Source organism: Pseudomonas sp. NyZ201 (assembly GCF_049860765.1).
GTDB lineage: Bacteria > Pseudomonadota > Gammaproteobacteria > Pseudomonadales > Pseudomonadaceae > Aquipseudomonas > Aquipseudomonas bharatica.
In genome coordinates, this window is record NZ_CP187557.1 from 3048390 (window position 1) to 3161625 (window position 113236).

Genomic DNA, 113236 nt, shown 5'->3' on the forward strand with positions numbered 1-113236 from the left:
GACAACATTTTCTTCGGTGCCGGACGGGTGTCCCAGGGGCCGTTCGTGTCCAGCACGCCGTATCACGACCCGCAACTGCCGCAGTACGCCTACGACCTGAAGAAGGCCAAGGCGCTGATCGCCGAGTCCGGGGTGGACGTCGGCGCAGTGCGCATCCGCCTGCTCAACGGCGAGAAGGGCGGCGCCTGGGAGCGCCTGGCCGAATACACCAAGCAGGCCTTGCAGCCATTGGGCTTCAAGGTCCAGGTGGTTACCTCGGACGCCGCCACCTGGTTCCAGCGGGTCAGCGACTGGGACTTCGACCTGACCTACAACTTCATCTTCCAGATCGGCGATCCGTACCTGACCAACGCCTACCTGTACCGCTCCGACTACATCCTCAAGACGTCGCCCTTCGCCAATGTCAGCGGCTACAACAATCCCGAGGCCGATCGCCTGTGGAACCAGGTCGTCGACACCGCCGAAGGTCCGCAGCGGCAGAAACTCTACAGCGAACTGGAAAACCTGCTGAACCAGGACCTGCCGATCGCACCGATCTTCGAGATGCGCTATCCGACCCTGTACCACAAGCAGGTGCACAACCTGTTGCGCACCGCCACCAGCCTTAACGAAGACTACGAGAGCGTCTACCTCGACGCACCGACGCCATGAATGGCCTGGTGTCCCTCGTTACGCGCCTGGGGCGTGCCGGCCTGATGGTGTTTGGCGTGCTGGTCCTGAGCTTCCTGTTGATCCGCCTGGCACCGGGTGATCCGGCGCTGCTGATGGCCGGTGAGGCCGGGGTCGACGATCCGGCCTTTATCGCCAACCTGCGCCAGCAGATGGGCCTTGACCAGCCGCTGCTCCAGCAGTTGCTGCTCTACCTCGGCCAGGTGGCGCACCTGGACCTGGGCTACTCCTACCGCAACCAGACCAGCGTGTGGTCGCTGCTGGCCGAGCGCCTGCCGGCGACCCTGAGCCTGATGGGCTCGGCCTTCGTGCTCTCGTCACTGCTGGGCGTCACGCTCGGGGTGATCGCCGCCCGTGCGCGGCAGCGCCGGCACTGGCTGGACGGGGTGATTTCCCAGGGTGCGCTGCTGCTCTACGCCGTGCCGACCTTCTGGCTGGCGATGCTGCTGATCCTGCTGTTCTCGGTGCACCTTGACTGGCTGCCGGCCTTTGGCATGGAAAGCGTCGCCCGCGACCTGCACGGCGCGGCCTGGCTGGGCGACCGCCTGAAGCACCTGCTGCTGCCGTGCCTGTCCCTGAGCTTCCTGTTCCTGGCCTTGTATATCCACCTGACCCGCGCCGCGACCCTCGAAGCCCTGCAGCAGGAGTATGTCCATACCGCCCGGGCCAAGGGCCTGCGTGCGCGGCGCATCCTGTTCGGCCATGTGCTGCGCAATGCCTTGCTGCCGGTGGTGACCTTCGCCGGGCTGCAACTGGGCCAGTTGGCCAGCGGTGCCTTGCTGGTGGAGGTGGTGTATTCCTGGCCGGGTATCGGCCGGCTGATGTACGACGCCCTGGCGCAACGTGACTACGGGGTGCTGATGGGCGGCTTCCTGCTGATCTCGCTGCTGGTGGTGGGCTTCAACCTGCTCACCGATCTGCTGTGCCGCTGGCTGGACCCGCGAATCGGTGCTGGAGGGCAGGGCACATGAATGTTGCGTCTCCATGGCGACGTTTTCTCGCCCAGCGCTCGGCGTTGCTCGGGCTGACCTGGTTGTTGCTCCTGGGGCTGCTGGCCCTGGCGGCGCCGTGGCTCAGCCAGGGCGACCCCTGGGAAATGGCCGCGCAACCGCTGCTTGGGCCCTTGCAGGATGGCAACCACTGGCTGGGCACCGACCTGCTCGGCCGCGACCTCGGCGCCGGCCTGTTGTATGGCGCCCGGGTATCCCTGGCGGTGGCGCTGCTCGCCAGCCTGGCGACCCTGCTTGCCGGCCTGCTGATCGGTGCCGTCGCCGGTTATTTCGGCGGTTGGCTGGACGGGCTGCTGATGCGCATTGCCGAGTTCTTCCAGATCATTCCGCAACTGGTGCTGGCGGTGATCCTGGTGGCGATCCTCGAGCCGTCGCTGTACTCCATTGTCCTCGCCATTGCCCTGGTGGCCTGGCCGGCGGTGGCGCGCCTGGTGCGCGCCGAGTTCCTCAGCCTGCGCCAGCGCGAGTTCGTCCAGGCCGCCCGGGTGCTTGGGCAATCGCCGCTGGCCATCGTCTTCCGGCAGATCCTGCCCAATGCCCTGGCTCCGTTGCTGGTGACCCTGACCTTTGTCATGGCCACGGCGATCCTCACCGAGGCGGCGCTTGCCTTCCTCGGCCTCGGCGATCCGGAGGCGATGAGCTGGGGCTACATGATCAATGCGTCCCGCGGCCTGCTGCGCGAGGCGTGGTGGATGAGCCTGCTGCCGGGCCTGGCGATCCTGTTTTGCGTGCTGGCGGTCAACCGCGTCGGCGAAGGCCTGCGGGTCGCCTTCGATGCGGCTCGCCGGCCAGGAGATTCCCTATGAGCGCGTTATTGAACATCGAACACCTGCGCATCGCCTTGCCGGCCGGTGCCGACCGCAGCCATGCGCTGCATGACCTGTCCCTGACCCTCGAGGCCGGGCAATGCCTGTGCGTTGTGGGCGAGTCCGGTTCGGGCAAGTCCATGCTGGCCAAGGCCCTGCTGCGCCTGCTGCCGGCTGGCCCGCAGGTCGAGGCCGGGCATATCCGCTTTCGTGGAGAAGACCTGGCCGGGCTGGGTGAAGAGGCCATGCGCCAGTTGCGCGGCCAAACGGTCAGCATGGTTTTCCAGGAACCGATGAGTGCGCTCAATCCGCTGCTCAGCGTCGGCCGGCAGATCGAGGAAACGCTGCAGGCCCATGGTGTCAGGGACAGGGGCCAACGGCGCCAGCGGATTCTCGATCTGCTCGGCTATGTCGGCCTGCCCGATCCGGGGCGCCTGCAGCATGCACTGCCGTTCGAACTGTCCGGCGGCCAGCGCCAGCGGGTGGTGATCGCCATGGCCCTGGCCTTCGATCCGCTGCTGTTGATCGCCGACGAGCCGACCTCGGCGCTGGATGTCACCACCCAGGCGCAAATCCTCGCGCTGCTGCGGCGGATCCAGCGGGAAAAGGGCATGGCCATGCTGTTCATCACCCATGATTTCGCGGTGGTCGAGGCCATTGCCGACCGTGTGCTGGTCCTGGAAAAGGGGCATCTGGTGGAGCAGGGCACGGCGCAGCAGGTATTGCAGCAGCCGCAGCAGGATTACACCCGGCAATTGCTTGCGGCGGCCAGCGCCAGCGCCCTGCATCCGCGCCCGACGCTGGACGGGCGCGAGGCGGTACTGGAGGCGCGCCAGTTGGCCAAAAGCTATAGCCGCCGCAGCGGCTGGTGGGGACGGCGCAGTACGCGGGCGCTGGACCAGGTCGACCTGCGCCTGGCCGAAGGCGAGACCCTGGGGATCGTCGGTGAGTCGGGGTCGGGCAAGTCCACCCTGGGCCAGGCCCTGGTGCGCTTGCTTGCGGTGGATAGCGGCAGCATCCGCTGGCAGGGGCGCGAGGTGGCCGGTTTGTCCGAGTCTCGCCTGCGCGGTTTGCGCGGCGCGGTGCAGATGATCTTCCAGGATCCGTTCGCCTCGTTGAATCCACGCCAGCGCATCGAGACCCAGCTTATGACCGGGCCGCTGGCCCAGGGCATCGAGCGCGAGGAGGCAGCACGGCGGGCGCGGGAGGTGCTGGAACTGGTGGGCTTGCCGGCCACGGCCCTGCAGCGTTTCCCCCATGAATTTTCCGGAGGCCAGCGCCAGCGCATCGGTATTGCCCGGGCCCTGGCGGTGCAGCCAAGGATCCTGATCGCCGATGAATGCGTTTCGGCCCTGGACGCGTTGATCCAGGTGCAGATCCTGGAATTGCTGGAGTCGCTGCAGCGGCGTCTGAAGCTGAGCATCGTGTTCATCACCCACGACCTGCGGGTGGCCGCGCGGTTGTGTGACCGCATCGCCGTGATGAAAGGCGGCCAGGTGGTGGAGGCCGGCGAGACGGCGCAGGTGCTGGAGCAGCCGCAGCATCCCTACACCCGCAGCCTGCTTGGCGGCTTCAAGCGCAGCCCGGCGTCGCTGGCGGAGGTGGCAGCATGCTGAGCCTCAATGCCTTCCTCATGGCCACCGGTCATCATGTGGCCGGCTGGCGTCATCCCGATGCCCAGGCCGATGGCGGCCTGGATTTCCAGCATTACCGGCAACTGGCGCAGACCGCCGAGCGCGGTTGTTTCGATGCGATCTTCCTGTCCGACACCCTGGCCATGCTGCCCGGCAGGCTCGAGGCCCTGGGCCGGATGTCGCGCACCGAGCATTTCGAACCGCTGACCTTGCTGGCCGGGCTGGCAGCGGTCACCGAGCGGATCGGCCTGGTGGCCACCGCGACCACGTCCTACAACAGTGTCGACAGCGTGGCCCGCGCCTTCACCTCGCTGGAGCGCCTGAGTGGCGGACGCACGGGCTGGAACCTGGTGACCTCGAGCAATGCCGGGGAGGCCTTCAATTTCGGCCGGGAAACCCATTTCGAACATGCCCGGCGCTATGTACTGGCGCGGGATTTCCTGGAGCGGGTCAGGGCGCGCTGGGCGGCCAGCGGCGTGGCGCCGGTGCAGGTCCTGGCTGGCGCCTCGAAGGCCGGCTGCGAGCTGGCGGCGGCCCATGCGGAAATGGTCTTCACCGCCCAGCCCGAGCTGGCCGGGGCCAAGGCGTTCTATCGCGAGCTGAAAAGCCTGTTGCCGCGCTACGGGCGTCACCCGGATCAACTGAAGATCATGCCGGGTGTGTTGCCCATCGTGGCCGACAGCAACGTCGAGGCCGAGGCCCAGTTCGAGCAACTGCAGGCGCTGGTGCAGCCCGAGGTGGGGTTGTCGTTGCTGGCGGATATCGCGGGCGGTACCGATCTGTCCGGGTATGCGCTCGACGGTCCGCTGCCGGAACTGCCGGGGACCAATTCCGGGGTCAGCCGGCGCGACCTGCTGATCGCCGTGGCCCGCCGCGAAGGCCTGAGCATTCGCCAGTTGTACCTGCGCATGGCAGCCGCGCGCGGGCATCTGGTGGTGATTGGCGATGCGCAGCGAATCGCCGACTGCCTTGAGCAGTGGTACGTCGAGGGGGCAGCGGATGGCTTCAATGTCATGCCGCCGTACCTGCCTGGCGGGCTGGACGCCTTCGTCGAGCGAGTGGTTCCCGAGTTGCAGCGCCGTGGAGTGTTCCGCCGCAGTTACCAGGGGCGGACCCTGCGTGATCACCTGGGGCTTTCCCGCCCCGTTCCCTTCCAATCAAACGAGGTATTGACGGCCCATGGCTGACTTTTCCCAATTGCCGCGCGTGCGCGGCGAACGCCTGGAGATCCGGCCGGGCCGCTATCTGAGTGTGGCCCGCCAGGCCGGCGGCGATACCGTGGTGTTCTTCGGGCATGGCGGCGGTGGCAACAAGGATCAATGGCGCGAACTGTGGCAGGCCCTGGGGGCGCAGGGCTACAGCCTGGTGGCCTGGGACCTGCTGGGGCATGGCGCCAGTGACCGGCCCGGCGCTGCCCGGGCCTACGCCTGGGACGAGCTGGTGGCGGATGAACTGGAAGTCCTGCGGCGATTTGGCGGGGCGCGCAATGTCATCGTTGCCCACTCATTCGGCACCGGGCTGGCCTTGAGCGCACTGTTGGCGGGGCCTGCGGTCAGCATCGATGCCGCCCTCCTGCTGGGCAGCCAGTTGCACCGGCCGTTGAAGCGCAAGGGCCTGCTGAACCTGCCGGTATGGATCCTGGAGTGGTTGAGGCCGCGCCTGGCCCGGGGTTTCCGCGAGGCGGCCTGGCATCCCGAGGCAGACCCGGCGCTGGTGGACTATGAAGACAGGCTGGCCCAGGGGAACTCGTTGCACGTGTTCAAGGCCCTGGTTGCCCATGCGCAATGGCCGGACGCCGGGGCGCTGGCGCGATTGGAGGTACCGATCTCGGTGTTGGCCGGCGACCGCGACGGCCTGACTCCGGCAAGCGGCGGCGAGGAACTGGCCCGGCAATTGCCCCGGGCACAGTTCCGGGTGCTGGAGCGGTGCGGGCATCAGTTGATGCTGGAGAAACCGGAGGAGGTGCTGGCGGCTTTCGAGGCGTTGATGGCGGGGTTGGGGACGGTTGAGCCGGCGCCGGTGATCTAGGTGACTGCCGGTCATAGAACCGCGTTATGGCGCACCAGGCGCAAGCCGATAGATCTTCAGCGTCCTTGAGATCGAGCGCCGCCCGCGCGGCGCATCGCCGGCAACGCCGGCTCCCACATTTTGTTGCAACGTACCTATGCCTGACAGGCCATAGTGATCGCCTTGCTTGTACGACGCGATACCGTGTCGAACCCAACAGTCTCCCCGCGGTAGATCGCCGAACATCCAAAGGCTATGTGGGAGCCGGCGTTGCCGGCGATGCGCCGCGCGGGCGGCGCTCGATCTCAAGGGCGCTGGACAAGTCATGACAAGCACCTGCCAGCCCTGATGCGATCTACCGACGGACCTTCTTACCTCAAAAGATGTGTAGATACCCATGCCGCGAGGACCTCAGGCTTCCTGGATCCGCGAACTTCCACTCTCCACCACCAAGCGTTTCAAGGTCGAAACGCTGGCCGCCGGGTCCATCCGGTCTGAGATCGCCTGCATCCGCACTTCCAGCCGGTCCCTGTGCAGGTCCAGTGCCAGGTACCCGCGCGGGCGACTGTCATAGAAGCGTATCTGCGGGTTGTCCGGCAGGATCGACTGCACCGCTTCATAGCTCGGGCCGTTGGAGGTGATGGACGTCCCGACGAACTCCGCCGCCACCACCCGTGAGTCCGGGTCCTCCGGCCGCTCGTGCAGGTGATTGGCCCAGAAGGAATGGTAGTCGCCACTGAGCACCACCGGATTGGCCACCCGGCTGTCGCGCAGGTTCTCCAGCAGGCGCCCGCGGGCCGCCTGGTAGCCGTCCCAGGTGTCGGTCCAGTAGCGGGCCTCGTCGTCGCCGGGCCGTTGCGCCCGCAACGGTGCGACCAGCAGGTCCTGGGCTATCAGGTTCCAGCGGCTGTCACCACGGCGCAGCCCGTCGTAGAGCCAGCGCTCCTGCTCGAAACCGAGCAGGGTGCGCTGTGGATCACGCAGGTCGAGGCAGCTTTCTCCTTCCATATGCCCCTTGCCGAACGCCGGCGCCTGGTAGCAGGGCTGTCTGGAGCGGTATTGACGACCGTCCAGCACCGGTAGCGCGGCGAGGTCGCCGTAGCGGAATCGCCGGTAGATTCGTGGCCCGCCATTGCTGCCCAGGGACGGGCGGCGCAGCGGCATGTTTTCCAGGAACGCCTGGTAGGCCGCCGCCCGGCGCAGGCGGAAGCGCTCGACGCTGATCTTCGGGTCCTTGGAGTAGACCTGGGAATAGTCGTCCTGCACCTCATGGTCGTCCCAAGTGGCGATCCACGGGGCGGCGGCATGCAGGCGGCGCAGGTCCGGGTCGGTGCGGTGCAGCGCATAGCGATAGCGGTAACCGGCCAGGTCGGTGGCCTCCGGGGCGTTGTAGGCGCGGGCCAGCCCGGGGGTATCCGGGGCGTTGCTATATTCGTAGATATAGTCGCCAAGAAACAGCACCAGGTCCGGATGCTCGTCCGCCATATGCCGGTAGGCACTGAACAGCCCGCGTTCGTAGTTGGCGCAGGACGCCACGCCAAGGCGCAGGCGGTCCGGGCGGGCGTCAAGCACCGGCAGGGTCAGGCTGCGTCCGGCTTCGCTGCGTTCGCCCAAGGCGATAAAGCGGTACCAGTACTCGCGGCCAGGGGGCAGGCCCCGCAACGCCACGTGCACGGCATGGCCATTGACGGCCAGGGCCTGGGTGTGGCCGCGCTGGGCGATACGCCGAAAGTCCGGGTCGAGCCCGACTTCCCAATCCACCGGCACGCTGGCTGGCAGTTCCAGTTCATTGCCCGGGTAAGGCAGGCCGGCACTGAGCCGGGTCCAGATGACGAAGCCGTCGGGCCAGGGATCGCCGCTGGCGACCCCGAGCAGGAAAGGCGAGGCGATCCCGCCCAGGGCGCGGCCATAACGCAGCAGCAGGGGCGCCGCGGCTGCCCCCGCCAGCAGGCGCAGGGCCTGGCGGCGGCTGAAGTCGGAGGTCATGGGCGCTCCTCAGAATTTATAGCTGGCCTGGACGCCCACGGTACGCGGGTCGCCGGGCGTGGCCATCTGGGCGTTGGAGAGGAACGAGCCGTGGTACAGGTCGTATTTCTTGTCGAACAGGTTGCGTGCCCACAGCGCCACCGACCAGTTGCCATTCACCGGGGTCAGGCCGAGGCGGGCGTTGGCCAGCCAGTAGGCTTCGGTGGTGGTGCCGTTACTGCCGGCGATGCTGTCGTGGTAGGAGTAGTCGCTCTGCGCACTGAGGACGAAGCCGGGAATCTCCCAGGCATATTCGACCTGGCCGCCGTAGCTGGTCTCGGGGAAGTTGGTCAGGCTGGAGCCGGAAAAGTCGGTGTACACCGGATAGGCGAAGCCCACCGCGCGGGTGGCCGTGCTGTTCAAGCCCTGGTAGTCGATGTACTTGCCTTTCTTGGTACCGAAGTACTGGCCGATGGTCAGGCCGGCAAGCGGCTGCCATTGCAGTTCCAGCTCATAACCGTAGATCTTCGATTTGGGAATGTTGACCAGGCGTCCGACGTTGCCAACCTGCTGGCTGATCCATACCTGGGACTGGTATTGCTGGTCGCGGTAGTCGTAGTAGAAGGCCGCCGCATTGAGGCGCAGGGTGTCGCTCAGGTCGCTCTTGAAGCCCACTTCGTAGGCCAGCAGTTTCTCCGGCTTGACCGGGGCGATCTGCTCGACGTAGCTGGAGTTGTAGGCGGTGAAGCCACCTGACTTGATACCGCGGCTGACCGTCGAGTAAAGCAGGGTCGATGGGGTCAGCTGGTACTCGAGGCCCAGTTTCCAGGAGGTGGAATTGCTGTCCAGGTCGCTGTCGGCAGCGGGGAAGGTGCTGGCGCCAAGGTTGTAGGCGCCGTTGTTGACCAGGATGCGGCGGGTGCTGAAGTCATCCAGCTCGCGCTTTTCCTTTTCCTGGCGCAGGCCGACGATCAGCTTGAGGTCGTCGGTCAGGCGGTAGTCGCCCTGGGCGAACAGGCCCCAGGTCTGCGAGCGCTGCTGGTAGGAGGTGTAGGTGCCGTAGCCGAGGTTGGCGCTGAAGTCGGAATAGAACTCCTCGTCGAGGCGGTCCTTGGCGAAATACAGGCCGGTCTGCCAGTTGAAACGCTCGTTGTCGTGGGAGGCCAGGCGCAGCTCCTGGGAGAACACCTCGACCTGGGAGTCGAAGTACTCGTCGGACTGCGGGATCACCGAGGCGTCCCAGTCGATGTACTCGCGACGGCGGAAGTGGTCCGAGGAGGTGATGCTGGTGATGCTCAGGTGGTCGTCCAGGTCGAAGGTGCCGGTGAGGGCGAAGCCGGTGTTGTCGTTGTCGCGGTGCGGCTTGTCCTTGACCGACAGGCCGGTGAGGTTGGCGAAGCCCTGGGTCAGGCCCCAGCCGGTCTTCTTGCCATTGCTCTCCGGGGCGATGGTGCTGTAGCGCGAGCCATAGGTGGCGTTGGGCTTGAGGCCCTGGTAGAGGTACGAGCCGCGGCTGTCGGACTGGTCCTTGCCACCATGCACGCTGAGGTTGAAGTTGATCGCGTCGCTGGCGTCCCAGTCCAGCTGGCCGCGCAGCGAGGTGGTGTCCTTGTCGCCGAGGCTCTGCCCGGTATCGCGGTTGTCCTGCCAGGCGCCGCCTTGCTCGGTGATGAAGGCCAGGCGTGCGCGCAGGGTGTCGCTGACGGGGCCGGAAATGAAGCCCTCGACGCTGCTGGCGTTATAGGAACCGTAGTTGCTGGTGAGGCCGCCGTGCAGCTCGCGGGTCGGCTTGTTGGTGATGAAGTTGATCGCCCCGGCAGTGCTGTTGCGCCCGTACAGGGTACCTTGCGGGCCGCGCAGCACCTCGACCCGCTCCAGGTCGAAGAGTTGGCCCTGGGTCTGGATCGGGTAGGGCAGCGCCACCTGGTCGAGGTACACACCGACGGTGGAGGTGTTGTTGCTGCCGTAGTCCTTGAGGCCCACGCCGCGGATGCGGAACAGCGGGTTGCCGCTGCCGTACTGCGGGGCGATATCCAGGTTGGGCACGTAGTTCTGCAGCTGGTTGACGTTGGTCACGCCTTTTTCCTGCAGGGCCTCGCCGCTAAGGGCGGTGACCGCAAGACCGATGTCCTGGGCCGATTCCTCGTGGCGCTGGGCGGTGACGGTGACCGAGGCCAGGGCCGTGGTCGGTTGCTCGGCGGCCTGGGCGACGGTGCCGGCCAGCAGCGAGGCGCTGGCGAACAAGGCGTGACGACCGAATGGAAGGCTGTTGCGAAGTGTTGTGCGCATGGCGGGTGTCCCTTGAGAAATGCAAATAAGGGCCGCTCTGTGAAGAGTAAGCAGGCAGGGCGATAGCAAGCGTTGTGCCATCAGTCGAATCGCCCGGTTTCATTACGTTTTCATGACAGTCAACACAAGCTGGAGGTGCGTCGCGGTGGATATCCAGCAATCGCCGGAGCAGTTTGTTGCAGAACCAGCAACCTGGGTAAAAGGTTATTTTCTAATGCCTTTTTAATATTTCTGGCTATAAGCGAGCGGGCGGTAGAGTGACCGCTTTCCTATTTCGACACCGGGACGTATTTGCCATGAGCGGTTTTCAGGGACAGCCGAACCCGATTCTGACCTTGCCCAGTGGCGCCAAGGACCCGCTGTCGATCCGCGCCAAGGCGCTGGTCTTCGCCGACCCGCGCTCGCGGCAGTTGCTGGAGTACCTGCAGCGGGTCGGGCCAAGCGAGGCGCCGGTGCTGATCAATGGCGAGACGGGCACCGGCAAGGAACTGGTCGCACGCTATATCCATGCCGCCAGCGGGCGCAGCGGTGCGTTCGTCGCGGTGAACTGCGGCGCCATCAGCGAAACCCTCGCCGAAAGCGAATTCTTCGGTCACGAGGCCGGGGCCTTCTCCGGTGCAACGGGTCGCCGCGCTGGCTGGTTCGAGGAGGCGGACGGCGGCACCCTGTTCCTCGACGAGATCGGCGACCTGCCCTTGCCCCTGCAGGTCAAGCTGCTGCGGGTGTTGCAGGAGCAGGAGGTGGTGCGGGTCGGCTCACGCAAACCGGTGAAGATCGATATCCGCCTGGTGACCGCGACCAACGTCAACCTGGAACAGGCGGTGGAGGCAGGGAATTTCCGCCTTGACCTGTTCTACCGCATCAATGTCGCCCAGGTCGCGGTGCTTCCCCTGCGTGAGCGGCCGTTGGACATCCTGCCGTTGGTGGAGCACTTCCGCGCGCTGTACAGCGCCCGCCTGAAGATCGCCGAACCGATACTTTCCGAGTCTGCCGCCCAGGCACTGCTGGACTATCCATGGCCAGGGAACATCCGCGAGCTGGAGAACGTCGTGCACCTGGCCCTGCTGGTGGCCGGGGACAAGCCGATACGGCCGGAGCACTTGAAGTTCTCTGCCGGGCTCAGTGCCTTGTCCGCTGCCTCGGGCGCAGTGAGCAAACTGCCGCAGGAGGTGATCCGCGAACAACTGCTCAGGCTGTTCGAGACCCCCGGCGATTCGCTGCTCAACGATATCGAGGACCTGATCGTGCGCGAGGCCTTCGCCCACTGTGGCTTCAACCAGTTGCGCACCGCCGAACTGCTCGGTATCACGCGCAATGCCGTGCGTACCCTGCTGGTCAACCACGGCCTGCTCAAGGGGCGCGCCTGATCTGCCAGGGTTTCTCCGCTCTGTGCGCTAATCCCCTGATTCAACAGACAATCAGCCCTGTCCCATCAGGCTCGAATGGGGTACAACGTCCGGCTTGTGTGTTCGTTCAGCCGGAGTCGGTGTGTCAGAAAAGCTTCCCCCGCAACCCCAGGATCTCACCCCGCCAGCCCAGCTGCCGTGGCTCAGGCGCCTGACCGCGCGCCTGCTCGGTCGCGGCCTGAACCGCCTGCGGGCGCAGCATCGCGATTCCTGGTTCCTCGGCCACGCCACCGGCCAGCGCACCGGTCACGCCGAAGGCCTGCGCGAAGGCTTCGATGAGGGTCACGCGGTCGGTTACGAGGCCGGCCGCCAGGTCCTGGTGATCCGTGATACCCGTGCGGAGGAACATGGCGTACCGGGCCTCGACGACGCCCTGTTCGACGACTGGCGCCTGCCGCTGACAGCGGAGCTGAAGAAGCGTTTCAAGGCGGATGTTGCTGCGCGTCTGCCGGCCCATGCGCAGCCCAGTGCGGCGCAGTGGAAGATGATCTTCAGCGACACCCCGTCCACCTGCGTGATCGCCGGTGCAGGGGCGGGCAAGTCGACCTCGCTGGTATTGCGCATCCTGCTGCTGCGCCAGTACCTGGGCTACGAGCTGGACGCCATGACCGTGGTGACCTTCACCCGCGAGTCGCGCAAGGACTTCATCAGTCGCTTGTTGCAGGTCTTCAGCCAGTGGCAGGTGCCGTTGAGCCCGGTACAGGCGCGGGAGCTGGTACGCACCTTCCATTCGCGGATCCTGCCGCTGGTGCGCAGCCTGCCGGGCTTCAGCCAGGTACGGGCCTTCGAGACCCTCGGCAGCGAACTGCCCACGGGCGCCGAAGCCGATGCCGAGAGCAACCCCTTCGACCTGCGCATCAACGATGCCCAGCGCCAGCAGCTCAACCTCTGCTACCGCGACCTGCTGCGCGCCAGCCCGCGCTTCGCCGAGCTGATCGCCGGGCTGCGCCGCGAAGCGGTGCAGCTCAAGGCGCTGGAGAAGGATCACCCGGACGTGCAGAAGCGTGTCGCCGTGACCCAGCTCTCTGCCAGCCGCGACGAGGAATTGTGCGACACCATCGAGGATCTCTGGTTCAGGGCTGGCGCCTGGCCGATCAAGGGCATCGAGCCGAGCCGCGAGACCGTCGAGATCAATGGCAGCCGTTTCCATTTCCATGGCCATATCGCCGAGCTGGATGCCTGGGTGGTGCTCGGCTTCGACCCGGGCGAGAACCAGAACTACAAGCGCCCAGGCGCCAAGCTGCCGGTGTGGGCGGAGTGGGTGATCAAGCGCACCCTGTTTCAAGCTTTCTGCGATAAGCCTGTGATCTGGTTGGGAAATTATGCCGAGGCCAGGCGTCTCACCGCTTCCTTGGCTGGCGACGCGGTGGCCGGCCCGGGCTTCGACTACAAGGTCAAGGGTGAGCTGGCCGCCATGCCCTTGCTGGATGCCTTTGTCGGGGCGGCGGGGTTTATCGAGAACCTCGGGCTGGACGTCAGCGTCGCGGTGAAAGGCATGAGCTTCCCGCAGGGCGATACCGACGCACTGTTCTTCGAAGCCCTGAGCCTGTACTGGAAGGCCCTGGAGGAGCATCTGCTGGACCAGTCGCCGCCGGTGATGACCTACAACCGCATGTTCGCCCTGTTCGGCGAGAACAACCCGGAGAACCTGCGCCTGCTCCCGGACCCGCTGCTGCGGCCGATGGCGCACCTGATGATCGACGAGTTCCAGGATGTCTCGCCGCAGATCGTCTCGTGGATCCGCGCCAGCCTGCGGGAGATCCGCCGTCGCGGCCCGGACCTGCATGCCGGCCGTGCGGCGCAGCATTCCTCGCTGCTCTGCGTGGGGGATGACTGGCAGTCGATCTATGGCTGGCGGGGCAGCTCGCCGAAATACTTCATGGAGTTCGCCAAGGCCTTCGTCGCGCCATCGACCACCCGGGTGATGCTCACCGACAACTACCGCAGCCATCAGTACATCATCGATGCGGCGGAGCATGTCGTCCGCTCGGCGCCGTCCATTGCCGGGAAGAAGGCCAGGGCCATGGGGCCGGCGGCTGGAGAGTGTTGGCCGGTGCAGGTGCAGGAGCGCGATGAGGCAGCCTTGGCGCAGCAGGTGATCGAGCATTACAACCGGGGTGACTCGGTCATGATCCTGTTTCGAAGAAGTGTGGATAAATCACTGATTTCAAATCATATTCAGTCTGTAGTTAATGTGGATTCTAGCTTGCCTCATGGGCAGCGCCGACTGAAGCAACTGACCTACCACAGTGCCAAGGGCCTGCAGGCGGATGCGGTGTTCATGCTTGGTGATTGCCAGTATGTGACCCGTTCGCCGTACAAGAACCAGGTGTATCGCCTGGCCGGGCTGGGCAAGAGCGGCGACCCGGAAGCGTTCGATACGGCGCAGAAGGAGGAGATCCTGCGCCTGGCCTATGTGGCGATTACCCGGGCGGTGCGCTACTGCTACTGGCACGTGGAGAAGCCCGGCGCTGATCAGGCCGGGCAGCCCCGGGCTTCGCTGCAGGTGGATGGGAAGAAGGTGTTCTTCGAGGATCTGCGCGGGTAACGCGTACTCTGTGGGAGCGGGTTCACCCGCGATTGCATCGGTGACTTCACCATCGTAATCGCGGGTGAACCCGCTCCCACAGGGTCCGCGTCGTTCTTCAAGGCTTGGTTCTTAGAGCCAGTAGGTCACTGCCCACCACCCCAATCCACCCATGACCACGGTGTAAGGCAACGCCATCCACACCATCCGCCCATAGGACAGTCGCACCAGCGGCGCAATCGCCGAGGTCAGCAGGAACAGGAACGCTGCCTGCCCATTGGGTGTCGCCACGCTTGGCAGGTTGGTCCCGGTGTTGATCGCCACCGCCAGGGTCTCGAAATGCTCGCGGCTCATGCTGCCATCGAGGAACGCCTGCTTCACCTCGGTGATGTAGATGGTGGCGACGAACACGTTATCGCTGATCGCCGACAGCAGGCCGTTGGCGATGAACAGCATCCCCGGTTGCTGTTCCGCCGGCAGTGCCAGCACCCACTGGATCAGCGGGGTGAACAATTGCTGCTGGTGGATCACCGCGACCACCGCGAAGAACACCACCAGCAGCGAGGTGAACGGCATGGCGTCCTGGAACGCCCGGCCCAGGCGATGCTCGTCGGTGATCCCGGTAAAGGCGGTGATCAGCACGATCACCAGCAATCCGATCAGCCCGACCTCGGCCACATGCAGCCCCAGGCAGACGATCAATATCAGCGCGGCGATGCCTTGTACCAGCAGGGCCGCGCGCTGCTGCGGCGTGCGCTGGGCATCGTCTTCGGCGCTGTAGGCAGCCAGCACCTGGCGCACGTTGTCCGGCAACCGGGTGCCGTAGCCGAACCAGCGCAGCTTCTCCAGCAGTACGCAGGTGACCAGGCCCGCTACCAGTACCGGCAGCGAAACCGGGGCGACCTTGAAGAAGAAATCCTGGAAGTGCCAGCCCATCTCATGGCCGATCAGCAGGTTCTGCGGCTCACCGACCAGGGTGCAGACGCCACCCAGCGCGGTGCCCACGGCGCCATGCATGAGCAGGCTGCGCAGGAAGGCGCGGAACTGGTTCAGGTCTTCCCGTGCCAGTTCGGGAAGCTGGTGGTCGATGTCGATCTGGGTCTCGCTGCGCGGGTCGTTGCCGGAGGCGACCCGGTGGTAGACCCCGTAGAAACCTACCGCCGCACTGATGATCACCGCGGTGACGGTGAGGGCATCGAGAAACGCGGAAAGGAATGCAGAAAGGAAACAAAAAGCCAGAGATAACAGTGCCTTGGATCGAATACCTAGCAAAATACGTGAGAATGAAAACAGCAGCAGGTCCTTCATGAAATAGATACCTGCCACCATGAACATCAGCAGCAGGATGACCGGAAAGTTGTGCTGCAACTCTTCGTACAGCGCCTCGGGCGTTGCCAGCCCCAGCAGCAGCGCCTCGACCAGCAACAGACCGCCCGGCATCAGCGGGTAGCACTTGAGGGCCATGGCGAGGAAGAAAATGAACTGCACCACCAGCACCCAGCCGGTAGCCACCGGGCCAAGGGTCGCCAGCAACAGCGGATTGAGCACGAGGAACAGGCCGACCGTGGCCTTGTACCAGCGCGGCGACTGGCCAAGGAAGTTGTGGGCCAGGGCGCTGGTCAGGGAGCGTGGCATGAAATGTTTCCTGATGATTCAAAGACCTGCGCACGGTGCCGCAAGTACCGGGCAATATCAACAGCTCCAGTCCCGCTTTTGGCACAAGCGCGGTGTGTCGGGTGGGATATAGTCCGAAGCTTCCTACATCCGCCGCTCAAGGAGTGCCGCCATGACCGACTACACCGCGTTCAAGGTCGAGCTGTCGAACCATATCGTCCACGTCCAGATCAACCGTCCGGAAAAGATCAACGCCATGAACGCCGCCTTCTGGCGCGAGATCGTCGAGATCTTCCAGTGGATCGACGAGACCGACGAGGCGCGGGTGGTGGTAATCAGTGGTGCCGGCAAGCATTTCTCCTCGGGAATCGACCTGATGATGCTGGCCTCGCTGGCCAACGAGCTGGGCAAGGATGTCGGTCGCAACGCGCGCCTGCTGCGGCGCAAGATCCTCGAGATGCAGGCCTCGTTCAACGCCGTGGACAACTGCCGCAAGCCGGTGCTGGCGGCGATCCAGGGCTACTGCATCGGTGGCGCCATCGACCTGGTCTCGGCCTGCGACATGCGCTATGCGGCCAGCGATGCGCAGTTCTCCATCAAGGAAATCGACATGGGCATGGCCGCCGATGTCGGCACACTGCAACGTCTGCCGCGTATCATCGGCGACGGCGTGCTGCGCGAGCTGGCCTACACCGGACGCACCATCGGTGCCGAAGAGGCGCAGCGCATCGGCCTGGTCAACCGTACCTATGATGATCATGGTGCGCTGCTCGACGGAGTCTTTGCCATCGCAGCCGAAATTGCGGGAAAATCCCCGATCGCCGTGGCCGGCACCAAGGAGATGCTCAGCTATATGCGCGATCACCGGATCGACGACGGGCTCGAGTACATCGCCACCTGGAACGCCGCCATGCTGCAATCCACCGATCTGCGGGTGGCCGTGGCCGCCCATATGAGCAAACAGAAGCCGGAGTTCGCCGATTGACCGGCGGGCTTCGCTAAGGAATCGATGATGTCAGCGCGTTGGACCACTGCGGTACTGGATACGAATGTCAGCGGCGGCCTGGTGGTCGTGCGCAGCGCCGAAGGATTCATGGTGGACGCCAATGGCGCGCTGTTCCCGCGCGACTGGTTCAAGCGCCAGGAGCCGGACATCCGCTTCGAGCACGGTATCGGCCACTACGACGGGCAGCCGGTCTACCTGGTCGAGCTGCACGGCGCCCAGGCGCTGCCCGGCTGCAGTTGGCGCGGGCTGCGCCAGTTCATGCTGGAAGGGGATTTCGACACCTACAAGATCCTCGGCTATGCCGCGCAGATCGCCACCTGGGCCCGCGAGCACCGGTTCTGCGGCAGTTGCGGCCAGGCGATGACCCAGGTCCCGCGGGAGCGCGCCATGTACTGCGAGCCCTGCGACCTGCGCAGCTACCCGCGCATCTCGCCGAGCATGATCGTGCTGGTGACCCGTGGCGACGAGATCCTCCTTGCTCGCTCACCTCGCTTCGTCACCGGCGTCTACAGCACCCTGGCGGGCTTTGCCGAGCCGGGGGAGTCGGCGGAGGATTGCCTGGTGCGGGAAGTGCGCGAGGAAGTGGCGCTGGAAGTGCAGAACATCCAGTACGTGGGCAGCCAGTGCTGGCCATTCCCGCATTCGATGATGCTCGGCTTCCATGCCGAGTATGCGGGCGGAGAGATCGTCATGCAGCCGGACGAGATCGAGGATGCCCGGTGGTTCCGTGTCGACGCCTTGCCGCCGCTGCCCGCCGGGCGCTCCATTGCCCGCTACCTGATCGACCTCTACGTGGCGCGTCGCCTAGGCCTGGCCGAACCAGTGCTGCCACGCTAGGCGCACGGTCAGCGCCAGGACCACGGTGATGAACACCGGGCGAATGAACTTCGAACCGCCGCTGATGGCGGTTCGGGCGCCGAAGAAGGCGCCGACCATCAGCGCCGAGCCCATCGACAGCCCCACCAGCCAATCCACCTGACCCGAGAAGATGAACACCGACAGCGCCGCCGCGTTGCTGACGAAGTTCATGCTGCGCGCCACACCGCTGGCCTTGACCAGGTCGATGGGGTAGATCAGCAGGGTGCTGACGGTCCAGAAAGCGCCGGTACCAGGGCCGGCCACGCCGTCATAGAAGCCCAGGGTGAAGCCCTGGGGGAACTGCCATTTCTTCTTGATCGGTACGTCGGCATCCAGCGGCGCCTTGGGCGTGCCGCCGAACAGCAGGTACACGCCGCAGGCGAAGACGATCACCGGGAGCATCTTGTTCAGCCATTCTGCCGGCAGGTAATGGGCGACCACTGCACCGATCAGGGCGCCGACCAGGGTGCCCAGCAGCGCATGTTTCCACTGTGCCGGGTGGAACAGCTTGCGTCGGTAGTAGGTGAAGCCGGCGGTGGCCGAGCCGAAGGTGGAGCTGAGCTTGTTGGTGCCCAGTACCAGGTGCGGTGGCATCCCGGCGGTCAGCAGGGCGGGCGTGGTGAGCAGGCCGCCACCGCCGGCGATGGCATCGATGAAACCGGCAACGAAGGCGACTGCGGCGAGGATGGCGAGGGTGGTGAGATCAACGCTGAGTTCGAAGGGCATGGGGGGATTTCTTGTGCGACAGGGGCTGGCGAGAAGGGCTCGCCGGAAGCGGGTATGGTACGCCTGTCGTCGGCTTTTGTGTGGCCTTTCGGGGTTATCGCGGACCTGTGGGAGCGGGTTCACCCGCGATGACGTCGGTGAATTCACTAGCGTAATCGCGGGTGAACCCGCTCCCACAGGGTCCGCGTTGCTTTCACCGGGGAATCAGGACAGGAAGCCCCCGTCCACATTCAGCGCCACCCCGGTGGTATAGCTGGACGCGTCACTGGCCAGGTACAGCACGGCGCCCGCCATTTCCTTCGGATCCGCCACCCGCTTGAGCGGAATCTGTTGCAGCGCGGTATTGAGGATCGCATCGTTCTTCACCAGCGCCGAGGCGAACTTGGTATCGGTCAGCCCGGGCAGCAACGCGTTGCAACGAATCCCGAACGCCGCGCACTCCTTGGCGAAGACCTTGGTCATGTTGATCACCGCCGCCTTGGTTACCGAGTAGATGCCCTGGAACACGCCCGGCGATACGCCGTTGATCGAAGCGACGTTGATGATGCTGCCGCCACCGTGTTCGCGCATCAGCTTGCCGGCTTCCACCGACATGAAGAAATAGCCGCGGATATTCACGTCCACGGTCTTCTGGAAGGCGCCCAGGTCGGTGTCCAGCACATTGCAGAATTGCGGGTTGGTCGCGGCGTTGTTGACCAGGATGTCCAGGCGCCCGAACGTTTCACGGATTTGCGCGAACACTGCGCTGATCTGCTCCATTTCACCAATGTGGCAGGCAATCGCGGTGGCCTTGCCGCCGGCGGCGACGATGCTGTCGGCCACTTGCTGGCAGCCATCGAGCTTGCGGCTGGAGACGATCACATGGGCACCCTGCTGGGCCAGCAGGTGGGCGATGGCTTCGCCGATACCGCGGCTGGCCCCGGAAACGAAGGCGATCTTGCCGTCGAGGTCGAACAGGTGGGTCTTGGACATGGCAGGTTCCTTGTTGTAGTCGTTCAGAGGCTGGAGGCGTCGATGACCTTGAGGCTCATCTGCTCCAGCAGCTTGTTCATATGGATGAACTGGGCGAAACGCTTATCCTGGGTCTGGCCGTGGAAGAAACGGTAGTAGATCTGCTGGACGATCCCCGCCAGGCGGAACAGGCCGTAGGTGTAATAGAAGTCGAAGTTGGCGATTTCGATTCCGGCACGCTCGGCGTAGTAATCGACGAACTGGCGACGGGTCAGCATGCCCGGGGCATTGGAAGGCTGGCGGCGCATCAGTTGCACCGGCGCCGGGTCGGCGGCTTCGATCCAGTAGGCCAGGGTGTTGCCCAGGTCCATCAGCGGGTCGCCGAGGGTGGTCATTTCCCAGTCCAGCACGCCGATGATGCGCATCGGGTTGTCGGCGTCGAGGATCACATTGTCGAAGCGGTAGTCGTTATGGATGATGCCCGGGCGCGGGTGGTCCGCCGGCATTTTCTCGCGCAGCCAGGCGATCACTGCTTCCCAGCGCGGGGCGTCCGGGGTCAGGGCTTTCTCGTAGCGCCCGGCCCAGCCTTCGATCTGCCGTTGTACGTAGCCGTCCGGCTTGCCCAGGTCGGCCAGGCCCACGGCGTGGTAATCGACCTGGTGCAGTTCCACCAGGCGGTCGATGAAGCTCTTGCACAGCGCCTCGGTGCGCGCGGCGTCGAAACCCAGCTCCGGCGGCAGGTCGGAGCGCAGGATGATGCCCTTGACCCGCTCCATCACGTAGAACTCGCCACCGATCAACGATTCGTCGGTGCAGTGTACGTAGGCCTTGGGGCAGTAGGGAAAGCCGGCGTTGAGCTGGTTGAGGATACGGAACTCGCGGCCCATGTCATGGGCGGACTTGGCCTTGCTGCCGAAAGGTGGGCGGCGCAGGACGAACTCGCGCTGCGGGTAGCTGACCAGGTAGGTCAGGTTCGAGGCGCCGCCAGGGAACTGGCTGATCAGCGGCGTGCCTTCGAGGCCGGCGATATGCGCCTTGAGGTACGGGTCGATCAGGGCGGAATCGAGTTCCTCGCCGGGGCGGACCTGGGTGGACTGATCGGTGAGCGACATGCCTTTTCCTTATTTTGGTAGCCGTGGAACATTGGCTAATCTAATGATCGCGTGCAGACCTGCCAAGCGCTGCCATGCCTTATTGGCGCGGGTGTTGCCGGTCGATCAACGCTCCTGATGCCTGCTGCGGGCGAAAAAAAACCGAAGCGCTGGAGGGCTTCGGTTTCTTCGTCACGGGCGTGGTCGTTACGCCGGGAACAGCTCGCTGAGCTTCATCGACAGCATCATGTCGCCTTCGACGCGCAGCTTGCCGCCCATGAAGGCCTGCATGCCGTCGGTCTCGCCGCTGACGATGCCCTTCAGGGTTTCGCTGTCCATGACCAGGGTGCAGTTGGCGTCGGCGTTTTCACCTTCCTGCAGGTCGCAGGTGCCGTCCTTGACGATCAGCGCGTAGTGCTTGTTTTCGTCGGTGATGTTGAAACCGAAGATCAGGTCCAGGCCGGCTGCAGCACTCGGGTTGAATTTGGATTTCATTTTTTCAACGGCTTGGGCGACGTCGCTCATGGTGTTTTCCTTATTGAGTGGTTTCGGTTACGCAGGGTCGTTATGCGCCGGATTCATCGCCAGGTGACGAGTTCCGGCACCCTCAGCAGCCGCACATGGGCTTGGCTGTTGAAGGAGGCCAGGGTCACCTCGCTGCCGCGGAATTTCAGCTGGCTGAGCGAAGTGTTGATGATCTGCCAGTTAAGCTCGAAGGCCTGGCTGGCACTGATGCCGGTGATGCGGTGGAGCAGGGCGGCGATGGTTCCGCCCGAGGTGAAGATGGCGATGTTGTCGCCGCCGGCGGCCTGTTCCAGGACGCGCTGCAGGCCTTCGCCCGTTCGTTGCACGAAGGCCGCCCAGCTCTCGATCCCGTCGCGGTCGTGCTGGCCGCCATGCCAGCGCTGCACGATCAGGGCGAACAGGCGCTGGAATTCGGCGCGGTGCTCGCGTGCATTGCGCAACACGTTCAGGGCTTCGGGTTCTTCGGGAAGCAACGCGGGAAGCAGGGCGCGGATAACCGCGTCGGCATCGAATTCGTTAAAGGCGGCGTCGGTTTCCACGTCGGGAACCTTCACCCCGCTCGCTTGCATTGCACCGAGCGCAAGCAGCGCAGTGTCTTGCTGGCGGCGCAGGTCGCCGGCGATGCAGCGGTCGAGCTTGAGCCCGAGCTGGACCAGGTGGGCGCCGAGGGCTTCGCTCTGGCGCATGCCGACCGACGAAAGAACGTCGTAGTCGTCGCAACCGAAGGAGGCCTGGCCATGTCGTATCAGGTAGATGCTGCCCACGTCGTCTGCCCGGGAAGTTGGATCTGGCGAGGTTAGGTTGCCATTCCTGCGGTGTCAACGAAAAAACATACAAGCGTTTGAAAAGGGCGTTTGAACTGTGGTGCCAGACATTTCCTACGCTAGCGACGGCAGATTGACGCCGGTATGCTTCACTATCGTTTTTCGCGCCCCGGTGCGCAGTTCAACAAGGAGAAATCGTGGAGTTTCTTGCAGAGTACGCAAGCTTTCTCGCCAAGACCGCAACCCTGGTCATCGCCCTGCTGGTCGTGCTGTCGGCCATCGCCGGCATGCGCGGCAAGGGCCGACGCAAGGCCGGCGGGCAATTGCAGGTCACCCGGCTCAATGAGTTCTACAAGGACCTGCGCGAGCGCCTGGAGTCCGGGCTGCTGGAAAAGCACCAGCTCAAGGCCCTGCGCAAGCAGCAGGCCAAGGAGCAGAAGAAACTGAAGAAGGCGCCGGCGGAGGAAAAACCCCGGATCTTCGTGCTGGACTTCGACGGCGATATCAAGGCATCGGCCACCGAGAGCCTGCGGAATGAAATCACCGCCTTGCTGAGCCTGGCCACGCCGCGGGACGAGGTGGTCCTGCGTCTGGAAAGCGGCGGCGGCATGGTCCACAGCTATGGCCTGGCCGCTTCGCAACTGGCGCGTATCCGCCAGGCCGGCATACCGCTGACCGTGTGCATCGACAAGGTCGCGGCGAGCGGTGGTTACATGATGGCCTGCATCGGCGAGCGCATCGTCAGCGCGCCCTTTGCCATTCTTGGTTCGATCGGCGTGGTGGCGCAGTTGCCCAACGTCAACCGGCTGCTGAAAAAGCACGATATCGACTTCGAGGTGCTGACCGCAGGCGAGTACAAGCGCACCCTGACCGTGTTTGGCGAAAACACCGAGAAGGGCCGGGAAAAATTCCAGGAAGACCTGGACGTGACTCACCAACTGTTCAAGGACTTCGTTTCGCGCTACCGGCCGCAGTTGCATATCGATGAAGTGGCCACCGGTGAGGTCTGGCTGGGTGTGGCGGCGCTGAACAAGCAGCTGGTGGATGAACTGAAGACCAGCGATGAATACCTGAGCGAACGGGCCCGGGAGTCGAACCTGTACCACCTGCATTTTGCCGAGCGCAAGAGCCTGCAGGAGCGGGTAGGGCTGGCGGCCAGCGGGGCGGTGGAGAGTACCGTGCTGGGGATCTGGAGCCGGATCAGTCGCTGGAAGTGATGCCGCTCGACAGAGCACCACCGACCCTGTGGGAGCGGGTTTACCCGCGATAACGGTGGTGAATTCACTGACGCAATCGCGGGTGAACCCGCTCCCACAGGGTCCGCGTCCGCCATGAAAAAGCCCCGCCATCACTGGCGGGGCTTTTTCATTTCAGCGGTCGATCGATCAACGCCGACGGAACAACGGCAGCGGCTCATCGGTAGCCGCCTGGTAGGTCACCGAGAAGTCCTTCAGGCTTTGCAGCGCGTCTTCCGGGTTCTTGTCGGGGCGGATGGCGAAGGCATCGAAACCGCAACGGGCCATGTAGAACAGCTGGTCACGCAGGACGTCGCCAATGGCGCGCAGCTCACCGGTGAACTTGTAGCGATCACGTAGCAAGCGCGCATTGGAGTAGCTGCGCCCGTCGGTGAAGGCCGGGAAGTTCAGGGCGATGACCTGGAAGTGACCGACGTCTTCGCCGATTTCCTCGGCTTCCTCGTCGCTGTCCAGCCACACGCCCAGGCCGCCGTCACGGGCTTTCAGGGCATGGGCGTGTTCGCGCCAGAGTTGCAGTGGCACGATGTAGTCGTCGCAGTTGGTCAGTTCGTCCAGGGTGACGTCCTTGGGCAGCAGGTGCCAGGTTTCGTCGACGATCTGGTTGTTCTTAATGATTCGCTGCATAGACGCGCTCCTTGAAGGGGTCGATGCCGATACGCTGGTAGGTGTCGATGAAACGCTCGTCTTCGGTACGTTTTTCCACGTACACCGAGATCAGCTTCTCGATCACGTCCGGCATGTCGTCCTGGGCGAAGGACGGGCCGAGGATCTTGCCGAGGCTGGCGTCGCGGCTGGCGCTGCCACCCAGGGACACCTGGTAGAACTCTTCACCTTTCTTGTCCACGCCGAGAATGCCGATATGGCCGACGTGGTGGTGGCCGCAGGCGTTCATGCAGCCCGAGATGTTCAGGTCCAGTTCGCCGATGTCGAACAGGTAGTCCAGGTCGTCGAAGCGGCGCTGGATGGATTCGGCGATCGGGATCGACTTGGCGTTGGCCAGGGAGCAGAAATCACCGCCAGGGCAGCAGATGATGTCGGTCAGCAGGCCGATGTTCGGGGTGGCGAAGCCATGCTCGCGCAGTTCCAGCCAGAGCGCGTGCAACTGGCTCTGCTCGACATCGGCGAGGATGATGTTCTGCTCGTGGGAGGTACGCAGTTGGCCGAAGCTGTAGCGCTCGGCGAGGTCGGCGACCTTGTCCAGTTGCTTGTCGGTCAGGTCGCCGGGGGCGACGCCGGTCGGCTTGAGCGACAGGGTCACGGCAACGTAGCCCGGCTTCTTGTGCGCCAGGGTGTTGCGGGCGCGCCAGCGGGCGAAGCCCGGATGCTGCTGGTCGAGTTCGGCCAGTTGCGCATCGAGGTTGTCCAGGGCCTTGTAGTCCGGGTCGACGAAGTGCTTGGCGACGCGCTGCACTTCGGCCTCGGTCAGGGTGGTCTGGCCGCCGCGCAGGTGGACCATCTCGGCCTCGACCTTCTCGGCGAAGACTTCCGGGGTCAGGGCCTTGACCAGGATCTTGATCCGCGCCTTGTACTTGTTGTCACGGCGGCCGTAACGGTTGTACACGCGCAGGATGGCGTCCAGGTAGCTGAGCAGGTCCTGCCATGGCAGGAACTCGTTGATGAAGGCACCAACCACCGGGGTACGGCCCAGGCCGCCACCGACCAGCACGCGGAAGCCCAGCTCGCCGGCAGCGTTGTGCACCGGCTCCAGGCCGATATCGTGCACTTCGATGGCCGCACGGTCGCTCTTCGAGCCGTTGATGGCGATCTTGAACTTGCGCGGCAGGTAGGCGAACTCGGGGTGGAAGGTGGTCCACTGGCGGACGATCTCGCACCATGGGCGCGGATCGATCAGCTCATCGGCGGCAACGCCGGCGAACTGGTCGGTGGTGACGTTGCGCAGGCAGTTGCCGCTGGTCTGGATCGCGTGCATCTGCACGGTGGCCAGTTCAGCGAGGATGTCCGGGACATCTTCCAGGGCTGGCCAGTTGTATTGCACGTTCTGCCGGGTGCTGATGTGCGCGTAGCCCTTGTCGTAGTCGCGCGCGATCTTCGCCAGCATGCGGGTCTGGCGCGAGGTCAGCTGGCCATACGGCACGGCGACACGCAGCATCGGGGCAAAACGTTGGATGTAGAGGCCGTTCTGCAGGCGCAGAGGGCGGAATTCTTCTTCGCTCAGCTCGCCGGCCAGGTAGCGGCGCGTCTGATCCCGGAACTGCTTGACGCGGTCCTCGATGATCCGCTGATCGTACTCGTCGTATACGTACATAGGGGTCCTGTTCTCAAGCTGCTTGCAGCTAATCGCGCGCACGGCCGCGCACTCCGGATGCGGAGCCGGGGAACGATAGCAGGTTGTATTTATGTGAAAAAGTGATGTTTTTGCATATGAAAAGAACGATTTGGACTAAGTGAGACTGGCTAGCGTTTGTAGCGCCATTCCACTCTCCGCCGAATGGTAAAAGTCCCTGCTTGAGCAATGGGGATTGCTGAACTTAACTGCTGGGGGTGTGCATTCCCATAACCACTACAAAAAGAGGCGATGCAATGGGAAACCCGACCAAAACCGGCAAGACCGACAGCAGTGTCGATGCGTGGGCAATCCTGTGCCTGATCGTGCTCGTGGTCGTGACAGCCGTGTACTGGGTCAGCCATCAGTGACGGAGCGCATTGGCTGAAAATACCGTGATCAGCAATCAACGAAACCGCCCGCGGCATGGACCCCGCAGGCGGTTTTGTTTTCAGCGCGCGGTGAGGTGCATGGCCAGTTGCACCAGGCCGTAGAGGATCAGGATGAACACCAGGGTGAAGGCGGTGCCCATGGCGATGAAGTGCGAGGGCTTGCCGTGGGTGAAATCGCGGGCGCGGTTCTTGCCGGACTGCACGCCGAAGGCGGCGGCGAGGACGCTGTGCAGGAGCTGCCAGAAGGTTGGGGGCTTGCCTTGAGGATCTTCCATGGGCTGGGCTCTCTGGGGAGGGTTGTGTTCCAGAGTCTAGCCTGTGGATTTGATGTTGTTCTTCAGGGCTCTATCGCCGGCAACGCCTGCTCCCACAAGGTCCGTGTGCGCCGCGGAACCTGTGGGAGCCGGCGTTGCCGGCGATAGGGCCCAAGCCGATCTCAGCTCTCGTACCCAAGGTTAGGCGCCAGCCAGCGCTCGCTAACCGCCACATCCTGCTGCTTGCGTGCGCTGTAGCGCTCGATCTGGTCCTTTTCCACCTTGCCCACGGCAAAGTACTGCGCCTGCGGGTGGGCGAAGTACCAGCCGCTGACCGCTGCCGCCGGGAACATGGCGAAGTGTTCGGTGAGGAACACGCCGCTCGGGCCGGTCTGGCCGATCTCGGTGCCATCGAGCAGGCGGAACAGGGTGGCCTTCTCGGTGTGGTCCGGGCACGCCGGATAACCCGGGGCAGGGCGGATGCCAGCGTACTGCTCCTTGATCAGCGCCTCGTTGTCGAGCTGCTCATCCCTGGCGTAGCCCCAATAGTCCTTGCGCACCCGCTCGTGCAGCCATTCGGCGCAGGCTTCGGCCAGGCGGTCGGCAAGCGCCTTGACCATGATCGAGCTGTAGTCGTCGCCCTTGTCCTGGTAAGCCTTGGCCACTTCCTCGGCGCCGATGCCGGCGGTGGTGATGAAGCCGCCGACATAGTCGGTGACGCCGCTGTCCTTCGGTGCGACGAAGTCGGCCAGGGAGAGGTTTGGCTTGTCGTCCGGCTTGATGGTCTGCTGGCGCAGGTGATGCAGGCGCGCCAGGGGCTGGCCGTCCTCGCCGTAGACCTCGATATCGTCGTCGTCCACCTGGTTGGCAGGCCAGAAGCCGAACACCGCACGGGCGCTGATCAGCTTCTCGTCGATCAGCCTGGCGAGCATTTCCAGTGCGTCCTTGTACAGCGCGGTCGCCGCTTCACCCACGACTTCGTCGGTGAGGATGCGCGGGAACTTGCCGGCCAGGTCCCAGGAAATGAAGAACGGCGTCCAGTCGATGTACTCGGCCAGCACCTTCAGGTCGATGTTTTCCAGCACCTTGACGCCGGTGAAGCTTGGCACCGCAGCCTGGTAGTTGGCCCAGTCGTATTTCGGCTTGGCGGCGATGGCCTGGGCGTAGCTCAGGCGCTCGGTGCGGGCGCTGCGGTTGGCGGTGCGCTCGCGCACCTCGACGTAGTCGGCACGGGTCTTCTCGACGAAGCCCGGTTTCAGCTCCTTGGACAGCAACTGCGTGGCCACGCCCACCGCCCGCGAGGCGTCGGTCACGTAGACCACCGCGTCGTTGCTGTAGCGCGGCTCGATCTTCACCGCCGTGTGCGCCTTGGAGGTCGTGGCGCCACCGATCATCAACGGCAGGTGGAAGTCCTGGCGCTGCATTTCGCGGGCGACGTGGACCATCTCGTCCAGCGACGGGGTGATCAGCCCGGACAGGCCGATGATGTCGCATTTTTCTTCGCGGGCGACCTGGAGGATCTTCTCCGCCGGCACCATCACGCCGAGGTCGACGATGTCATAGCCGTTGCAGCCCAGGACCACGCCTACAATGTTCTTGCCGATGTCGTGCACGTCGCCCTTGACCGTGGCCATGAGGATCTTGCCCTTGGCTTCCGGCTTGTCGCCTTTTTCTTCCTCGATGAACGGAATCAGGTGGGCCACCGCCTGCTTCATCACGCGAGCCGACTTGACCACTTGCGGGAGGAACATCTTGCCCGCGCCGAACAGGTCGCCGACCACGTTCATACCGCTCATCAGCGGGCCTTCGATGACCTCGATCGGCCGCGCGCACTGCTGGCGGCACAGCTCGGTGTCTTCGACGATGTAGGCAGTGATGCCCTTGACCAGCGCGTGCTCCAGGCGTTTTTCCACCGGCAGCGAGCGCCACTCTTCGTTCTCCACTTCCTTGGCAGCACCGCCACCCTTGTAGTCGTCGGCGATGGCGAGGAGGGCGTCGGTACCTTCCGGGGTGCGGTTGAGCACCACGTCCTCGACCTTCTCGCGCAGCGCCGCCGGGATCTCGTCATAGATCTCCAGCTGGCCGGCGTTGACGATACCCATGGTCAGGCCGTTCTGGATGGCGTGATACAGGAACACCGAGTGGATCGCCTCGCGCACCGGGTTGTTGCCGCGGAACGAGAACGACACGTTGGACACCCCGCCCGAGGACAGCGCGTACGGCAGGTGGTCGCGGATATAGGCGCAGGCTTCGATGAAGTCCACGGCATAGTTGTTGTGTTCTTCGATGCCGGTGGCGACGGCGAAGATGTTCGGGTCGAAAATGATGTCTTCCGGCGGGAAGCCCACTTCATTGACCAGGATGTCGTAGCTGCGCTGGCAGATTTCCTTCTTGCGCGCGGCGGTGTCGGCCTGGCCGACCTCGTCGAAGGCCATCACCACCACGGCGGCGCCGTAGCGCTTGCACAGCCGGGCGTGATGCTTGAAGGCTTCGACGCCTTCCTTCATCGAGATCGAGTTGACGATGCCCTTGCCCTGGATGCACTTCAGGCCGGCCTCGATCACTTCCCACTTGGAGGAGTCGATCATGATCGGCACCCGGGAAATGTCGGGCTCGCCGGCGATCAGATTGAGGAAACGGACCATGGCCGCCTGGGAATCGAGCATCCCTTCGTCCATGTTGATGTCGATCACCTGGGCACCGGCTTCGACCTGCTGCAGGGCGACTTCCAGGGCCTCGGTGTAGTTTTCCTCGCGGATCAGCCGGGCGAACCTGGCCGAGCCGGTGATGTTGGTACGCTCGCCGACGTTGACGAACAACGATTGGCGGTCGATGGTGAACGGCTCGAGGCCGGACAGGCGGCAGGCTTTCGGGATATCCGGAATGGCCCGCGGCTTGTACTTGGCCACTGCCTCGGCGATTGCCTGGATATGCCCCGGGGTGGTGCCGCAGCAGCCGCCGATAATGTTGAGGAAGCCGCTGGCGGCGAACTCCTCGACCACCACGGCCATTTCCGCCGGGGTTTCGTCATATTCACCGAAGGCGTTGGGCAGGCCGGCGTTGGGGTGGGCGGACACATGGGTGCCGGCCTTGTTCGACAGTTCTTCCAGGTACGGACGCAGGTCCTTGGCGCCCAGGGCGCAATTCAGGCCGACGGAGATCGGGTTGGCATGGCGCACCGAGTTCCAGAAGGCCTCGGTGGTCTGTCCCGACAGGGTGCGGCCGGAGGCGTCGGTGATGGTCCCGGAGATCATGATCGGCAATTCGACGCCGTCGTCCTCGAACACCTGCTGCACCGCGAAGATCGCCGCCTTGGCGTTGAGGGTGTCGAAGATGGTTTCGATCAGGATCAGGTCGGCGCCGCCTTCGATCAGGCCGCGGGTCGCCTCGATGTAGTTTTCCACCAGTTCGTCGAAGGTGACGTTGCGGTAGCCAGGGTCGTTGACGTCCGGGGAGATCGAGCAGGTGCGGCTGGTCGGGCCGAGCACGCCGGCCACGAAGCGCGGCTTGTCCGGGGTTTCCAGGGTCTTGGCATCGGCCACCTGGCGGGCAATGCGTGCGCCTTCGACGTTGAGCTCGTACACCAGCTCCTGCATGTCGTAGTCGGCCTGGGAGATGCGGGTGGCGTTGAAGGTGTTGGTTTCGAGGATGTCGGCGCCGGCGTCCAGGTAGGCCTTCTCGATGGCGGCGATCACATCCGGGCGGCTGAGCAGCAGCAGGTCGTTGTTGCCCTTGACGTCGCTCGGCCAGTCGGCGAAGCGCGTGCCACGATAGTCGCCTTCCTCAAGACGGTAGCTTTGGATCATAGTACCCATGCCGCCATCTAGAATGAGGATGCGCTCCTTGAGTGCTTGCTGAAGTGCTTGGAAACGAGCGCTGCGGTCGGACATTGGAACTACCTGGGTCGGACAAGGACGAAAGTTGCGGGATGATAACAAAGCTGCGCGCTTTTTTGACGCATGGCACATTTGCATGAATTTCATTCATGTTGGCACCGCGGCCCACCGGTAGAATCGTGAAAAGCCTTTTCAATCCAGGACATACCGCACATGGTGCATCGCTTGATTGCCGCCGCCTTCGCACTGCTCATCAGTGGCGCGGCGTTGGGGCAGGGACCCCAGAACACTGCAGCGATCTCCTATACCCGGGATATCCAGCCGATCTTCACCGAGAAATGCGTCGCCTGCCACGCCTGTAACGACGCCGCCTGCCAGCTCAACCTCGGCAGCGCCGAGGGGGCCAGCCGCGGCGCTTCGAAAATCCCCGTCTACCAGGGCGACCGCAGCCAGGCGGTCACCCCGACCCGGCTGTTCTTCGATGCCCAGACCGACCAGGGCTGGCGGCACCTGGGCTTCAACTCGGTGATCGATCGCCAGCAGGACCAGGCGGCGCTGATGGCGCGCATGCTGGAGCTAGGGCATGCCAAGCCGCTGGTGCCCAACGAGAAGATCCCCGACAACATCGTCCTGGGCCTGAACCGGGAGAACGTTTGCCCGCTGCCCGGTGAGTTCGATGCCTATGCCAAGGCCCATCCCCGGGAAGGCATGCCGCTGGCGGTGACCGGCCTCAGCGATGCCCAGTACAACACCCTGCAACGCTGGCTGGCCCAGGGCGCGCCGGTGGAAAGCGCAGCGATCCGCCCCAGCGCAAGCGAAGCGGCGCAGATCCAGGAATGGGAAGAGTTGCTCAACCGCCCTGGCGCCAGCGAAGCGCTGGTGGGACGCTGGCTCTACGAGCACCTGTTCCTCGCTCATGTGCACTTCGTCGGCGGCGAGCCGGGGCACTTCTTCCAATGGGTGCGTTCGCGCACGCCGAGCGGGCAGCCCATCGACTTGATCGTCACCCGGCGCCCCAACGACCCGCCGGGCACCGACTTCTATTACCGCCTGCTGCCGGTGCAGGGCGTGATCGTGCACAAGACCCACATCACGTACCCGATGGGCCCCAACAAGCTCAAGCGGGTCAAGCAGCTGTTCTACAGCGGCAACTGGCACACCGACTCGCTGCCCGGCTACGGCCCGCGGCATCGTTCCAACCCGTTCGAGACCTTCGAGGCGATCCCGGCGGTGGCGCGTTACCAGTTCATGCTGGATAACGCCGAGTATTTCGTCCGCACCTTCATCCGCGGCCCGGTGTGCCGGGGCCAGATTGCTACCGACGTGATCCGTGACAACTTCTGGGCGCTGTTCCAGGAACCGGCCCACGACCGCTATATCACCGACGCCAAGTACCGCGCCGAAGCCACGCCGTTGCTGGCCATGCCCGGGCAGATCGACGACGTCGGCAGCATCCTGAGCCTGTGGCATGCCTATCGCGACAAGCGCAACGACTACGAAAGCCTGCGCCGCGATACTTATGCCGAGATGCCGCCACCGAGCTGGTCGACCCTGTGGGCCGGCAACGACAACGCGCTGCTGAGCATCTTCCGCCACTTCGACAGCGCTTCGGTAACCAAGGGCCTGATCGGCGACGTGCCGCTGACCATGTGGCTGTTCGACTATCCGTTGCTGGAGCGCACCTATTACCAGCTGGCGGTCAACTTCGACGTGTATGGCAACGTCTCGCACCAGGCCCAGACCCGCCTGTACTTCGACCTGATCCGCAATGGTGCCGAGGTCAACTTCCTGCGCCTGATGCCGGCCGGCAAGCGTGGCGACATCCTCGGCAGCTGGTACCAGAACAGCGGCAAGGTGAAGATGTGGATGGACTACGAGGATATCGACACCGATACCCCAAGCGCCCTGAAACTCGATCCGCACCACCCGGTGCGGGATTTCGGCCTCAAGCTGATCGAGCGCAGCGGCAGCCTGAATGCCGCGCCCGACCCGATCAACCGCTGCACTGGCGCCTATTGTTCGCGCCCGCAGATGAGCGAGGAGTTCCGTGACGTCGAGCAATCGCTGAGCCGCCTGGCTTCACGGCCTGCAGCCGGACTCAAGGTCATCGAGCAATTGCCCGAGGCGACCATGCTCAGGATCGAGGGCCAGGGCGGCAAGCGCCAGGTCTACAGCATGCTGCGCAACCGGGCGCACAGTAACGTCGCCTTCATGCTGGGCGAGGCGTACCGCTACCAGCCGGGGCTGGACACCCTGACCCTGTACCCGGGGGTGATGAGCAGCTACCCCAACTTCATGTTCAACATCCCGGCCAGCGACGTGCCCGAGTTCGTCGAGGACATGGAGGCTGCACGCGATGACCACGACCGCTTCGAGCGCATCGTCATGCGCTGGGGCGTGCGCCGCAGCCATCCGCAGTTCTGGCAGTACTTCCATGACCTGAACAGCTATATCAAGGAAACCGAGCCGGTGGAGGCGGGGGTGCTGGACATGAACCGCTACGAGAACCTCTAAACGCTTAACGGCTTCTTTTATCCCGACTTAATTGCTAGGACTTTGTTCGTCGCCGCGCATGGCGTAAACTGCCGACAAGTCTGTGAGGAAATTCCATGAGCGCCATAACCATTACCGACGCCGCGCACGATTACCTGGCCGATCTGCTGTCCAAGCAGAACACCCCGGGGATCGGTATCCGCATCTTCATTACCCAACCCGGCACCCAATATGCCGAAACCTGCATTGCCTATTGCAAGCCAGGCGAAGAAAAGCCGGAAGATACCGCGCTGGGCCTGAAGAGCTTTACCGCCTACATCGACGCGGTCAGCGAGCCTTTTCTCGATGATGCCGTCGTCGACTACGCCACCGACCGCATGGGCGGGCAACTGACCATCAAGGCCCCGAATGCCAAGGTGCCGATGGTCAACGACGACAGTCCGATCAACGAGCGCATCAACTACTACCTGCAAACCGAGATCAACCCGGGGCTGGCCAGCCACGGCGGCCAGGTCAGCCTGATCGAGGTGGTCGAGGATGGGATCGCCGTGCTGCAGTTCGGCGGCGGCTGCCAGGGCTGCGGCCAGGCCGACGTGACCCTCAAGGACGGTATCGAGCGCACCTTGCTTGAACGCATTCCGGAGCTGAAGGGCGTACGCGACGTGACCGACCATTCGCAGAAAGAAAACGCCTACTACTAAGCAGGCAGGCGAGAAAACGACAAGGACCCTGTGGGAGCTGGCAAGCCAGCTCCCACAGGGTCCTTGTCGTTTTACTGTCGGGGCGCTCGAGGCGGGTGCCAGGGCATCGATCGAACTCTTGAATGCCTTGCAGCCCAAAGTCAGTGCAAGTCGTCGTGGCGCATATGGCTGGCTAATTCCATGGCCTCGTGCAGTACGCGAGCCACCTCGATTATCTGATCATGTGTTGTCCGATAGAAAAGGATATGGCGAGGCTTGAGTACCCGCGCTTGCCGGCGACAGTAGATCAGATGAAGGCTGCGCAGGCCCGCTGCGATCTCTTCCCGGGCGATGCTTCCCGCCCTTTCGGGATCCTCACTGATGGCCGATAGCCCTGCCTGAAGCAATTGCTGGTAACGCTGCCTTGCCCCATCTCCGAATCTGTCCTGCGTGAAGCGCAATATCTCGGCAATATCGCTGCGAGCCTGCCTTGAAATGCGTAATTTCACAGACGCTCCAGATAATGCTCCAAGTCCTTGGAGTCGACTTCATCGAAGTCGCCGGCGTCGAGCTGCATGAGGCCGACGGAGGTGGCATTGCGCAGAGCTTCCAGTCGGGCCGCCTCTTGTGCTTCATGCTCCAGCAGCAGGCGCAGGCCTGCGCGTACCGCCTCGCTGAAGTTCTGGTAACGACCGCTCTCGACCAGTTCCGAGATGGATTTCTCCATCGGATCGGGAAAAATGACATTGTGGGTGGCCATTGGGGGCTCCGCTTATGACTCGGCTGATATGGCGTTTTATGCCATAGCCTCGGATCCCTAGCAAATCCAGCGGACGACAGGCTGGAAGAGCCGCCTGGGGCGGCTCTCGATCATCCCCGTTTAAAAGTCATAACTCACGCTGGTGTAGTAGAACGCCCCCTGTGCCCCCTCAGGCGAGGTGATCGAATACTTCGGCACCCCGTACAACTGCGCACCTTTCAATTTCTCCGGATGGCTGTCGAACAGGTTGATCGCGCCTACCGAGACTTTCAGGCCCAGGTCGAAGCGATAGCTCAGGTCCAGATCGGTCACCCATTGCGGGCTGAAGGTCTGGTCCAGCGCGGGGTTGCTGGCGTTCAGGCTTTTCCATTCGCCATAACGCCGCTGGGTCACGGTCAGCCCCCAGTTTTCGTACAGCCAGTTGGCGCTGAAGGTCAGTTTGTTGTCCGGCGTGCCGTGCTCGATCAGGCCTTGGGTGGCCCGTCCGACGATCTGCTCTCCGCTGATGCCGCCGACATCGCGCAGGTCGGTGATCCGCGTGCGGGTCTTGGCGAAGCCGGCGTTCAGGTCGAGCCGGCCATAGGCTGCCAGGTCCAGTTGGTATTGGCCGCTCAGCTCGACGCCGTCGGTGCGGGTGTCGGCGATGTTGGTGTAGAACGCCGCGCTTTGGATGTTGGCGTAGGGCGTACCGGCGAAGATCGGCCCGACCACGCTGGCCGGCAACTGGTCGGAGAGGGTGATGCGGTTGTCGATATCGATGCGGTAGGCGTCGATGCTCAGCGAAGCATTGCTCAATGGTCGCCAGACCAGGCCCAGGGAGTAGTTGGTCGACTCCTCAGGCTTCAGCGCCCGGCCACCGAGCAACGCCGCTTCCGGGCTGTCGGCGCGCAGGGTGCGCTGTTGCACCTCGACCCAGTTGCCGCTGCCCGGCGGCTGCTCCACCACCTGCACGCTGAACGACGATAAACCGCTCTGCACCAGCGACGGTGCGCGATAACCGCTGCTGATACTGCCGCGTGCGGCGATCTGCGGGGTGAAGTCGTAGCGCAGGGAAAGCTTGCCGTTGGTGGTGTCGCCAAAGTCCGAATAATGCTCCGAGCGCACCGCCAGGCCGGCCTGGAACTTGTCGGTGATTTGCCCTTCGAGGTCGAGGTAGGCGCCGAATACCTTGCGCTCCAGCGAGGCGGCGTCGACGTTGGTGATCCCCGAGTAGTAGCCGGGGATCCGCCGCCCGGTGACCGGATCCAGGGTGTTGAACAGCGCGCCGTTCTGCCAGCCCGCCGCCTCGCCGGCGCTCAGGGTGTAGTTTTCCTTGCGCCAGGCCAGGCCCGCGGAAACGGTCAGCGGCTTGGCCAGCAGATCGGTGGGGAAGTCGCGGACCCAGTCGAGGGTCAGGTTGGTCTGCTCGTTCTCGCGCTCCCCGGTGTAGATGTTGTACGGGCTGTTGGCGCCCCAGCTAGGGTTGATCGCGTCGCGATCGGTGGACTTGAGCGTGTCGTTGCCGTAGTTGGCCGCCAGGTCGAACTTGCCCAGCAGATCGTCCTCGTAGCGCAGGCCGCCGGTGACCGCGTAGTCCTCCAGGGCATAGCGGGTGACCGGCAGGCGCCCGTCCGGGTAGCGCGACAGTGCGACGCTGCCGTAGTTGCTGCGCAGGGTGGTGGGCGGGTCGAAGAAGCCTTCGGCGTCGGTGTTCTTGTGCGAGTACGTGGCGAAGCCGTAGGCGGTCAGGCCGTCGCCGACGCCGATCTCGCTGTTGGCAACGAGGTTGTACTGGTCGCTGACCCCGCCCGAGCCCCAGTTCCAGGTGCGGTAGCGGTTGTTCTGCTCGCGGGGCGTATTAACGCTGGTGTCGCCAGGATAGAAGATGCGGTTGTCCGGACGGGTATCGCTGGCCGGGTCCTGGTTGCCGGCATCGAACGCCAGGGTGAGGAAACCATCGTTGGGCAGGGCGAAGCCTTTCCAGCCACTGAGCTTGCGCTGCAGGCCGTCACCCTTGTCGTAGCCGCCGAAGCGGTAGCCGATGTTGCCGCCATCGTCGTTTTCCTTGAGGACGATGTTGATCACCCCGGCGATGGCATCGGAGCCGTACTGGGCGGCGGCGCCGTCACGCAGGATCTCGACCCGCGACACCGCGCTCAGCGGAATCAGGCTCAGGTCCACCGCCGCGGCGCCGCGGCCGTTGGCCAGGCTCTGGCGGGTGACGTTGGCGCTGCTGTGGCGGCGCTTGCCGTTGACCAATACCAGCACCTGGTCCGAGGCCAGGCCACGCAGCGAAGCGCCCTGGGCGATGGACCCGGCGAAGGCGCCCTGTGGCGATTGCGGGAAGCTGAAGGACGGCGACAGCGCGGTCAGGGCGCCGGACAGGTCCTTGGCCCCGGTTTCTTCGAGTTTTTCGGCGCTAAGCACATCGACCGGTGCCGCGCTTTCCAGGGCGGTAACGTCGCTGCGGCGGGTGCCGACCACCACCACGGTATCGAGTTTGTCGTCTTTGGCGGCGCTGCCACTGGCGGGCTCCTGGGCCTGGACGACGGGCACGGCAAGGCTGCCGATGGCCAGCGCGATGGCGCCGGTCAAGGGGGCGAGACGGTACATGGGACTACTCCTGTTACACGCAAGGGGGCCGGCGACCCTCCCGGGATCGCCGGTCAGCGAAGGGTCAGAAACGGCTGGTAACGCTCAGGCCGACGGTGCGCGGGTCGCCGTAGGTGATCACGTATTGCCCGGCGGTACCGTTGGGCCGGCCATGAACCTGGTAACGGCGGTCGGTGAGGTTGTTGACGAAGCCGGTGACGCTGAGTTTCTCGTCCGCGCTGAACCAGGTCAGGCGACTGTTGGCCAGGGTGTAGTGGGGCTGGTTGAGCGGCGCGTCGGCACTGCTCTGGCGGTCGGCGAGGAAGTATTCCTTGTCGCGGAAGCTGACATCGCCCCCGGCCACCAGCCTGCCGGGAATGTCCAGCGGCAGGGTGTAGTCGGCCCCGAGGGACACCACGTAGCGCGGCGAACGGACGAAGCTGTTGCCGCTGTAGTCGCCGGTGACCGCGCCGGTATTGGGGTTGGTGTTCTTGAAGTCGGTGTACTCGGTATCCAGGAACGACAGCGCGCCGCGCAGGTGCAGGCGGTCGGTGGGCTGGCCTTCGATCTCCAGTTCCGCGCCCTTGACCTTGCCCTTGGCGCCGTTGGTGAGTGCAGTGGTCAGGATGCCGCTGTTGACCGTCAGCAGGTTCACCTGGATGTCCTGGTAGTCGTAATAGAAGACGTTGGCGTTGACCGTCAGGCGATGGTCGAACCACTCCGACTTCAAGCCCAGTTCATAGGCATCCAGTTCTTCCGGATCGACCGTGGTCAGCTGCGCCAGGCTGGTTGAGAGGCCGGTGTTGAAGCCACCCGAGCGGAAGCCGTGGGCGTAGCGGAAGAACACCCGCAGGTTATCGTTGATCCGGTATTCCGGGGTCAGGTCGTAGGTCCAGGCGTCCCAGCGCTTGCTTTCCTCGCGATTGCCGTTGCTGCCGGCGGCGGTCAACGGGATCAGCGGACCCGTGGCGGTAGCACGGGTCAGCTGGGTCAGGTCGAGATCGATATCCTTTTTCTCGGTGGTCCAGCGCAGGCCGCCGGTGACGGTCAGGTTGTCGGTGAAGTCATAGGCCAGGTTACCGAACAGCGCATAGCTGTCGGTGCGGTGGGTGTAGTCGAGGTTGCGGTAATCCACGGTACCGCCGGTCTGGTTGGAGCCGGTGCCGTTCGGTGTCGGGCCCGGGATGATGCTGCGCACCGCGCTGTTGTCGAGGGTCTCGTGGAAGTAGTGGGTACCGAGCATCCAGCGCAGGGTTTCCTGCGGCGAAGAGGCGAGGCGGAACTCCTGGGAGTATTGGTCGTAGGTCGCATCGCTGTCGGTGGCACCGTTGACCTCGTAGGGGGTGTAATCGGCGTCGGTCAGCGACTGGTTGCGGATATGGTCGTAGGCGGTGATCGAGGTCAGGGTGTAGTCGCCGAGGTTCCAGTTCAGGGTCAGCGACGTGCCGCTGTGGTCGAGCTTGTAGTCTTCGTTGGTGTTGAGCTCGATCTTGCGCCCGTGAGGGCGCTGGTAGCCGACATTGTAATAGCGCCCCAGGGGCAGCGAACCGCTGCTGCCGTCGCCCTTGAATTCACGGCCATGAATCTTCAGCAGGGCTTCGAGATCCTCGTTGACCTTGGCCAGGAACTGCACGCGCACGGCTTTCTTGTTGACGTCACCGTAGGTCTGGTCGTTGGTCAGGTTATGGGTGAAACCGTCGCGCTCCTCGGAATACAGCGAGACCCGTCCGGCCAGGCGGTCGTCCACCAGCGAACCGCCGATGGCGCCGTTGAGGATGCGTTCGTTCTTGCTGCCGAAGCCGATGGTGCCGTAGCCGTCGGTATCGAACGTCGGTTTCTTGGAAATCACATTGACCGCGCCGGCGGTGGTGTTCTTGCCGTACAGGGTGCCTTGCGGGCCACGCAGGATCTCGATGCGCTCCAGGTCGAACAGCGGCCCACCGCCGGCCACCGGGGCATTGAGGTACACGTCGTCGGCATAGATGCCCACCGGGTAGACCGTGGCCGCACCGGTATCGCCGGTGCCCAGGCCACGGATGTACCAGCGTGGGCGCCCGTCGCCGTCCGGATTCTTCGCCGAAGCGTTGGGTACGAACGTGGTGATATCGCCCATGGCGCGCACGCCGTCGGCCGTCAGGCTGGTGCCCTGGACCGCCGAGACCGCCACCGGAACCTCTTGCAGGGTTTCTTCCCGGTGCTGGGCGGTGACGGTTACGGTTTTCAGCGCCGGTGTGGTGCTGGTTTCATCGTCGGCATAGGCCAACGGGTATTGGCCCGCCAACAGAAGGCTAAGGCTGATTCCCTTGGTGATGGGATTGATCTGGAACATGCTGCTTCTCCCCGAGCGTTGCAGATGCAGGGGTAGAGCAGGGTTTATGCCATGTTTTCAACCCATTGATTCAATTGGATAAATCAGGATTTTTGCGGCGTCGTTGCTAGGCAGGCAGCAGGGCACTGGTGAATCTATGTTGCTACAGCAGCAATGGTTGCGAAGCTGGCCCATGGCGCACTTCCGACGGCTCGCTGGATAACCACCTGGCTCGGAAGTTTCTCAAGCTTTCCTGGAAACTTCCCTTCGTTTGTTTGAGGCTCGAAATTGATAAGTCAGATGTTTTACTGTGCGTGCCTGGAATATTTCTCGGGGCGAGGGTATGAGAAAAATCGACGGTAGCCATGGTGCACATGGCGCGTCCGGGTGCGGCTCCCCGGATTTCCTGGGCAGGGTTCGCTGGCCATTGGTTGTACTGCTATGCCTGGCCACGGGTTTCGCTCTGGTGGTGCTGTTCTGGAGCGGCGATACGCAACCGGATTCACCCTGGTTCTGGAGCCGAGTGCTGGCACTTCCGTTGATTATCTGGAGCTATCTGTATGGGCTGCGCCTGCTGGCGCATTGAAAACGCTGGTCGTGCCAACCTACCGGTGCGCCTCGAAACGCGACGCGGACCTTGTCGATACCGCGCCGCATCCACAGTCTATCCCTCCCGCTTCACCACCAGGGTCAGGATGTCATAACTCGCCACCAGCTCCCCAAGCTGGTTGGTCACCTCCACATCCCACGCCACCACCCCTTGCGGGATACCCTGCGGGCTCTTCTTGCCCTGGTCGATCTTGCGCTTGCAGGTGAGCCTGGCCTGGATCGTGTCGCCGATGCCCACCGGATTGATGAAGCGCAGGTTATCCAGTCCATAGTTGGCCAGGACCGGCCCGGGAGCCGGGCTGACGAACAAGCCGGCCGCCGCCGACAGCACGAAGTAGCCGTGGGCGATACGCTTGCCGAACTGCGATTCCCGTGCGGCGATCTCGTCGAAATGCATGTAGAAGTGATCCCCCGAAAGACAGCCGAAGTTCACCAGGTCTGCCTCGGTCACCGTCCGCCGATGGGTCAGCAACGACTCGCCGATGCGCAGGTCCTCGAAGTGGCGGCGGAACGGGTGCACGTCGGTTTCAATCACCTCGGCGCCACGCACGTACTCGCCGGTCACCGCCATCAGCATGCTCGGCGAGCCCTGTACCGCGGCCCGTTGCAGGTAGTGCTTCACGGCGCGCAGCCCGCCCAGTTCCTCGCCACCCCCAGCCCGACCCGGACCGCCGTGCTTGAGTTGCGGCAGCGGAGAACCATGGCCGGTGGATTCGGCAGCGGCTTCGGCATCCAGCACCAGCAGGCGGCCATGCCAGGCCGCCGCCACCGGCACGGCCCTGGCCGCCACTGTGCGGTCAGCGGTGACCAGGCTTGCCACCAGGCTGCCTTTGCCGCGGGCAGCCAGGTCCAGCGCTTCATCCAGGTCTTCATAGGTCATCAGGGTGCTGACCGGCCCGAACGCTTCGATATCGTGGGCGCCGCCTTCGGCATGGGCGTCCCGCGCCAGCAGCAGGGTGGGGGCGAAGAAGGCGCCGTTGGCGACGCCTTCACCGCGCGGTTCGAAACCATCACGGGCGCCGAACAGCAGGTCGCAGCTTTGCAGCAGTTGTTCGACCCGCTCGCCGACATCGGCCTGCTGTGCATGGGACGCCAATGCGCCCATGCGCACGCCTTCCACCGAAGGATCGCCCACCACCACCTTGCCCAGGCGATCCCGCAGGCGGGTCGCCACTGCGTCCAGATGCTTCGCCGGCACGATGGCCCGGCGAATCGCCGTGCATTTCTGCCCGGCCTTGGTGGTCATTTCCCGGGCGACTTCCTTGATATACAGCTCGAACTCTTCGCTGTCCGGGCTCACGTCCGGGCCGAGGATGGCGCAGTTCAGCGAGTCGGCCTCGGCGGTGAAGGGCACCGAGTTGCGGATCAGGTTGGGCGTGACCCGCAGTTTCGCCGCAGTGTCCGCCGAGCCGGTGAAGGTCACCAGGTCCTGGCCGTCCAGGCGCTCCAGCAGGTCGCCGGTGCTGCCGATCACCAGTTGCAGGGCGCCGGCCGGGAGCAGGCCGGACTCATCGATCAGGCGCACCACGGCTTCGGTCAGGTAGCTGGTGGCAGTGGCGGGCTTGACGATGCAGGGCATGCCGGCCAGGAAGGTCGGGGCAAATTTTTCCAGCATCCCCCAGATCGGGAAGTTGAAGGCATTGATATGCACCGCGACCCCGGCCCGTGGCACCAGGATGTGACTGCCGGCGAACCGGCCCTGCTTGCCCAGCGGGATCGCCGGGCCTTCATGGACCAGGTTGCCCGACGGCAACTCGCGGGCACCGATGCCGGCATAGGAGAACAGCGTGGCATTGCCGCCCTCGATATCGATCCAGCTGTCGGCACGGGTCGCGCCGCTGTGGTGGGACAGGGCGTAGAGCTGCTCCTTGCGCTCGGCAAGGTACAGCGCCAGGGCCTTGAGCCGCGCTGCGCGCTGCTGGAAATCCAGGGCCATCAGGCCGGTGCGGCCCTGCTGGCGCCCCCAGGCGAGGGCCTCGGCGAAGTCCGGACGCTCCTCATGGCTGTAGCCCAGTAGGTGGCCGTCGATGGCGCTGCGCAGGGGCTGGGCGCCGTGCTGGCCGATCCAGCGGCCGGCGATGAAGCTTTGCAAGGTAGGGGCAGCAGACATCGGTGTGTCCTCCAATTCTTTCAGGAAGCGCTGTTACCACAGCGCCAGGGTGTAGCCGACGATCAGGCGGTTTTCGTCCAGGGCATTGGTCAGGCCGTTGCCGGAACGGAAGGTGACGTTGCGCCAACGCAGGCTGACGTTTTTCAGCGGGCCGCTCTGGATCACGTAGGCGATATCGGTGTCGCGTTCGCGCTCGCGGCCGTTGTCGATACCCGCCGCCTTGGCGTGGCGGCCGTCGGTATAGCGGGTCATGAAGCTCAGGCCGGGAATGCCCAGGGCGGCGAAGTCGTAGTCGTAGCGCGCCTGCCAGGAGTCCAGCCCGGCGCGGGTGAAGGTGTTGTAGGTGACCAGGTTGACGGTGTACGGGTCGCCGCCGTTGAGGAAGGGGAAGGCACTGTCGCCGGACATCTGCTGGAAGGTGCCGCTGAATTTGTGTGCGCCCACGGCCAGGGTGAACATGCCGTTGAAGTTGCGGTTATCGATGCGTCCGGCGCGTTCGGCGCCGTCGCCGCGGCTGTCGAACCAGCGCAGGTCACTGCGCAGGCTCATGTCCTCGGCCAGCGGCAGGGTATGGACCAGGCCGACATACTGCTGGCGATAGATGTCTTCGAGCTTGGCGTAGTAGTAACTCACCGCCAGTTGCGGGCTGAAGGCGTAGCTGCCGCCAGCGAAATCGAAGTGATCGCTGCTGGCGGCGCCGTAGCCGATATCGTCGTTGCTCGAGGAGTCGCGCAGGTTGGCCTTGGTCAGGCGCCCGCCATTGAGGGTCAGACCGTCGATGTCCTGGCTGGTCAGCAGGCCGCCCTTGAAGGTCGAGGCCAGCAGGCGGGTGTCGTTGTAGGTGACCACCGGCAACAGCGGTTGCAGGGTACCCAGGCGCAGCACGCTTTTCGACAGGCGCACCTTGGCGGTCACGCCCAGCTCGCTGTAGTCGTCCACCGGTTCCAGGCTGTCGCGGCCATAGGGCAGCAGGCCGGTGCCACGGCGGTCGCGGCTGGAGTCCAGCTTGATGCCCAGTTGGCCCATGGCATCTACACCGAAACCAAGGGTGCCATCGGTAAAGCCGGACTCCAGTTTGGCGGTAAAGCCCTGCGCCCATTCCTCGGCCTTGGATTGCGGCGCGTTGTCCTGGCGGAAGTCGCGGTTTATGTAGTGGTTGCGCAGTTCGATCTTCGCGTGGCTGTCCTCGATGAAGCCGGCCAGGGCCGGGGTACAGGCGAGGGGCAGGGTGAGTCCGGCCAGAAGGCGAATGGGGTTCATTGTTGTTATTCCCGAGTCGTCGTTTGCGTGATTAGTGTTTGCTGGCGCTGGCGGCGCCGATGCCGGTCATGGAGCGGATGAACTGGGCCAGATAGCGGCCGCGTTCCTCGCTGGCCCGGGCCGAGCGGTCGGACACCGAGAAGGCCCAGGCGGCGAGGAAGGCCGCGCTCATGGAGAACAGCGCCGGGTTGGAGTAGGGGAACAGCGCCTTGTCGTGATGCAGAACGTTGACCCACACCACCGGGCTCAGCACCAGCAGGATCACCGCCGAAACCAGGCCGGCCAGGCTGCCGGCCACGGCGCCGCGGGTGGTCAGGCCCTTCCAGAACATGGACAGGAACAGCACCGGGAAATTGACCGAGGCCGCGATGGCCAGCACCAGACCGGACAGGAAGGCGATGTTCTGCGACTCGATCATCAGGCCGAGGATGATCGCCAGCACGCCGATCACCAGGGTGGCAACACGGGAAACGCGGATCTCATCCTGTTCGCTCGCCTTGCCCTTGCGCACCACGCAGGCATAGAGGTCATGGGACACCGCCGAGGCGCCAGACAGCGCCAGGCCGGCGACTACCGCAAGGATGGTGGCGAAGGCCACGGCCGAGATAAAGCCAAGGAACAGGTTGCCGCCCACGGCCTGGGCCAGGTGCACGGCGATCATGTTGCCGCCGCCGATGATCGCGCCGCTGGCGTCACGGTAGGCAGGTTCAGTGCCGACCATGACGATGGCGCCGAAGCCGATGACGATCAGCAGCAGGTAGAAGTAGCCGATGAAACCGGTGGCGTAGAACACCGATTTACGGGCTTCCTTGGCATCGCTGACCGTGAAGAAGCGCATCAGGATATGCGGCAGGCCGGCGGTGCCGAACATCATGCCGAGGCCGAGGGAAATCGCATCCACCGGGTTCGACAGCAGCCCGCCCGGGGCCATGATCGCCGTGCCCTTGGCATGTACCGCCGCGGCGCTGGCGAACATCGCCTCGGTGCTGAAACCGAAGTGCTTGAGCACCATGAAGGCCATGAAGGTGGTGCCGGAAAGCAGCATGACGGCCTTGATGATCTGCACCCAGGTGGTGGCGAGCATGCCGCCGAAGGTGACGTAGAACACCATCAGCACGCCGACCAGGATCACCGCGTACAGGTAGCTGATGCCGAACAGCAGCTCGATCAGCTTGCCGGCGCCGACCATCTGCGCCACCAGGTACAGCAGGGCCACGGTCAGGGTGCCGAAGGCCGAGGTCAGGCGTACCGGGGTCTGTGCCAGGCGGTAGGAGACCACGTCGGCGAAGGTGTACTTGCCCAGGTTGCGCAGGCGCTCGGCGATCAGGAACAGGATGATCGGCCAGCCGGCCAGCACGCCCAGGGCGTAGAGCAGGCCGTCGTAGCCGTTGAGGAACATCATCGCCGAGATACCGAGGAAGGACGCGGCGCTGATCATGTCGCCGGCGATCGCCAGGCCGTTCTGCATCCCGCTCAGGCCGCCGCCGGCGGTATAGAAATCGCTGGCCGAGCGGGTGCGCAGGGCAGCCCAGCGGGTCACCCCGAGGGTGAAGACGACGAACAGCAGGAACATGCCGATGGCGGTCCAGTTCATTGCGCGCACTCCTGCTTGACCTTGTCGTTGAGCGGATCGAGGACATTGTTGGCGCGGTATACGTAGATACCGGTGAGGGCGAAGGACAGCAGCACGATCAGCACGCCCACCAGCATGCCGACGCTGGTCACCCCGCCGCTGAGGGACTGGCCGAGGGTGCTGGGGGAAAAGGCCACGAGCAGGACGAAACCGTAGTAGATCACCAGCATGGCGGCGGTGAGGCTGCCATTGAGGCGGCGCTTGCGCCGCACCAGTTGCCGGAAATCGGGGTGGTTGCTGATGGATTCGATATCACTGGGGGTCATGGGTGCGCTCTCTTGATCTTGTTGTAGTTGTTGTGTCGTTCACGCTTGGGGGTATTGCTTTGTTCTTTCGGGCCTCATCGCTGCGGTTCGGCGGTCCGACAAGCCAGCTCCCACAGGGATCCCTGTGGGAGCTGGCGTTGCCAGCGATGAGGCCGGTACAGACGAAAAACCTTTAAAGCTGATCGAAATCCAGGACCACCCGCTCGCTCAGCGGATAGCTCTGGCACGACAGCACATACCCGGCCGCCACCTCGTAGTCTTCCAGGGCATGGTTGCTATCCATCTCCACTTCGCCCTCGATCACCTTGCACTTGCAGGTCGAGCAGACCCCGGCCTTGCACGAGTAGGGCAGTTCGGCGCCGATGGCATTGCCGGCATCCAGCACGCTTTGGCTATTGCGCGGCAGCTCGAAGGACAGCGCACGGCCGTCGCTGATCACGGTGACCTGGCTCATCGCCGAGTCCTGCTGCCGCGCCGCTTCCCGTGCCTGGCGCCGCTCGTCGCTGCCGGCGGCGGCAAACAGTTCGAAGTGAATCCTGTCCGCGGCCATGCCTCGTGCCTTCAGGGCGTCGCGCACGGTCTCGGTCATAGCCTGCGGACCGCAAATGAACGCCGCTTCCAGTTGCGGCACGTCGAGCCAGCGGCTGAACAGCTGCGCGCATTTGTCGGCATCGATGCGGCCGTTATAAAGGTCGATGTCCTGCTGCTCGCGGCTGAACACGAAGATCAGGTTGAGGCGTTGCAGGTAGCGGTTCTTCAGGTCTTCCAGCTGCTCGCGGAACAGCGCCGAGCCACTGGCGCGGTTGCCGTAGAGCAGGGTGAAGCGGCTGTTCGGTTCGGCTTCAAGGGTGGTCTTGACGATGGACAGGATCGGGGTGATGCCGCTGCCGGCCGCCACCGCCAGGTAGTGACCCTGACGCGCTGGATCCAGCGCGGTGTGAAAGCTGCCGGACGGCGGCATGACATCGATCACGTCACCGGCCGCCAGCACCTCGTTGGCGAAGGCGGAAAAGCGCCCGCCGACCACTTTCTTCACCGCCACCCGCAGTTCACCGTCGTTGACGCCGGTGCAGATCGAGTAGGAGCGGCGCACTTCTTCATCATCCAGGCGGGTGCGCAGCACCAGGTACTGGCCCTGGGTGAACCGGAAGGTCTCGCCCAGTTCACGCGGTACATCGAACAGGATCGATACGGCATCGCGTGTTTCGCTGCGCACTTGCTTGACGGTCAGGCTGTGGAACTGGCTCATGGGGAATCTCCAGCAAGCGCTCAAATGCACTTGAAATAATCGAAGGGCTCGCGGCAGTCGCAGCAGCGGTACAGGGCCTTGCACGCGGTGGAGCCGAACTCGCTGAGCACCTCGGTGTGGCTGCTGCCGCACTGCGGGCAGGCGATCACCTGCGGTTCGCCGAGCAGGCTGCGTTTGTTCGAACTGCCCAGTGGCGCGGCGATGCCGTAGGCGCGCAGGCGTTCACGGCCGCTGGCGCTGATCCAGTCGGTGGTCCAGGCCGGGCTGAGCTGACGCTTTAGCGCGGGCTCGGCGAAGCCGGCCTGTTCCAGCGCGGCGCGGATATCCTGCTCGATCACCTCGGTGGCCGGGCACCCGGAATAGGTCGGGGTCACGGTGACCTGCAGGTGGCCGTCGGCCCAGTCCAGAGCCCGCACGATGCCCAGGTCGACCACGCTGACCACCGGCACTTCCGGGTCCATGACCTGCTCCAGCACCGTCCACGCTTGGTGCAGGTCATCGGGCCGCGAGACGCGGGCGCCGCGGTCGCTGGCGATCAGCTCACCAGGTTGCATCGGGGTAGGCTCGCGGCAGGAACTGCATTTCCGCCAGCAGGAGGCCCAGGTGCTCGCTGTGCACGCCCTGGCGACCGCTGAGGTAGAAGTGACTGGCCGCTGGCGGCACCGGTAGGGTGGCGCGCTCGAAGGTGGCTTCGACCTGCGTCTGCCAGTCCAGCGCGACCTGCTCCGGGTTGCCGATCACACCGCTGTGGAACAGGCGCTGCTCGAGCGCATCGGCCTCCACCAGCTCGACGGTATAGCGCCAGACCTGGGGCAGGGCGGCGAGCATGCGCTGGCGGCTCTCCTCGGTGCCGTCGCCCAGGCGCTCGACCCACTCGCTGGAGCGGCGCAGGTGATAGCTGACTTCCTTCAACGCCTTGCTGGCGATGGCCTGGAGACGCTCGTCGCTGGAACGGGCCAGGCCTTGCAGCACGGCGAAATGCCAGGCGTCGTAGAAGAACTGCTTGAGAATGGTCAGCGCATAGTCGCCGTTGGGTTGCTCCACCAGCAGCAGGTTGCGATAGGCGCGCTCGTCGCGGCGGAACACCAGGTGGTCGGCATCGCGGCCGTCAGCCCTCAGCTCGGCGGCATATTCCAGCCAGTTGCGCGCCTGGCCGACCAGGTCGAGGCCGACGTTCATCAGCGCCAGCTCTTCTTCCAGCGCCGGGGCGCGGCCGCACCACTGGCACAGGCGCTGGGCCTGGACCATGGCGCTGTCGCCCAGGCGCAGCAAATACTGGATCAGGTCGTCTGTCATGGGCGCCGTCATTACATATGCCCCACTTCAGGCGGCAGCTCGTAGAAGCTGGCGTGGCGATAGATCTTGTCTTCGGCAGGGGCGAACAGCGGATCCTTCTCGTCGGGCGACGAGGCAGTGATCAGCGCCGAGGGCACCACCCACAGGCTTACGCCCTCGTTGCGGCGGGTGTACAGCTCGCGGGCATTCTCGATGGCCATGGCGGCATCCGCGGCATGGACGCTACCGACATGCTTGTGGTTGAGGCCGTGCTTGCTGCGCACGAACACTTCGAACAGGGTCCATTCGGACATGGCGATTTCTCCTCGGGCGGCGCTCAGGCGGCGTTTTTATTGGCTTTTTTCTTGGCGTGGGCGACAGCGGCAGCCCGTACCCAGGCACCGTCCTCGATGGCCTGGCGGCGGGTGGCGACGCGCTCCTGGTTGCACGGACCGTTGCCCTTGAGCACTTCGTAGAACTCGTCCCACTGGATCTGGCCGAAGTCGTAATGACCGCGCTCGGCGTTCCACTTCAGCTCGGGATCCGGGGCCGTGCAGCCGAGCAATTCCAGTTGCGGCACGGTCTGGTCGATGAAGCGCTGGCGCAGTTCGTCATTGCTCTGGCGCTTGATCTTCCAGGCCATGGACTGGGCGCTGTTGGGCGAGTGCTCGTCGCTCGGGCCGAACATCATCAGCGACGGCCACCACAGGCGGTTGATCGCGTCCTGGACCATGTCCTTCTGCGCCTGGTTGCCCTCGCGCATCATGGTCAGGAGGATTTCGTAGCCTTGGCGCTGGTGGAAGCTCTCTTCCTTGCAGATGCGGATCATCGCCCGGGAATAGGGGCCGTAGCTGGTGCGCTGGAGCACCACCTGGTTGACGATCGCAGCGCCATCCACCAGCCAGCCCACCGCACCGATGTCGGCCCAGCTCAGGGTCGGGTAGTTGAAAATGCTGGAATATTTTGCTTTTCCGCTATGTAGCTTTTCAATTTCTGTATCACGATCGGCGCCGAGGGTTTCCATGGCGCTGTACAGGTACAGGCCGTGGCCGGCTTCGTCCTGGATCTTCGCCATCAACTGCAGCTTGCGCTTGAGCGATGGGGCACGGGTTACCCAGTTGCCCTCCGGCAACATGCCGACGATCTCGGAGTGGGCGTGTTGGGAAATCTGCCGGATCAGCGTTTGCCGGTAGGCGTCCGGCATCCAGTTCTTCGCCTCGATCTTGATCTCGGCATCGATGCGCTCCTGGAAGGCGCGCTCCTGCTCGGACATCTCGTCGAGGGTCTTCAGGCGCTTGACGCCGGTTTCGACCAATTGTGCGTACATGTGTGTCTCCCGCCTTTTTGTCGTGGGGGGGCTTTGGGCGTGAGTACAGTTATAAGTGATACAAAACCAAATATCAAACACAAAAATACGTGTCGTAACTGGTTTGTGTATCGCATTGCGCGATGGCGGGTCGGGGGTTGCTAGATGTACCAATGGTATATACCTTTGGTACATCAATTCAGCCCTCGCAGGAGTACGTTCCATGCATGCCCTCATCGTGGTTGCCCATCCGGACACGCAGTCCCTGACCCATCGCGTCGCCGCCGAGCTGGCGGCAAATATCCCCGCGCCCCACGGCTTCGAGATCGCCGACCTGCATGCCGAAGGGTTCGATCCGCGCTTCAATCCGGACGACCTGGCGCTGTTCCGCAATCAGTCTCCGGTTCCGGCGGATGTGCTTGCCGAGCAGGCACGTATCGACCGCGCTGATGCGCTGGTGCTGGTGTTCCCGGTGTATTGGTGGTCGTTCCCGGGGCTGCTCAAGGGCTGGATCGACCGGGTGTTCAGTGGCGGCTGGGCCTATGACCAGGCCGAGCAGGGGCTGCTGCAGCGCCTGCCGGTCCACCTTGTGGCGATCGCCGGCGCCGGCCCGCAGACCTACGACAAGCACGGCTATTCGGTGGCCATGCATACCCAGATCGAACACGGGATCTTTGGCTATTGCGGTGCGCGGATGGCATCCTCGGTGCTTTTGACCCAGGCCGATGAAGATTTCCCCCAGGGGCATTTCGACACCGCAAGGCGCCTGGGTCGCGAGTTGTTCGACAAGAGGACCTGAGGCATGAGTGATACCCGCAAGCGGCTGACCCGCGAGCAGCGTCTGGAGCAGTTGCTGGAGGTGGCCCGGCAGGTGATTGCCGAAGAGGGCACCGACGCCCTGAGCCTGGGGCGCCTGGCGGAAGCGGCGGGGATCACCAAGCCGACGGTGTATGACCATTTTGGTACCCGGGAGGGCTTGCTGACGGCGCTGTACCGGGATTTCGAGACACGCCAGAACCTGCTGATCGACGCGGCCATGGCCGCCGGCGAGGCCACGCTGGAAGGCAAGGCGCGGGCGATTGCCGACAGTTATGTCGATTGCGTGCTGGCCGAAGGCCGGGAAATCCCCGGGGTGCTGGCGGCGCTGGAGGGCTCGCCGGAATTGGCGCGCTTGAAGCGCGAATGCCAGCAAGACTTCCTGGGCAAATGCCGCGCGGTACTCGGGCCCTTTGCCGGGGCGCTGTCGAGCGCAGGGCTATGGGGCATGCTCGGGGCCGCCGACGCCCTGTCCGGGGCGGCGGTGGCCGGGGAGATCGGGCATGAGCAGGCGCGGGGGGAGTTGTTCGAGGTGATTGTCAGCCTGGTTTCGCGTAGCCAGGGGTAGGTCGCGTACCCCTGTGGGAGCGGGTTCACCCGCGATTGCGTCGGTGAGCTCACCATCGTCATCGCGGGTGAACCCGCTCCCACAGTGTCCGTGTACGGCTTTCGCGTGCTTCAGACCGCCTGCTTGCGCTTGTCATAGACATGACAAGCCTTGCCCTCCGACCTTTTGATCGAGTAAGCCGGCTGCAACACGATCCGCGAGCTGATGCCGATGTGGGTCTTGATATGCCGGCTCAGCTCCGAACACACCTCCTTCTGCTGCGCCTCGCCCAGTTGCTGGTGCTCGCCACGCAGTTCGACATGGATGTCGATGCTGTCCAGGTTGCCGGTACGGTACAGGTGGATCTCGTAGCATTCGGCCAGTTGCTTGACCTTGAGCACCTGCTCCTCGACCTGGGTCGGGAACACGTTGACCCCGCGAATGATCAGCATGTCGTCGCTGCGCCCGGTGATCTTGTCGATACGCCGCATCGGCCGTGCGGTGCCCGGCAGCAAGCGGGTGAGGTCGCGGGTGCGGTAGCGCACCATCGGCAGCGCTTCCTTGCTCAGGGTGGTGAATACCAGTTCGCCCAGTTGCCCGTCGGGCAGCACCTCGCCGGTCACCGGGTCGATGATTTCCGGGTAGAAATGATCCTCCCAGACCGTCGGCCCGTCGCGGCTTTCCGCGCATTCCATGGCCACGCCCGGCCCCATGATTTCCGAAAGCCCGTAGATATCCAGGGCGCTGATGCCCAGGCGCGCTTCGATCGAGGCGCGCAGCTCCGGGGTCCACGGTTCGGCGCCGAAGATGCCCAGGCGCAGGGCCAACGTGTGCGGGTCGATGCCCTGGCGTTCGATCTCGTCGGCCAGGTTGAGCATGTACGACGGCGTGACCATGATGATGTCCGGCTGGAAGTCGCGGATCAGTTGCACCTGCTTCTCGGTCTGGCCGCCGGACATCGGAATCACCGTGCAGCCCAGGCGCTCGGCGCCGTAGTGCGCGCCCAGGCCGCCGGTGAACAGGCCGTAGCCATAGGACACATGCACCTTGTCACCCTTGCGCCCGCCGGCGGCGCGGATCGAGCGCGCTACCAGGTCGGCCCAGGTGTCGATGTCCTTCTGTGTGTAGCCGACCACCGTCGGCTTGCCGGTGGTGCCGCTGGAGGCATGCAGGCGGACGATGTCGTGCTGGGGGACGGCGAACATGCCGAAGGGGTAGTTGTCGCGCAGGTCGTTCTTCACCGTGAAGGGGAACCTGGCCAGGTCGGCGAAATCCTTCAGGTCCGACGGATGCACGCCCAGCTCGTCGAAGCGCTGGCGGTACATCGGCACGTTCTGGTAGGCGTGGTCCAGGCTCCAGCGCAGACGCTCCAGCTGGTGGGCGCGGAGTTGGTCGATGCTGGCGGTTTCCATCGGGTCGAGCACGGAGGCGGGGGCAAGCTGCATGTTCATGGGTTCACTCTGCATGTTGTTCTTGTGAGTGCATGGCGCCCAGCATAACCCGGCGCCGGTGAGCGTTCTGTATTCAGTGGTCGAGTCGTTCGATGATCAGCGCCAGGCCCTGGCCAACGCCGATGCACAGGGTGCACAGGGCATAACGCCCCTGGCGCCGCTCCAGCTCGTGCAGCGCCGTGGTGACCAGGCGCGCGCCGCTCATGCCCAGCGGGTGACCGAGGGCGATGGCGCCGCCATTGGGGTTGACCCGCGGATCGTCGTCGGCCACCCCCAGCTCCCGCAGCACGGCCAGGCCCTGGGCAGCGAAGGCTTCGTTGAGTTCGATCACGTCCATGTCGGCCAGGGCCAGGCCGGTGAGTTCCAGTACCTTGCGCGTCGCCGGCACCGGGCCGATGCCCATGATCCGCGGCTCGACCCCGGCACTGGCCATGCCGATCACCCGGCCTCGGGCCGTAAGGCCATAACGCCTGGCGATTTCAGGGCTGGCGAGGAGCAGGGCGCAGGCGCCGTCGTTGACCCCCGAGGCATTCCCGGCGGTGATGCTGCCGCCCTCGCGGAACGGCGTGCCAAGGCGCTGAAGTTGCTCCAGCGTGGTGTCGCCGCGCGGATGCTCGTCGTGCTCGACCAGCGTGTCCGGCCCCTTGCGCTGGGGAATCCGCACCGCAACGATTTCCTCGGCCAGACGCCTGCTGGCCTGGGCCGCCGCGGCGCGCTGCTGGCTGCGCAGGGCGAAGGCGTCCTGGTCGGCGCGACTGATAGCGAACTGCTCGGCAACGTTCTCGGCGGTCTCCGGCATGCTGTCGATGCCGTACTGGCGTTGCATCAGCGGGTTGACGAAGCGCCAGCCGATGGTGGTGTCGAACAGCTCGGCCTGGCGGGAAAAGGCGGTCTCGGCCTTGCCCATCACCAACGGCGCGCGGGACATCGATTCGACGCCGCCGGCCAGCACCAGCCCGGCTTCGCCGCAACGGATCGCCCGCGCTGCCGCGCCGACCGCTTCCAGCCCGGACGCGCAAAGGCGGTTAAGCGTGACACCGGGCACGCTGACCGGCAGCCCGGCCAGCAGCGAGGCCATGCGCGCCACATTGCGGTTGTCCTCGCCCGCCTGGTTGGCGCAGCCATAGAACACGTCATCGACCTGGCTCCAATCCACCTGGGGATGGCGTTCCATCAGGGCGCGCAGGGGAATGGCGCCGAGGTCGTCGGCACGCACAGTGCTCAGGGCGCCGGCATAACGGCCGATAGGCGTGCGTACGGCATCGATGATCAGGGCGTCGTTCATTTCAGGGTTTCCTCTGGCAGCACGGTGCCGCGTATCTGGTAGGACTTGCCACGAAACACGGCGATCAGCTTGCCGTGCTGGTTTTCGATGCGCACGTCGTAGACCCCGGTGCGCTTGCCCCGGCTCAGTTCGGTGCAGGTGGCGGTCAGGGTGTCGCCGGCAACGGCCGGGGCGACGTAGTCGATACTGCAACCCTGGGCCACGGTGGCGTCGTTGTGGCTGTTGCAGGCAAAGGCGAAGGCCGAGTCGGCCAGGGCGAACAGGAAGCCGCCATGACAGGTGCCATGGCCCTGGAGCATGTCGGCGCGCACGCTCATGCCCAGGGTGGCGCTGCCCGGCCCGCTGGCCAGCAGGCGCATGCCCAGGCCCTGGCTGGCGGCATCGCGGTCATACAGGGCCTGGGCGCAGCGGCTGGCCAGATCCAGACGGTCATTCATGAAAGGGCACTCCTTCGGCCAGTTGCCGACGCAGTTGCAGGGAAGGGCGGTAGCGTTCTTCGCCATAGGCGGCTTGCAGATGGTCAAGGACCCGGACCAGGGTGGCGGCACCCAGCTGGTCGGCCCAGGCCAGCGGCCCCTGCGGGTAATTGACCCCGGCGCGCATGGCCAGGTCGATATCCGCCGCCGAGGCCACGCCTTGCAGCAGGGCATCGGCGGCTTCGTTGGCGAGCATGGCGACGGTGCGCAGTACGCACAGGGCCGGGCTGTCTCGCAGCGGGGTGGCGGCGATGCCAACTTTTTGCAGAAGCGCCACCACCTGGTCCAGCGCTTGGCGCGAGGTATCTGCCGAGCAACCGAGCGCGAGACGGGTACAGCTGCGGTAATCCAGCGCCAAGTCCAGCAGCACCAGTTGCTCCAGGCCTTCGTCGATACTGCGCTGGCTGGCGAGGCGACCGTCGCTCAAGGCGACCATGGCGTCACCAACGCGCAGCAGGCCACGCCCGGCGCGGCGGTGGATCTTCACCTGGTGTTCGGCCAGGCGCTCCAGCAATGGCTGCAATAGCCCGGCATCACCTTCGACGATCACCTCCGGCACGGCGGCCGTGCTGTTCAGGCTGGCCGGCTGCGGTCGCAGCGCACCTTCGCGGTAATCGTAGAAACCACGTCCGCTCTTGCGCCCGAAATGCCCGGCGTCCACCAGTTCCTTCTGAATGAGCGAAGGCTGGAAGCGCATGTCCTGGTAATAGGCATCGAACACCGAGTTGGTCACCGCATAGTTGACGTCGTGCCCGATCAGGTCGGTCAGTTCGAAGGCGCCCATGGCGAAGCCACCTGCCTCGCGCAGCACGGCGTCGAGGCTGGCGCAGTCGGCAACGCCTTCCTGCAGCAGGCGCAGGCTCTCGGCATAGAAAGGCCGGGCCACGCGATTGACTATAAAACCTGGGGTCGAGCGCGCCAATACCGGCTTCTTGCCCCAGGCCTGGGCAGTGGCGAGGACCGTGGCGACGACATCGGCATCGCTGGCGAGCCCCTGGATCACTTCCACTAGTTGCATGACCGGGGCCGGGTTGAAGAAGTGCATGCCCACCAGCCGCTGCGGCCGCTGCATACCGGCGCCGAGGCGGGTGATGGAGATCGACGAGGTGTTGCTGGCAAGGATGCAGTCCGCAGTGCACAGCGCTTCCAGCCGCGCCAGCAGCGCTTGCTTGATTTCCAGGTTCTCGACGATGGCCTCGATCACCAGTCCGGCGTCCGCCAGTTGCTCCAGGCTGTCGGCCGGACGCAGGGCGGACAGGCAGGCATCCCGGGCCTGCACGCTCAGCTTGCCGTTGGCGACGCGCTTGCCCAGTTGTTTGCCGATGCCTTCGATGGCCTGGGCGGCAGCGCCCGGGCGATTGTCATGGAGCCAGACCCGGTGCCCGGCACTCGCGGCAACCTGGGCGATCCCCGCGCCCATGGCCCCGGCGCCGATCACCGCCACCGTCACGTTGTTGTCCAGTGCACTCATCGCCTCAATACCCCTTGAACGCCGGCGTGCGTTTTTCCACGAAGGCGGCCACGCCTTCGCGATAGTCCTCGCTGCGCCCGGCCAGGCGCTGCAGGTCGCGCTCCAGCATCAGTTGTTCCTCGAAGCTGTTGTCCAGGCTGGCATGCAGGCTGCGCTTGATCAGGCCCAGGCCGTAGGTGGGCTGGGTCGCCAGCTGGCGGGCGAGGGCGATGGCCTGATCGCGCAGTTCGGCGTCGTCCACCACCTTGTAGATAAGGCCCCATTCCAGCGCCTGCTCGGCCGACAAGCGTTCGCCCAGCAAGGTCAGGGCCTTGGCCCGGGCCATGCCGACCAGCCGCGGCAAGGCCCAGGTGCCGGCGGAATCCGGGATCAGGCCGATCTTGCAGAAGGCCTGGATAAAGCTGGCCGAACGCGCGGCGATGACCAGGTCGCAGGCCAGCGGGATATTCGCCCCGGCTCCGGCCGCCACGCCGTTGACCGCGCAGATCACCGGGATCGGCAGCTCGCGCAGGGTGCGGATCAGCGGATTGTAGAAACGCTCGATGGACAGGCCCAGGTCGGGCACCTCGGCGCCGGGGGCAACATTGCGCTCGCTCAGGTCCTGGCCGGCGCAGAAGCCGCGGCCTTCACCGGTCAGCAGGAGGACCCGAACCCCGGCATCGTTCTGCACGACCTTCAGCGCCTCGCGCACTTCCTGGTGCATCAGGGTGTTGAAGCTGTTCAGTTGCTCCGGGCGGTTGAGGCACAGGGTGGCGACCCCGGTCTCGATGGAAAACAGGATGTGCTGGAAGCTCATGAGGCTGTCCTCGGTGGCGAAAGGGGGCTTAGCGGCCGTGGAAGTCGGCGCGGCGTTTTTCCTGGAAGGCGCGGATGCCTTCGTTGCGGTCGGCGGTGCCGGCCAGCAGGGTGAAAGCGTGACGTTCGAAGCGCAGGCCGCTGGCAAGGTCCAGGTCCTGGGCCTTGAGCACGGCTTCCTTGGCCAGACGCACCGCCAGGGGTGCTTTGTCGGCGATGTGCCGGGCAATCTGCAGGGCGCGTTCGACGGTGAATTCCGGTTGGGTGATTTCGCTGACGAGGCCGGCCTCGAGGGCGCGGAGGGCGCTGATGGCCTCGCCGGTGAGGACCATCTGCATTGCCAGCGACTTGCCCACCGCGTGCAGCAGGCGCTGGGTGCCGCCAGCGCCGGGCATGATCCCCAGGTTGATCTCCGGCTGGCCGAAGCGGGCGTCGCTGCCGGCAATAAGGATATCGGCGTGCATGGCCAGCTCGCAGCCGCCGCCGAGAGCGTAGCCGTTGACGGCGGCGATCAGTGGTTTGGCGAAGCGGGTGATCTGCTGCCAATGCTGCTGGCGCGGGTCGTCGAGCATGCCGACCAGGTCGCGCTCGGCCATTTCGTTGAGGTCGGCGCCTGCGGCGAAGGCCTTGCGGCTGCCGGTGATGACCACGGCGCGCACGGCTGGGTCCTCGGCGCAACGCTGCAGTTCTGCCGCCAGTTCACCCAGCAGTTCGGTGGTCAGGGCGTTCAGTGCTTGCGGACGATGCAGGGTGATCAGGGTTACCGCCTGATGCGCCTGCACCTCAAGGGTGTGCGGCATGACGTCGTTCCTCGCAAGGCTCGCCTGGCCTCGGGGCCGGCGTTTTTTATTGGACGGGCTGCTTGGCCCTTTCGCCAGAGTATAGGCATAATGCGATACAGAAAAACAACATTAATAATAAAAAACGTGTCTAATGGCTAGGTGCTATTTTGAGGATTCACCGTTATTGCTGGGTGAAACTGCTAACAAGGGTTTCTCCATGCGTGCCTGATGCGTATCGTTTTCGAGGAAATTTCTCATGGCTTGTTACAGTATCGATGGCCTGACCCCGGTGGTTCACCCCACCGCCTATGTGCATCCCTCGGCAGTGCTGATCGGCGATGTGATCATCGGCCCGCAGTGCTATGTCGGGCCCCTGGCGGCATTGCGCGGCGACTTTGGACGTATCGTCCTGGAGGAGGGCGCCAACCTGCAGGACACCTGCGTGATGCACGGCTTCCCCGCCAGCGACACGGTGGTCGAGCGCAACGGCCATGTCGGCCACGGCGCGGTGCTGCACGGTTGCGTGGTCGGCGAGGACGCGCTGATCGGCATGAATGCGGTGATTCTCGACAATGCGCGGATCGCGCCGCGTTGTATCGTATCGGCCGGCGCCCTGGTCAAGGCGGGCTTCCAGTGCGAAGAGCAGTCCCTGGTGCTCGGCTCGCCGGCCAAGGTCACCCGGCGTCTCAGTGACGACGAGGTGGCCTGGAAGCAGACCGGTACCCGTGCCTACCAGCAACTGACCCGGCGCTGCCTGGAAACCCTGCACGAATGCGCGCCGCTGACCGAGGTCGAGGCCGGGCGCGGACGCTATCGTGACGACGCGGTGCGGCCGAAACTGCCCGGCGGTGCTTGAGCGTACCCGCGCGCCCGGAGCATGGTCATGCCGAGGGCGCGGGGGTATATTCCTTTCTTTTTCAAGCGGATCGCCTATGTCGTCGCTCACACCCCTGGACCACCTGATCGAGCGTTTCCAGCAACAAACCCCGATTCGCGCCAGCTCCCTGATCATCACCCTTTATGGCGACGCCATCGAACCTCGGGGCGGTACGGTGTGGCTCGGCAGCCTGATCCAGTTGCTGGAGCCCATGGGCATCAACGAACGCCTGATCCGCACCTCGATCTTCCGCCTGACCAAGGAAAACTGGCTGACCGCGGAAAAGGTCGGCCGACGCAGCTACTACAGCCTCACCGGCACCGGCCGGCGGCGTTTCGAAAAAGCCTTCAAGCGCGTCTATGCGGCCAACCCGCCGGCATGGGACGGTTCCTGGTGCCTGGCGGTACTGACCCAGTTGCCCCAGGACAAGCGCAAGCAGGTCCGCGAGGAACTCGAATGGCAGGGCTTCGGCGCCATCTCCCCGGGCGTGCTCGGCTGCCCGCGCTGCGACCGTGCCGATATCAACGCCACCCTGCAGGACCTCGGCGCCCAGGAAGAAACCATTCTCTTCGAAACCACCGCGCAGGATGTGCTGGCGTCCAAGGCCTTGCGCGCGCAGGTACGGGAAAGCTGGAAGATCGATGAACTGGCGAGTCACTACAGCGAGTTCATCCAGTTGTTCCGGCCGCTGTGGCAGGTGCTGAAGGACCAGGGCAGCCTTGATCCCAAGGCCTGTTTCCTGGCCCGGGTGCTGCTGATCCACGAATACCGCAAGCTGCTCCTGCGCGACCCGCAATTGCCGGACGAGCTGCTTCCCGGTGATTGGGAAGGCCGCGCCGCGCGCCAGTTGTGCCGCAACCTCTATCGGCTGATCCAGGGGCCGGCGGAACGGTGGCTGGAGGCCGCGATGGAGACGGCGGACGGGCCGTTGCCTGCGGTCAGCGAGGGGTTCTACAAGCGCTTTGGTGGTCTTGGCTAAGTTGCCACGACGCTACAGGGACTGTGCTGGCCTCCAAAGCACATACCGATCCTTCCCTGTCCGCTTGGCTTCATACAGCGCTGCATCCGCCCGCCCCAAGGCTTGGCCCAGGCTGTCCCCGGCGTCCATGCGGGTCAGGCCGATGCTCACTGTCACCGGATGTTCCCCTGGTGTTTCCCGGACCAGTGAGCACAGCGCCGCCAACCGCGCCTCGGTGGCGGCCTGGTCCAGACCCCACAGGTAGACCACGAATTCCTCGCCACCCAGGCGCGCATAAACGAACTCGCCCATGCTCGCCCTGATAATGCCGGCGATGCGCTTGAGTACCACGTCGCCGCTGTCGTGGCCGAACTGGTCGTTGACCTTCTTGAAATTGTCCACGTCGATCATCGCCAGGTAGCGCCCCGCGCCCGGATTGTCGTCGTGCATATGCCGCTCGGCCTGGGCCACGAACGAGCGGCGGTTGGGGATTTCGGTGAGTACATCGATATAGGCCTGGTCCAGCAGCAGGCGCGACATGTGGAAATTCTGCAATTTGGCCTGGCGCTGGACGATGTAGCTGTAGAAGGTCAGGCCGGTGATGAAGGCGGCGTAGCTGATGATCATCAGGCCGTGCAGGTCGAAAACCTCGTTGCCTTCGGCCTGGAACGGATTGAGCAGCAGCCAGGTGATCAATGCCGAGCAAAAGAACGACCAACGCCGTACCGGCAGCACGGACGTCGAGTAGAGGATGCTCGAAGCCGCCATGATCAGCCAGGCGGGCTGGTGGGCTTCGGGCGTGCCGTCGACCACCATGCGTACGGCGAAGGCCATGAGGCTGACGAAGAACAGGTTGAGCCAGTTGAAATGCTCGGCCTGGCGCACGAACAGCAGGATCACCGCGAGGATGGCCATGGCGCAGATCAACACCATCGAGCGCCAGGAAAAACCCTGGTGGCCGATAAAGCTCACCAGCAGGTCGAAGAGGATCCAGATGCCGATGCTCAGGCAGAACACCAGGATGCAGAAATGCCGCAGGCGCTCGAAGTCGTGCTGGCGGAATTCGGCGCGTACCGAGGGTGATGCGGAGCGATGGCGGACCTGGTTTTCTATGGTTTTGTACATGCTGCGTCCGTTACAGGTTCGAGAAGCGACACGGAACCCTGTGGGAGCGGGTTTACCCGCGATTACGTTAGCGAATTCACCGACGCAATCGCGGGTGAACCCGCTCCCACAGGGTTCCGTGTCGCTATTGAGAGCTGGGCAATACCTTCGCCCACGGCCGGTAGTTCAAGGCAAACACCGCCTGCTCATGACAGCCGTCCTGCAGCGCCGGCTGCTGCGGCACTGCACGAAACGGCTGCCCCTCGGCACTGACCTGGCGAAACGCTTCGCGAATGATCCCTACCGTGCAGGGCAGCGCCCTGGCATAGCTGTCCCGTACCAGCGGCGGCAGGCGTCGGGTGCCGTTGCCATCCTGCCACCAAAGCTTCAGGTTCAGCCCCGTCAAGCGTGCGAACCATTCGGCCTGCACCCCGGGCGCCAGCTTGCCGGTCGTGAATGCACTGAGGTGCAGCGGCGCATCGAGCTTGCGGTTGAAGGCCTGCAACTGAACGAAGAGCGCCTCCCGCCGATCGGCGGCCTGGAAATGCAGGTCATCCAGCTCCATCGGCAGGTACCAGCCCGCCACCGACAGGCCCCACCGGCGCACCTCACGCTGCTGGGCGAGGGAGTCACCCAGTTGCGACTTCCAGTAGGCCGCCAGGCCGCTGGCATCCAGTTCGTTGATCCGGGTGTAATAAGCGCTGTCCAGGTACAACCCGACCACCAGCTCCAGCCCCTGGGCATGGGCCTCCTTAAGGCTCGCCGCAAGCCAGCCCCCGGCGCCGCCGAAGCGTTCGTCGCCATAGCGGGTCCATTGCACGATCAGGGTCTTGCCGCCATTGGCTACCGTGTCGTGCCATAGCTGGCGCCATTGCCCGGCGCTGAGCACGGCGTCGCGGCTTTGGGGTTGATAGATTACCCGCTGGTCGGCAGCGACCGGCAGGCAGACCAGCAGCAGGAAGAACAGGATCCGGCGCATCAGAAGGTCAGCTCCACGCCCAGCAGCACGCCATTGGCGCGTTCGTACAGATTGCCGCCCAGGCCCTGCTGGTACTCGGTGCGTACCTTCAGCGAGCCACGGTAGGCGTTGTACCTGTCGTCATCGAACCACCATTGCCAGCGCAGGCCGATACCGGCGCGCAGGTCCTGGCGCCAGTCGTTGTCCGGGTCCTGGCTGCCGAATTCGAGGAAGCCGTAGGGCATGACGGTTTGCGGCGAACGGGTGTCGAGCTTCCAGGTGTGGCCCTGCTGGTAGCGCGATAGCCACTGGTGATCGCCGGCCCGGGTCCACCAGGCGGCATCGAGGTAGAGGAAGCGTTCGTTCCAGTCATCCTCGTCGACCCGCCAGTCGGCACGGTAGTCGCCCTGGTCGAAGAACGAGGCGGTGGCGCGCAGCAGCAGGTCGTTGCTGCTCGAGGCATGGCTGCGCAGGTCGCGCCAGTTGCGTCCGACCTTCGCCGGGCTGAACAGTTGGCCGAGGCTGAGGCTGTCGTAGTGGCTGTCGTCGATCTCGCGCTGGTGGTACAGCTCGCTGTACAGGTTGAGGTTGGCATTGCCCAGCGGCTTCCAGCGCAGGCCGATGCCGGTACCCATGCTTTGCGCGTAGTCACTGCGCCCGCTGCCGCCGAACAGGACCCGGCCATAGACCGAAAGGGTACTGCCGTTGCGGCTCGGTTCGTCGCCCAGGGCGTGGTCCCACATGGCTACTTGTACGTTCTGCGATTGCGCGCGGCGCTGCGGATTGTCGCTCGCACGGAAGTTGTCGTTGGTCGAGGCGCCGGCCGGCGACCAGGTGCTGGCCAGGGTCACGGTGTCGCGTCGCGACAGGGTTTCGTGGGCGCGGCGCTGGCGGAATTTGCGTGCTTCCAGGCTGCCGTACTCGTCGTCGCCATCGACCAGGTCCTGTTCCACATCCAGCACCCGGCGCAGTTCCTGGCGTGCGGCGGCGCTGTCTTCGACCTCGTCGTAGCGCCAGGCCAGGGTTTCGCCGATACGGTAGTCCTCGGGGAAGCTGCGGGTGGCCTGTTCCAGGTAGGGGATGGACTGGCGGCGCACGGCCTTGTCGTCGCTGCCGGCCAGGCGCATGCCGTAGTCGGCGCGGTAGCGCGGCTGGTCCGGGGCCAGGCGCACGGCTTCGGCCAGCCAGGCGCTGCTCTGGGCCATATCGCCGGCTTTCTGCGCGGTGATCGAGGCGTCGTAGTAGTGCTCGGCACGCGGCTGGTGCTGCAGGGCCTGGCGGCGCCGCTCCAGGGACTGGGGCAGATCGCCGCGGCGTTCGGCGATGGTCGCACCCAGGGCCCAGTCATCGGCACCGGGGTGCGCGGCACGCCGCCAGTGCTGTTCGGCCCGTTCGGGGTTGCCGGCGTTCAGGGCGCTTTGCGCGGCGGTCAGGCGAGCGTTGTCGGTCCATTCGGCAGGCGCCAGGCTGTCGAAGATGCGCTGGGCGCCGGCTGCATCACCGCCCGCTTCGAGGGCATAGGCCAGGGGCAGGCGGCTGCCGCGATCGCCCAGGCGCTCGGCGGCCTGGTAGTAGACCACTGCTTCGCCAGGATACTCAGGCATGGCGCAACGTCCCAGCGCCCGCAGTTGCCCCGGTTCCTTGGGTTCGGCAAGAATGGCTGCGCGCACCGCGTCGCACTGGCCGCTCTCGGCAAGGCGAGCCAGCACCAGGCCACGGCTGGCGGCATCCACCCGCGGGATCAGGGCGACGGCACGACGGCTGTCCAGAGGAACATCGGCCTGGCTGTAGAGCCCGGCCAGGCGTTGCAGCAGCGGGGCGGACAGGCGTCCCTGATGGCGGTCCCACGCCTGTTCCAGCAGCGACAGGGCCTCATGCTTGCGCCCGGCGTTCAGCATCAGATAGGTGGCCTGGTTCAGTGCGTCGAGGCTGCCAGTCTGGCGATAGAGGCTTTCCCATGCGGCGCTGGCATCACGGCCCTTGCCGCTGCCTTCCAGCAATTGCGCGCGTTGCTGGAGAATCGCCGGGGTCTGTGGCTGGGCGGCCAGCCAGTCCATGATCTGCCGGGTCTTGCCTTGCTCGCGCCAGACTTCCAGCAGGCGTTGCTGGCGCTGGCTGTCCCACGGCTGGGGCAGGCGCCGGCTTTGCAACAGATCATCGGCATGCAGGCGCTGGGCGAGGATCAGCCAGGTCTTCGGATCATCCTCGGCGCGGCATTGACGCAACTGATCGAGGGCGTGCGGCGGATCGTTGCGCGATAGCCATTCGGCAGTTTCCAGGCACGGCTTGTCCAGGTCGTTGCTAAGCGCCCGAACCAGCGCGCCATCTTCGCTTTGCCGGGCCAGTTCCAGCAGTTGCTGGCGGTACTGCGGCCGCTCGCGGTCGGCCTGCGGCAGCGTTTGCAACCAGCGCCGGGCCTGTTGTTCATGGCCCTCGGCGAAGGCGCGGTCGACCATGGCCAGGCGGGTCCTGTGCGCGGCTTCCGCCGAGGGCGCCTTGTCCAGCAATTGCTGCAAGGGCGCTTCGTCGAGACGCTGCACGTAGGCGTTGGCCAGGCGCTGCCAGTCATCGGCCTGCAGTTGCCCCTTCGCTGCCAACGGCGCCAGTTGCGCTACGGTCTCGTTCCAGTCGCCGACCTGCTCGGCCCAGTTGGCCCGGGACTGGCGCAGGATATTGTCGTCGCCGGCCGGGCGCAGCTGGTTCAGCCAGTCGAGGGCCTTCTGCGGGCCGTAGTGCTTGCCCAGGCTCAGGCTGTAGGCCTGGCGCAGGCGGATGCGCGGGCTGATCTGGCTGTCGTTCATCCAGCCTTCGACCACCGAGGCTTCGGGCGGGTTTTCCTCGATCCGGATCAGGCGCAGCTCCAGCAACTGCTGGCTGTCCTTGCCTTGGGCGGCGGCCATCCGCTCGGCCTCGTCATAGCGTTTCTGGTGGGCCAGGGCCTGGATCAGCAGGCTGCGTGCCTCGTCGTTGTTCGGCACCTTGTCCAGCAGGTAGCGGGTGAGGCGCTCCACCTCCGCCCAGTTCTGGTTCTTCGCTTCGCGGTAGCTGCGGTCCATGTAGGGGAAGCTGCGGAAACGCTCGAAATCGCTCATCGGTGCGGCAACGCTGGCGCTGCAAGCCAGCAGGCAGGCCAGGAGCAAGGGCACGGGCTGCTTCATGCCACCTCCCGGACGATGCTGTACGCCGCTTGCTGCTCCGTCGCCTGTTCGGCCAGGGCTTCCTTGAGCACCTGTTCGGTGATGATGCCCCGTTCGATCAGGTAGTCGCCCAGGCTCACTTGCTCCGGGTCGAAGTCGATCATCACCTGGTTGAACAGGGTGGTCGGCACCATGCCGCGGGTTTGCAGGAGCGTGCCGAGCAGCACCTGGTGGCGGCTGACCCGTTCGATCAGCGCGGCATCGTCCTTGTGCCGTTCCAGGACCTGGAGCATCTGCCGGGTTTCCTCCTTCTGCCAGGGGCTGGGGTAGTGATAGCGCAGGCCCAGGGTGACCCGTCCCTGAGGCGCCAGGCGGCAGCTCACCGGGCGCTTCAGGTGGCGGGCGATGGCGCCCAGGGATACCTGGCTGACCGGGCTTTCACTGGCCAGGACCAGGGCCTGGCCGTGTTCCTCGACGGGCAGCACGCCGTAGTGCATGGCGATCTTGCGCGGCAGTTGGGCGATCAGGTGCGGATCGATATTGAACGGGTCCAGCGGGGCCCAGGGCAGGTCCAGCTGTTCGGCCAGGGTTTCCACCAGCTGTTCGCTGCTGATCAGCCCACGCACCAGCAGTTCGCGGCCAAGGCGGCGACGCTCCGGGGTGGTGATCGCAGCTTGCAGTTGGTCCTCGGTGATCAGCCCTTTGTCGATCAGGCGCCGGCCCAGCGGAGTACGCGCGGGCGCCGCGAGGGCAGGGAATTCATGGGTGGTCTTGTCCCAGGCAACCCGCCGCGAGTCGCCCATTTCCAGGACCTGGCGCAGGGCGCGGATATTGGCGAAGAAATTCACGAAGTTGCTCCACATCATCCGTGGTGCCGACAGCAGGCCCTCGAAAATCCCGTAGTAGCGGGTGACGAACCAGGCGCGCTGGAACAGGCGGTTGAGCAGGAGGAAACCGTTGAGCCAGAGCAGGGTGGTCAGCAACTGGCTGCCTTCGAGGATCGACGGGAAGCGCCAGGCTTCGGGGAACAACCAGGTGATCAGCCACATGCTCAGCAGTACCAGGAGCAGCAGGTTGACCAGGAAACTCAGCAGGTAGGCGAACAGGCCACGGCGGTCGCGCCACAGGAAGTAGTTGAGCGCGCCCTTGCGGCTCCAGCCGAGGTTGCTGGTGCCCTGGAAGACGATGCCGACGATCCAGCGCGATTTTTGCCGGATCGCGTGCTGCCAGTCCCGCGGGAAGTGCTCGCGCACGCAGATCACCTGGGCGAACGCCTTGCTCATGCCGGGCGCCCAGACCCGCTCCAGGGCCAGTTCCGGATCGCTGATGGAATAGCGGGCGAAGATGCACTTCATGCCTTTCTGCTTGAGGCGGAAGCCGATGTCGTAGTCCTCGGTGAGGCTCTGCACGTCGAAGGCGATGCCGTCGCCGTCTTCGAGCAGGGCGCCGATGGCGCGGCGGCTGAAGCAGGTGCCGACCCCGGCGCTGGGCACCTGGCCGGTCAGGGCCTCGCGCACGATCACATCCTTGCCATGGTTCTCGGCGAACTCGTCGACATAGTGCCCAGCGGTGAAGCCGCGCCACTCCGGGGCGAAGGGATAGACCGGGATCTGGATCATGTCCTTGGCCGGCAACAGGTAGTTGAACAGGCGCAGTTCCATGGGCGAGATCACGTCTTCGGCGTCATGCAGGATGAAACCGGCGAATTCGATGCGGGCGTCCCGTTCGAAGCGCAGGATGGCGTCGATCACGTTGTTCAGGCAATCGGCCTTGCTGGTCGGGCCGGGGCGGGCGCAGACCACCTTGTGCACGTTGGGATAGTGCAGGCACACGGCATCGACGTCGGCCTGGGTCTGCGGGTCGTTGGGGTAGGTGCCGACGAAGATCTGGTAGTTCTCGTAGTCCAGGGTCGAGGCCGCCAGGCGTGCCATTTCGCCGACCACGCCAACCTCGTTCCAGGCGGGAACCATGATCGCCAGGGGCTTTTCCTGCACCTCGAACAGGCGCTTTTCGTCGGCATGTTCGTGCTTGCCGTAGACCCTGAAGCTGCGTACCAGCTTGCGTACCCAATAGACGATATCGATGAACAGGTCATCCAGGCCGAGGATGAACATCAGCGTGGCGAGGATGATCGCCAGCCATTTCAGGCCGTAGAGGACATAGGTGAGGACATCGACCCAGAACAGGCTCATGAGTCGTGGCGCCCGTCGGCGTTTTCCTCGAGCCAGCGGCTCAGTCGTTCGGCGATGCGCTCGCTGGCACGGCCGTCTCCAACGGGGAAGAACACTTTGCTCATGCGTTGGTAGGTGTCCGGGTCATCGAGCAATTGCCGGGTTTCCTTGATGATGCGTTCGGTCTGGGTGCCGACCAGGATCACCGTGCCCCCTTCGAGCACGGCCGGGCGTTCGGTGACCTTGCGCAGCACCAGCACCGGCTTGCCCAGCGCCGGAGCCTCCTCTTGGACGCCGCCGGAGTCGGTGAGGATCAGGTAGGCGCGGTCCATCAGCCAGACGAAGTGCTGGTAGTCCTGCGGGGCGACGAGGTGGATATTCGGCTGGTTCGACAGCACCGAGTACACCGCCTTCTGGACTTGCGGGTTGAGGTGCACCGGGTAGACGAACTGCACGTCCGGATAGCGCAGGGCAAGCTCGGCCAGGGCCAGGCAGATGCGCTCGAAGCCGGGGCCGAAGTTTTCCCGGCGGTGGCCGGTAATCAGGATCAGGCGCTGGTCATCGCGCAGCTTGCTCAGGGGCGATTCCGGGGCCGGGTGCCATTGGCTGTGCTTGAGGTGATCGCGCATCCACAGCAGGGCGTCGATCACCGTGTTGCCGGTAACTTCAAGATGCTCAAGGGGCACGCCCTCACGCAGCAGGTTGTCACGCGCGTCCTTGGTGGGCGGGAAGTGCAGGTCGGCGATCACCCCGGTAAGGCGCCGGTTGGCCTCCTCCGGCCAGGGCTGGCGCAGGTTGCCGGTGCGCAGGCCGGCCTCGACATGGGCAATGGGGATCTGCCGGTTGAAGGCGGCCAGGGCGGCGATGAAGCTGGTGGTGGTGTCGCCGTGGACCAGCACGATGCGCGGCCGGATCCGCTCGTAGGCGGCATCGATATGCGCCAGCAATTGCTGGGACAGGCTGTTCAGGGTCTGGTTCTGGGTCATCACCTGCAGGTCTTCGTCGACATGCAGGCCGAAGTCGTTTAGCACCTGCTGGAGCATTTCGCGGTGCTGGCCGGTGGAGCAGATGCTCAGGTCGATATCCGGCCATTCACGCAGGACCCGGGCCAGCGGCGCCATCTTGATCGCTTCCGGGCGGGTGCCGAACACCATCATGACTTTGTACGGCATTCCTTCGCTCATGGTCCGGTCCCTCTGAGGTTTCGAGTCATACGGGCGTGCATGGGTGCAGGATTTGATACAAGCAGGGGACTTGTGGGTTGTCCAATACGGCAAGAGGGATATTGCGGGCCGTTGGCAATCTTTCGAATCAATCGTTGACTTGGCAGGACGCTTTCGCTAGCTTCGCTGGCATGAACACATTCCAGCACCTGCCAGCCCACAGCATTATTACCGCCATTATCCGATTGGCGGGCTAGCTGGCAGCTGCACCTAACCCGCCCTGGAGGCGGGTTTTTTCTTTCTCGACTCCCGGGCCCTTGCAAAAGACCAGGAGTCATCGATGACCAGTCTCACCGTAAGCCCCCCTAGCCTCGGCGCACCGAACCTGCTGTCGGACTATGTGCGTCGCATCCTGTCCGCCCCGGTGTACGACCTGGCCATCGAAACCCCGTTGCAGCCGGCCCGGGCCCTGTCCGCGCACCTGGGCAACCATGTCCTGCTCAAGCGCGAGGACCTGCAACCGACCTTTTCCTTCAAGATCCGCGGCGCCTACACCCGTCTCAGCCGCCTGAGCCCCGAGCAGCGTGCCCGCGGCGTGATCACCGCATCCGCCGGCAACCATGCCCAGGGCGTCGCCCTGGCCGCCCGCGAACTGGGCATCGTGGCGACCATCGTCATGCCCGAGACCACCCCGGCGCTGAAGGTCGAAGGCGTGCGCTCCCGGGGCGGCCATGTGGTGCTGCATGGCGATGCCTTTCCGCGCGCCCTGGCCCATGCCTTGCACCTGGCCCAGCGCGATGGCGCGACCTTCGTCCCGCCCTTCGACGACCAGGATGTGATCGCCGGGCAGGGCACCGTCGCCATGGAAATCCTGCGCCAGCAACCCGGCGCGCTGGATGCCATCTTCGTCCCGGTGGGCGGCGGTGGGCTGATCTCGGGGATCGCCGCCTACGTCAAATACCTGCGCCCCGAGGTCAAGGTGATCGGTGTCGAGCCGCAGGATTCCAACTGCCTGCAAGCCGCCCTGGCGGCCGGCGAGCGAGTGGTGCTGGCCCAGGTCGGGACCTTCGCCGATGGCGTGGCGGTGGCGCAGATCGGCGCCCACTGTTTCGATATCTGCCGGCATTACGTGGACGAAGTGATCACCGTCAGCAGCGACGAACTCTGTGCAGCGATCAAGGATATCTACGACGACACCCGCTCCATCACCGAGCCGTCGGGAGCGCTCGCCGTGGCCGGAATCAAGAAGTACGTGGCCGCCCGGGGCGTGCAGGGCCAGACCCTGGTGGCGATCGATTCCGGCGCCAATGTCAATTTTGACCGCCTGCGCCATGTTGCCGAGCGCGCCGAACTGGGCGAGCAGCGCGAGGCGGTGATCGCGGTGACCATCCCCGAGCGCCCGGGCAGCTTCCGCGCCTTCTGCCAGGCCCTGGGGCGGCGCCAGATCACCGAGTTCAACTACCGCTACCACCCGGGCAAGGAGGCGCGGCTGTTTGTCGGGGTCCAGACCCATCCGCTGACCGACCCGCGCGAGGCCTTGGTCGCCAGCCTGTGCGAGCAGGGCTACGAGGTGCTCGACCTGACCGACAACGAACTGGCCAAGCTGCATATCCGCCATACCGTCGGCGGCCATGCCGGGCCGGGCGCCGAGGAGCGCGTGCTGCGCTTCGAGTTCCCCGAGCGGCCGGGGGCGCTGCTGGGCTTCCTGGAGAGCCTTGGCAAGCGTTGGAACATCAGCCTGTTCCACTACCGCAACCATGGCGCCGCCGATGCCCGGGTGTTCGCCGCCCTCGAAGTGCCGGCGGACGAGCGTGCCGACCTGCCGGGCCTGCTCGATGCCATGGGGTATCGCTACTGGGACGAGACCGATAATCCGGCTTATCGCCTGTTCCTTGGCTGAGGTTGTCCTGGATCAACACCTGCCGCTCATTCCAGGCGGATGCTGAAAGCATCGAGATAGAGCCACTGAGGGATTAGCCATGAGCAGCACGTTTTTCATTCCGGCCGTGAATATCATGGGCATCGGCTGCCTTGACGAGGCGATGACGGCAATCGTCGGCTACGGCTTTCGCAAGGCGCTGATCGTCACCGACGCCGGTCTTGCCAAGGCCGGTGTCGCGCAGCGGATCGCCGAGCAACTGGCGGTGCGCGATATCGATTCGCGGGTGTTCGACGGCGCCAAGCCCAACCCGAGTATCGCCAACGTGGAGCAGGGCCTGGCGCTGCTGCAGCGGGAAAAATGCGATTTCGTCATCTCCCTGGGCGGTGGGTCGCCCCATGACTGCGCCAAGGGCATTGCCCTGTGCGCCACCAATGGCGGCAGGATTGCCGACTATGAGGGCGTCGATCGCTCGGCCAAACCGCAACTGCCGTTGGTGGCGATCAACACTACGGCCGGGACGGCCAGCGAGATGACCCGCTTCTGCATCATCACCGACGAAGCGCGGCACGTGAAAATGGCCATCGTCGACCGCAATGTCACGCCGATCCTCTCGGTCAACGACCCGGCGTTGATGGTCGCCATGCCCAAGGCCCTGACGGCCGCGACGGGCATGGACGCCCTTACCCACGCAGTGGAGGCCTATGTCTCGACCGCCGCCACGCCCATCACCGATGCCTGTGCGTTGAAAGCCATCGAGCTGATCAGCGGCAACCTGCGCCAGGCGGTGGCGAACGGCCAGGACCTGCCGGCACGGGAAGCCATGGCCTACGCCCAGTTTCTTGCGGGCATGGCCTTCAACAATGCCTCGCTCGGCTATGTGCACGCCATGGCGCACCAGTTGGGTGGTTTCTACGACTTGCCCCATGGCGTGTGCAACGCGGTGTTGCTGCCCCATGTGCAGCGCTTCAATGCCAAGGTTTCGGCGGCGCGCCTGCGGGATGTGGCCGCGGCGCTGGGCGTGGAGGTCGCTGAACTGAATGCGGAGCAGGGCGCGGCGGCGGCCATCGCGGCGATCGAGCAATTGAGCCGGGACATCGATATTCCACCGGGACTGGCTGTGCTCGGGGCCAAGGTCGAGGATGTGCCGATCCTGGCGAGCAATGCGCTGAAGGATGCCTGCGGCCTGACCAATCCGCGGCCGGCGAGCCAGGCGGAGATCGAGGCGGTGTTCAAGGCGGCGTTCTGATCGGAGGGCCTCATCGCCGGCAACGCCGGCTCCCACAATGTGGACTGCCCCCGAAAAGTTGGACAGTTTTAGCTAGCAGCTTGAGCCCTGTAATCGACAGGGCTTAGGCCGTTTAACCTCAGCTTGATGCGGTCATGGTTGTAGTAGCGGATGTACTCGTCCAGACCGGTGGTCAGCTCTTCGATGCTCTCAAACCGCTTCAAATAGAAAAACTCAGACTTGAGCGTGCCGAAGAAGCTTTCCATAGCGGCGTTATCCAGGCAATTTCCTTTGCGCGACATGCTCTGCTTTACCCCACGCTGCTCAAGTTTTTCGCGGTATTGGCGCTGCTGATAATGCCATCCCTGATCAGAGTGGATGACCAGCTTCGGCTCCTTTCCCAAGCTACTCAGGGCTTTTTCCAGCATGTTCCCCACCAGCTCATAGCTTGGGCGGCGAGCGATCTCGTAGGCCACGATCTCACTGTTGTACAAGTCCATCACTGGTGAGAGATAGAGCTTTTGCTGAGCCACTTTAAACTCCGTTACGTCAGTTACCCACTTCTGATTGGGCCGCTGGGCAATGAAGTTTCGCTCCAGCAGATTCTCGGCAATCCTGCCTATTTCTCCTCGATAGGACCGATACTTTTTAGGCCGCACGACCGCCCGCAAACCTTGGTCGGCCATCAGCCGCTCCACAACCTTCTTGTTCACCAGGATGCCTTGATTCTTGATCGCAAGCGTCACACGCCGATACCCATAGAGCCCTTTTTCCTTGTGATAGACCTGACCCACCAGCTCTTTCAGATCGGCGTGTTTATCCGGCTTTTGAAGGCTTTTGAGCTGGTAGTAGAAGGTGCTGTTCGACAACTCGACCAGGGCCAACAACGCTGACAGCGGGAATCGGGTTCGGAGTCTGGAGACGATCAGCGTTTTTTCTCTTGCCTTCGTTCCTTCTCCTCTCTCAAAGCCTTCAGCTCCTTTAGGACAGCGTTCTCCATGCGCAGATACTCGAGTTCTGCCATGAGCTGATCTCGCGGCTTCAGCGCGTCGTCAGTGTCAGTGGGTTTGAGTGGCTTGATCTTCTTGGACACGTCGGCAGACTTTTTTCGTTGAGTGGCAGTAGAGGTGGCAAGGTTGCCACTGTAGTACTGGTGCTCCCAAATGCCTACCCGGGAGGACTGTCCCAAGCCGAAGTGAGCTGCCGTTTGACGCAGGGAAAGCCGATGCTCGCGCATGTACTGCACGACCCTGCGCTTGAAATCGATGTCGTAGCGCTGACCGTGAGGTATGGGACTGATAGTGGAACGGGCTTTATAGCTCGCCACCCAGCGCCTCAGCAGGCTGAAATCGATACCGAAATGCTGGGCTACCTTTCGGAAACCATCGGTGCCCTCCAGGTAGGCAGTGATGGCTGTGAGCTTGAACTGCTCGGTGTACTTACTCATAACTCCCCCAAGGGTTGGATTAGTCTCCAACTTCTTGGGGGCAGTCCAATGTGCGCGTGCACCGCGAAACCTGTGGGAGCTGGCTTGCCAGCGATGAGGTCCTCAGCAACACCCCAGGTACATTGCCTTGCCAGCCACAGGCTGCACCACTAACCTTGCCGGCTTTCCCCGCTATTTCGCCGAGCCGTCATGTCCCGCAGCACCTCCCGCACCACAGGTCGTCCCACCTTGGCCGAAGTCGCCCGGCTTTGCGGGGTGTCGCCGATCACCGTGTCCCGGGCCCTGCGCGGGGTGGCCACGGTAGCGCCGGAGCTGGTGGAGAAGGTCCGCGCCGCCGCGGCCCAGCTCGGCTATGTCGCCAACCCTGCCGCCCGCGCCCTGGCCTCGGCGCAGAGCCAGTCGGTGGCGGTGTTGATCCCGTCGTTGTCCAACCAGCTGTTCGTCGAGACCCTCGACGCGATCCACGATGTCCTGCGCCCACGCGGGCTGGAAGTGATGATCGGCAACTTCCACTACGACGCCGCCGTGGAGGAAAACCTGCTGCGCAACTACCTTGCCCACCAACCTCGCGGCCTGCTGCTGACCGGCTTCGAGCGCAGCGAGGCGGCGCGGCGCATGCTCGCCGCCAGCCGCGTACCCTGCGTGCACATGATGGAACTGGGAGGCGAGGAGGGTGTGGTCTCGGTGGGCTTTTCCCAGCATGAAGCCGGGCGCGCCGTCGCGCGTCACCTGCTCGAACGCGGGCGCCGCCGTCTCGGTTTTATCGCTGCGCAACTGGATGCCCGCGTCCTGCAACGCGCCGAAGGCTTCCGCCAGGCCCTGGGCGAAGCCGGGCTGTACGACCCGGCACTGGAACTGCTGGTCCCGCAGCCATCGTCGATCGGCCTGGGTGGCGAGCTGTTCGGCCAGTTGCTGGCCCGCCATGGCGATATCGACGGGATCTTCTTCTGCAACGACGACCTCGCCCACGGTGCGATCTTCCAGGCCCAGCGCCAGGGCATTCGCGTCCCGGAACAGGTGGCGATGGTCGGGTTCAACGACCTGCCGGCCTCGGCCCATATGGTCCCGCGCCTGACGTCGATCCGCACGCCGCTGGCCGCTGTCGGCCGGCACGCGGCCCAGGCCTTGCTCGATCTGCTCGACGGCAGAATCGGGCAAAATCCGATCCGGGACCTGGGTTTTGCCTTGATGATCCGCGAAAGCAGCTGAAAACTGCCGATAAATGGTGATGGCCAAGCGCTTGCACGGCGCTTGCGCCCATCTATGCTGAGCACAATTCCGCCAATGGAGTGTGCGTGACATGTTCGACTCCCATCGCAAATCGGATCTGGCAGAAATCGAGCGGTGTAATCGGGCGTTGGCCGAAGCCAACGCAAAACTGGCAGCGATCAGCCGTTCCATGGCCATGATCGAGTTCAGCCCCGATGGAGTAGTACTCGACGCAAACGAGCATTTTTGCAACGCCATGGGTTACAGCCTCGAGGAAATCCGCGGCCAGCATCACCGGATTTTCTGCGAGGAGGCCTACACCAAGACCGAAGAGTACCGCCAGTTGTGGCGCGACCTGGCCCAGGGCCAGGCACGTAGCGGTACCTTCCTGCGGCTCGATCGCAAGCGCCAGGAACTGTGGCTGGAGGCCAGCTACATGCCGGTGTTCGGCAGCAATGGCGTGGTCACCAGCATCATCAAGGTGGCCAGTGATATTACCGAGCGGGTGGTGCACGAGCACGAGGCGGACTGCCTGCTCGAGGCCATTGGCCGCTCGATGGCGGTGATCGAGTTCACCCCGGAAGGTCGGGTGATCAAGGCCAACGACAACTTCCTGCGCACCATGCACTACCGCCTCGACGAGATCGTGGGCCAGCACCACAGCCTGTTCTGCCACAAAAGCGAAAGCGAGTCGGCCCAGTACAAGGCCTTCTGGGCCTCGCTCAATCGTGGCGAGTACCACTCGCACCGCTTCGAGCGGATCAACAAACTGGGGCAGATGGTCTACCTGGAAGCTTCGTACAACCCGATCTTCGATACCAAGGGACGGTTGTACAAGGTGGTCAAGTTCGCCAGCGATATCACCCATCAGGTCTGCACCCAGCAATCGGCCGCCGAGGCGGCCCACGCTACCTCGGTGCAGAACGACGCCTGCGCGCGCAAGGGATCGGAGGTCGTGCAGCAGACCGTGCATGTGATCGAAGAGATTTCCCATGACCTCAATGAAGCGGCGCGCAGCATCGATGCAGTGAATCGCCAGTCGGAACTGATCGGGCAGATCGTCCTGACCATCCGCGGGATCGCCGACCAGACCAACCTGCTGGCCCTGAACGCGGCCATCGAAGCCGCGCGGGCCGGCGAGCACGGCCGCGGGTTTGCCGTGGTGGCCGAGGAAGTGCGCAACCTTGCGGCGCGCACCAGCAAGGCCACGGTAGAGATCGTCGAGGTGGTGCGGCAGAACCACGACCTGTCGCTCAAGGCAGTGGCCAGCATGCAGTCCAGCCTGAGTCGAACGGGGCAGGGGGTGGATCTTGCGAATGAAGCGGGCGAGGTGATCCTGGAGATCCAGCAAGGGTCGCGGCATGTGGTGGATGCCATCAGCCAGATCAATTCGACGCTGCAACTGCACTAGCCTTCAGGGCCTCATCGCTGGCAAGCCAGCTCCCACAGGGGTTCTGTGGGAGCTGGCTTGCCAGCGATGAGGCCCTCAGCCCCACAACAGGGTTTTCAGACCGCAGCCGCCAGCTGCGCCACCACATGCTCCTTGCGAATCCGCGCCAGGGGTACGCTGACCAGTGCCAGGGTCAGCACCACCGTCACGGCGATCCCCCAGGCCGCCAGGCCAAAGCCCCCCAGTGAAATCAGCCCGCCGGAAATCGCCGGCCCTACTGCCAGGCCCAGGCTCAGGAAGCTTCCCGCCGCCGCCACTACCCGGCCTTCGCGATCCAGCTCCGCCGCCAGCCCGGTGAGGTAGCTCAGGGCATAGAAGTAGGTGATGCAGATGGTCATGACCCCGGCGGTATACATCGTTTTCGAATGCTCGCCCAGGACGTAGCTGAGGCTGGTAGCCCCCGTCAGCAACACGGCGAGGATCACCGGTGTGCTCATGCCGAAGCGCTTGCCGATCATCGCGGCCAGCAAGGGGCCGACCAGTCCGACCACCGATTGCACCGAAAGCAGCACGCCCAGTTCGTCACCGCTGTAGCCGACCATGGTGCCGATGCGCTCGACGAACGCCCAGCCCATGGTGTCCCGTGCCTGGAACACGAACATCGCCAGCATCATGCACACCGCCGGCAGGCTGAGCAGGACATTGCCCTGGCCTGTGCGGCTGACCACCACGGTTTCGGCCAGGGTTGCACGCTGCGCCATGAACGGGATCGCCAGCAGCATCACCGCCATGGTCGCGGCCATTGCGTAGTACAGCCCGGGCAGGCCGAACGCCGCCATGACCTTGGCGTAGCCGAGCATCACCACGATCATCAGCAATACCGACAACACGTTCATGTGCCCGGCGATGCGATCCGGCTGTTTCGCACTGGATACCGCCGCGTTGCCGCAGGCCAGGGCCAGGCCGGCGCCGACTCCGGCAACGCAGCGCACCGCTGCCAGGGTGTAGAGGTCGACAATATGGGCGCTGACCAGGTTGGCCACGATTGCCAGCAGGGTGCCGGCGATCGCCAGGGTACGCCGGGGGGCGCGGCCCATGAACGGTGCCACCAGCAAGGAGGCCAGCATGGTGAAGCCGAACTCCGCCGACATCAGCAGCCCCGCCTGGGCCTCGTTGAGTTGCAGGTCGTGGATGATCGCGCTGATCAGGAACGGCAGGGCCCACAGGCCGAGCAGGCCGACACCGTAGGCCGACGCGGCGGCGGAGAACACCAGGCTCCAGCTCTCGGGCAGGAAGTTGCGTATTGTTTTCATTGTGGTTTTCCCGGATTTGCACGCAAAAAAGCGCGCCATTATCGGCGCGCTTGGGTTTTTTTCATTGCTGACTTTCGTCGACTGGCGTGCCGTCGTCGTATTGCGACAGCCAGGTCACCATGGCATCCCGGTAGCGGGTAAAGCCCTTGTAGTCCACCAGTTCCTGGTCCAGGTCGCGGATTACCCGGTGCATGCGCTTGGCCCATTGCGGGGCAAAGTCGGCCAGCTGTTGCAGGCTGACCAGGTAGGTGCGTACCGGGAACAGCACGGCGTTGCTGCGCGGCAAACGGTGCAGCGGTTGCAGTTCGATGCGCAGGTTGACCAATTCGCCGGCGTTTTGCGCAGTCACCGTGGTGCGGTCCGGTGCCCAGTCGGGCAGGGTTTCGGCAGAGGTTTCCAGGCGCGGGTTGACCGTGATGGACCAGTTGGTGCGCCGCACCGGGTGCCCCGGACGCAGGCGCAGGAGGAATTTCAGCGCACGCTGGAGGATGCCCATTTCATGCAGCTTCGGCACCGGGCCATGGAACTCCATGAAGCTCATGCCGAGGTTGAAGCGCAGCGAGTAGTCGGCGCGCTGGGTGGCCATGCCGGCGCCCATCACCAGGGTGTCGTCGCGCTCTTCGAGAAGAATGAATTCGCCCTGTGCCTGGCGGGTGATGTATTCCATCGGTTCCATTGGCAGGGTGCTGGCATCGCCGAAGATGAAGCTGTCGTCCAGGCCCAGCGGACGGTTGATCCAGCGCCACTGGCTGCCTTTCTTTTCCAGGCTGAAATGCTCCGGATAATCGCGGGAATACGATTCCATCAGCAGTTCGAGCAGGTCCCACTGGGCTTCCATCATGTGCGGCAGGGCGGCGTAATGCACACCCGGCTGGCTTTCAAGGATCTGCGCGCGGTGATGGCACTCGGAGATGTAGTGTTCGTCGATATCGAACTGGGCGCGCAGCGCGCCCTCGCCGAAGGGCACATGGGGCTCGACGTTCATCGAGTACATGTACTGGTCTTCCGGATAGGGAAAGGGCAGGCGCAGCACCGCTTCGCGGCTGTTGCGGTAGGTGAAGCCCCTGGCATCGAGGTCGGCGTAGCTTTCGATCGGCTTGAATACGGTCATTTGTTGTTGTCCTGTCTCAGAGGTCCACGACCAGGCGTGTGCAATTGGCGCGGGATACGCATGGCATGAATTTGCGCTTGCCCAGCTTGTCTTCCTCGCTGAGCCAGTCATCGCGGTGGTCCAGTTCACCGTCCACTTCCAGTACTTCGGTTTCGCAGTAGCCACAGGCGCCGCCGCGGCACAGGTAGGGCACCTTGTAGCCGGCCTGCTCGGCGGCTTCGAGCAGCGATTGCTCGGCCGGCACCTCGAGGGTCACGCCCTGGCGCGCCAGGGTGACGCTGAACGGCTGGCCACTGGAGCCTTGCTCGACGAAGCGCTCGTAGTGGATATGGCTGTCGGTCCAGCCAAGGGCGCGGGCGCCTTCGATGGTGTCGTCGATCATGCTGTCCGGGCCGCACACATACACATGGCTGCCAAGGGGGCGGCCAAAGAGGATGCGCGGGATGTCCATGCGTTCATCCTCGCCCTGTACATAGAGGTGCACGCGGGTGCCGTAGCGCTCCTGCAACTCGCGCCCAAGGGCGATGTGCCCGGGGCCGCGCACGGCCAGGTGCAATTCGAAGCTGGCCTTTTTCAATTCCAGCTCTTCCAGTTGCGAGTAGACCGGGGTGATGCCTACGCCGCCGGCGATGAACAGGTGCTGGCGGCCGTGCTTGGCCAGCGGGAACAGGTTGGCCGGTTGCAGGATCTGCAGCAGATCGCCTTCAGCGACCCGCTCGTGCAGGTAGCGCGAGCCACCACGGCCATCGGCGACGCGGCGTACGGCAATCTGGTAGGCGCTGGAGTCGTAGGGCGAGCTCATCAACGAGTAGGCGTTGCGGTGGGTCTTGTCGCCGTCCTCGAGGATCACCACCACATGGCTGCCGCCGGAGAAGGCCGGCAGGTGCTTGCCATCCGGGTCGACCAGGGTGAAGCGGGTGATTTCCGGAGTCATCGCCTCGATGCGGGCGACGCGCACGCTCAGGGTGCCGTTATGGGTGTTCATGTATCGAGCTCCTCGGCGGCGGGCAATTCGCCCGGGACTTCGCCGTCGGCCTTGATGCCCTGGAAGGCGGCCAGACGACGGGAATAGTGATCGCGCACCACCAGGTGCAACTGGCAGCCCGGACAGACGAAGACGCGCTGGGTGACGTTCTCGGTGTAGGTGTCGCAATGCGCGCACCAGACCCGGCGGACCAGGGTGCCGCTGTGTTCGCGCAGCACTTCGTCGCGATTAAGGTCCACGGCGTTGGCCGCCTGCATGGCCGTACCGATGAAGCTTTCCGAGCCGCTGAGGTACAGTCGTGTGCCCATGCGTGCATCGCCGAGCCGCTCGCGCAGGGCATCGATCAGTTCCTGGTTGCTGGCGAATACCTCCAGCCCGGCGACCTCGGTCTGCTGCAAGGCCTGCAGGTGGTTATGGCCGGAGAAGGATTCGACGGAATAGAGCAGGGTGCTGTTGCCGCGCTGTTCGTTGGACATGTCGCCGATCAGGCGCAGCATGGCCGCGCCGCCGCTGCCCTGGCCCGCAATCAGATGGCGCAGGCCACCTGCCATGGGGTGCAGCCGGTCGTAGACCGGGCGGCTTTTGATGCCGGTGATTAGCATGGAGAGTCCTCTTATGCCATATTGCCTATGGTGTTATATGTTTTGTGTCGGCCGCCACAATCGGCGTTTTCATCGGTGATCAGTGCTTGAACATGACGTGGCGCACGCAGGTGTAGTCCTCCAGGCCATACATGGACATGTCCTTGCCATAGCCGGACTGCTTCATGCCGCCATGGGGCATTTCGCTGACCAGCATGAAATGGGTGTTGACCCAGGTGCAGCCATATTGCAGGCGCGCCGAAAGGCGGGTAGCCCGACCGATGTCCCGGGTCCACACCGAGGAGGCCAGGCCGTAGTCGGAGTCGTTGGCCCAGGCCAGGGCCTGTGCTTCGTCGTCGAACGGGGTAATGCTGACGACCGGGCCGAACACCTCGCGCTGGACGATCTCGTCGTCCTGCCGGGCATCTGCCAGCACGGTCGGTTCGAAGAAGAAGCCCGGGCCATCGACCCGGTTGCCACCAGTGATTACGCGGATATGCGGCTGCGCCTTGGCCCGCGTGACGAAGCCCTCCACGCGCTGCAGATGATCGCGGGTGATCAATGGGCCGAGTTCGGTTTCCGGATCGTCCTGCAGGCCCATGCGCAGGCTGGCGACGGCCTCGCCCAGCTGATTGACGAAGCGCTCGTAGACACCGCGCTGTACATACAGGCGGCAGGCTGCGGTGCAGTCCTGGCCGGCGTTGTAGAACGCGAAGGCGCGGATGCCCTCGACCGCCGCATCGATATCGGCGTCGTCGAAGATCAGCACCGGGGCCTTGCCGCCCAGCTCCATATGGGTACGTTTGACGCTGCCGGCGGTGCTGGCAATGATCCGCGCGCCGGTGGCGACCGAGCCGGTGAGGGACACCATGCGCACCTTGGAATGATTGACCAGCGGTTCGCCTACGCTAGGGCCGCGACCGAACAGAATATTGACCACGCCCGCCGGGAACAGCCCGGCGATCAGCTCGGCCAGGGCCAGGGCGGTCAGCGGGGTCTGTTCGGAAGGCTTGAGCACCACGGTATTGCCAGCGGCCAGCGCGGGTGCCAGCTTCCAGGCGACCATCATCAGCGGGTAGTTCCACGGCGCGATGGAGGCGATAACGCCCAGCGGGTCGCGGCGGATCATCGACGTATGACCCGGCAGGTACTCGCCACCCGCCGAGCCCGACAGGCAACGGCTGGCACCGGCGAAATAGCGGAACACGTCGGCGATGGCCGGGATCTCGTCGTTCAGCGCAGCCTGGTAGGGCTTGCCACAGTTCAGCGACTCCAGCCGGGCCAGGTGTTCGGCATTGGCCTCGATCAGGTCCGCCAGCTTGAGGAGGAGGTGGGCGCGGTCTTTCGGCGGGGTCTGCGCCCAGCCGTCGAACGCCTGGTCGGCGGCTTGCACGGCGGCGTCCACCTGGGCGCTGCTGGCCTCGGGAATGTTTGCCAGCACTGCACCTTCGGACGGGTTGTACACGGCGTAGGGATCACCTTGGCCATCGACCAGTTGGCCGTTGATCAGGAGTCGGGTCTGCATTGCGTATTCCTGCTTGGAGTTATTGGTGAATACAGGCGCACAGGAGCAATGGCCTGTGCAAGGCTTAAACATATAAAACCATATCTTAAATTTGCTGCCTAGCCTCTCCGTGCTTTTTTGCCTTGCCGCAAGGAAACGAGGCGCTAACACCTGGGCTGTGCTTCGCTATAAGATGCGAAACCGAATTTTTAACCGGGTGCCTTGGTGGTGCTCGAAAGGGAGAGGCAATGACTGCCCTGAATAGTGCCCGCAACACCGCGTTCATCCGCCTGCGCCAGGAGGGGCGCACCGATGAAGTGGCGCGGCGTCTGGTCGAGGCCATCGAACTTGGCCTGTTCGCCGAGGGCCAGCAATTGCCCAGCGAGTCGGAACTGGCCCTGCAGCTGGGCGTGGCCACGGTGACCCTGCGCGAGGCCTTGGTGGTGCTGCGCCAGCGTGGCCTGATCGAAACCCGTCGTGGTCGCAATGGCGGCAGCTTCGTCTGCGCCCCGGTGGAACTGCCCGAGGCGCTGCTTCTGCAAAGGCTGCGTGAAATGAGCGGGCCCGACCTGCGCGACCTCGGCGACGAGCAGACGGCGATCTCCGGCACGGCCGCGCGCCTGGCGGCCAGGCGCAGTTCGCCAGAGCAGCAGGCGCGCATCGGCCAGCATATAGAAACCCTGCGCCAGGCCGGCTCGCGTCTGGCCCGGCACCGTGCCGACGCACGCTTTCACATCGAGGTAGCGGCGGCTGCCCAATCCCTGCGCTTGACCCACGCAGAAATGCGCCTGCAGTCGGAAATCGGCGAACTGTTGTGGATGGAGGCGGCTGGCGGCGGCGATATCACCTTGGTGGAACAGGAACACCAGGCGATTCTCCAGGCCTTGGTCGCGGGTGACCCGGTGCTGGCCGGTGCCTTGGCCGAAGCCCACGTCACCCGAGGCATCAAGCGTTTGATAAGCCTGCGCCTGGAACTGTTGGCGGCTGATCCGGACTGACTCCTTCTTCCCACCCCATGACCAGAACTGCCGGACCCTGTGTGAGGTAATGCCATGTTTGCCCCGAGCGATAACGCGTCCTTCTCGGCCTGCGCCCAGCAGCTGGACAGTACCCTGGGCACCATTTTCGGCCAGGTGCGCGAACTGGCCGAAGAAACCCGTACCCTGTGGCAGCGGGTCCTGGCCGAAGGTCGCCAGCCCGTGGCCCGGGACCTGGCGTCGCTGCGCCCGGCCATCGACAAGCAACTGTTCGCCACCGGGGCCTTTGGCTGTGGCGGTGGCGTGATCGTGGCCCCCAATGGCCTGGCCGACCGCGAGATGCACCTGGAGTGGTGGTACCTGGCCGATGGTGGCAAGACCTTGCCATTGCGTCCCAACTTCGACCGCCGCCGCGAGAATTACTACGACTACAACGCCATGCCGTGGTACAGCAAGCCGCGCGACACCGGGCGCAGCGTGGTGGAAGGGCCATACGTGGACCTCTACGGCACCAACATGTACGTGCTGACCTTCACCATGCCGATTTATGTCGAGGGCCGCTTCATTGGCGTGGCGGGGCTCGACCTTTCGCTGCATAACGTCGAGCGGCTCCTGGTGAAAAGCCTTATGCGCCTGGATCACGAGGCGGTGCTGGTATCCGCCGAGGGGCGGGTGATCGCCTCGAATACAGCGAACTGGATGGTCGGGGACCTGGTATCGACCCTGCTCAACGACATGCAACTGGGGGAGATTCGCCTGACCTTGTCGGAATCGGAGACCGGTTGGTCGCTGGTGCGCTTGCCAGGGTTGCGCTGAATTCTTCCAGCGTAGCGAGCGCAGCGTCAGGCGTTTCGTTCCAGCCGTGTCAGCAAGCGCTCCAGGCTCCCTTCCAGGGCGTGCTTCAAGTCCTGCAAGCGCGCGTCGTCGACTTCCTCGGCACATCCGCGCTCCAGTGCATCGCAGCGCTCCACCAGCCCTCTTGCCTTGAGCATTTTCATGCCTCCGCGAATCCGGTGCGCCAGGGCCTTCACCTGGGCAAGCGGAGCCTGCGGCCCCAAGGCCCGCAGCGAAGCCAGGTCCTGCTCGGTGCTTTTCGCCAACTGTTCCACCAGCCGGCGGATCATTTGCGGGTCGTTCTGCGTCAGATGCCGCAGCTCGTCCAGGTCGAAGCCGCTGTCATCCTCGGCCGTCGCCGACTCCAGCCCGCTCAGATGGCTGCGCAACGCGCCCAGCCCGATCGGCTTGAACAGGCAATCATCCATCCCCGAAGCCAGGCAGCGGTCCCGCTCTTCGGCCTGGGCGTTTGCCGTCAGGCCCAGGATCAGGCAGCGCTGTCCCGGGCTTTCTTCCGTCCGCACCGCGCGGGCCAGTTGATGTCCATCCATCCCCGGCATGTTGCAGTCGGTAATCAGTACGTCGAAGTTGCCTTCCCGCCACATCTGCAAGGCCTGGGCGCCGTTGTCCGCCTGGCTGACCCGGTGGCCTAGCACGTCCAGTTGCTTGCCCAGCAGCATCAGGTTGGCCGGGTAGTCATCCACTACCAGGATATTCAGCGACAGGGTGCTGGCCGGGCTTTGCGTGGTCTTCGGCGCCGCGACTGCCCGCTCACTGGCCAACGGCAGCAGCAGCGAGACCTCGGCCCGGGTCCCGTGCCCCGGCTCGCTGGACAGGCGCAGGGCGCCGCCCATCAATTCGCACAGGGTGCGGCTGATCACCAGGCCCAGGCCGCTGCCCTGGCCCGCAGGCTGCCCGCCCGCCTGGACGAAAGGGCTGAACAGACGGGCCTGGTCCGCCGCGCTGATGCCGATGCCGCTGTCTTCCACGACCAGGCGGACCCGTGCTTCATTTGCCTGGGGTTCCAGCTCCAGGCCGACGCGCACTTCGCCGCGTTCGGTGAACTTCAGCGCATTGCTGATCAAATTCGCCAGGACCTGGCGCAGGCGCAGCGGATCCACCGCCAGCGGCCGCGTTGCCGGCGGCAGGTCGAGGCGCAGCTCCAGGCCCTTGAGACGGGCACTGCTCTCGAACACCCGCGCGGTGGCACGAACCAGTGCGCACAGGTCGGTCGGCTCCGGGGCGAGGGTCATGTGCCCGGATTCGATGCGGGCGATATCCAGCACGTCGCCGATAAGCTCCAGCAGGGCACTGGCCGAATCGAAGGCTACCTGCAGCGACGGCTGGTCGATGCGCCCTTGCCCGGCGTCCTTCAGGGCCAGCTCGAGCAGGCCGATCACCGCATTCATCGGCGTGCGGATTTCATGGCTCATGATGGCGAGGAAGGTGCTCTTGGCATGGTTGGCGCTGTCGGCCTGTTCCTTGGCCTGGCGCAGTTCGACGAGCAAGCCCTCGCTGATCTTCAACTGGCGCTGCAAGGCTTCTTCGGCAGCGGTGCGCTGGGCGACCAGGCGCCGCAGGTAGCGGTTCCACAGGACCACGGCGGCGATCGCCAGGCTGGCCGCCAGGAGAATCTGCAGGACCAGCCCGCGATAGTTGCGCCAAGGGTTGTCGCTGACCAGCGCATTGGTGCGCCAGCGGTTGGCGAGCAGGGTCATTTCGTCCGGCTCGATGCTCAGCAGGGTCTTTTCCAGGATGGCGTGCAGTTCATTGTCGCCCCGGGCGGTGGCGAAGGCCGCGGTGGCCGGGCTGTCGTCCAGCAGTGCGGCAATGCGCAGGCGATCCTTGAACAGGCGGCTGATGAAATAGGCGGCGTTGATCTGCGAACTGATGGCCGCGTCGGCGCGACCCTGGGCCACGTATTCCATCAGGGCCAGCGGATCGTCGACTTCGACCAGTTCGATGGCGGGATGCTCGCGGCGCAGGGTGTCGGCGAACGGCGTGCCGCGGATCAGCGCCAGGCGCTTGCCCTGCAAGGCCTCGGCGGTGTCCGGGGCATCGGCGCGGATGGAGGTCACCAGGACCCGCGGCGTGGTCAGGTACGGCCGGGTGAACTGCAGGCCGCGGGCACGCTCGCCGCCATAGGGCAGGGCGCCGATCAGGTCGGCCTGGCCGCTCTCTACCAACTGGATCATCTGCGCCACGCTGGCGGCCTCGATGGTCTGGAAGCGCAGCCCGGTGCGCAGGCTGATCTGCTCCAGGAGATCGGCGGTGATCCCGCGGAACTGCTGCTTGTCGTCGAGGAAGGTCAAGGGCGCGAAGTACTTGTTGATCACCACCTTGAGGTCCGGATGCCGGCGGATCCAGTCCTGTTCCCCAGGTTGCAGTTGCAGCACCCCACGGTTGAGCAGCGGGCTGTTGAGGCCGCTGCTCCAGCGACGCGCGACGTTGATCCGGTCGCTTTCCGACAGACTGGCCAGGGCCTGGTCGATGAGCCGCAGCAGGGTAACGTTGTCGTGTTCCAGGGCGAACCTGAACGACGAGCGCAGGGGCTTGACGTACCAGGCGATCTGCACGCTGTCGCGATAATGGTTGCCGATCAGGTAGTCGGAACTGATGGCGTCGCCGATGAAGGCGTCGGCATCGCCCTGGGTCAGGGCAGCCAATGCCGCCATGCTCGAGGCGTAGAGTTGCAGCCTGGCATCGGGATAGACCTGGCGGATGCGCTCCACCGGCAGGTAATGATCGACCATTGCCAGGCGCGCGCCGGCCAGCTTGTCGGCGGGGTTGCGCGGCTTGCCCAGCGGCGTGGCGACGATGGCCTGGTCGTCGGCGTAGGGCTGGCTGAGCAGCAGTTCGCTGTTGGCTTCCTCGAAGCCGTTGGCGCTGCCGAGCAGGTCGATCTCGCCGCGCTCCAGGGCGCGGATCGCGGCACTGCGGCTGGGGTAGTGCAGGACCTCCACGTCAACCTTCAACTGCTCGCCGAGCAGGCCGGCGTAGTCGGCGGTCAGGCCTTCGTAGTCGTGCTGGCTGACATTGATATCGAAGGGCGGATAGTCCGGTGCCGAGGTACCGAGGCGTAGCTGCTTCCTCTGCTCCAGCCATTGCCGGTCGGCAACGCCGAGCGTTGGCGGGGCACTGCTGCTCAGGGAGCGTCCGAGCAGTTCCCGCGGCACTGCCTCCTGCGCCGGCAGCGGCGGCGACAGCACCAGGCCCAAGGTCAGGGCCAGCAGTGGCAGGATGTTCATCGGTCGTTCAGATCATCCCGCGGCGGTTCGCCAGGTCGAGCAGCTCGGCCAGGGAACGCACCTGGAGCTTGTCCATGATGCGGGTCTTGTAGGTGCTGATGGTCTTCGAGCTCAGGATCATGGCCTGGGCGATCTCGTTGTTGGTCGCGCCCTTGGCCAGTTGCCGCATCACTTCGAATTCGCGGTTGGAGAGGCGGTCCAGGCGGTCGTCCTCGGTTTGCGAGCGTGGGCCCAGGCTCAGCGCATCCGGCAGATAGGAGTAACCGCTGAGCACGGCCTTGAGCGCGCCGAGGAGGATGGACAGGTCTTCATCCTTGCGCACGAAGGCCGAGGCGCCGGCTTCGATGCAGCGTTTGGCGAACAACCGCGGCGGCCGACCGGTGAAGACCATGATCCGCGGCGCCGGATCGAGGGCGCGCAGGCGTTCCAGTACGCTGAGGCCGTCCAGGCGGGGCAGGCCGAGGTCGAGCACGACGACGTCGGGGGCGAGCTCCTGGCTCAGGCTCACCGCACTGACCCCGTCGTGGGCTTCGCCGATCACGTCGTAGCCTTCGCGCTCCAGCAGCAGGCGGGCGGCAAAACGGATGGTGGGATGATCGTCGACGATCAGGATCTTGTGCATCGTGTAGGAAACTCCTGCATCAGGAATGGATTTTTCCCGAGTCACTCAGGAGGGAAAACCGCCGGTTCAGACGGGCCGCTCACGATACGTCGAATCAGGTTCGATGAGTACGAGGAGTATAGAAGCGTGGAAGAATTCAGCCTGCCTAGATGAAAATTCCTACAAAAAGCGCGAAGGGTCCTTCAGTAGGAAACGGCCCACGTAGGGCGAGGCATAGGATTTTGCCTGACTGTGCAGGGCAATCAGGCTGAAGGACGTGGCACATCCAGAGTAGGAAAACGCACCGTCAATGCCCGGCCAGCCGGCTACCGGGCATCAGGCGCAGGGTGTTGCTCACTTCGGCCTGGATCTTGTAGGCCGGTGCTTCCACGGCTTCGTAGTCACGGGTGTAACGCGCGGCGAAATCATCCACGCCCCATTGCTGGTATTGCTGCACGTGCTTGAGCTCGTGGGCCCAGAGCGCAACGTTGTCGCCGGCGTCCGCGGCGTTGCGAAAGACGATCACGTCCACCAGGGTGACGGCGGCGACATCCGGGTTCTGCAGGAAGGCGCTGGCGGCGTCCAGTTGTTCGGGATTGCCGACCTGATAGCGCGCTGCGTCGAGCACCTGGAAGTCATACCAGGGCTCGAGCTGTGCGCGGATGTTCAGCGGAATGGGTTCGACCCCGGCCGCCACCGCGGTGTCGCGTGACAACCTGAGCCAGTTGGCCAGGCCCGAGGAGGCCATGCGCGCGACGTTGTCGAGCAGGGTGAACAGATCGTCGGTCGTGCCCTGCGGGGCGGTGGCGGCGGGTGCCGTGGCGACTGCGCCGAGGGCAAGACACAACAGCAGTGGACGGTACAGCGGAAACTTCAAGACAGGACTCCTGCCGTTACGCTCGGGGGTGAGCAGTTTGACCGGGATTCGCCACGTTGGTTGAGCCACGCGGAAAAAATCCTCGAGGGCTTGAGGGCGCGCGGCGAGGCAGGCATCCTGCGCCCTTCGACCTGCCAGGAGTCATCATGGACGCCTCGACCCTTCTGCTGTACATCATCGCCGCCAGTGCGGTGATGATCACACCCGGCCCGGCCATGCTCCTGGCCTTGAACAACGGTGCCAGCCATGGCATGCGCGTGGCCGGCTTCGGCATGGCCGGGGCGATGCTCTCCGACCTGATCCTGATCGCCGCCGTGGGGTGTGGCCTTGGCGCCTTGTTGCAGGCGTCGGAACAGTTGTTCAGCCTGGTCAAGTGGGTAGGCGCGGCGTACCTGCTGTACCTGGCGGTGGTGCTCTGGCGGGCGCCGGTGCGGGCGCTCGGGGTGAGTGGCGGGGCGGCGGCGGTCAGTGGCCGGTCGACCTTCGTCCGAGCGCTGATCGTCGGCCTGTCCAATCCCAAGGGCCTGCTGTTCTTTTCCGCGTTCCTGCCGCAATTCATCCGTCCGGAGCAGCCGGTGGTGCAGCAGTACCTGATCCTGGCGGTGATCACCGCATCCCTCGATTGCCTGATGATGGTGGTCTACGCCCTGGGCGGCCGGCATGCGGTACGGGCTTTCTCGGCGCGGGTCATGCAATGGATCAACCGGGGTTGTGCCGGGATGCTGGCGGTGCTGGCCGTCGGTTTGAGCCTGTACCGGCGCAACGATCTGCATTAAATCTATTCCATCGCCGCCCGCAGGAAATCCCGGCTGGCCGTCAACACGGCCCGCTGGGTCTGTTCCCCCGCCAGCATCCGCGCTATCACCAGCGCACCCACGCATTGACTGAGCATGGCCCAGGCCAGCGCTTCGTCGTTCAAGGTCACGGCCCAGGCCTGGTGCAGGGTGACCAGCCAGTGTTCCGCCTCTTCACGCACCGCGCTATCGGCGCGGGCGATCTCTGCGCCCAGGGTCGGGATCGGGCAGCCGCTTTGCGGATTGTGCACATGGGCCATGCTCAGGTATTGGTCGAGGCAGCGCTTGAGCAGCTCCGGCGTCAACTCGCCGCCTTGTGCACGCAGGTTGATCCTGCTGCCGGACAGCTCCTGGCGCACGATTTCGCTGAACAGGTCGTCCTTCGAAGGAAAGTGGTTGTAGAACGCTCCGCCGGTCAGGCCGATGGCCTTCATCAGCCCGGCCACGCCGGTGGTGGCGAAGCCGCCTTGCTTGGCGATGGCGCCGCTGCTCTGCACCAGCTTCTGCCGGGTCTGTTCCTTATGTTCGGTGGAATAGCGCACCTGGGCACCCTCGAATCGGTGGCTTGACGAAAGTCCGGATCATAGCATAGCGTTCGTTTACTAAACGATCATTCATCAATGAGGCAAGGCTCATGAAGGACAACAACAAGGTCGTACTGGTGATCGGTGCCGGCGACGCCACCGGCGGCGCGATCGCCAGGCGCTTTGCCCGGGAAGGCTATATCGCCTGTGTGACCCGGCGCAGCGCCGACAAGCTGCAACCCTTGCTGGACGAAATCCGTGCCGAGGGTGGCCAGGCCCACGGGTTCGGCTCCGATGCCCGCAAGGAAGAAGAGGTGGCCGCGCTGGTGGAGCAGATCGAAAGCAGCATCGGCCCGATCGAGGCCTTCGTCTTCAATATCGGCGCCAACGTGCCTTGCAGCATTCTTGAAGAGACGCCACGCAAGTACTTCAAGATCTGGGAAATGGCCTGCTTCGCCGGCTTCCTGACGGCCCAGGCGGTGGCGCGCCGCATGGTGGTGCGCGAGCGTGGCACCATCCTGTTCACCGGAGCCACGGCGGGATTGCGTGGCGCTGCCGGCTTTGCCGCTTTCGCCGGAGCCAAGCACGGCATTCGCGCCCTGGCCCAGAGCATGGCGCGGGAACTGGGGCCGCGGAACATCCATGTCGCCCATGTGGTGGTGGACGGCGCCATCGACACTGCCTTCATCCGCGACAGCTTCCCCGAGCGCTACGCGCTGAAGGACCAGGACGGCATCCTGGACCCGGCGCATATCGCCGACAACTACTGGCACCTGCATGCCCAGCCACGGGATGCCTGGACCTTCGAACTCGACCTGCGTCCGTGGATGGAACGCTGGTAATCGCCACCTTTGACAAGGACCCGAAGCATGAACAAGACCGTCGAATTCTTTTTCGATCTGGGCAGCCCGGCCAGTTACCTGGCCTGGACCCAACTGCCAGGGATCTGCGCCGAGCACGGGGCGCAGCTGGTGTTGCGGCCGATGTTGCTGGGTGGCGTGTTCCAGGCCACCGGCAACAGTTCGCCGGCGACGATTCCGGCCAAGAGGCGTTATTTTTTCAAGGACCTGCACCGGTATGCCCGGCGCTACGGTGTGCCGTTGAAGTTCAACGAGCACTTCCCGATCAACACCCTGGGCCTGATGCGTGCGGCGGTTGGCATGCAGTTGCGTCAGCCGCAGCGTTTCGAGCAATGGCTGGCTGTGATGTATCGGGCAATGTGGTCCGACGGGCGCAACCTTGGGGATCCGGCCGTGATCGCGCAGGTGCTGGAAGAAGGGGGGTTCGAGGCGTCCGGGTTCGAGGCGCTGACAAGCGATCCCGAGGTCAAGGCGGCGTTGAAGGCCGTCACTGAAGAGGCCGTGGGTCGCGGGGTATTCGGCGCACCGAGCTGCTTTGTCGGAGAGGAGCTGTTCTTTGGCCAGGATCGGTTGGAGTTCGTGGTGGAGGCGTTGAAAGCGTAAGTTTTCCGCGCGCTTGCCAGCGATGGCGTGGGTATCGCTGGCAAGCCAATCTTCAGGAACCTACGACAAACGGGCAGCCGCCTCGCGCAACATTGCCTCGGTGGCGTCCCAACCCAGGCAGCCATCGGTAATCGACACGCCGTACTTCAGCGGCGCCTTGCCCAGCGCCTGGCAGCCCTCGAACAGGTGGCTTTCGATCATCACCCCGACCAGCGAGCGATCACCCGCTACACGCTGGTCGATCACATCGCGCAGCACCGCCGGTTGCCTGAGGGGATCCTTGCCGCTGTTGGCATGGCTGCAATCGACCATGATCCGGGCTTCGACTCCGGCCTTGGCCAGCCCCTGGCGCGCCATGGCGACACTCGCAGCATCATGGTTGGGCCCCTTGTGCCCGCCGCGCAGGACCAGGTGGGTATCCGGGTTGCCGAGGGTTTCGACGATGGCCGGGTGGCCCTGGGCGTCCAGGCCGAAATGGCGGTGCGGGTGGGCCGCGCTGCGGATGGCGTCGCAGGCGATGCCGACACCGCCGTCGGTGCCGTTCTTGAAGCCCACCGGCAGGCCAAGGCCGCTGACCATCTCGCGGTGGATCTGCGATTCGGTGGTGCGGGCGCCGATCGCCGCCCAGCTCAGCACGTCGTCGAAGTAGCCGGCGGCCATCGGTTGCAACAGTTCGGTGGCCACCGGCAGCCCGCGCTCGAGCATGCCCAGCATCAATTCGCGGGACAGGCGCAGGCCACCGTGCATATCGTCGCTGCCATCCAGGTGCGGGTCGTAGGCCAGGCCTTTCCAGCCCACGGTGGTGCGGGGTTTTTCCACGTAGGCACGCATCACCAGGAGCAGTTTGTCATCCAGCTGGCGGGCCAGCGCAGCCAGGCGGTCGGCGTATTCGAGGGCGGAGCGGGGATCGTGCAGGGAGCAGGGGCCGACCACCACGAGCAGGCGCGGGTCATGGCCGTCGAGTATCTGTTTGATCGTGTTGCGGTGCTGCTGGACCTGGGCCGCAAGGGCCGTGGACAGCGGCAGCTGTTGCTTGAGTTGCACGGGGCTGGGCAGACGCAGGCTCACGGAGGTGTTGGCTGCGGCGGGGGTGTTCAGTGGCAGTGCCTGGGTAGTCGCTTGCATGTTCGGTATTCCCTGGGCGGAAGGCGGGTTCGGTCCCGCGCCTTCGGCCCTATCGTTGTGTTCGACAGATACGTGTATGTGTGCTGATGCCACCCGAAACGGACCGGTCGGAGGCGGCTGGCTGGCCCGAACGGCAGTGGCTAAATCGCCAGGCAGAGCTTTGGTAGCGGTAGCAGGTGGTGTAGTTCATGTGTCGATTCCTCAGTGATGTCTGGTGTTGAGCGGGCCGAAAAACAAAACCCCCGGAGGGCTGGGCCGTCCGGGGGTTCGAGAGTTCTCGTGTTCGGCGGCCCTGTTCGTGGGCGCCGGTGTGGGTATCAGCGGCGCCTGTGGCTAAACCAATACCCGAAATAAAACGCGGTTGGAGCGATGGAGCCACAGGCAGCCACGGACGCAACGGAACGCGCGAGGCGACCGGTGTGTTGTGCGTGGAGGTGAGTGGCGTGGTTCATGTGCTGCTCCAGTTGAATGCGACCGAGCTTACTTCAGCGCAACCGCGTGTATCAATGATTAATTCCGATCGTAACGATTAATTCGTTCAGCGGCGCAGGTAAGCCGTGAAGTCGATATCACCCGCGCTGAGGATCGCCTGCACCCGGTTGTGCACGTTGAGCTTGCGCAGGATTGCGGAAACGTGGGCCTTGACCGTGGTTTCGGCGATATCCAGGTTGTAGGCGATCTGCTTGTTCGATTCGCCCTTGGTCATGCGTTCCAGCACCAGCAGTTGCTTGCGGGTCAGGGCCTGGAGCAGCTCCGGAGCGAAACCCTGGGACTCGCTCTGGCTGCGGCGGCTGCCGCTTTTCTGGGTGCGAATGATGTCCGGCGGCAGGTACACGTTGCCGTTGAGGATCTGCTCGATGGCCTCGGTCATCTGCGAGCGTGGCGAGGACTTGGTGATAAAGCCCACCGCGCCATAGGTGATGGCCTGCAGGACGATCTGCTTGTCCTGTTCGGCAGAGACGATCACCACCGGAATGGTCGGCGCCTCGTTGCGCAGGTTGATCAGCCCGCCCAGGCCGTGCATGCCGGGCATGTTCAGGTCGAGCAGGATGAGGTCGAGATCGTCGTGCTCGCCGGTCAGCGCCAGGGCGCTGTCCAGGTCGGCGGTTTCCATTACCTCGCTGCCGGGGAAGCCATCGCTGATGACGTTATGAATGGCCTCGCGAAACAGCGGATGGTCGTCGGCGATCAGAATCTTGTACATGGCGTTTGCACCTTATTGTTTTGGTTTCGACCGCAAGGAAAACGTGATTCAGGGAAACGCTTCGGGCGTGGCGTTGACCACGGGCAGGCCGGCGTTTTCCCAGGCATCGAGGCCATCACGGTACCAGTACAACTGCGAGTAGCCCAGCGCCGCGGCGCGCTTGACCGCATTCCAGCTCAGCCAGCAGTCCGAGCGGCAGTAGAGGACGATGGCGCGCTGGCGATCGCCGTTGCTCAAGCGCTCGAGGTGGCGGCTGAAGTACCGGTTCCATTGGGCATCCAGCTCGCCGTCGCCGGTATTGGCCAGCCAGTGGCTGCCGGGCAGGTTGGCATGGGCTTCGCTGGCGATGAACTGGCCGTTGAGGAACGGGCGCTTGTACACGTCGATCAGCAGGGCTGGCGGTTGTTGCTCCAGCAGTGCCTGGACCCGGGCGGTGTCGACGGTGATGGCGGATTCGGCGGTGGCGGGCGTCGGGCTGCGATAAAGACCGCTACGGTAGCCGTCGGCAGAGAACAGCGCGGCATCGGCCAGGGCAGTGCTGGCGAAAAGGCAGGACAGGGCCAGGCAGGACAGGGCGGACAGGACACGGGGCGGCATGGTCGTCAGTCTCGTTTTTGTTATGCCGGTATTACAGGTCAGTGCCGAGGCTTTGTGAATGCGACCATCGACAGCAAAAGCGCTACCAAAGTAGTAGGCGAAGGGCTTGGGCAGGGCTCTAGCATGGGACCGTGGCGATAACGTAGCGATAACAACCAGAGAACACGCCGATGGACATCCTGCTGGTCGACGACCATCCGATGCTGCGCTTGGGCCTGAGTGCCGTGCTTGCCGAAGAACTGCCGGTGCGTGAGGCCGCCTCCGGTGAAGAAGCCTTGTTGCGTGTGCAGGAGCAGGTGCCGGGCCTGGTCCTGATGGATTTCGATCTACCCGGTATCAGCGGGCTGGAGACCACCCGGCGCTTGCGCCAGAGGCTGCCGCAATTGCGTGTGTTGTTTTTCAGCGAACATACCGAGCTTGGGCTGGTGCGCCAGGCGCTGGATGCCGGGGCCTGTGGCTTCCTGTCCAAGTCGGTGGCGGCGGCAACCCTGCTCGAAGCCGTACGCCGGGTGCTGGCCGGGCATGCCTATATCGAGCAGGCCCTGGCGACCCAACTGGCGACCCAGCCGCACCGGGTCGAGGAAAAGAACACCCGCCTGAGCGGCCTGACCCAGCGCGAAACCGAGATCTTCCTGATGCTGGCCAAGGGCACGTCGATGCGGATGATTGCCGAGCACCTGTGCCTGAGCGGGAAGACCGTGTCGAATTACCTGACGCTGTTGAAGAGCAAGTTGCAGGTGAGTTCGCATGCGGAGCTGGTGCACCTGGCGATCGAGACGGGGTTGCTCAGGATCGCGGCCTGACTTGAGGGCCTCATCGCCGGCAACGCCGGCTCCCACAGGGGATTGAGAACACCGCAGAACCTTGTGGGAGCCGGCGTTGCCGGCGATGAGGCCGGTGTGAACACCATCAATCCCAGGTCTTGGGACAGCCTTCGCAACCTTCCATGTTGGCATCCTGGAAGTTCGCATAATGCTTGCGGGTGCCCCGCAGGTCGGCCTTTTCCAGATTGCTTTCGCCGAACTTGGCTTCCTGCAGGTTGGCGTCGGACAGGTTCGCCCCGAGCAGGTCGGCGCGGCTTAGCCAGGTCATTTCCAGGTCGGCGGCCTGCAGGTTGCTGTTGTGCAGCTTGGCACCGGAAAGACGAGCGAACTCCAGGTAGGCGCCGCTCAGGTTGGCGTCATTGAATTTGGCCCCCTGGGCGAACATGCCCCAGGCCTGGGTGGCGATCAGGCTGGCGCCGGTGAGGTCGGCGATGCGCAGGTTGGCCTGCTGCAGGCTGGCACGGTTGAGGTTGGCGCCCTGCAACTGGGCCTTTTCCAGATTGGCCAGGTCGAGCCTGGCATGGCGCAGGTCGGCGCCCTTCAGGTTGGCGCCGGCCAGGTTCATCTTGCTCATGTCCTGGTTGTTCAGGTCGGCACCGGCGAGATTGGCATTCGGGCACTGGCTTTCCGGCTGGATCACGCAACCGTTGACGATCAGCGGCTGGTCGTCGCCATCGTCGGCGATCACGGCAAAGGCAGGGGTGATGGCGAGGGTCAGGAGTAGCGGGAGGTATTTCATGGGTAGCTCCTTCAAAGGGATGCACGCGTCCCCTGTGGGAGCGGGTTTACCCGCGATTGCGATGGTGAATCCACTGGAGTTATCGCGGGTGAACCCGCTCCCACAGGGGACGGGGTCGCTGTCAAAAGTACAGCGGGGGCTGCCAGGCCCCCGCTGGCGAGCTCAGATCAACGCTGCGCAGTCTTGGTATCCCAGCTCGGGATCTTGAACACCCAGAACGAACCGCCCTGTGCCACCGGCTTGGTCAGTTCGGCCATGTCGCCGCCCCACAGGGGGACCGCGCCGCCGTAGCCGACGGTCACGCCGATGTACTGCTCGCCATCCTGTTCCCAGGTGATGGGCGGGGAGACGATGCCGCTGCCGGTCTGGAATTTCCACAGTTCTTCGCCGGTCTTGGCGTTGAAGGCCTTGAAGTAGCCGTCACCGGTACCGGTGAACACCAGGTTGCCCTTGGTCGCCAGCACACCGGCCCACAGCGGCAGGCGTTCCTTGTGTTCCCAGACCATCTTGCCGGTGGTCGGGTCCATGGCCCGCAGCGAGCCTACGTGGTCTTCGTACATGCGTTTGATGCGGAAGCCCATGCCCAGGTAGGCGGAGCCTTTCTTGTAGTTGACTTCCTCGGTCCAGTATTCCTCTTTCCACTGGTTGGACGGCACGTAGAACAGGCCGGTGTCCTGGCTGTAGGCCATCGGGTTCCAGTTCTTGCCACCCAGGAACGGCGGCGAGACTTCCACCGGCTTGCCCTTGGTTTCGCCCGGTGCAGGCTTGGGCGGACGCTGGCCTTCGTTCTCCACCGGACGCCCGGTCTTGAGGTCGATATGGCTGGCCCAGGTGATGTTGTCGGCGAACGGGAAGGCGTTCTTCAGCTTGCCGTTGGTGCGGTCCACCACATAGAAGAAACCGTTGCGGTCGGCGTGGGCGGTGGCCTTGTACTGCTTGCCGTCCTTGTCCTTGTAGTCGAACAGCACCAGTTCGTTGTTGCCGGAGAAGTCCCAGGCATCGTTCGGGGTGTGCTGGTAGAACCACTTGACCTCGCCGGTGCTCGGATCGACGCCGACCTGGCCGGAGGTGTAGAGGCTGTCGTAGTCGTGCGGGTTGCCGTCTTTCGAGGTGCGCGCCCAGGTGTTCCATGGCCCCGGGTTACCGGCACCGACGATGATGGTGTTGGTTTCGGCATCGAAGCTCGCGCTTTGCCATGGGGCGCCGCCGCCGTGGCTCCAGGCTTCGACCTTGCCGGTCTCGGTGGTCGGATCATCCGGCCAGGACGGCGCCTTGACGTCGCCGGTCGGCGTGCTGTCCTTGCCGTTCAGGCGGCCCATGTGGCCTTCCACGAACGGACGCATCCACACCTCTTCGCCGGTTTCCGGGTCGCGGGCATAGAGCTGGCCGACCACGCCGAATTCGTCGCCGGAGCTGCCGTGGATCAGCAGCACCTTGCCGGTCTTCTGGTCCTTAATGAGGGTCGGGGCGCCGGTCATGGTGTAGCCGGCGGAGTGATCGCCGAACTTCTTGTTCCACACCACCTTGCCGGTGTCCTTGTTCAGGGCGATGACCCGGGCGTCGAGGGTGCCGAAGAAGATCTTGTCGCCGAAGATCGCCGCACCGCGGTTGACCACGTCGCAGCACGGACGAATGTTGTCCGGCAGGCGGTGGTTGTAGGTCCACAGGCGCTTGCCGGTCTTGGCGTCGAGGGCGAACACCCGCGAGTAGGATCCGGTGACATAGACCACGCCGTCGTTGACGATCGCTTGCGACTCCTGTCCACGCTGCTTCTCGTCGCCGAAGGAGAACGACCAGGCCGGGGTCAGCTTGAACACGTTCTTGTCGTTGACCGCTGCCAGCGGGCTCCAGCGCTGGGCGTTGGTGCCCATGCCGTATTGCAGCACGTTGTTGGTGGTCTTGTGGTCGTCGGCGATGTCTTCCCAGGTCACCGGCTTGGCATGGGCAGGCGCCATGGCCAGGGTGCCGACCAGCAGCACGGCCTGCACGGCGAGGGACAGGGGTGCCAGCGAGAGGCGAGAGTGTGCGGCGGGTAACGATCTTATTGTCATCTTGGTGTTTCCCAATGGAGGTTTTGGCCTGCATAGACTGGAACGCCAGGGCCACCCCGGATACGGAAAAACTCCCGCCCTTGCCGGGAAAACTTCCCGGTCCGGACATGACTTGGCATTGCCCCACAAGCCCTACTACCAACGGACTAGGACGCGACCACCAAAGCAGCATGGGGACGCCTGCGGACGCTTCCTAAGATGGCTGGCAGAACCTTTCGCCAGAGAGGTTTTCGCGTGCAAATCGTGCAACCTGAAGTAGTCGAGGGCAAAACAATGACAACAGTTAAGAACGCCTGCCTGAGTGCCGTTTTCCTGGCCGGCCTGGTGAGTGCAGGGGCGGTCATGGCCCACGGCAACGTAGTGCCGACGGCGGTCAATACCGGCAACCTGGAAAAGCTCGGCGAAGAGTGGCGTACCGAGAACCCTTACCGTAACAGCCCGCAGCATGACGAGGCGGTCGCCATCGGTGCCTCGGCCTACAACCAGAACTGTGCGGCCTGCCATGGCCTGGAAGCCAAGTCCGGCGGCATCGCCCCCGACCTGCGCATGCTCGACGAAGGCGCCGCCGGGGACGAGTGGTTCGTCGAGCGGGTGCGCAACGGCTCGGTACGCGACGGCCGCGTCTACATGCCGAAGATGGCCGACTACCTGAGCCAGGAAGCGCTCTGGGCCGTGCGCACCTACCTGGACAGCGTGCACGTCACGGAGTGATGCCATGACCCGGGTGCCGTTGCTGCTGCTGGCGTTATGCCTGGGTGCCCCGGCCCATGCCCTGGATCCGGGGCCCGACCCGGTGCCGTCGGTGATGTGGGAGTTCTACCGCAAGCAATGGATTGGCGACGAGCCGTACCGCTTCGATCAGCGGGTCAAGGTCGTCGCGCCGCCGTTCGCCGAGGACGCCCGGCAGGTACCGCTGCAGGTGGATGCCCGCGACGTGCCGGGCCGGGTCAGGCGCATGCTGGTCTGGGCCGAGCTTAATCCGCTGCCCAGGATCGTCGATTTTGCTCCGGGCCCGGACGTGCTGCCCTGGCTGGCGGTGCGGATCCGCATCGAACAGGCCACGCCGCTGCGTGCCGCCGTGCAGACCGAGGATGGCATCTGGCACGTCGGCTCGACCCTGATCGACGCTGCCGGTGGCGGCTGCACCGCGCCCAGCGTGGTGCGCAGCCAGCCGGGCTGGGAAGAACGGCTCGGCCAGGTGCTCGGTGGGCGCTATCCGCGCGAAGACTTCAGCCGCCTGCGCCTGTCGGTTGCGCACCCCATGGATAACGGCCTGATGGCCGTGATCCCGGAATTCTTCATCGAGCACGCCGAACTGTTCGACGCTGCGGGCCGGTCCCTGGCGACCCTCGAACTGTGGCCGGCCGTGAGCGAAAACCCCAGCCTGTCGTTCGACCTGCGCCGCCCGGGCCCGGTACGCCTGAGCCTGCGCGACAACAACGGCAATGCCTTCGACGCCGCCATCGAATGAGGTCCCGGATGCGAGCCTTGCTGTGCCTGTTGAGCCTCGTCAGCCTGCCGAGCCTGGCCGACCTGGATTACCGTCTCGAACCGCGCCGGATCGCTGACGACACCTGGGTGCTGGAGGGCAGCACCGAGAATTTTTCCCGTGACAATGGCGGCAACATCGTCAATACCGGGTTCATCGTCAGCGAGGCCGGGGTGGTGGTGATCGACAGCGGCCCTTCGCTGCGCTACGGCCAGGCCCTGCGCACGGCCATCGGCAAGGTCACCGACAAGCCGGTGGTGCAGGTGCTGATCACCCACCACCACCCTGACCACGCCCTGGGCAACCAGGCCTTCGCCGATGTGCCCATCGCCGCCTTGCCGGGCACCAACGCGCGGTTGGCGAAGGAGGGCGATGGCCTGGCGGAAAACATGTACCGCATGGTCGGCGACTGGATGCGCGGGACCCAGGTGCGGATGCCGGAACAGGCGCTGGAGCCGGGCGTGAAACACTTTGGTTCCCATCCACTGCGCTTGCTGGCGTTTACCGGCCATAGCGGTGCCGATCTAGCGGTGCTGGATGAAAAGACCGGTGTACTGTTTACCGGCGATCTTGTGTTCTACCAGCGTGCGCTGACCACCCCGCACAGCCCGGGGCTGCTGCAGTGGATGGAGGATCTTCAGCAGTTGCAGGTGCTGCCCTGGACGGTGCTGGTACCGGGGCATGGCCCGGTCAGCCAGGATCGCCGGCCGTTCGAGCAGATGATGGATTACCTCGGTTGGCTGGACGATCTGCTGCGCGACAGTGCGGCCAACGGCCTGGAGATGAACGAAGTGATCGCCACGCCGATTCCGGAACGGTTCGCGGCGGTGAAATTGAGCAAGTACGAGTTGATCCGAAGCGTGACCCATCTGTATCCGCGCTATGAGCAGGACTCCATGGCAAGGGTGGAACAATAAAAGTGGATGCGCTGCATACCCTGTGGGAGCGGGTTCACCCGCGATTACGGTAGTGAGTCCACTGACGTAATCGCGGGTGAACCCGCTCCCACAGGGGCCGCGGCGCTCATCAGATCCCTGATCATCTCCATGACCACCTGGATCGCCGGATCCCGCGCACTGTCCGCCCGCCAGCCCAGTTCCACGGAGTAACGCGGCAAATCGATCGGGCAGGGCAGGCAGATCAACCCGGACAACCGCGCCAGGGCCAGCGCCGCGTGGGTCGGCAGCGTGGCAATGCAATCGCTGCTGTGCAACAAGGCCGGCAATGCCGCGAAATGCGTGGTCGACGCCTCGACCCGCCGGTTCTGCCCAAGTGCCGCCAGCGCCTCGTCCACCACCCCGACATAGCCGCCGGACGACACCAGCACATGCCCGCGCCGAAGAAAGTCCTCCAGCCCCAGCTCACCCGGCAGTGCACTGAGACAGCTGTATCCACCGCTGCCCAGCACCTGACGTCCCAGTACCCGTGAAGCGATGGCCCCGGCGGTCAGCGCCAGGTCGATCTGCCGCCCCATTAACGCATCCGCGGCGAGCATGCTGTGGGTTTGCTTGAACAGCAGGCGCAAGCCAGGCGCCCGCTGCTTCGCCAGGTCGATCAGGGCCCGGCCGATGGCCAGTTCATGGTCGTCCGATAGCCCCAGGGCCACTGTACGGCCATGGAAGGCGGCCCCGGCACCGCTGACCAGCAACAGGCTCTGCCGGCATTTCTCCAGCGCTGCGCCGATGATCGGACGCAGTTCCTCGCTTTTCGCAGTGGGCCGCAACCCGCGTCCGGTGCGCTCGAACAGGTGATCGCCATACACCAGGCGCAGGCGGGCGAGGGCGGCACTCACGGCCGACTGGGTGATGCCCAGGCGAATCGCTGCACGGCCTGCGCCGCCTTCCTCGTACAGGGCTTCGAAGACCTTCAGCAGGTTGAGGTCCAGCGAGCAGATATCGATTTGCTTCATATCAGATGATTTGTGTACTGAATTGATTGATAACGCAGTGCTGGCGACTATGCCTCAATCTACCCACCACAAGCGAGACAGACCCATGCCAACTTCCATCGTTGCCGCTTTGCAGATCGGCTCGCGCCCCGAGGGCAAGACCGCCACCCTGGAGGCGATCCTGGCCTACGAGGAGCGCATCAAGGCGTCCGGCGCCGGCCTCGTGGTCATGCCGGAGGCGCTGCTGGGCGGCTATCCGAAAGGCGAGATCTTCGGCACCTACCTGGGCTATCGCCTGCCCGAAGGTCGCGAGGCTTTCCAGCGCTACTACGAAAACGCCATCGACGTCCCCGGCGCCGAAACCGACGAGCTGGCCGGCCTGGCCCAGCGCACCGGTGCGCACCTGGTGATCGGTGTGATCGAGCGATCCGGCAACACGCTGTTCTGCACTGCGCTGTTCTTCTCCCCGGAGGGCGGCCTGGTCAGCAAGCATCGCAAGCTGATGCCGACCGGTACCGAGCGCCTGATCTGGGGCCAGGGCGACGGTTCGACCCTGCCGGTGCTGGACACGCCGGTGGGCAAGGTTGGCGCGGCGATCTGCTGGGAAAACCATATGCCGCTGCTGCGCACGGCGATGTACGCCAAGGGCGTGCAGGTCTGGTGCGCACCGACCGTGGACGAGCGCGATGTCTGGCAGGCGTCGATGCGTCACATTGCCCACGAAGGCCGCCTGTTCCTGGTCAGCGCCTGTCAGGTCCAGCCGTCGCCGAATACCTTGGGTATCGAGGTGCCGCATTGGGACGCTGATCGCCCGCTGATCCAGGGCAACAGCGTGATCGTCGGGCCGCTTGGCGACGTGCTGGCGGGGCCTTTGCGCGGGGAAGAAGGCTTGCTGACGGCGCAGATCGACCTGGAGGAACTGGTGCGGGCACGTTATGACTTCGATGTGGTCGGGCATTACTCTCGACCGGATGTGTTTTCGCTGGTGGTGGACGAGCGGGCCAAGCGGACTGTGGAGTTTCGGCGCTAGGCAGGATCGGCCTCATCGCTGGCAACGCCAGCTCCCACAGGTATGGCGTACACCGCCGAAACTTGTGGGAGCCGGCGTTGCCGGCGATGAGCCAGCACAGGCGCCGCAGATCAGGGATCAGAATGCCGGCGCGTATCGATACTCACCACCACCGACATCCCCGGACGCAGATGTTGTGCTTCCGGCTGATCCTCATCCACGGTGATCCGCACCGGAATACGCTGGGCGATCTTGACGAAGTTGCCGGTCGCATTGTCGGCCTGCAGCAGGGCGAACTCCGAGCCGGTGGCCGGGGCGATCTGCTGCACATGGCCGTGCAGCTTGAGATGGTTCAGGGCATCGACGGTGAAGCTTGCCGGCTGGCCGATGCGCACATTGGCCATCTGGGTTTCCTTGAGGTTGGCGATGACCCATTTGACCTCCGGCACCAGCGCCATCAACTGTGCGCCGGAGTTGACGTAGGCGCCGAGGCGCGTGCCGATCTGCCCGAGCTGGCCGTCGCGGGGCGCGGTGACCCGGGTGTTGTCCAGGTCGATGCGCGCCAGTTCCAGCGCAGCCTTGGCGTTTTCCACGGCTGCTTCCAGGGCCGCGCGGTTGACGATCACCGTCTCGCGGTCCTGGCGGGCGATTTCCAGGGCGGCCCGGGCCTGGGCCAGGCTGGCGACGGCGGCGGCATGGCTGGCGCGGCTGAGGTCCAGCTCGCGGCGCGACACCGAGCCGTCGCGGGCCAGTTCTTCGTTGCGGCGCAGGTCGGCCTGGTTGCGTGAGGCCTGGGCCGCAGCGTCGTCGATGGCCGCCTGGCGCTGGGCGATCACTGCTTCGGCGCTGTTGCGTTGCTGCAGGTTGTTGGCCAGTGCCGCCTGCTGCTGTTGCAACTGGGCCCTGGCCTGGGCCAGGCGCTGGGTGTAGATGCGGTCGTCGAGACGTACCAGCAGCTCGCCAGCCTTGACGAACTGGAAGTCGTGCACCGGTACTTCGACGACGTACCCCGCCAGTTGTGGACCGATGATGGTCACCTGGCCTCGCACCAAGGCGTTTTCCGTGCTCTCGATGGTGCTGCCGAAGGGTGGCAGGCGCCAGGCATACAGCACGACGAGAATCCCGACGACGGCCACGGCGGCGAAACTCAAGGTCGAGAGCAGGCGTACCCTGCGCGAGCGCTGCGGGCTGCCCGGTTCGCTGGGCGGAGCGAGGCCTTCCGGGGTTTCGGCGATGGCGGTGGTAGTGGTCGAGGGCGTTTCCTGGGTCATCGGCTCGGTGCGTCGCTTGAGGGGGTGGGGACCGCGGCCTGGCGTGCGAGATAGCGCAAGCGCAGGCTGCGGATGAAGATCCAGATCATGGTCAGCACGGCGATCGTGCCGATCAGCATGAATACATCGTTATAGGCCAGGATATTGGCCTCGCGGGTTGCCGCGCTGGCCAGCAGGCGCATGCCGGCCTCGTTGCGCAGGGCCGGATCGGCAATTACGCCCGCATAGCCGGCGCCACCACTCTGGATCCTGGCGTTGACCAGGGGTTCCAGGTAACCGAGGTTTTCCACCAGGTGACTGGAATGGAATTTCTCCCGCACTGTCTGGAAGGTACCGAGCAGCGCCGCGCCGAGCAGGCCGCCGAGGTTGTTGCAGATACCGAACATCACCGAAAAGCTCACCAGGTTGCGCGGGTTGGCGCGTACATGGCCGATGCCCAGGGCCATGCTCGGGCCGAGGAAGAAGGTGCTGCCGAAGGCCAGCAGGAACTGGCTGAAGTACATCTGTGCCGGGCGGGTCAGGTTGCTCGACGAGCTGTCCATGAAGGCACCGGCTGCCATCGCCGCCAGGGAGACGAACAGCGGCAGCACCAGGTGCTGCGGGGTGATGGTCAAGGCGCTGGTAGCCAGCCCCGTCGCAGCGCCGAGCAGCATGATCCAGTACAACTGGCGCATCTGCTCGCTGCCCATGTTCAGCGCTTGCAGGAAGCCCACCGCCCCGGTGGACTGCTCCGAGGTCACCATGCGGATCAGCACCACGCACAGGGCCAGGCGCACGATGGCGCCGCTGCCCAGCCAGCGGGTCATCAGCAGCGGGTTGCTGCGGTTGTGCTCGATGGCGAGGCCGCTGCATACCAGGGCGATGGACGAGGCCAGGGCCACGCCGATCCAGGGCGCGTCCAGCCACCAGTCGATGCGGCCGAGGGAGAGTACTGCGCAGAGCAGCGCGGTGCCGCTGGCCATCAGCGAAAAGGTCAGGAAGTCCAGGGGCTCGAAGGTCTTGAAGCGGTCGCCGGGAGGGAGCTTGAGCATCAGCACGCAACCCAGTGCGGCCAGGGCCAGCCCCAGTTCGAACAGGTACAGGCCGCGCCATTCGGCGATCTGCAGCAGGTCTTCGGAAAACACCCGGGCCAGCGGTACGGCCAGTTGCGAGGCGCCAAGCCCGAGCACCATGGCCTTCAGGCGCCACTGCGCCGGGAACGCCTGGATCATGTAGTACAGGCCCAGCGAGCTGAGGGCCGCGCCGACCATGCCATGGGCGGCGCGCACGGCGATGGCCGAGTTGAGGTCGTTGACGAACAGATGGGCGAAGGTGACCAGGGCATAGAGCACCAGGAACACTTCGGTAAAGGCGCGCAGGCCGAATTCCTGGCGGAACTTGACCAGCAGCAGGTTCATCGACACGTTGGTCATGACGAACGCAGCGGGCAGCCAGGCCATCTCGGCACTGGTCGCGCCCAATGCGCCCTGGAGAAACGGCAGGTTGGCGGTGACCAGCGCGTTGCCCAGGCCGCCGGTGATCGCCACCAGCAGGCCCACCGCAGCAAAGGCCATGCGCTTGGCCGGGGCATGCAACGGCGTCGACGGGGAGCCGGGCAATGCAGGTTTTTCGTGGGGGAGCCACTGGCGGGGGGCGTATTTGTCCATTAAGCAGGGCGTTGGCCATGAGGATGTAGGAAAACTTTACGCGAGGTGCAATGGGAAGAGAATCATCAGGGACCCTACTGGCCTCATCGCCGGCAACGCCGGCTCCCACAGGGGGGAACACCACAGAACCTTGTGGGAGCCGGCGTTGCCGGCGATGAGGCCAGTAGGGTCCCCACGGAGCTTCCTGCTTGCATATTCCTCCAGGCTCATTGCCCGATCCCCGCCGGTTAATCTTCCTTCACTTGAATCCCCGGGCATCCCGAGTAGATTGGAAACCTCGCCCCGGAGGATTCCGCCCGTGAAACCCGAGCATGCCCATTCGCCCCAGGCCCGGCAGGGACGCTTTCACAACCTGACGCCACGTCCGGCCGACGCGCCGGCGCCGGACGCCAGGGTGCTGTGGAACCTGCTGTTCAACAAACCGCGCTTCACCGTGCCGCGGGTGGCATTGCCCGTGCAGCGCCTGACCCGCCAGGATCTGGAGCAGGCCGCCGACGGCAGCCTGTACCGCCTGGGACATTCGACCCTGCTGTTCAGGCTCGAAGACCACTGGTGGCTGACCGATCCGGTGTTTTCCCGGCGGGCTTCGCCGTTCGCCTTCGCCGGACCCAAGCGCTTTCACGAACCGCCGATCAGCCTTGCCGAGCTGCCGCCGATCCGTGGGGTGATCCTCTCCCACGATCATTACGACCATCTCGACCGCGCCACCATCAAGGTCCTTGCACCCAAGGTGGAGGTGTTCGTCACGCCGTTGGGCGTCGGCGACCGCCTGCTGGCCTGGGGCGTGCCGGCGCACAAGGTGCGCCAGTTCGACTGGTGGCAAGGCATCGACGCCGGCGGCCTGCACCTGACCGCCACGCCGGCGCAGCATTTTTCCGGTCGCGGCCTGCGTGATGGCAACCGCACCCTGTGGTGCTCCTGGGTGATCGAAGCGCCCGGGTTCAAGGTGTTTTTCAGCGGCGACACTGGCTACTTCGACGGCTTCGGCGAGATCGGCCGACGTTTCGGCCCCTTCGACCTGACCCTGATGGAAACCGGCGCCTGGAACGAACACTGGCCCTACGTGCACATGCACCCTCGGCAGACGGTACAGGCCCATGTCGACCTGGGCGGTCGCTGGCTGCTGCCGATCCATAACGGCACCTTCGACCTCGCCATGCACGCCTGGTACGAGCCTTTCGAAACCGTGCTGGAACACGCGGCGCAGCAGGGCGTCAGCGTTGCGACGCCGGGCATGGGCGAGCGCTTCGACCTTCGCGCGCCGCAGGCCGGCAAGCGCTGGTGGCGCGAAGCGGTGGCCGAGGAAAAACGCGCCGAAGCCGGGGCGCGCCCACGGCGTTGCTGCCTGCACGGGGAGCGCTGACTGCCAAGACTTTCACGTTCAACGTGCAATAGAATGCGCGCCTGGCGAGCACATGACGCCCGCCAGCGATTGAACGCCCCTTCAGGTCCGAAGGGGCGTCACGCTTTCTGCTGAACTGAAAATAGGCCAGACATGCCAAGCGTTTCTCCAGAAGTACAAGCCAGGGAATGGCATTCCATGGTCGCGCAGTTCCCCGACGCGCTGACACACGCCTTGAAAGGGCTGGTCGAGACCCACAAGGTCACCCTCGCCGCACGTTTCTACGAACAGATGCTGGCCGACCCCAACGCCTCGCTGATCCTCTCCCATGAAGACGTCAAGAGCCGCCTGGGCAGCTCGATGCAGGCCTGGTTGGTGAAGGTCTATTCGGCCCGCGCCGGTGATGACTTCCTGCCGCTGGTGGCCTTGCAGAAGCAGGTCGGCGAGGTGCATGCACGAATCGACGTGCCGCTGCACCTGGTGCTTGGCGGTGCGCGCTATCTGAAAAAGCAGCTGTACCAACTGATTGCCGAGGAAGGCTGGGCCGCGCAGGAGCATGCGCAGATCCTGCGCCTGGCCAGCGAGACCATGGACCTGGCCATGGAAATCATGAGCCACGCCTACAGCCGCTCCCATGACCGCAACTCGCGCAACGAGGAAGGCTACCGGCTGTTCTCGGTATTGCAGAACATCACCACCGAGCGCGAGCGCCAGCGCGGCGCCTTGCTCGATTGGGAAAACAGCCTGATGTTCGACCTGGCGATGGGGGCCAGCGGGGCCAACCTGCCGCGCCTGGCCGCTGCGGATTTCGGTCTGTGGTTCCGCCACAAGGGCGCCTATGCGTTCCAGAACACCCGGGAAAGCGAGCAGATCCTGGCGATCATCCGTCATGTGGACGACGAGCTGCTTCCGCGTTTCCTCGCTGCCGCGGGCGACGAAGCGGCGCGCATGAGCCTGCTGCGGGAGATCCGTGACCGGACCAAGAGCCTGATGTTCAACCTCGATAGCCTGTTCAACAGTGCCAACGAGCTGGAAAGCGGCCGCGACGTGCTCACCCGCATGCTCAACCGCAAGTTCCTCCCGGTGGTGATCGGCAACGAGATCGCCATCGCGCAAAAGACCGGCCAGCGTTTTTCGGTGCTGTCGGTGGATATCGATCACTTCAAGTCGATCAATGATCGCTTCGGCCACGACGCCGGCGACCTGGTCCTGCAGCAGGCTGCGGAGATCCTCAGCAGCCACAGCCGCGCCGGGGACTACGTGTTCCGCATGGGCGGCGAGGAATTCCTGATGATCCTGGTCGACATCAACAACGCCAACGCGCTGAAGGTCGCGGAAAAGCTGCGGCACAAGATCGGCGCGGAAACCTTCAACCTGACCGAGGGCCGCAAGCACCGGCTCACCGTGAGCATTGGCGTGGCGACCTACAGTGGACACCCGGATTACCAGCATCTGTTGCGCCAGGCCGACCAGGCCATGTACCAGGCCAAGCAGGGCGGGCGGGATCGGGTGGTGTCCTACGACACCCTGGACGGCTGATTCAGAAGAAACTGCGCTGTGCCTTGAAGGTGATGGTGCTGTCGCAATAGGTGTTGATGCCCGAGTAGGCCTCGCAGCCACCACCGCTGAGGTCCGAACTGCTGTAGATCAGGTCAAGGTCCATGCCCAGCCAGGGCCTTGAAAGCTGCAGCGACCAGTCGCTGAAACTCTGCACCTGGCTGCCATCGCCGATGGTGAAGGGTGTGCCCAACTGATGATGGGCGAGCTTGAGGGTGACTCCGGCATCCAGCAGCGGCACCCGGCCGAGATCGGCGAACAGGGTGCCGGTGCGGTTGTCGGGGTTGTTGCGCAGCGCGCCACCGAGGCGACTGCCGAAGATCGACAGGCCGCCATACAGCGCGTAGCTGTCGTTGCCGGAGACGTTGGGCAGGCTGTAGTGGATCAGCCCCACCTCGTAGCCAAGGCTGTCGTTGAAGCGCTGCCGGGTGCCCAGGTAGCTGTCCAGGCGCAAGGTGGTGTTTTCCGAGAGGCCCATGCTCGGCGCGTACTGGCCGAAGTACCAGCCGCTGGCGTGGCTGACGTCCAGCCCGCCATGGAAGGCGCCCAGGGGACCGGGCGATATCAGCCCCTGGGCCATGCTGCGGGAACTGGTGGTTCCCAGGCGGAAGTCGAAATCACCCAGCTGGCGCTGGATCTGCTGGGCCTGTGCGATCTGGCTGAAGGCCGTGGCGGCCAGCAGGAGTAAAAGCGGCCTGGTCATGGTCACTGCCCTGGAAAGCTTGTACTAGAGCCCCAGAGCTTACCGCCAGCGGGCGCGGGTTTAAACCCTGCTGGCCTTGCAATGCCAGCCTCCCGTAGAACAGCAGTGCGCTCGCCCAGCTCGCCAGCCAGACCACGATCCCCGCCCAGAAGGTATGCGACATATAGTGCCAGCCCTGCAGTACCCGGGTGGTGCCGTAGAGCGTGCCGATCAGCAGGATCGCCACCAGCAGCTTGCGCGCATGGTGCCAGCGGTGGCGCAGGGCGACGAAGTACAGCGCCAGCAGCGTGAAACCGCTGGAGGCATGGCCGCCCGGCCAGCAGCGGCCGGGGCCGGCCTTGTCGAACAGCGAAAAGTTGCTGAACCACTCCAGGTGGGGTTGATCGCCGCCATACAGGGTGGTTTCCACCGGGCAATACACGCCCGTATGGCTTTTCAGGTAATGGATAAGCGTGGTGCTCAGGGCGAAGGCCGTAACCACGTACAGCAGGTCGCGCCGGTACTGCGCGGTAAACCGCAGCAGTGGAGCGATCCGCGCTTTGTCCAGCAGACTGACTGCGCGTTGATGCCTGGCCAGCAGGGGCCATGAGAAAGACAGCAAGGTGCCGACGATAGCCGCCTCGCCGGTCCAGTCCGGAAGGACCCGCGGCCACTTGTGCGTGAGTTTTTCGAACAGTTGGCTGTGCTGCAGGATGTACTGCTGGGTGGCCGGGTCATAGAACAGGTCGTTGGTCAGGCGATCCAGGCGGGTCAGGTCGAACAGCAGGAAGGTCGCGGCCGCCAGCAGCAGCGGCACGCCCAGGTTGACCAGGTAGAAATCCTTTCGCGAAGCAGTCCGCATGCTTATTTCCCCGCGCTGGCGACAACTTCGCGCCATTCGTTGGCATTCATCTGGCCGAGGATCCGCGCCTTGCCGTCATTGTTCATCGACACGAACAGGGCGCTGGCGTATTCGCTGGAACGCTCGCCACCGGGCACCTTGAGCTGGCGCTCGACATGGTCGATGCAGCCACTGTGGGTGACCAGTACCAGGTTCACGCCGGGCCGTTTGCTTTGCAAGGCCGCATGGGTGAAATCGCGATCGCATTCACCGATCCAGTCACGGCTGGCGACCTCCTTGCCGAAAATGAAGTGAGCCGTCTGCCGGGTGCGGTACTCGGGGCTGCTCAGCACTTCGGCGTCGCCCAGGCCAAGGCGTTGCAAGCCGTTGCCCACTTCGATCGCCGCCTGGCTGCCTTCTACGGTGATGCCGGTGGGGTCGCTCAGGCAGGGGTTGTCGGAACGGTCGCAGCGTTCGGCATGACGGATCAGCACGATCACCTTGCCCTTGGCCCATTCGGCATAAACCCCACTATCGAGCATCTGCTGCTCACTACCCAGGCTCATGACATGTGTCCTCGAGAAAAGCCACGTGGCTGACGCGGCCAGAAGCAGAAGGGCGCACAGGCCCGGGACCAGCAGTTTTTTCGAAATCGGGAGACGTCGCTTGGGACGGGAGGGAAGAGCGGGATTATCGAAAACGCCTTGCAGCATGACTGTCACTCCGGGACAAGCACTACGGGAATGACGGCAATTTAGGCAACGGCGTGTTCGGGGCGGGTGAAGGAGATGTCAAAAAAGAGTTGTAACCAAGGTTTTCGGTTGCCCATGGTGCACTCGATAAGGGCTGCGCTGTCGCACAAAGAACAGCTTCAAAGCACGACGCGTACCTTGTGGGAGCGGGTTCACCCGCGATTACGTTAGTGAATTCACCATCGTAATCGCGGGTGAACCCGCTCCCACAAGGTACGTGCAAATCAAAGAATTATGTTTTGTCCTGCAGGAGCCGGCGATGTGTGGCGGCAGAACCCTACAGAACCTGCAGCATCCCCTCGACCCGCTGCCGTTCCCACTGGCTCATGAACTCCACGGGGTTGGTCCCGTAGGGATGTCCGGCATCGAAGATATAGGCGGCGCCTTCAGGGTTGTAGCAGCGCTCGCAATGCCCCAGGGCATCGCCATCGTTGTAAAGGGTGAAGACCCAGCCATCCACTTCCACCGTCAGCAGTCCATTGCGGACTTCGCTCCAGCCCTGTTCGCCGATTCGCCGCATGGGGCGGATGCCCTGGGCGATGTCGCGGAGAATCTGGTAGGCCTCACGGGGTGTCAGTGCTGGGGTATTCAAGATTGGCGGGTATCTGGCGGAATTCGCGGGTGAGGGTACAGCAGCGGCCGACGGAATTCATCCGCCAGCCGCACGAATCAGCCGAAAGGCTAACTATTTGAAATCCCACTGCATCTGCGTGGCAATGCTGACCCCGCTGGAGGAGCGCACGCAGACATCCAGGTAGTCGGTGAACCGCGGGGGCAGGGCGATGCCTTCTTCGAGCAGGCGGCTGTTGTCGAACAGGTAGTTGAGGTCGGCGAAGCCGCTGTACAAGCGCAGCGCGCGCAGGACCAGGCGCGGGTTGGCCGGACCGATGCGGGCGGCGAAGTCGCCGGCCAGTTCCTTGAGGTCGTCCACGCCGATCTTGCGATAGCGCGCGCCCACGGGGCTGGCGCCATTGGCCGAGGCAAAGGCTTCGTCGATCTCGGCGAAGCTGCAGGCGGCATGATGACCGGCGGAAACGTGGTAGAGGTTATGCCGCAGTTGTGGCTTCAGGGCCAGGCCGATCAGGGCCTCGGCGCAGTAGTCCACCGGAATCACGTCGATCTGCTCGTCCAGCCCGCAGGTAAAGCTCTCGAGGGCGAAGCCCATGCGGAACACCCAGAAGATACTGCCCGATGCCTGGCAGCCGAGGGTGCGATGACCAACCACGATGGACGGGCGTGCCACTACCAATGGCAGGCCTGGCAGATCCACGCTCATGCGCCTTTCGATCTCGGCCTTGGAGGCGGTGTAGTCCACCAATTGCTCGGCGCCGTCGGGAAAACTCCACGATTCGCTGATGGGCGAAGCCTGCTGCGGGCCGCAGCACATGGCCGTACCGACATGCAGGAAGCGCTTGAGGCGCTTGGAGCGGCTCATCACGTCGGCAAAGGCGAAGGTGCCTTCGACATTGACCGGCCAGATGCTCGGGTTCTTCGAGAAGGAGGCTACCGCAGCGCAATTGATGACCCGCTCGATCTGCATCAGGCGCGGGGTTTCCCGGGGCAGCCAGGCGGTGTCGAGAAAGTCGCCGCAGATGATTTGCTCGGCGTGCAGGAACTGCAGGGCACATTCGCCGACACCATGCTGGCGCAGATTGTCGCGCAGGCGTTCAAGGCCTTGGTCGCGGGTGTCGGCACGGACCAGGAACGACAGGTTGGCGCCATGGCCTTCGGCGAGCAGTTGCGCGGTCACCGCACCGCCGAGAAAACCGGTGGCGCCGGTCAGGAGAATGCGTTCTTCGATAGCGATAGGAGCGGCTTGCATGGTCTCAGGTGTCCTGCAAAGAGTGGGTTACCCATGTTTCAAGGCCTCATGCCGGAACTTCTGGATTAACCTGGGTTGTCGGTGTCTACATGTTTTCAGGCGGCACGCGGTCGCTGTCCGCGCGGATGTTCATGCGCGCGGACCCGGGCTGTATGCCTTGCGGTATAGGCCTTGCAGCTCGATGGCAAGGCCGTGCCATGATCTCCGGGGACATCGAAGTTGGCAATTAAACAGAAGGGCAAAGCGGGTGAAATAAAGTTAATCAGGCCGGGCAAAGTTGTACGCAACGGGAATTATTAAATTAATCTCATCGTGTAGATCATCACTGAATGACAATAAGAGATTGCGCATGAAGCGTTGTGTTTACCTGTTCGCTGTCCTGTTGACAGTTGCCCATGTGGCGGGCGCCGCTGACTTGCGCAGATTCGACCTGCCCGATGAGGCAGGGGCGCTGCATTACTATGCTTCGCGACCCGTCGGTGAGCGCAGCGTCCAGGCGGCGCTGGTGGTGCTCCATGGGCATCCGCGGGACGCCAGCCGCAGTTTCGCCGCCGGTCTGCAGGCGGCACGGATGGCCGGGCGGCTGGCGGACACCCTGGTGGTGGCGCCCTTGTACCAGGTAGAGGATGCGCGCCATTGCAGCTCGCCGGGCGAGCCGTCGGCGCAGCCCGGCGATGCACGCTGGACCTGTGGCAGTTGGCTAGCCGGAGAGCCATCGCTGGGAGCGCATCCGATCAGCGCCTTCGCGGCGCTGGATGCCCTGGTCATCGAGTTGGTCCGGCAATATCCCGGCTTGCGCAACGTCACCCTGGCCGGGTTCTCCGCCGGGGCACAGATGCTGCAGCACAGTGTCGCTTTTGCTGCCGAGCCCCCGGTCGGGGTCGAATTGCGCTACGTGATCGCCGACCCGGGGAGCTGGCTGTACTTCGATCCGGTGCGGCCAGTGGCGCAGGGCAGCGGGTTTGTCATGGAACTGCCGGTACAGGCGTGTGACGGCTACAACGCCTGGAAATATGGCACCGATGCCTTACCCGCCTGGCTGCCTGCCGATGCCGGGCAGGCCAGGGCGCGCTATGCCGCGGCGCGGGTGGATTACCTGGAAGGCGGCCTGGACAACAGCGCAGGGCAGGGCGCGTTCTATCCAGTGCTCGACAAATCCTGCGCTGCGATGCTCCAGGGGCCCTTCAGGTTGCAGCGGGGCCTGGGTTTCCTGGCCTATGAGCGGGCAGTGCTGAAGTTACAGCGCCGGATGCTGGTAGTGCCGGGTTGTGGACATCGGGTCGAGTGTGTCCTGCCGTCGGCCGAGGGGCGGTCGCTGTTGTTCGATTGACCTGGCGAATGCTCGGGCACGCGCCGTGGAGTACGAATGTACTCCTTAGCGTTCAACCAGGTTCCACCCACCTTTTCCGTCCAGCAGCAGATGATGGCTATGGAACACCGCCAAGGTCGCCCGGTGCCCCACGCTGACCAGGATGCTGTCCTTCATCCGCTCGCGCATCAGTTCGTACAGCCCATGTTCCAGCCCCTCGTCCATCGCCGAGGTGGACTCGTCGAGGAACAGGATTTTCGGTTGGTTTACCAGTACCCGGGCAAAGGCCAGGCGCTGTTGCTCGCCGATCGACAGGATCCGCCCCCAGTCACTGCTGACGTCCAGCTTGTCCGCCAGGTGCCCGAGATTGACCTCGCGCAGGGCCTGGACCAGACGCTCGTCATCGCCCGGCAGGCCCGGCGCCGGATAGGCCACCGCCGTGCGCAGCATCCCCAGCGGCAGGTATGGCCGCTGAGACAGGAACAGCGCTGATTCGCCACCCGGGCAACGTACCTCGCCCTCGGCATAGGGCCACAGCCCGGCAATGGCGCGCAGCAGGGTGGTCTTGCCGCAACCCGACGGCCCCTTGATCAGCAGCGATTGCCCGGGCGTCAGGCTCAGGTGGAAATCGCCCAGCAACGTCTGTCCATCCGGACGTGACACCTGCATGCCACGGATATCCAGCACCTGCGCATCGTCGATGCGCTCGACCCGCGGCAATTCCCGGGCCTGCTGGTTGGCATCCATGAAGCCGGTCAGGCGATCGAGGGTCGCGCGGTACTGGGCGAAGGTGTCGTAGGAAGAACGGAAGAACGACAGCGAATCCTGCACCTGGCCGAAGGCTTGGGAGGTCTGCATCACATCCCCCAGCTTGATCGCACCGCTGAAGAAGCGTGGCGCCTGGAGAATGAAGGGGAACACCACCGCGACCTGGCTCACGGCCAGGTTGAAACCGTCGAATTTCAGGCTCCGGTACACCAGCGCCCAGACGTTGAGGATCAAGGCCGAGAAACGCCCGAGCAAGGTGTCCCGTTCGATTCGCGAGCCCTGGTAAAAGGCCACGTTCTCCGCGTACTCACGCAGGCGCATCAGCGCATAGCGGAAGTTCGCGGTGAGTTTTTCGTTGAGGAAGTTCAGGCGGATCAGCGGCTTGCCCAGCCGGAAGGCGATCCAGGTGGCGATCAGCACGTAGAGGTATACGGCGAAGACCATGGCCCTGGGAATCTCCACCCCGGCCACCGTCAGCGGTGCCGACAGCCCCCAGAGAATCGCGGTGAAGGCCACCAGCGACACCAGCGCACTGACTGCGCCAAGGCACAGGGTCACGGAGCCGGTGACGAAGGCATTCACGTCCAGTTCGATACGCTGGTCCGGGTTGTCGACCGGGTTTTCCAGGAACTGTCCGCGGTAATAGGCATCGCCGGCCATCCAATCGCTGGTCAAGCGTTCGGTCAGCCAGGTGCGCCAGCGGATGCTGAAGGCCTGGGTCACGTAGTAGGTGAACAGGGCGCGCAGTACATGGATGGTCGCCAGCACCGCAAACACCCCCAGCAGGTACCAGAACGCCGCCTGGTCCAGGCCTTGGAGGGCACTGTAGAAACCGTTGTACCAGAAGGAAAACAGCACATTCAGGCGAACCGCGAACAGGGTCAGCAACAGCAGCAGGGCAAACGCGAGCAACGGTCGCCAACTGTGCTTCGGGCTCAGCCAGGGGCCGGCGATCTGCCAGAACTGCTGGCCCCAGCGGGTAAAGCGCACGGCCAGCCGCGCGCAGATGGCCAGGCTGAGCAGGGTGATCAGGGAGGTGAGGGCGAGCCAGCGCAGGCTCTCTTGCAGGGCTTGATGCCAGTCCATATCCATGGGCGGATTTCCGGGCGAGAAATGAGGTGAGCGTAGATGAGGAATGCGGCCGTCTGGGTGAAGGAATCTTTAATGGTTTTTTCCGGCGGCTTTGTGGTTTGCCGGCGCGGCTCGACGTTGCATTATTCGTAGTGTTATAACGTAACGTTTTCGCCGAGTCCCGAGCTGCATCATGAGCCGAATCCTGATCCGCAATGCCAACGTCGTGAACGAAGGCAGCACATTCTGCGCCGACATCCTGGTCGCCCATGGCCGCATCGAAAAGATCGCCGGGATCATCCACCAGCAGTGCGCCGCAGTGGAAATCGATGCCCGGGGCCAATGGTTGTTGCCCGGGATGATCGATGACCAGGTGCATTTCCGCGAACCCGGCGCGCCGCACAAGGGCAGCATTCACAGCGAGTCGCGGGCGGCGGTGGCCGGGGGCATCACCAGCTTCATGGATATGCCCAATACCCATCCGGCGACGTTGTCCCTGGAGGCCCTGGCGGACAAGAAACAGCGTGCGGCGCGCAGTTCGGTGGCCAATTTTGCCTTCCACTTCGGCGTCAGCAAGGACAACCTTGATGTGGTCGCTGCCCTCGATCCGCGCGAGGTGGCCGGGGTCAAGGTGTTCATGGGGGCGTCTACCGGCGACATGCTGGTGGATGACCCGGACGTGCTCGAGCGTCTGTTCGCCTGCGTTCCCACCATCCTCCTGGCCCACTGCGAACATACCCCGTCGATTCTCGCCAACGAGGCCGTTTTGCGCGAGTTGTACGGTGACGCCATCGGCCCACAGCTGCACCCGGTGATCCGTGACGCCGAAGCCTGCTACCGCTCCTCGTCGCTGGCGGTGGAACTGGCCAGGCGTTTCGACACCCGTCTGCACGTCCTGCACCT

The 113236-nt window shown here is 64.5% G+C and carries 94 protein-coding genes and 3 pseudogenes (2 of these 97 only partly in view); 37 read left to right on the top strand and 60 right to left on the bottom strand.

The features are described 5' to 3' along the window. The 6 genes in view from ACPFMA_RS13590 to ACPFMA_RS13615 are tightly spaced (each overlapping or abutting the next) and all read left to right on the top strand, a layout consistent with a single transcriptional unit that may run on beyond the window. Nucleotides 1-651, top strand: partial view of an ABC transporter substrate-binding protein gene (locus tag ACPFMA_RS13590; RefSeq protein ID WP_279899837.1) — the 3' portion only. Its footprint begins 951 nt before the window's first position; 651 of the gene's 1602 nt are visible here — the last part of the coding sequence; its start codon lies off the left edge, out of view; its stop codon occupies nt 649-651. Beyond that, complete coding sequence (locus ACPFMA_RS13595) at nt 648-1640, top strand: ABC transporter permease (RefSeq protein ID WP_420056584.1); 993 nt, start codon at nt 648-650, stop codon at nt 1638-1640. The genes ACPFMA_RS13590 and ACPFMA_RS13595 overlap by 4 nt, the downstream gene beginning before the upstream one ends. Next, complete coding sequence (locus ACPFMA_RS13600; RefSeq protein WP_420056583.1) at nt 1637-2485, top strand: ABC transporter permease; 849 nt, start codon at nt 1637-1639, stop codon at nt 2483-2485. The genes ACPFMA_RS13595 and ACPFMA_RS13600 overlap by 4 nt, the downstream gene beginning before the upstream one ends. After that, nucleotides 2482-4101 (top strand): dipeptide ABC transporter ATP-binding protein, encoded by a 1620-nt coding sequence (locus tag ACPFMA_RS13605; protein WP_425930509.1) that lies wholly within the window; start codon nt 2482-2484, stop codon nt 4099-4101. The genes ACPFMA_RS13600 and ACPFMA_RS13605 overlap by 4 nt, the downstream gene beginning before the upstream one ends. Continuing rightward, a complete protein-coding gene (locus ACPFMA_RS13610) occupies nt 4095-5306 on the top strand; it encodes an LLM class flavin-dependent oxidoreductase (protein WP_420056581.1) in 1212 nt (403 codons plus the stop codon). The genes ACPFMA_RS13605 and ACPFMA_RS13610 overlap by 7 nt, the downstream gene beginning before the upstream one ends. After that, nucleotides 5299-6147: an alpha/beta fold hydrolase gene (locus tag ACPFMA_RS13615; protein ID WP_425930510.1), complete on the top strand. Its 849-nt coding sequence runs from the start codon at nt 5299-5301 to the stop codon at nt 6145-6147. The genes ACPFMA_RS13610 and ACPFMA_RS13615 overlap by 8 nt, the downstream gene beginning before the upstream one ends. Nucleotides 6148-6537: 390 nt before the next feature. Here ACPFMA_RS13615 and ACPFMA_RS13620 read toward each other — a convergent pair whose 3' ends face one another. After that, nucleotides 6538-8112, bottom strand: a complete 1575-nt coding sequence (locus tag ACPFMA_RS13620) for an alkaline phosphatase D family protein (protein WP_425930511.1) — start codon at nt 8110-8112, stop codon at nt 6538-6540. Between the two features lie 9 nt (nt 8113-8121). Beyond that, the gene (locus ACPFMA_RS13625; RefSeq protein WP_420056578.1) at nt 8122-10380 is read right to left on the bottom strand and encodes a TonB-dependent receptor; all 2259 of its coding nucleotides are present in this window, start codon (nt 10378-10380) and stop codon (nt 8122-8124) included. A 296-nt stretch (nt 10381-10676) separates the two neighbouring features. Here ACPFMA_RS13625 and ACPFMA_RS13630 point away from each other — a divergent pair, with 296 nt between their 5' ends. Both ACPFMA_RS13630 and ACPFMA_RS13635 read left to right on the top strand, forming a co-directional pair. Continuing rightward, on the top strand, nt 10677-11747 hold the full coding sequence (locus tag ACPFMA_RS13630) for a sigma-54 interaction domain-containing protein (RefSeq protein ID WP_420056577.1): 1071 nt from the start codon (nt 10677-10679) through the stop codon (nt 11745-11747). Nucleotides 11748-11868: 121 nt separating this feature from the next. Then, a complete protein-coding gene (locus ACPFMA_RS13635; protein WP_425930512.1) occupies nt 11869-14334 on the top strand; it encodes a UvrD-helicase domain-containing protein in 2466 nt (821 codons plus the stop codon). A gap of 111 nt (nt 14335-14445) precedes the next feature. On the opposite strand, the gene nhaB is transcribed toward ACPFMA_RS13635, so the two are convergent. Then, on the bottom strand, nt 14446-15948 hold the full coding sequence (nhaB, locus tag ACPFMA_RS13640) for a sodium/proton antiporter NhaB (RefSeq protein ID WP_420056575.1): 1503 nt from the start codon (nt 15946-15948) through the stop codon (nt 14446-14448). A 151-nt stretch (nt 15949-16099) separates the two neighbouring features. Between nhaB and ACPFMA_RS13645 the strand changes: the two genes are divergently transcribed. Both ACPFMA_RS13645 and nudC read left to right on the top strand, forming a co-directional pair. After that, nucleotides 16100-16912: a crotonase/enoyl-CoA hydratase family protein gene (locus ACPFMA_RS13645; RefSeq protein WP_009406988.1), complete on the top strand. Its 813-nt coding sequence runs from the start codon at nt 16100-16102 to the stop codon at nt 16910-16912. A gap of 27 nt (nt 16913-16939) precedes the next feature. Further along, nucleotides 16940-17770 carry an NAD(+) diphosphatase gene (gene nudC / locus ACPFMA_RS13650; RefSeq protein ID WP_064301311.1) on the top strand — a complete coding sequence of 277 codons (831 nt, stop codon included), beginning with the start codon at nt 16940-16942 and terminating at the stop codon, nt 17768-17770. On the opposite strand, the gene ACPFMA_RS13655 is transcribed toward nudC, so the two are convergent. The 5 genes from ACPFMA_RS13655 to ACPFMA_RS13675 all read right to left on the bottom strand — a co-directional run bounded on the left by ACPFMA_RS13655 (nt 17738) and on the right by ACPFMA_RS13675 (nt 21848). Continuing rightward, entirely contained in the window at nt 17738-18517 is a 780-nt protein-coding gene (locus tag ACPFMA_RS13655; protein ID WP_009406992.1) for a TSUP family transporter, read from the bottom strand. The two genes, nudC and ACPFMA_RS13655, sit on opposite strands and share 33 nt — an antisense overlap. A gap of 204 nt (nt 18518-18721) precedes the next feature. Beyond that, the gene (locus tag ACPFMA_RS13660; protein ID WP_009406994.1) at nt 18722-19489 is read right to left on the bottom strand and encodes an SDR family oxidoreductase; all 768 of its coding nucleotides are present in this window, start codon (nt 19487-19489) and stop codon (nt 18722-18724) included. Between the two features lie 23 nt (nt 19490-19512). Next, nucleotides 19513-20580: a phosphotransferase family protein gene (locus ACPFMA_RS13665; protein ID WP_009406997.1), complete on the bottom strand. Its 1068-nt coding sequence runs from the start codon at nt 20578-20580 to the stop codon at nt 19513-19515. Between the two features lie 186 nt (nt 20581-20766). Then, nucleotides 20767-21084: an SCP2 sterol-binding domain-containing protein gene (locus ACPFMA_RS13670; RefSeq protein WP_064301310.1), complete on the bottom strand. Its 318-nt coding sequence runs from the start codon at nt 21082-21084 to the stop codon at nt 20767-20769. Nucleotides 21085-21137: 53 nt separating this feature from the next. After that, nucleotides 21138-21848: a histidine phosphatase family protein gene (locus tag ACPFMA_RS13675; RefSeq protein ID WP_009407001.1), complete on the bottom strand. Its 711-nt coding sequence runs from the start codon at nt 21846-21848 to the stop codon at nt 21138-21140. Nucleotides 21849-22045: 197 nt separating this feature from the next. On the opposite strand from ACPFMA_RS13675, the gene sohB reads away from it, so the two are divergent. Continuing rightward, nucleotides 22046-23065 carry a protease SohB gene (gene sohB, locus ACPFMA_RS13680; protein WP_425930513.1) on the top strand — a complete coding sequence of 340 codons (1020 nt, stop codon included), beginning with the start codon at nt 22046-22048 and terminating at the stop codon, nt 23063-23065. Nucleotides 23066-23233: 168 nt separating this feature from the next. Here sohB and ACPFMA_RS13685 read toward each other — a convergent pair whose 3' ends face one another. The 4 genes from ACPFMA_RS13685 to metH form a co-directional block, all read right to left on the bottom strand. Continuing rightward, nucleotides 23234-23728 (bottom strand): DUF934 domain-containing protein, encoded by a 495-nt coding sequence (locus tag ACPFMA_RS13685; RefSeq protein WP_009407004.1) that lies wholly within the window; start codon nt 23726-23728, stop codon nt 23234-23236. Further along, on the bottom strand, nt 23712-25370 hold the full coding sequence (locus tag ACPFMA_RS13690) for a nitrite/sulfite reductase (protein WP_279899816.1): 1659 nt from the start codon (nt 25368-25370) through the stop codon (nt 23712-23714). The genes ACPFMA_RS13685 and ACPFMA_RS13690 overlap by 17 nt, the downstream gene beginning before the upstream one ends. A 469-nt stretch (nt 25371-25839) precedes the next feature. Next, complete coding sequence (locus ACPFMA_RS13695) at nt 25840-26055, bottom strand: DUF2970 domain-containing protein (protein ID WP_075804117.1); 216 nt, start codon at nt 26053-26055, stop codon at nt 25840-25842. Nucleotides 26056-26216: 161 nt separating this feature from the next. After that, nucleotides 26217-29924: a methionine synthase gene (gene metH, locus ACPFMA_RS13700; protein WP_425930514.1), complete on the bottom strand. Its 3708-nt coding sequence runs from the start codon at nt 29922-29924 to the stop codon at nt 26217-26219. A gap of 159 nt (nt 29925-30083) precedes the next feature. Between metH and ACPFMA_RS13705 the strand changes: the two genes are divergently transcribed. Both ACPFMA_RS13705 and nfuA read left to right on the top strand, forming a co-directional pair. Beyond that, complete coding sequence (locus ACPFMA_RS13705) at nt 30084-32384, top strand: fatty acid cis/trans isomerase (RefSeq protein ID WP_425930515.1); 2301 nt, start codon at nt 30084-30086, stop codon at nt 32382-32384. 95 nt (nt 32385-32479) lie between these two features. Beyond that, nucleotides 32480-33064 (top strand): Fe-S biogenesis protein NfuA, encoded by a 585-nt coding sequence (gene nfuA / locus ACPFMA_RS13710; protein ID WP_009407016.1) that lies wholly within the window; start codon nt 32480-32482, stop codon nt 33062-33064. Nucleotides 33065-33204: 140 nt separating this feature from the next. On the opposite strand, the gene ACPFMA_RS13715 is transcribed toward nfuA, so the two are convergent. From ACPFMA_RS13715 to ACPFMA_RS13730, 4 genes are all read right to left on the bottom strand, one after another. Further along, nucleotides 33205-33552, bottom strand: a complete 348-nt coding sequence (locus tag ACPFMA_RS13715; protein WP_064301303.1) for a type II toxin-antitoxin system RelE/ParE family toxin — start codon at nt 33550-33552, stop codon at nt 33205-33207. Next, complete coding sequence (locus ACPFMA_RS13720; RefSeq protein WP_064301302.1) at nt 33549-33803, bottom strand: type II toxin-antitoxin system ParD family antitoxin; 255 nt, start codon at nt 33801-33803, stop codon at nt 33549-33551. The genes ACPFMA_RS13715 and ACPFMA_RS13720 overlap by 4 nt, the downstream gene beginning before the upstream one ends. A 120-nt stretch (nt 33804-33923) precedes the next feature. Then, nucleotides 33924-36395: a TonB-dependent receptor plug domain-containing protein gene (locus ACPFMA_RS13725; protein ID WP_425930516.1), complete on the bottom strand. Its 2472-nt coding sequence runs from the start codon at nt 36393-36395 to the stop codon at nt 33924-33926. A gap of 64 nt (nt 36396-36459) precedes the next feature. Further along, on the bottom strand, nt 36460-38703 hold the full coding sequence (locus ACPFMA_RS13730) for a TonB-dependent receptor (protein ID WP_420056570.1): 2244 nt from the start codon (nt 38701-38703) through the stop codon (nt 36460-36462). A 322-nt stretch (nt 38704-39025) separates the two neighbouring features. Between ACPFMA_RS13730 and ACPFMA_RS13735 the strand changes: the two genes are divergently transcribed. After that, the gene (locus ACPFMA_RS13735; RefSeq protein ID WP_158487713.1) at nt 39026-39268 is read left to right on the top strand and encodes a hypothetical protein; all 243 of its coding nucleotides are present in this window, start codon (nt 39026-39028) and stop codon (nt 39266-39268) included. A gap of 78 nt (nt 39269-39346) precedes the next feature. Here the strand turns inward: ACPFMA_RS13735 and paaZ are convergent, their stop codons facing one another. From paaZ to paaA, 9 genes and pseudogenes are all read right to left on the bottom strand, one after another. Next, nucleotides 39347-41401: a phenylacetic acid degradation bifunctional protein PaaZ gene (gene paaZ, locus ACPFMA_RS13740; protein WP_425930517.1), complete on the bottom strand. Its 2055-nt coding sequence runs from the start codon at nt 41399-41401 to the stop codon at nt 39347-39349. 33 nt (nt 41402-41434) lie between these two features. Continuing rightward, nucleotides 41435-42661 carry an OprD family porin gene (locus ACPFMA_RS13745; RefSeq protein WP_425930518.1) on the bottom strand — a complete coding sequence of 409 codons (1227 nt, stop codon included), beginning with the start codon at nt 42659-42661 and terminating at the stop codon, nt 41435-41437. A gap of 31 nt (nt 42662-42692) precedes the next feature. Further along, nucleotides 42693-44261, bottom strand: a pseudogene (locus ACPFMA_RS13750) (cation acetate symporter); the annotation flags it as partial. Next, nucleotides 44252-44560 (bottom strand): DUF485 domain-containing protein, encoded by a 309-nt coding sequence (locus tag ACPFMA_RS13755; RefSeq protein WP_009398359.1) that lies wholly within the window; start codon nt 44558-44560, stop codon nt 44252-44254. The gene ACPFMA_RS13755 and the pseudogene ACPFMA_RS13750, both read right to left, overlap by 10 nt. Before the next feature lie 172 nt (nt 44561-44732). After that, complete coding sequence (gene paaE / locus ACPFMA_RS13760) at nt 44733-45809, bottom strand: 1,2-phenylacetyl-CoA epoxidase subunit PaaE (RefSeq protein WP_420056567.1); 1077 nt, start codon at nt 45807-45809, stop codon at nt 44733-44735. 20 nt (nt 45810-45829) lie between these two features. Then, nucleotides 45830-46363, bottom strand: a complete 534-nt coding sequence (gene paaD / locus ACPFMA_RS13765; RefSeq protein ID WP_420056566.1) for a 1,2-phenylacetyl-CoA epoxidase subunit PaaD — start codon at nt 46361-46363, stop codon at nt 45830-45832. Then, a complete protein-coding gene (paaC, locus tag ACPFMA_RS13770) occupies nt 46350-47105 on the bottom strand; it encodes a 1,2-phenylacetyl-CoA epoxidase subunit PaaC (RefSeq protein ID WP_425930519.1) in 756 nt (251 codons plus the stop codon). The genes paaD and paaC overlap by 14 nt, the downstream gene beginning before the upstream one ends. An 11-nt stretch (nt 47106-47116) precedes the next feature. Beyond that, on the bottom strand, nt 47117-47398 hold the full coding sequence (gene paaB, locus ACPFMA_RS13775; protein WP_009398366.1) for a 1,2-phenylacetyl-CoA epoxidase subunit PaaB: 282 nt from the start codon (nt 47396-47398) through the stop codon (nt 47117-47119). A 23-nt stretch (nt 47399-47421) separates the two neighbouring features. Beyond that, entirely contained in the window at nt 47422-48411 is a 990-nt protein-coding gene (paaA, locus tag ACPFMA_RS13780) for a 1,2-phenylacetyl-CoA epoxidase subunit PaaA (protein WP_279898671.1), read from the bottom strand. A gap of 202 nt (nt 48412-48613) precedes the next feature. Between paaA and ACPFMA_RS13785 the strand changes: the two genes are divergently transcribed. Next, nucleotides 48614-49189 (top strand): NAD(P)H-dependent oxidoreductase, encoded by a 576-nt coding sequence (locus tag ACPFMA_RS13785; protein WP_420056564.1) that lies wholly within the window; start codon nt 48614-48616, stop codon nt 49187-49189. Between the two features lie 3 nt (nt 49190-49192). Beyond that, the gene (locus ACPFMA_RS13790) at nt 49193-49774 is read left to right on the top strand and encodes a TetR/AcrR family transcriptional regulator (RefSeq protein ID WP_064301292.1); all 582 of its coding nucleotides are present in this window, start codon (nt 49193-49195) and stop codon (nt 49772-49774) included. A 110-nt stretch (nt 49775-49884) separates the two neighbouring features. On the opposite strand, the gene paaK is transcribed toward ACPFMA_RS13790, so the two are convergent. The 6 genes from paaK to paaF all read right to left on the bottom strand — a co-directional run bounded on the left by paaK (nt 49885) and on the right by paaF (nt 56031). Beyond that, nucleotides 49885-51204 carry a phenylacetate--CoA ligase PaaK gene (paaK, locus tag ACPFMA_RS13795; RefSeq protein ID WP_420056561.1) on the bottom strand — a complete coding sequence of 440 codons (1320 nt, stop codon included), beginning with the start codon at nt 51202-51204 and terminating at the stop codon, nt 49885-49887. A 73-nt stretch (nt 51205-51277) separates the two neighbouring features. Next, entirely contained in the window at nt 51278-52489 is a 1212-nt protein-coding gene (gene pcaF / locus ACPFMA_RS13800) for a 3-oxoadipyl-CoA thiolase (RefSeq protein WP_420056560.1), read from the bottom strand. Then, nucleotides 52486-52926 carry a hydroxyphenylacetyl-CoA thioesterase PaaI gene (paaI, locus tag ACPFMA_RS13805; RefSeq protein ID WP_009398376.1) on the bottom strand — a complete coding sequence of 147 codons (441 nt, stop codon included), beginning with the start codon at nt 52924-52926 and terminating at the stop codon, nt 52486-52488. The genes pcaF and paaI overlap by 4 nt, the downstream gene beginning before the upstream one ends. After that, nucleotides 52919-54436, bottom strand: a complete 1518-nt coding sequence (gene paaH, locus ACPFMA_RS13810; protein ID WP_425930520.1) for a 3-hydroxyacyl-CoA dehydrogenase PaaH — start codon at nt 54434-54436, stop codon at nt 52919-52921. Before paaH ends, paaI begins: the two co-directional genes overlap by 8 nt. A 4-nt stretch (nt 54437-54440) precedes the next feature. After that, nucleotides 54441-55232, bottom strand: a complete 792-nt coding sequence (paaG, locus tag ACPFMA_RS13815; RefSeq protein ID WP_420056558.1) for a 2-(1,2-epoxy-1,2-dihydrophenyl)acetyl-CoA isomerase PaaG — start codon at nt 55230-55232, stop codon at nt 54441-54443. Nucleotides 55233-55260: 28 nt separating this feature from the next. Next, nucleotides 55261-56031 (bottom strand): 2,3-dehydroadipyl-CoA hydratase PaaF, encoded by a 771-nt coding sequence (paaF, locus tag ACPFMA_RS13820; protein ID WP_425930521.1) that lies wholly within the window; start codon nt 56029-56031, stop codon nt 55261-55263. 238 nt (nt 56032-56269) lie between these two features. Here paaF and paaY point away from each other — a divergent pair, with 238 nt between their 5' ends. Further along, nucleotides 56270-56869, top strand: a complete 600-nt coding sequence (gene paaY, locus ACPFMA_RS13825; protein WP_425930522.1) for a phenylacetic acid degradation protein PaaY — start codon at nt 56270-56272, stop codon at nt 56867-56869. Nucleotides 56870-56945: 76 nt separating this feature from the next. Beyond that, nucleotides 56946-57869, top strand: coding sequence for a phenylacetic acid degradation operon negative regulatory protein PaaX (paaX, locus tag ACPFMA_RS13830; protein WP_420056556.1), 924 nt, complete (start codon nt 56946-56948; stop codon nt 57867-57869). A gap of 12 nt (nt 57870-57881) precedes the next feature. Here the strand turns inward: paaX and ACPFMA_RS13835 are convergent, their stop codons facing one another. The 5 genes from ACPFMA_RS13835 to wecB form a co-directional block, all read right to left on the bottom strand. Beyond that, nucleotides 57882-58973, bottom strand: coding sequence for a GGDEF domain-containing protein (locus ACPFMA_RS13835; protein ID WP_425930523.1), 1092 nt, complete (start codon nt 58971-58973; stop codon nt 57882-57884). Nucleotides 58974-59097: 124 nt separating this feature from the next. Further along, nucleotides 59098-59931 (bottom strand): DUF4434 domain-containing protein, encoded by an 834-nt coding sequence (locus ACPFMA_RS13840; protein WP_425930524.1) that lies wholly within the window; start codon nt 59929-59931, stop codon nt 59098-59100. Further along, nucleotides 59931-63068, bottom strand: a complete 3138-nt coding sequence (locus tag ACPFMA_RS13845) for an NfrA family protein (RefSeq protein ID WP_425930525.1) — start codon at nt 63066-63068, stop codon at nt 59931-59933. The genes ACPFMA_RS13840 and ACPFMA_RS13845 overlap by 1 nt, the downstream gene beginning before the upstream one ends. Next, nucleotides 63065-65239, bottom strand: a complete 2175-nt coding sequence (gene nrfB / locus ACPFMA_RS13850; protein ID WP_425930526.1) for a cyclic di-3',5'-guanylate-activated glycosyltransferase NrfB — start codon at nt 65237-65239, stop codon at nt 63065-63067. Before nrfB ends, ACPFMA_RS13845 begins: the two co-directional genes overlap by 4 nt. After that, entirely contained in the window at nt 65236-66390 is a 1155-nt protein-coding gene (wecB, locus tag ACPFMA_RS13855) for a non-hydrolyzing UDP-N-acetylglucosamine 2-epimerase (RefSeq protein ID WP_425930597.1), read from the bottom strand. The genes nrfB and wecB overlap by 4 nt, the downstream gene beginning before the upstream one ends. A 331-nt stretch (nt 66391-66721) precedes the next feature. Between wecB and ilvA the strand changes: the two genes are divergently transcribed. Together ilvA and yiaY are read left to right on the top strand one after the other, a co-directional pair. Next, nucleotides 66722-68281: a threonine ammonia-lyase, biosynthetic gene (ilvA, locus tag ACPFMA_RS13860; RefSeq protein ID WP_425930527.1), complete on the top strand. Its 1560-nt coding sequence runs from the start codon at nt 66722-66724 to the stop codon at nt 68279-68281. 79 nt (nt 68282-68360) lie between these two features. Continuing rightward, nucleotides 68361-69509, top strand: a complete 1149-nt coding sequence (yiaY, locus tag ACPFMA_RS13865) for an L-threonine dehydrogenase (protein ID WP_425930528.1) — start codon at nt 68361-68363, stop codon at nt 69507-69509. Between the two features lie 68 nt (nt 69510-69577). Here the strand turns inward: yiaY and ACPFMA_RS13870 are convergent. Further along, nucleotides 69578-70935, bottom strand: a protein-coding gene (locus ACPFMA_RS13870; RefSeq protein WP_425928249.1) for an IS3 family transposase whose coding sequence is annotated in 2 segments (ribosomal slippage) — nt 69578-70459 and nt 70462-70935 — 1356 coding nt in all. Because the reading frame shifts where the segments join, the coding sequence is not laid out codon by codon here. A 189-nt stretch (nt 70936-71124) separates the two neighbouring features. Between ACPFMA_RS13870 and ACPFMA_RS13875 the strand changes: the two genes are divergently transcribed. The 3 genes and pseudogenes from ACPFMA_RS13875 to ACPFMA_RS13885 all read left to right on the top strand — a co-directional run. Next, on the top strand, nt 71125-72144 hold the full coding sequence (locus ACPFMA_RS13875) for a LacI family DNA-binding transcriptional regulator (RefSeq protein ID WP_420056548.1): 1020 nt from the start codon (nt 71125-71127) through the stop codon (nt 72142-72144). A gap of 91 nt (nt 72145-72235) precedes the next feature. After that, nucleotides 72236-73018 (top strand): annotated as a pseudogene (locus ACPFMA_RS13880) (PAS domain-containing protein); the annotation flags it as partial. A 111-nt stretch (nt 73019-73129) separates the two neighbouring features. After that, nucleotides 73130-73555: pseudogene (locus ACPFMA_RS13885) on the top strand (methyl-accepting chemotaxis protein); the annotation flags it as partial. Between the two features lie 95 nt (nt 73556-73650). Here the strand turns inward: ACPFMA_RS13885 and ACPFMA_RS13890 are convergent. The 5 genes from ACPFMA_RS13890 to ACPFMA_RS13910 form a co-directional block, all read right to left on the bottom strand. Next, complete coding sequence (locus ACPFMA_RS13890; protein ID WP_425930529.1) at nt 73651-74847, bottom strand: MFS transporter; 1197 nt, start codon at nt 74845-74847, stop codon at nt 73651-73653. A gap of 61 nt (nt 74848-74908) precedes the next feature. Then, entirely contained in the window at nt 74909-75958 is a 1050-nt protein-coding gene (locus ACPFMA_RS13895; protein ID WP_420056546.1) for a heme-dependent oxidative N-demethylase family protein, read from the bottom strand. A 16-nt stretch (nt 75959-75974) separates the two neighbouring features. Further along, nucleotides 75975-76943 carry a PDR/VanB family oxidoreductase gene (locus ACPFMA_RS13900; protein WP_425930530.1) on the bottom strand — a complete coding sequence of 323 codons (969 nt, stop codon included), beginning with the start codon at nt 76941-76943 and terminating at the stop codon, nt 75975-75977. After that, nucleotides 76940-77545, bottom strand: coding sequence for a dimethylamine monooxygenase subunit DmmA family protein (locus tag ACPFMA_RS13905; protein WP_425930531.1), 606 nt, complete (start codon nt 77543-77545; stop codon nt 76940-76942). Before ACPFMA_RS13905 ends, ACPFMA_RS13900 begins: the two co-directional genes overlap by 4 nt. Before the next feature lie 79 nt (nt 77546-77624). After that, entirely contained in the window at nt 77625-79049 is a 1425-nt protein-coding gene (locus tag ACPFMA_RS13910) for a gamma-aminobutyraldehyde dehydrogenase (RefSeq protein WP_064301266.1), read from the bottom strand. A 227-nt stretch (nt 79050-79276) separates the two neighbouring features. Here ACPFMA_RS13910 and ACPFMA_RS13915 point away from each other — a divergent pair, with 227 nt between their 5' ends. Both ACPFMA_RS13915 and ACPFMA_RS13920 read left to right on the top strand, forming a co-directional pair. Continuing rightward, nucleotides 79277-80026 carry a FadR/GntR family transcriptional regulator gene (locus tag ACPFMA_RS13915; protein ID WP_009398404.1) on the top strand — a complete coding sequence of 250 codons (750 nt, stop codon included), beginning with the start codon at nt 79277-79279 and terminating at the stop codon, nt 80024-80026. 54 nt (nt 80027-80080) lie between these two features. Then, on the top strand, nt 80081-80821 hold the full coding sequence (locus tag ACPFMA_RS13920; RefSeq protein ID WP_064301264.1) for a PDC sensor domain-containing protein: 741 nt from the start codon (nt 80081-80083) through the stop codon (nt 80819-80821). Nucleotides 80822-80847: 26 nt separating this feature from the next. Here ACPFMA_RS13920 and ACPFMA_RS13925 read toward each other — a convergent pair whose 3' ends face one another. The 3 genes from ACPFMA_RS13925 to ACPFMA_RS13935 all read right to left on the bottom strand — a co-directional run bounded on the left by ACPFMA_RS13925 (nt 80848) and on the right by ACPFMA_RS13935 (nt 85565). Further along, entirely contained in the window at nt 80848-84087 is a 3240-nt protein-coding gene (locus ACPFMA_RS13925) for a transporter substrate-binding domain-containing protein (protein WP_425930532.1), read from the bottom strand. A 7-nt stretch (nt 84088-84094) separates the two neighbouring features. Beyond that, nucleotides 84095-84709: a response regulator transcription factor gene (locus ACPFMA_RS13930; protein ID WP_064301262.1), complete on the bottom strand. Its 615-nt coding sequence runs from the start codon at nt 84707-84709 to the stop codon at nt 84095-84097. A 286-nt stretch (nt 84710-84995) separates the two neighbouring features. Then, nucleotides 84996-85565 (bottom strand): DUF4157 domain-containing protein, encoded by a 570-nt coding sequence (locus ACPFMA_RS13935; RefSeq protein WP_425930533.1) that lies wholly within the window; start codon nt 85563-85565, stop codon nt 84996-84998. Nucleotides 85566-85711: 146 nt separating this feature from the next. On the opposite strand from ACPFMA_RS13935, the gene ACPFMA_RS13940 reads away from it, so the two are divergent. Then, entirely contained in the window at nt 85712-86341 is a 630-nt protein-coding gene (locus ACPFMA_RS13940) for a LysE family translocator (RefSeq protein WP_420056541.1), read from the top strand. A 2-nt stretch (nt 86342-86343) separates the two neighbouring features. On the opposite strand, the gene ACPFMA_RS13945 is transcribed toward ACPFMA_RS13940, so the two are convergent. Then, nucleotides 86344-86901: a TetR/AcrR family transcriptional regulator gene (locus tag ACPFMA_RS13945; protein ID WP_425930534.1), complete on the bottom strand. Its 558-nt coding sequence runs from the start codon at nt 86899-86901 to the stop codon at nt 86344-86346. Nucleotides 86902-86993: 92 nt separating this feature from the next. Here ACPFMA_RS13945 and ACPFMA_RS13950 point away from each other — a divergent pair, with 92 nt between their 5' ends. Both ACPFMA_RS13950 and ACPFMA_RS13955 read left to right on the top strand, forming a co-directional pair. Next, nucleotides 86994-87725 (top strand): SDR family oxidoreductase, encoded by a 732-nt coding sequence (locus tag ACPFMA_RS13950; protein WP_064301259.1) that lies wholly within the window; start codon nt 86994-86996, stop codon nt 87723-87725. A gap of 27 nt (nt 87726-87752) precedes the next feature. After that, entirely contained in the window at nt 87753-88346 is a 594-nt protein-coding gene (locus ACPFMA_RS13955; RefSeq protein ID WP_425930535.1) for a 2-hydroxychromene-2-carboxylate isomerase, read from the top strand. Between the two features lie 60 nt (nt 88347-88406). Here the strand turns inward: ACPFMA_RS13955 and ACPFMA_RS13960 are convergent, their stop codons facing one another. From ACPFMA_RS13960 to ACPFMA_RS13970, 3 genes are all read right to left on the bottom strand, one after another. Further along, nucleotides 88407-89471 carry a 3-deoxy-7-phosphoheptulonate synthase gene (locus ACPFMA_RS13960; protein WP_425930536.1) on the bottom strand — a complete coding sequence of 355 codons (1065 nt, stop codon included), beginning with the start codon at nt 89469-89471 and terminating at the stop codon, nt 88407-88409. A gap of 538 nt (nt 89472-90009) precedes the next feature. Beyond that, on the bottom strand, nt 90010-90675 hold the full coding sequence (locus ACPFMA_RS13965) for a response regulator (protein WP_009398444.1): 666 nt from the start codon (nt 90673-90675) through the stop codon (nt 90010-90012). Nucleotides 90676-90723: 48 nt separating this feature from the next. Beyond that, nucleotides 90724-91272 (bottom strand): PQQ-dependent catabolism-associated CXXCW motif protein, encoded by a 549-nt coding sequence (locus ACPFMA_RS13970; protein WP_425930537.1) that lies wholly within the window; start codon nt 91270-91272, stop codon nt 90724-90726. A 170-nt stretch (nt 91273-91442) separates the two neighbouring features. Between ACPFMA_RS13970 and ACPFMA_RS13975 the strand changes: the two genes are divergently transcribed. Then, complete coding sequence (locus ACPFMA_RS13975) at nt 91443-92075, top strand: response regulator (RefSeq protein WP_425930538.1); 633 nt, start codon at nt 91443-91445, stop codon at nt 92073-92075. A 106-nt stretch (nt 92076-92181) separates the two neighbouring features. Here ACPFMA_RS13975 and ACPFMA_RS13980 read toward each other — a convergent pair whose 3' ends face one another. Then, nucleotides 92182-92835: a pentapeptide repeat-containing protein gene (locus ACPFMA_RS13980; protein WP_420056536.1), complete on the bottom strand. Its 654-nt coding sequence runs from the start codon at nt 92833-92835 to the stop codon at nt 92182-92184. Nucleotides 92836-93002: 167 nt separating this feature from the next. Next, on the bottom strand, nt 93003-94790 hold the full coding sequence (exaA, locus tag ACPFMA_RS13985) for a quinoprotein ethanol dehydrogenase (protein WP_240160484.1): 1788 nt from the start codon (nt 94788-94790) through the stop codon (nt 93003-93005). Between the two features lie 369 nt (nt 94791-95159). On the opposite strand from exaA, the gene pedF reads away from it, so the two are divergent. From pedF to ACPFMA_RS14000, 3 genes are read left to right on the top strand one after another with little or no spacing between them, the layout of a single operon-like run. After that, nucleotides 95160-95597: a cytochrome c-550 PedF gene (gene pedF / locus ACPFMA_RS13990; protein WP_064301253.1), complete on the top strand. Its 438-nt coding sequence runs from the start codon at nt 95160-95162 to the stop codon at nt 95595-95597. A 4-nt stretch (nt 95598-95601) separates the two neighbouring features. Then, entirely contained in the window at nt 95602-96357 is a 756-nt protein-coding gene (locus tag ACPFMA_RS13995) for a quinoprotein dehydrogenase-associated SoxYZ-like carrier (RefSeq protein ID WP_425930539.1), read from the top strand. 8 nt (nt 96358-96365) lie between these two features. Then, nucleotides 96366-97292, top strand: a complete 927-nt coding sequence (locus ACPFMA_RS14000) for a quinoprotein relay system zinc metallohydrolase 1 (protein WP_425930540.1) — start codon at nt 96366-96368, stop codon at nt 97290-97292. Between the two features lie 44 nt (nt 97293-97336). On the opposite strand, the gene ACPFMA_RS14005 is transcribed toward ACPFMA_RS14000, so the two are convergent. After that, nucleotides 97337-98284, bottom strand: a complete 948-nt coding sequence (locus tag ACPFMA_RS14005) for a LysR family transcriptional regulator (RefSeq protein ID WP_425930541.1) — start codon at nt 98282-98284, stop codon at nt 97337-97339. Between the two features lie 85 nt (nt 98285-98369). Here ACPFMA_RS14005 and ACPFMA_RS14010 point away from each other — a divergent pair, with 85 nt between their 5' ends. Next, entirely contained in the window at nt 98370-99293 is a 924-nt protein-coding gene (locus ACPFMA_RS14010) for a carbon-nitrogen hydrolase family protein (RefSeq protein WP_420056533.1), read from the top strand. 110 nt (nt 99294-99403) lie between these two features. Here ACPFMA_RS14010 and ACPFMA_RS14015 read toward each other — a convergent pair whose 3' ends face one another. Further along, on the bottom strand, nt 99404-100543 hold the full coding sequence (locus ACPFMA_RS14015; protein WP_420056532.1) for an HlyD family secretion protein: 1140 nt from the start codon (nt 100541-100543) through the stop codon (nt 99404-99406). Next, nucleotides 100540-102189: an MFS transporter gene (locus ACPFMA_RS14020; protein WP_425930542.1), complete on the bottom strand. Its 1650-nt coding sequence runs from the start codon at nt 102187-102189 to the stop codon at nt 100540-100542. Before ACPFMA_RS14020 ends, ACPFMA_RS14015 begins: the two co-directional genes overlap by 4 nt. Nucleotides 102190-102487: 298 nt before the next feature. Here ACPFMA_RS14020 and ACPFMA_RS14025 point away from each other — a divergent pair, with 298 nt between their 5' ends. Beyond that, complete coding sequence (locus ACPFMA_RS14025) at nt 102488-103552, top strand: MBL fold metallo-hydrolase (RefSeq protein WP_425930543.1); 1065 nt, start codon at nt 102488-102490, stop codon at nt 103550-103552. A 177-nt stretch (nt 103553-103729) separates the two neighbouring features. Further along, nucleotides 103730-105070, top strand: coding sequence for a diguanylate cyclase (locus ACPFMA_RS14030; protein ID WP_425930544.1), 1341 nt, complete (start codon nt 103730-103732; stop codon nt 105068-105070). A gap of 1 nt (nt 105071) precedes the next feature. On the opposite strand, the gene ACPFMA_RS14035 is transcribed toward ACPFMA_RS14030, so the two are convergent. From ACPFMA_RS14035 to cprA, 5 genes are all read right to left on the bottom strand, one after another. Then, the gene (locus tag ACPFMA_RS14035; RefSeq protein ID WP_425930545.1) at nt 105072-105791 is read right to left on the bottom strand and encodes a TorF family putative porin; all 720 of its coding nucleotides are present in this window, start codon (nt 105789-105791) and stop codon (nt 105072-105074) included. After that, the gene (locus ACPFMA_RS14040) at nt 105706-106632 is read right to left on the bottom strand and encodes a phosphatase PAP2 family protein (protein ID WP_425930546.1); all 927 of its coding nucleotides are present in this window, start codon (nt 106630-106632) and stop codon (nt 105706-105708) included. The genes ACPFMA_RS14035 and ACPFMA_RS14040 overlap by 86 nt, the downstream gene beginning before the upstream one ends. A 2-nt stretch (nt 106633-106634) precedes the next feature. Then, a complete protein-coding gene (locus ACPFMA_RS14045) occupies nt 106635-107324 on the bottom strand; it encodes a histidine phosphatase family protein (RefSeq protein WP_425930547.1) in 690 nt (229 codons plus the stop codon). A gap of 316 nt (nt 107325-107640) precedes the next feature. Next, the gene (locus tag ACPFMA_RS14050) at nt 107641-107955 is read right to left on the bottom strand and encodes a DUF7693 family protein (protein WP_037059993.1); all 315 of its coding nucleotides are present in this window, start codon (nt 107953-107955) and stop codon (nt 107641-107643) included. Between the two features lie 93 nt (nt 107956-108048). Beyond that, entirely contained in the window at nt 108049-109185 is a 1137-nt protein-coding gene (gene cprA / locus ACPFMA_RS14055; protein WP_425930548.1) for a cationic peptide resistance protein CprA, read from the bottom strand. 349 nt (nt 109186-109534) lie between these two features. Between cprA and ACPFMA_RS14060 the strand changes: the two genes are divergently transcribed. Beyond that, nucleotides 109535-110515: a hypothetical protein gene (locus ACPFMA_RS14060; RefSeq protein ID WP_425930549.1), complete on the top strand. Its 981-nt coding sequence runs from the start codon at nt 109535-109537 to the stop codon at nt 110513-110515. A 45-nt stretch (nt 110516-110560) separates the two neighbouring features. Here ACPFMA_RS14060 and ACPFMA_RS14065 read toward each other — a convergent pair whose 3' ends face one another. Then, nucleotides 110561-112354 (bottom strand): ABC transporter ATP-binding protein/permease, encoded by a 1794-nt coding sequence (locus tag ACPFMA_RS14065; protein ID WP_425930550.1) that lies wholly within the window; start codon nt 112352-112354, stop codon nt 110561-110563. 172 nt (nt 112355-112526) lie between these two features. Here ACPFMA_RS14065 and ACPFMA_RS14070 point away from each other — a divergent pair, with 172 nt between their 5' ends. Beyond that, on the top strand, nt 112527-113236 hold the 5' portion of the coding sequence (locus ACPFMA_RS14070) for a dihydroorotase (protein WP_425930551.1). 628 nt of this gene lie beyond the right edge of the window; the window shows 710 of its 1338 coding nt (coding positions 1-710); it begins with the start codon at nt 112527-112529; its stop codon lies off the right edge, out of view.

Bases quoted from the DNA above. Each gene is read 5' to 3' on its own strand.
- ACPFMA_RS13920 (WP_064301264.1), top strand. From the start codon at position 80,081: ATGTTTGCCCCGAGCGATAACGCGTCCTTCTCGGCCTGCGCCCAGCAG.
- ACPFMA_RS13600 (WP_420056583.1), top strand. From the start codon at position 1,637: ATGAATGTTGCGTCTCCATGGCGACGTTTTCTCGCCCAGCGCTCGGCG.
- nrfB (WP_425930526.1), bottom strand. From the start codon at position 65,239: ATGAGCCTGTTCTGGGTCGATGTCCTCACCTATGTCCTCTACGGCCTG.
- paaK (WP_420056561.1), bottom strand. From the start codon at position 51,204: ATGAACATGCAGCTTGCCCCCGCCTCCGTGCTCGACCCGATGGAAACC.
- paaI (WP_009398376.1), bottom strand. From the start codon at position 52,926: ATGAATGACCGTCTGGATCTGGCCAGCCGCTGCGCCCAGGCCCTGTAT.
- paaZ (WP_425930517.1), bottom strand. From the start codon at position 41,401: ATGTCTGCTGCCCCTACCTTGCAAAGCTTCATCGCCGGCCGCTGGATC.
- paaA (WP_279898671.1), bottom strand. From the start codon at position 48,411: ATGTACGCACAATTGGTCGAAACCGGCGTCAAGCGCCTGAAGACCCTC.
- ACPFMA_RS13950 (WP_064301259.1), top strand. From the start codon at position 86,994: ATGAAGGACAACAACAAGGTCGTACTGGTGATCGGTGCCGGCGACGCC.
- ACPFMA_RS13665 (WP_009406997.1), bottom strand. From the start codon at position 20,580: ATGTCGCTCACCGATCAGTCCACCCAGGTCCGCCCCGGCGAGGAACTC.
- ACPFMA_RS13630 (WP_420056577.1), top strand. From the start codon at position 10,677: ATGAGCGGTTTTCAGGGACAGCCGAACCCGATTCTGACCTTGCCCAGT.
- ACPFMA_RS13660 (WP_009406994.1), bottom strand. From the start codon at position 19,489: ATGTCCAAGACCCACCTGTTCGACCTCGACGGCAAGATCGCCTTCGTT.
- ACPFMA_RS13790 (WP_064301292.1), top strand. From the start codon at position 49,193: ATGAGTGATACCCGCAAGCGGCTGACCCGCGAGCAGCGTCTGGAGCAG.
- ACPFMA_RS13905 (WP_425930531.1), bottom strand. From the start codon at position 77,545: ATGCTAATCACCGGCATCAAAAGCCGCCCGGTCTACGACCGGCTGCAC.
- ACPFMA_RS13845 (WP_425930525.1), bottom strand. From the start codon at position 63,068: ATGAAGCAGCCCGTGCCCTTGCTCCTGGCCTGCCTGCTGGCTTGCAGC.
- ACPFMA_RS13975 (WP_425930538.1), top strand. From the start codon at position 91,443: ATGGACATCCTGCTGGTCGACGACCATCCGATGCTGCGCTTGGGCCTG.
- cprA (WP_425930548.1), bottom strand. From the start codon at position 109,185: ATGCAAGCCGCTCCTATCGCTATCGAAGAACGCATTCTCCTGACCGGC.
- nfuA (WP_009407016.1), top strand. From the start codon at position 32,480: ATGAGCGCCATAACCATTACCGACGCCGCGCACGATTACCTGGCCGAT.
- ACPFMA_RS13915 (WP_009398404.1), top strand. From the start codon at position 79,277: ATGACTGCCCTGAATAGTGCCCGCAACACCGCGTTCATCCGCCTGCGC.
- ACPFMA_RS14030 (WP_425930544.1), top strand. From the start codon at position 103,730: ATGGTCGCGCAGTTCCCCGACGCGCTGACACACGCCTTGAAAGGGCTG.
- ACPFMA_RS13970 (WP_425930537.1), bottom strand. From the start codon at position 91,272: ATGCCGCCCCGTGTCCTGTCCGCCCTGTCCTGCCTGGCCCTGTCCTGC.
- ACPFMA_RS13930 (WP_064301262.1), bottom strand. From the start codon at position 84,709: ATGCACAAGATCCTGATCGTCGACGATCATCCCACCATCCGTTTTGCC.
- ACPFMA_RS14005 (WP_425930541.1), bottom strand. From the start codon at position 98,284: ATGAAGCAAATCGATATCTGCTCGCTGGACCTCAACCTGCTGAAGGTC.
- ACPFMA_RS14010 (WP_420056533.1), top strand. From the start codon at position 98,370: ATGCCAACTTCCATCGTTGCCGCTTTGCAGATCGGCTCGCGCCCCGAG.
- paaF (WP_425930521.1), bottom strand. From the start codon at position 56,031: ATGCCGCACACCCTTGAGGTGCAGGCGCATCAGGCGGTAACCCTGATC.
- ACPFMA_RS13725 (WP_425930516.1), bottom strand. From the start codon at position 36,395: ATGTACCGTCTCGCCCCCTTGACCGGCGCCATCGCGCTGGCCATCGGC.
- ACPFMA_RS13995 (WP_425930539.1), top strand. From the start codon at position 95,602: ATGACCCGGGTGCCGTTGCTGCTGCTGGCGTTATGCCTGGGTGCCCCG.
- yiaY (WP_425930528.1), top strand. From the start codon at position 68,361: ATGAGCAGCACGTTTTTCATTCCGGCCGTGAATATCATGGGCATCGGC.
- ACPFMA_RS13965 (WP_009398444.1), bottom strand. From the start codon at position 90,675: ATGTACAAGATTCTGATCGCCGACGACCATCCGCTGTTTCGCGAGGCC.
- pedF (WP_064301253.1), top strand. From the start codon at position 95,160: ATGACAACAGTTAAGAACGCCTGCCTGAGTGCCGTTTTCCTGGCCGGC.
- paaE (WP_420056567.1), bottom strand. From the start codon at position 45,809: ATGAGCCAGTTCCACAGCCTGACCGTCAAGCAAGTGCGCAGCGAAACA.
- ACPFMA_RS14035 (WP_425930545.1), bottom strand. From the start codon at position 105,791: ATGACCAGGCCGCTTTTACTCCTGCTGGCCGCCACGGCCTTCAGCCAG.
- ACPFMA_RS13875 (WP_420056548.1), top strand. From the start codon at position 71,125: ATGTCCCGCAGCACCTCCCGCACCACAGGTCGTCCCACCTTGGCCGAA.
- ACPFMA_RS13620 (WP_425930511.1), bottom strand. From the start codon at position 8,112: ATGACCTCCGACTTCAGCCGCCGCCAGGCCCTGCGCCTGCTGGCGGGG.
- ACPFMA_RS13755 (WP_009398359.1), bottom strand. From the start codon at position 44,560: ATGACCCCCAGTGATATCGAATCCATCAGCAACCACCCCGATTTCCGG.
- ACPFMA_RS14015 (WP_420056532.1), bottom strand. From the start codon at position 100,543: ATGACCCAGGAAACGCCCTCGACCACTACCACCGCCATCGCCGAAACC.
- paaX (WP_420056556.1), top strand. From the start codon at position 56,946: ATGTCGTCGCTCACACCCCTGGACCACCTGATCGAGCGTTTCCAGCAA.
- ACPFMA_RS13745 (WP_425930518.1), bottom strand. From the start codon at position 42,661: ATGAACCCCATTCGCCTTCTGGCCGGACTCACCCTGCCCCTCGCCTGT.
- ACPFMA_RS13610 (WP_420056581.1), top strand. From the start codon at position 4,095: ATGCTGAGCCTCAATGCCTTCCTCATGGCCACCGGTCATCATGTGGCC.
- ACPFMA_RS13655 (WP_009406992.1), bottom strand. From the start codon at position 18,517: ATGCCCTTCGAACTCAGCGTTGATCTCACCACCCTCGCCATCCTCGCC.
- ACPFMA_RS13595 (WP_420056584.1), top strand. From the start codon at position 648: ATGAATGGCCTGGTGTCCCTCGTTACGCGCCTGGGGCGTGCCGGCCTG.
- ACPFMA_RS14000 (WP_425930540.1), top strand. From the start codon at position 96,366: ATGCGAGCCTTGCTGTGCCTGTTGAGCCTCGTCAGCCTGCCGAGCCTG.
- ACPFMA_RS13840 (WP_425930524.1), bottom strand. From the start codon at position 59,931: ATGCGCCGGATCCTGTTCTTCCTGCTGCTGGTCTGCCTGCCGGTCGCT.
- ACPFMA_RS13720 (WP_064301302.1), bottom strand. From the start codon at position 33,803: ATGGCCACCCACAATGTCATTTTTCCCGATCCGATGGAGAAATCCATC.
- ACPFMA_RS13615 (WP_425930510.1), top strand. From the start codon at position 5,299: ATGGCTGACTTTTCCCAATTGCCGCGCGTGCGCGGCGAACGCCTGGAG.
- ACPFMA_RS13960 (WP_425930536.1), bottom strand. From the start codon at position 89,471: ATGCAAGCGACTACCCAGGCACTGCCACTGAACACCCCCGCCGCAGCC.
- ACPFMA_RS13705 (WP_425930515.1), top strand. From the start codon at position 30,084: ATGGTGCATCGCTTGATTGCCGCCGCCTTCGCACTGCTCATCAGTGGC.
- ACPFMA_RS13735 (WP_158487713.1), top strand. From the start codon at position 39,026: ATGAGAAAAATCGACGGTAGCCATGGTGCACATGGCGCGTCCGGGTGC.
- wecB (WP_425930597.1), bottom strand. From the start codon at position 66,390: ATGCCGTACAAAGTCATGATGGTGTTCGGCACCCGCCCGGAAGCGATC.
- ACPFMA_RS13925 (WP_425930532.1), bottom strand. From the start codon at position 84,087: ATGAACATCCTGCCACTGCTGGCCCTGACCTTGGGCCTGGTGCTGTCG.
- ACPFMA_RS13685 (WP_009407004.1), bottom strand. From the start codon at position 23,728: ATGCAGCGAATCATTAAGAACAACCAGATCGTCGACGAAACCTGGCAC.
- ACPFMA_RS13955 (WP_425930535.1), top strand. From the start codon at position 87,753: ATGAACAAGACCGTCGAATTCTTTTTCGATCTGGGCAGCCCGGCCAGT.
- nhaB (WP_420056575.1), bottom strand. From the start codon at position 15,948: ATGCCACGCTCCCTGACCAGCGCCCTGGCCCACAACTTCCTTGGCCAG.
- ACPFMA_RS14065 (WP_425930550.1), bottom strand. From the start codon at position 112,354: ATGGATATGGACTGGCATCAAGCCCTGCAAGAGAGCCTGCGCTGGCTC.
- paaD (WP_420056566.1), bottom strand. From the start codon at position 46,363: ATGCAACCTGGTGAGCTGATCGCCAGCGACCGCGGCGCCCGCGTCTCG.
- ACPFMA_RS13900 (WP_425930530.1), bottom strand. From the start codon at position 76,943: ATGAACACCCATAACGGCACCCTGAGCGTGCGCGTCGCCCGCATCGAG.
- paaC (WP_425930519.1), bottom strand. From the start codon at position 47,105: ATGACAGACGACCTGATCCAGTATTTGCTGCGCCTGGGCGACAGCGCC.
- paaY (WP_425930522.1), top strand. From the start codon at position 56,270: ATGGCTTGTTACAGTATCGATGGCCTGACCCCGGTGGTTCACCCCACC.
- ACPFMA_RS13730 (WP_420056570.1), bottom strand. From the start codon at position 38,703: ATGTTCCAGATCAATCCCATCACCAAGGGAATCAGCCTTAGCCTTCTG.
- ACPFMA_RS13695 (WP_075804117.1), bottom strand. From the start codon at position 26,055: ATGGAAGATCCTCAAGGCAAGCCCCCAACCTTCTGGCAGCTCCTGCAC.
- ACPFMA_RS13645 (WP_009406988.1), top strand. From the start codon at position 16,100: ATGACCGACTACACCGCGTTCAAGGTCGAGCTGTCGAACCATATCGTC.
- ACPFMA_RS14045 (WP_425930547.1), bottom strand. From the start codon at position 107,324: ATGCTGCAAGGCGTTTTCGATAATCCCGCTCTTCCCTCCCGTCCCAAG.
- exaA (WP_240160484.1), bottom strand. From the start codon at position 94,790: ATGGCGCCTGCCCATGCCAAGCCGGTGACCTGGGAAGACATCGCCGAC.
- ACPFMA_RS14060 (WP_425930549.1), top strand. From the start codon at position 109,535: ATGAAGCGTTGTGTTTACCTGTTCGCTGTCCTGTTGACAGTTGCCCAT.
- ilvA (WP_425930527.1), top strand. From the start codon at position 66,722: ATGACCAGTCTCACCGTAAGCCCCCCTAGCCTCGGCGCACCGAACCTG.
- ACPFMA_RS13895 (WP_420056546.1), bottom strand. From the start codon at position 75,958: ATGACCGTATTCAAGCCGATCGAAAGCTACGCCGACCTCGATGCCAGG.
- ACPFMA_RS13625 (WP_420056578.1), bottom strand. From the start codon at position 10,380: ATGCGCACAACACTTCGCAACAGCCTTCCATTCGGTCGTCACGCCTTG.
- ACPFMA_RS13785 (WP_420056564.1), top strand. From the start codon at position 48,614: ATGCATGCCCTCATCGTGGTTGCCCATCCGGACACGCAGTCCCTGACC.
- ACPFMA_RS13940 (WP_420056541.1), top strand. From the start codon at position 85,712: ATGGACGCCTCGACCCTTCTGCTGTACATCATCGCCGCCAGTGCGGTG.
- paaH (WP_425930520.1), bottom strand. From the start codon at position 54,436: ATGAGTGCACTGGACAACAACGTGACGGTGGCGGTGATCGGCGCCGGG.
- ACPFMA_RS13910 (WP_064301266.1), bottom strand. From the start codon at position 79,049: ATGCAGACCCGACTCCTGATCAACGGCCAACTGGTCGATGGCCAAGGT.
- pcaF (WP_420056560.1), bottom strand. From the start codon at position 52,489: ATGAACGACGCCCTGATCATCGATGCCGTACGCACGCCTATCGGCCGT.
- ACPFMA_RS13835 (WP_425930523.1), bottom strand. From the start codon at position 58,973: ATGTACAAAACCATAGAAAACCAGGTCCGCCATCGCTCCGCATCACCC.
- ACPFMA_RS14040 (WP_425930546.1), bottom strand. From the start codon at position 106,632: ATGCGGACTGCTTCGCGAAAGGATTTCTACCTGGTCAACCTGGGCGTG.
- paaG (WP_420056558.1), bottom strand. From the start codon at position 55,232: ATGAGCTTCCAGCACATCCTGTTTTCCATCGAGACCGGGGTCGCCACC.
- ACPFMA_RS13890 (WP_425930529.1), bottom strand. From the start codon at position 74,847: ATGAAAACAATACGCAACTTCCTGCCCGAGAGCTGGAGCCTGGTGTTC.
- ACPFMA_RS13690 (WP_279899816.1), bottom strand. From the start codon at position 25,370: ATGTACGTATACGACGAGTACGATCAGCGGATCATCGAGGACCGCGTC.
- metH (WP_425930514.1), bottom strand. From the start codon at position 29,924: ATGTCCGACCGCAGCGCTCGTTTCCAAGCACTTCAGCAAGCACTCAAG.
- ACPFMA_RS13605 (WP_425930509.1), top strand. From the start codon at position 2,482: ATGAGCGCGTTATTGAACATCGAACACCTGCGCATCGCCTTGCCGGCC.
- ACPFMA_RS13670 (WP_064301310.1), bottom strand. From the start codon at position 21,084: ATGAGCGACGTCGCCCAAGCCGTTGAAAAAATGAAATCCAAATTCAAC.
- nudC (WP_064301311.1), top strand. From the start codon at position 16,940: ATGTCAGCGCGTTGGACCACTGCGGTACTGGATACGAATGTCAGCGGC.
- paaB (WP_009398366.1), bottom strand. From the start codon at position 47,398: ATGTCCGAATGGACCCTGTTCGAAGTGTTCGTGCGCAGCAAGCACGGC.
- ACPFMA_RS13980 (WP_420056536.1), bottom strand. From the start codon at position 92,835: ATGAAATACCTCCCGCTACTCCTGACCCTCGCCATCACCCCTGCCTTT.
- ACPFMA_RS14020 (WP_425930542.1), bottom strand. From the start codon at position 102,189: ATGGACAAATACGCCCCCCGCCAGTGGCTCCCCCACGAAAAACCTGCA.